This is a genomic window from Streptomyces sp. NPDC001093 (assembly GCF_040298985.1).
Classification (GTDB): domain Bacteria; phylum Actinomycetota; class Actinomycetes; order Streptomycetales; family Streptomycetaceae; genus Streptomyces.
This window is the reverse complement of record NZ_JBEPBF010000004.1, coordinates 1-110,624: the sequence shown is the minus strand read 5'-3', so window position 1 is coordinate 110,624 and position 110,624 is coordinate 1. Positions and strand designations below refer to the sequence as shown.

The window sequence follows — 110,624 nt, the reverse complement described above, 5'->3', positions numbered from 1 at the left end:
CGAACTGGGCCACGGCCCGGAGCGCGCCGCCTTCGTCACCAGTGACGTGTACGACGCGGCCGACGCCGTGCCCGAGGCCGCGTACGACATCGTCTACACCGGGCTCGGTGCGCTGTGCTGGCTGCCCGACATCCGCCGCTGGGCGCGGACGGCCGCCTCCCTCGTCGCGCCCGGCGGGTTCCTGTACCTCGCCGAGTTCCACCCGATCACCGAGACCCTGGACGACGCGACGGGCACGCGGATCGTGCGGGACTACTTCCGCCGCGACGCCCAGGTGTGGGACGAGCCCGGTACCTACGCCGACCGGGACGCCGTCACCGTCCACAACCGCAGCGTGGAGTGGCAGCACACCCTCGGCGACGTGGTCTCCGCGCTCGCCGCGACCGGGCTGCGGATCGAGTTCCTGCACGAGCACGACGTCTCCCTCTTCCCGCGCTTCGAGAACTTCGAGGTCCGCGACGGCTACCACCGCTTCCCGGCCGACCACCCGCGCATCCCGCTGATCTACTCCCTCAAGGCGAGCAAGGGCCGCTGAGAGCGGGCAAGGGCCGCCCCGCGGGCGGGCGCCCGGCCGCGGCGCCGTACCGTGGAGGGCGTGTACCGGTTTCTGCTGACTCCCCGCTGGTGGGGCATCAACGTCTTCGTGCTGCTCGCCATCCCGTTCTGCGTCTTCATGGGGTCCTGGCAGCTGAGCCGGTTCGAGGGGCGGGTGCAGGAGCACCGCAGCGCGACCGAGCAGGCCGCGTCCGACCAGCACGAGACCGCGCGCCCGCTGGAGTCGATGCTGCCCGTCGACAAGGCCACCTCCGGCCGCCGGGTCACCGCGAGCGGGCACTACGGCACCCAGCTGCTGGTGCCCGGCCGGCAGCTCGACGGCAGGAACGGCTTCTACGTCCTCACCCTGCTGCGCACCGGCTCCGGCAAGGCGCTGCCGGTGGTGCGGGGCTGGCTGCCGGGCAAGGCGGAGGCGGCGAAGGCGCCCGCGCCGCCGGGCGGTGAGGTCACCGTCACCGGCGCGCTGCAGGCCTCCGAGACGCCCGGGGACAACGGGGTCAGCGCGGCCGGCGGGCTGCCGGCCGGGCAGGCGGCGGCGATCAGCACGGCGTCGCTGGTGAACCTGGTGCCGGACAGGCTGTATGACGCCTGGGTGACCCTGGACAGGGCCGACGCCGGGATGAAGGCCGTGCCCGCGACGGCGCCGGACGGCACCGGGCTGGACCTGAAGGCCTTCCAGAACCTCGGCTACACGGGGGAGTGGTTCGTCTTCGCCGGGTTCGTGGTGTTCATGTGGTTCCGGCTGGTACGGCGAGAGGCCGAGGCGGCGCGGGACGCCGCACTGGGCCTGGTGCCGGAGGAGACACCGCAGCCGGTGACCAGTAGCTGAGCGCGAGCGCCCCGGAGGGGTTACGCCCCCGCCAGCACCCCGGTGTAGACGACCGTCCCCGCGCACTCGCCCGTCACCGTCGCCGTGACCGCAGGGGAGCCGCCCTGCGCGGTGTGCGTGATCTGTACGCTGCCGTCGGCCGCGCCGCCCCCGGTCATCAGCTGGGGCGTGGTGCCCGTCGAGCCCCCGCTGTCGGCCGAACCGCCGGTGGCACTCGCGCCCTGGGTCGGCGACGGGTCCGGGGTGGGGCCGCCGGTCTGGGAGCCGCCGGTGGTGCTGGTGCCACCGCCGGTGGTGGGGCAGGTCGCGGACGGCACGAAGGCGAACTTCTCCTCGTACGCCGCGCCCGGCCGCAGGACCAGCCCGGTGACCTCCAGCGAGGGGTCGGGCAGTCCGGTCGCCGCGTCCCCGTCCACATGCCGGGCGGTGCCGATCTTGGCCGGGTCGGCCGCGCCCACCGCGGTCGGGGTGATGGTGCCCGCGCCGGCGACGGTGCAGGCGGCGGAGGAGACATTGACGACGCGGAAGGTGCCGTAGACCACGCCCGCGGTGTCGGGGGCGACGGCGGTGCCGGTGGCCGAGCCCAGCTGGCCCGTCGTGCACAGCGGGACGCCGCTCGAGGCGAGCGTGGAGGACGGGTTGGCGCCGCCGGTGACGCCGCCGGTGCCGCTGCCGCCGCCCTTGCCCTTCGTCCCGGACCTGCCGGGCTCCTGGCCGGGCTTGGCGGTCGTAGCGCCGCCGTCCTTCCTGCCGCCCGTGTCGCCGCCCTTGTCCTTGCCCTGCCCGGTGCCGCCCTGGGCCTGGGAGGACTGGCCGGCCATGGCGGTGTCGGGGTCGGTGCCGCCGGACTCGGAGACGTGCACGAGCGCGGGGATCGCGGTGCCGATGAACAGGGCCGCGGCGGCCATGCCGACGGCGGCCTGCCGCTTGCGGGCCCGCCGCGCGGGCACGGCCCGGCGCAGGTGCTCCAGCGTGCCGGTGCGCGGCTCCAGGTCGTCGACGGCGGAGTGCAGCATCCGGCGCAGGGCCGACTCGTCGGCACCGAGGCCGTCGAGATCCTTCCCGGTGCCGTCGAGCTCGAACCCGTCCGGATCGGCGCCGGGACCGTCCTGGCCCGGGCCGCGCCCGTCGGGACCCTGGTCGAGGCCCTCGGGGTCCTTCTCGTCGGGGCCGTGGTTCACAGTTCCGTTCCCAGCGTGCGATTGCGTGTCTTCTTGCTCATGCCGCCTCGTCGGCTCGTGCCAGGCGAAGGGCTCGTGACGTCGGTGGGAATGGCGTTCATCCGCATCGCCCCCTTCGGCGCGCGCGCTCATGCCGGTGTCCCCATGGCCACCCGCAGCGCGGCGATGCCCCGCGAGCCGTACGCCTTCACCGAGCCCAGCGAGATCCCGAGGGTCTCGGCGACCTGGGCCTCGGTCATGTCCGCGAAGTAGCGCAGGACCAGGACCTCGCGCTGGCGGCGCTGCAGGCCCTTCATCGCCTTGATGAGGTCGCGGCGCTCCAGCTGGTCGTAGGCGCCCTCCTCCGCGCTCGCCATGTCCGGCATCGGCTTGGAGAGCAGCTTCAGGCCGAGGATGCGGCGGCGCAGGGTGGAGCGGGAGAGGTTGACGACCGTCTGCCTGAGGTAGGCGAGGGTCTTCTCTGGGTCGCGGACGCGCTTGCGGGCCGAGTGCACGCGGATGAAGGCCTCCTGGACCACGTCCTCGCAGGAGGCGGTGTCGTCCAGGAGCAGCGCGGCGAGGCCGAGCAGCGAGCGGTAGTGCGCCCGGTAGGTCTCGGTGAGGTGGTCGACGGTCGTACCGGCGGCCGTGGTCGCGGCGGTCTCGTCGGAGCCGTCACGCTGACCGGGTATGCGGGCGGGCCGCGCTGCGGGCATGGGCGCGATCACCGGCATGCCGCCGGGCGTGCGGGGCCGGAGAGCCGCACGGGGCGGCCGGAGGGCCGCCACGCCGCGGGCCGCGCTGAGTTCGAGTACCTCTGCCACGCCAGTTGGACACGTCTCCCCCCGCCAGGGTTGTACGTGCCGGGCGTCACATGTGCGACAACCGGCCGAGCCTCAAGTGACGTCATGCGCCCCGCTCTTCCCCTATGTCTGATATGGGCGGGTGTCCCCACACCCGGCCCGATCACGGCGTCCCCACGCCCGAAGAGTGACCGCAAAGACGCTCCCCGCCCTCCGCACGGTTGCGGGGACGGGGAGGAAATCCTCTGTTGCCTTGAGCAATGGTTCAAGTGGTTTGGACCATGTATCCGGGCCACACTTCTTACAGGGATCCTACAAAGCTCCTGCGAGGCCGGGGTCAGCGGTCGGCCCACTCCGCCGCGACCAGCTCCGCGATCTGCGCGGTGTTCAGCGCGGCCCCCTTGCGGAGGTTGTCGCCGCACACGAAGAGTTCGAGCGCGGTCGGGTCGTCCAGGGTCCGCCGCAGCCGGCCCACCCAGGTCGGGTCGGTGCCCACGACGTCCGCGGGGGTGGGGTACTCGCCGGCCGCCGGATCGTCGCACAGCACCACGCCGGGCGCGGTCGCGAGGATCTCGCGGGCGCGGTCGACCGTCACCTCGCCCTGGAAGCGGGCGTGCACGGTCAGGGAGTGGGTGGTGATCACCGGGACGCGTACACAGGTCACGGCGACCGGCAGGCGCGGCAGCCCGAGGATCTTGCGGGACTCGTCGCGGACCTTCATCTCCTCCGAGGACCAGCCGTCCTCCCTGAGCGACCCGGCCCACGGCACGACGTTCAGCGCGACCGGCTCCGGGAACGGCCCGGTGTCCTCCCCGACGGCCCGCCGTACGTCGCCGGGCTTGGTGCCCAGCTCGGTCCCGGCCACCAGGGACAGCTGGGCCCGCAGCGCGTCCACCCCGGCCCGCCCGGCCCCGCTCACCGCCTGGTACGACGACACCACCAGCTCGCGCAGCCCGAACTCGGCGTGCAGCGCGCCCAGGGCGACGATCATCGTCAGGGTCGTGCAGTTGGGGTTGGCGACGATCCCGCGCGGGCGGACCCGTACGGCGTGCGGATTGACCTCGGGCACCACGAGCGGCACCTCGGGGTCCAGCCGGAAGGCGGCGGAGTTGTCGACGACCACCGCGCCGCGCGCGGCGGCGATCGGCGCCCACTGCGCCGCGACCTCGTCCGGGACGTCGAACATGGCGATGTCGACCCCGTCGAAGGCCTCCTCGCTCAGGGCCACCACCTCGACCTCCTCCCCGCGCACGGCCAGTTTGCGGCCGGCCGAGCGGGGGGAGGCGATCAGGCGGATCTCGCCCCAGACGTCCGCGCGCTGGGACAGGATCTGGAGCATGACCGCGCCGACGGCTCCGGTCGCTCCCACGACCGCGAGCGTCGGCCTGCCGGTCATCGTCGTACGCCTCCGTACGTCGTGGAGACGGTCATCGGCCGGTGCCGCCGTAGACGACGGCCTCGTCGGTGTCGGAGTCGAGCCCGAAGGCGGTGTGCACGGCGCGCACGGCCTCGTTGACGTCGTCGGCGCGGGTGACGACCGAGATACGGATCTCGGAGGTCGAGATCAGCTCGATGTTCACGCCCGCGTCGCTCAGCGCCTCGAAGAAGGAGGCGGTGACGCCCGGGTTGGTCTTCATGCCCGCGCCGACCAGCGAGATCTTGCCGATCTGGTCGTCGTAGCGCAGCGAGTCGAAGCCGATGCCCGACCGGCTCTTCTCCAGCGCGTCGATCGCCTTGCGGCCCTCGGTCTTCGGCAGCGTGAAGGAGATGTCCGTCAGGCCCGTGGAGGCGGCGGACACGTTCTGCACGACCATGTCGATGTTGATCTCGGCATCGGCGATGGCCCGGAAGATCGCGGCGGCCTCACCCGGCTTGTCCGGCACGCCGACGACCGTGATCTTGGCCTCGGAGGTGTCGTGCGCGACACCGGAGATGATGGCCTGCTCCACCTGCTTGTCCCCAATCGGCTCACTGCTGACCCAGGTGCCCTGCAGCCCGCTGAAGCTGGACCGGACATGGATCGGGATGTTGTAGCGGCGGGCGTACTCCACACAGCGGTGGAGCAGCACCTTGGAGCCGGAGGCCGCGAGCTCCAGCATGTCCTCGAAGGAGATCCAGTCGATCTTCTTCGCCTTCTTCACCACACGCGGGTCGGCGGTGAACACGCCGTCGACGTCGGTGTAGATCTCGCAGACCTCGGCGTCGAGCGCGGCGGCGAGGGCGACGGCGGTGGTGTCGGACCCGCCACGCCCCAGCGTGGTGATGTCCTTCTTGTCGGCGCTGACGCCCTGGAACCCGGCGACGATCGCGATGTTGCCCTTGTCCAGCGAATCCCGGATCCGGCCCGGGGTGACGTCGATGATCCGCGCTTTGTTGTGGACCGAGTCGGTGATGACGCCTGCCTGGCTGCCGGTGAAGGACTGGGCCTCGTGACCCAGGTTTTTGATCGCCATCGCCAGCAGGGCCATGGAGATCCGCTCTCCGGCGGTCAGCAGCATGTCGAATTCTCGCCCGGCAGGCATCGGAGAAACCTGCTCGGCGAGATCGATCAGCTCGTCCGTCGTGTCGCCCATCGCGGAAACGACGACGACAACCTGGTTGCCGTTCTTCTTCGCTTCCACGATCCGCTTGGCGACGCGCTTGATGCCCTCGGCATCGGCTACGGAGGAGCCTCCGTACTTCTGCACGACAAGGCCCACGTGCGCTCCTCGCTCGGTTCGTTTGTGTCGGCTCAGTCTAACGAGCGCCCGAATTCCACCACCGTGCTCCCGCATGGTGAGACATCCGGTCGTCCGTGTCCGGCACCTGCCCAGCCGTCGCCGGACCACGCGGGAAAGTGCCCCGCGTCACAGTCGCCACTGCATTAGTTTTCCACCACAGCGGTGTGACATACGGGGGCGACATGACGGAGACGCTGCTCGCGGCGATCGTCCTGCTGGGCGGATGCGTGCAGTGGCTGACCGGGATGGGCTTCGCCCTGGTCGCCGTACCCGCCCTGGTCCTGCTGCTCGGCCCCGCCGACGGGGTGGTGCTCGCCAACTGCGCCGCCGGCGCGATCAGCGTGGTGGGGCTGGCGGGCGGCTGGCGCCGGGTCCGCCCCGCGGCGATGGTGCCCCTGTGCGCCGCGGCGGCATGCACGGTACCTGCGGGCGCCTGGATGACCCGCCAACTCCCCCGCCCGGTCCTGCTGTTGGTGATGGGCGCCCTGGTGACGGCGGCGGTCCTCCTGGTCATGCGCGGCGCCCGGATACCGTCCCTGCGGGGCGGCAGGGGAGCGGTGACGGCCGGCGCCCTGGGCGGCTTCATGAACGCGGCGGCGGGCGTGGGCGGCCCGCCGGTGTCCCTGTACGCCCTCAACGCAGGCTGGACGGTACGGGAGTTCGTGCCGAACGCGCAGTTCTACGGCGTCGCCGTCAACGCCTTCTCGATCGCCGCGAACGGCGTGCCCCGCCTGCCCGGCGCGCAGTGGGCGGCCGTCTGCGCCGCGCTGACGACCGGCGCGGCGATCGGCCACGCCATCGCCGGCCGCATCCCGGAGCACCGGGCCCGCCACCTGGTCCTGCTGCTGGCCCTGGCGGGGGGCGCGACGGCGATGACGAAGGGGGTGTGGGGGGTGTGGCTCAGTCGCTGAACTCCTTGAGCGGCTCGGTGTCCAGGGTGATGTTCACGGGGTCGGGGAGCTTGACGGAGGCGCCGAAGGGCAGCTTCTCCTCGTGCCGGTAGCGGCCGTCCTCGGGCTGGTTGAACACCACGACCGAGCAGTCGTCACGGTCGATGAGGAGGTAGACGGGGATACCGGCGGCGGCATAACCGTCGGGCTTCTCGACGCGGTCCCGGCGTGCCGTGTCGGAATCCCAGGAGGTGATCTCCACGGCCATCAGCACGCCGGTGGCCTCCGACCACTCGCCCTTGCCCTTGAGGCTGCCCTTGGGCACCAGTACGCCATCGGCGCGGGCCCGCCCCTTGCGATACGCCTCGGTCTTGAGTCCCCGCTCGGGATGGAGCCGCAGGTCCGGTCGCAGCTGCATGCAGCGTTCCAGGAGCCACATGTAGATCTCGCTGTGGTTGCCGTCCGGCATGGGCTTTACGACGACCTTCCCGTTCACGAACTCCAGCCACACGGTCTCCGGGGCATGGCGTTCCAGCTCCTCGAACTCCTCGGCAGTCATCTGCGGCCGGTCCTCGGTCCTGCGGCTCATGGCGTCGCCTCCTCGACTCCATGGTGCCCTGACCGGCGCGTCCTGCACGCTCATACGCCGCCCTTCCGCAGCGCCAGGCCACCGGGAGAGCGCAGACCGCCCGCCGCTCGGACCCGGGCGGCCCACTCATGCACTTCCTCGGCGCTGGGGAGCGGCCTCCCCAGAAACGTCTCCGGCAGCTGCGGGATGCGTTCGCCCTCTGGCGTCTCCAGACCCAGCTCCACGCGGCACTCCCGGCACAGTCCCTGGATGATCTCCGCGGTCCGCTCGTCCGCGTCACAGGTGCCGCAGACCCGGACCACCCGGTCGATGCGGGCGCGGAGCGGCGCCTTCTTCTGGCGCACCTTCGCCTTCTTTGGCGGCATGCAGTTCTCCAATCGCTTGCGAGCGAATCCGCCCGGGTTGGTCACTTCGGGCGGAAGTCCTTCGGTGAGGGCACGGGTGATGTCCTCCGGCGTCGAGCCACGCGACAGCCACTCCGCGGCAAGCGCTTCGAGAGACCGGCAGTCCCGTTCGGACAGCGGCATACGGCGGTCAGCGTCGCGAAGTCCGGCGAGGGTGCGGTAGGCGTCGCTGTGCTGTGGCTCGGCCGGCTCCACCGGCTCCCTCTCGTGGATCTCCTCCTCGGCCTCCTCGGGCCGGGCCAGCCCGGACCGGTAGCCGTCGGTCACGATCCTGCCGTTGCGCGACCGTGCGAACTCTTCCCACCAGGCCGCCGACCTGGGCGTACGCGACCAGTACGTACGCGTCACCCAGCGCATGGCGCCGTCTTCGACAGTGATGTGCTCCCGGATCCGATGCAGGTGTCCGGCATCGGTCAGCAGCGCCATCGCAGCGCGCGTCGCCTGCTGGCCGTACCGCGGGTGTTCGGCGGCGATCGCCTTGTAGCCCATCGCGTGGCCGTCTTGGAGGTGGTCGATGAAGACCGCGAGGTCGCGTTCACGGCCGTCCAGGTGTGCGAAGTCCGCGTCTGCGTGCGGGTCTTCGTCACCGGCGGAGCGCTTTCCGTAACCCGTTTTGGCCATGGGGTGGGACGGGGACGGCAGGACGGGGCTAGGGTGGGAGTAAGCCACGATCGAGCTGCTTTCGATCCGTAGGTCCAGGCCCCGGAGCCGGTGTTGGCGCACCGACCGGGGCCGATCTATTTGCCGCGAACCTAGAGCCGCTTTACGTTCCGGCGCAAGCTGATCACGGAACGTCACCCATTCAGGGTAAGCCGCCTTAACTCAGGTACAGGCTTGGTTGGTTGGGAGGTTTTCACCCAGCCCAGAAACCCAGAGAAGGGCTCGAAGCCCGAGGCTCAAGCCCCGGGCTGAAGCGCGGAGATGAACGCCGACCAGGCGGGGGCGGGGAGGCGGATCTCCGGGCCGGTGGGGTTCTTGGAGTCGCGGATGTGGATGCGGGTGGCGAACGCGACTTCGACGCAGTTGCCGCCCTCGTTGTCGCTGTAGCTCGACTTGAACCACGTGAGCTGGTCAGTCATGGCGATCCACCATCCGCTCGATGAAACGGGACGACTCAGCGGGGCTGAGAGCCTGCGCGCGGATCATGCTAAGCCGCCCGGTCACCCGGCTGACAACCTCCGGATCGGCCGAAAGTTCGCTCGCGAGCGGACCTTCCGTGAAGGCGAACCGGTCGTGGTCACGGACCTCCAGCAGAACCATGGGGCCCAAGTGCGCGTCACTGAGCGCCCGTTCGAACGGCAGCACCTGCACGTCGACGTTCCGTGGACGGGACACCTTCAGCAAATGGCGCAGTTGGTCGTCGTCGACGAACGGCCCGCGCAGCACCGCCTCATGGAGAATGAAGCTGAGGGCCACCGGCGGCTTCCTCTCGGTGAGTATCGCCTGCCGCTCGATCCGCGCAGCGATCCGCTCCTCGACCGTCTCCTCGTCCAGAGGTGGGTAGCGGCTCTCGATCAGAGCACGTGCGTAGGCCCCCGTCTGCAACAGGCCGGGCACAAGCATGGTCTCGTACGACCAGAGACCGATCGCCTCCCTCTCCCGCTCCATGAACTCCTGCGCCCTGGGCGGGAACTTCTCCCTGCTCAAGTAGTCCTTCGCCGCGCTCAGCATCCCGTCCGCCCGGCACAAGTCGTCCGCCACGTCGAGGACTCGGGGCGTCGGCATGCGCACCCCCTGCTCCATCGCCTTGATGGTGTCCGGGGAGTAGTTCGACGCGGCGGCCAACTCCTCCCGAGAGACATTGGCCTTCGTGCGCCAGCGTTTCAACTGGTTGCCGCTGAAGCGCCACATGGGCGGCGACTGGGTCACCGTACGCACCTCCGACCGGTACACCTCGGCGTGTAGCAGCTGGGTCACTACCGAGGGTAGCCGCGTCGAAGCCACTGTGTGACCATGACGAACGGAATTCACCGGCCCGCCTGGGTCCCCCTCCGCGGGCACCGGCTGCGCGTGGCCGGCGTGCACTTCGACGCCGTGCGGATCGAGGGGAGATGGGGCGAGGCCGTCGCCGACTGGCTGATCGAGCGGGGCGATGGCGACGCGGGGCCCGTCGTGTGCGCGGGCGGCAGCGGGACGCGGTGGGTGTACTTCCTGCTGGCGCCCGGCGTCGTACACCGCTACGACTGGCCGCTCGGCGTGCAGTACTTCGGGCGGCGCGCCGAGCGGGCCGTCACGTACGTCGGCGTTCCGGCACTGGACGGCGACACCTGGCCGCTGCGCTGGTACAGCGAGCCGACGCCGACCGCGCCGTACGTCGACGCGGCGGCGCTGCTCGCGGTCACTTCGCCGACCGCGACCCCAGTTGTCCGCCGATCTCCTCGGCCATGACCCGGCCCGCCTCGAACTCCAGGGTCTCGTCGCCCATCGTGGCCTGGTCGGTGTCGAGGCCGTCCAGTTCCTCGAGGGGCTGGTTGAGGCGGACGTGGATGAGGACCGACTGCAGGGCGCGCAGGACGGCGGAGGCCGTGGGGCCCCAGTTGGAGAAGTAGGAGAACTGCCACCACCACAGGGCCTCCGTGGTGCGGCCCGCGCGGTAGTGGGCCATGCCGTGGCGGAGGTCGGTGATGACGTCGGCGAGGTCGTCGGAGATCCGGGCCGGCACGGGAGCCTTGCGGGGCTCGTACGGGTCGAAGACCTCGGAGTAGACGTCGACCGGCTCCAGGAGGCGGGCCAGGTTCTCGCGGAGCCCGTCCACGTCCGGCTCGGGGCCCAGGTCGGGCTCGTAGCGCTCCTCGGGGACGAGGTCCTCGTGGGCGCCCAGCCGGCCGCCGGCCAGCAGGAGCTGGGAGACCTCCAGGAGGAGGAAGGGAACGGTCGAGCCGGGCTCGTCGCCCCTCGCCACCTCCGTGACGGCCACCAGGAAGCTCTCGATCTGGTCCGCGATCTGGACCGCGAAGTCGTCCGGGTTCCGACCGGTCGCGTGCAGTGTGGCGTCAGACATCTAGGAGTCGTCTCCCCTCGAAGGCGCGGCCGAGGGTGACCTCGTCCGCGTATTCCAGGTCGCCACCCACCGGGAGGCCGCTGGCCAGGCGGGTGACCTTCAGGCCCATGGGTTTGATCATGCGGGCGAGGTAGGTGGCCGTGGCCTCGCCCTCCAGATTGGGGTCCGTCGCAAGGATCAGCTCTGTGACCGTACCGTCGGCCAACCGCGCGAGAAGTTCTCGTATACGCAGGTCGTCGGGACCGACACCCTCGATCGGGCTGATGGCGCCGCCCAGGACGTGGTACCGGCCGCGGAACTCCCTGGTCCGCTCGATGGCCACGACGTCCTTCGGCTCCTCCACCACACAGATGACGGAGGGATCCCGGCGCGGGTCACGGCAGATGTTGCACAGCTCCTCCTGCGCCACGTTGCCGCAGGTCGCGCAGAAGCGGACCTTCGCCTTGACCTCCAGGAGCGCCTGCGCGAGCCGCTTCACGTCCGCCGGCTCGGCCTGCAGGATGTGGAAGGCGATCCGCTGCGCGCTCTTGGGACCGACGCCGGGCAGCCGCCCCAACTCGTCGATGAGGTCCTGGACCACGCCTTCGTACACCGGACTGCCCTTCCCTAAGACCTTTCGGTACGTACCGTAGTTGGCCCGGCCTCAGAACGGCAGACCGGGGATGCCGGTGCCGCCGCCGAGACCCTGGGCCAGCGGGCCGAGTTTCTGCTGCTGCAGCGTCTGGGCGTTCTCGTTCGCCGCCTGTACGGCCGCCACGATCAGGTCGGCGAGGGTCTCGGTGTCCTCCGGGTCGACCGCCTTCGGGTCGATCTTCAGCGCGCGCAGCTCGCCGGCGCCGGTCACCGTGGCCCTCACCAGCCCGCCGCCCGCCTGCCCGTCGACCTCCGTGTTCGCCAGTTCCTCCTGCGCCCGCTGCAGGTCCTGCTGCATCTTCTGGGCCTGCTGGAGCAACTGCTGCATGTTGGGCTGGCCACCACCGGGGATCACGATCAGCTCCTCTTCGTTCTTCTCCTTGAGCACGAGCCTACGTGGTCCACGCCCCCGTCGCCCCGCCACTCTTTCGAGTGAGAAACGCGGCAGCCCTATACCTGATCAAGGCCCTCTTCCGAGCGGAAAAGCCGGGAAAGCTCCCTCTTCGCCACCCATTGGGCGGTAGGAAGGGTGCCGCGCGTCGGCATGGAATCGGCATGTGAAGCCACAGGGAAGCGACATAGGGAGTCACGCAGCGTGACCGGGCGTGCATCAGGGATCAGCAGGGATCAGTAGGGAGTGCCGGGTGGGTCAGCCGGAGATGCAGCCCGAGGGTCCGCCTCAGGACGGGCGGGGCGAGGGTGCGGCCGGGCTGCGGCCGGGCGATCTGACCGGGCGGGCCTTCCCGCTCGGGGACTGGGGCGAGCCCGCCGAACGGCTCGACGAGCTGTACCGATGGGTGGAGCGCGGGGCACTGCACACGGCGTCCTGGTATCTGCGGGACCGGATGTGGAAGCGGCGCGGCGCCCGGATCCTGCGCTCGGGCGCCGCGGCGGGCGCGGTGGCCGGGGCGGCGCTCCCCCTGCTGGACCTCACCGGGGCGGCCCACGGGGTCGCGCCCTGGGGCTGCCTGGCGCTGCTGCTCGCCGTCGCCTGCGTCGGCATCGACCGGTTCTTCGGCGTGACGTCCGGCTGGATAAGGGACGTGGCCACCGCGCAGGCGGTACAGCGGCGGCTGCAGGCGTTGCAGTTCGACTGGGCCTCCGAGAGCATCCGGGAGGTGCTGGGCCCGGCGGAGGGCACGGCGAGCGAGGCGGCCGAGCGGTGCCTGGGGGTCCTGCGGCGCTTCGCGGAGGACGTCACGGAACTGGTGCGCACGGAGACCACCGACTGGATGGTCGAGTTCCGCACGGGTTCCGCGCCGCTGGGCATGCAGGCGGCGGTGGCGTACGTGCCACGGCAGGAGGCCGCGGGCCCGGCGGGCCGCTTTCCGCTGCCGCCCGCGAACGGGACCCGGCCGAACATGCCACGACAGCGGCCGCCGGAGCCGCGGTAACGGTCCGCGGACCTCACCGCCTGGGGTACGTCACTGCCTGGGGTACGTCACTGCCTGGTGTACGTCACTGCCTGGGGTACGTCACTGCCTGGTGTACGTCACTGCTTGGTGTACGTCAGGCTCTCCCCGCCGCCCGCCTTCGTCCGCTTCAGGCTGCCGTCCGGCAGCAGGGTGACCTCGGTGGCCTCGCCCGGAGTGCAGGAGGAGGCGGGCTCACCGCTGGTGACGGTGGACGGCCCGATCTCCAACGGCCCGTCCGCGCCGGGCTGTTGGGCGAGCTTGGCGTCGAAGACACAGTGGTACGTGCCACCGCCGTCCGCCGGCCCGTCCGCGACCAGCGTCAGCACGCTGTCGCCCACCTGGCCCTGCCGGATGGTCAGCCGGCGGGTGTTGGTCCCGCCGGCGTTGTCGATGGTCGTCTCCCAGGTACCCAGGTAGGCGGCCGGAACCGCCCCGTCCGCGGGGGTGGAGGCCGAGGCGGAATCGGTCGGCGTCGGCCCGGCCGTGGTGGCCGCACCCGAGGTACCGGAGGTGCTGACGGTGGGCGCGGGGCTGACGGTCCCGCCGCCCTTGTCGTCGTGCCCGCCGTTCCTCATCAGCGCGTACACCGAGCCGCCCGCGCCCAGCGCCACCACCAGCGCGACCACGACGAGCAGCGCGGTCGACCGCCCGCTGCGCCGCTCCGGCTCCCGCACCCCACCGACGGGCGGCGGCCCGTACGGCGGCGTGGACCCGAGCCCGCCGCCATAGGGGGCGTACGGCTGCTGGGCCCCGCCCCACGCCCCGGCACCCTGCTGCGGATAGCCGTAGGCACCGCCCGACGGCGCGTACGGCTGGGGCTGCGGATGCTGCTGCGGATATCCGTACGCCCCCGGCGCGGCCCCGAACCCCGGCACCGCCGGCGGCGCCCCCGGCGGCGGAGTCCGCCCCGCCACGACGGTCGGCAGATGATTCACACCGCCCCCGCCCCCAGGCTGCCCCACCGCCCCCGGCCCACTCCCGTCATCGGCGACAGCATGCTCGGGCGACACGACCCCGTCACCGCTCCCGGATGCGGCACCACCCTCAGCCGCCGCCGGCGAGTCCGCCCCACCAGGGCCACCCGCACCCGACGACGCTGCCTGCACGGCACCCGAAGACGAACCCGCAGACGAACCCGCACCCGCCCCCGGCGGCGAACCCGCCCCCGAAGCCGTGGAGCCGTCCCCCTCCGGATCCTCGACCTCCAGCAACTGCACGGCATGCCGGCCGAGTTGCGCGACCAGCGCCCCCGGCAACCAGGGATCCCGGGACCGCCCCCCGGCCACGGTGTCCTCCGCCCCCGTCCGCTCCAGAATGGCATCCAGCGACGGCCGGGCCCCCGGGTCCTTGCGCAAGCAGTCCCGCACCAGGTCGCCGATCCCCTCCGGCACGCCCGCCAGATCCGGCTCCTCCTGGGCGATCCGGAACATCAGCGCGTGCACCCCGCTGTTGGCGGTCCCGAACGGCAGTGCCCCGGTCGCCGCGTACGCCAGCACCGACCCGAGGCAGAAGACGTCGCACGCCGAGGTGATCCGGTCCCCCCGCACCTGCTCGGGCGCCATGAAGCCCGGCGACCCGACCAGCGACCCGGTCCGGGTCAGTCCCTCCCCGCCCAGCGAGGTGGTCTCCAGCGCCCGGGCGATCCCGAAGTCGATGACCCGGGGACCGTCGATGGTGACGAGCACGTTCGACGGCTTCAGGTCCCGGTGCACGATCCCCGCCGCGTGGATGTCCTTCAGCGCGTGCGCGAGCCCCGCCGCGAGGATCCGTACCGACCGCTCGGGCAGCGCCCCGTGGTCGTGGCCGACCACCTGCTGCAGGCTCGGCCCGGCAACGTACCCCGTGGCCACCCACGGCACCGCCGCCTCGGTGTCCGCGTCCAGCACGGGCGCGGTCCAGTACCCGCCGACCCTCCGCGCGGCCTGCACCTCCTGCCGGAACCGCGCCCGGAACTCCTCCTGCTCGGCGAGTTCCTGGCGGACCAGTTTCACGGCGACGGTACGGCCCCGGTCCGACCGGGCCAGATACACGTGCCCCATGCCGCCGGCGCCCAGCCGCGCCAGCAGCCGGTACCCCCCGATCCGCTGCGGATCCCCCGCCCCGAGCTTCTCCATGGCCGCCCGCCTTCCCCCGATCCGCCCCGTACGCCCCAGACACCCCATACACGCAACGCATACGACTACGACGCATACGTGTGCGGCAGACCGAGAATAATGCGGCCCTACGGGGGAGTCGCGCGACCTGCCGCCTACGGTTCCGTAACGGGCCTGCCCAGCCCGTCCAGGACCGCCGACAGCCGCTCCAGCAGCCGTACCGCTTCGGCGAGTTCACGCTCTCCCATCGCCTCGGCCAGCCGGTCGGCGAAGGCCGCGTGCCCGGGGCCGATCCGGGCCACGGCGGCCCGCCCCTCCTCGGTGGGCACGAGGAGTTTGGCCCGCCGGTGCGCCGGGTTCGGCCGGTACTCGGCGAGTCCCCGCTCGACCAGCAGATCGGCGATGCGCTGCACGCTCTGCCGGGTGATGCCCATGGCCCGGGCGACACCGGCCACCGGCAGCGGCTCGGCCAGCACGGCGCCGAGCACCTGCCACCGGGCGGCGGTGAGCCCGGCCGGCCGTGCCAGCTCCTCGGCGACGGACAGGAACTGGCCGCCCAGGCGGAAGACACCGACGGCGCTCCGGCTGAGCAGCTCCTGCCGCTGCCTGCTCATGCGGCGCTCATGCGGCATGGGCCTTCTGCAGGACGGAGTACGCCTCCGCGTCGGAGTCGTGGTACAGCCGGTACCAGGCGTCCAGCACCTCGCCCTCGTACACCCCGAGCAGCCGGAACACCTCGCGGGCGAAGGCGACGGGTTCGGTGGGGCCCGCGGTGATCAGGAGGCCGTCGGTGACGGCGTCGGCCTCGGCGTACCGGTCGGCCCCGGCGCAGTCGCTCGCGGCCGCGAGGTAGTACGGGCTCGCGCTGGTGTGGGCCCGGTCGTCCAGCAGGCCCTCGCGGGCGAGGCCGGCGGTGGCACCGCAGATCGCGGCGACGGGCACGCCGGCGTCCAGGAAGGCGCGGGCCGCGCGCGCGAAGGGGGCGAGGGCGTCGGTCCCCGCCGCGACGGGGGAGGCTGATGTCCGGGTCCAGAGGTCGGCTCCCGGGAGGATCAGCAGGGAGCTGTCCTCGGGGCGGAGGGCGCCGAGCGCGAGGTCGGGCCGGATGCGCAGCCCCCCGATGCTGACGACCGGCTCGCGGCTCGGCCCCACGGTCAGGACCTCGTAGCCGACGCGGGCGAGGTAGGCGGTCGAGGTGTCGACAACCTGTCGCGGAAACCCCTCGTCCAGGGAACAGGACGCCGATGTCGCTTCCGCATCGCGGACATTTACCCTCGGCCGCATGACCCCTCAGCCCAACCCCGACGCCGGCGCCGCAGTGAAGGCCGCGGACCGCGCGCACGTCTTCCACTCCTGGTCCGCGCAGGACCTCATCGACCCGCTCGCCGTCGCCGGCGCCGAGGGGTCGTACTTCTGGGACTACGACGGCAAGCGGTACCTGGACTTCACCAGCGGGCTCGTCTACACGAACATCGGCTACCAGCACCCGAAGGTCGTCGCGGCCATCCAGGAGCAGGCGGCGAGGATGACGACCTTCGCCCCCGCCTTCGCGATCGAGGCGCGCTCGGAGGCGGCCCGGCTGATCGCCGAGCGGACCCCCGGCGACCTGGACAAGATCTTCTTCACCAACGGCGGCGCCGACGCCGTCGAGCACGCGGTGCGCATGGCCCGGCTGCACACGGGCCGCCCCAAGGTGCTCTCGGCCTACCGCTCGTACCACGGCGGCACCCAGCAGGCGGTCAACATCACCGGCGACCCGCGCCGCTGGGCCAGCGACAGCGGCACGAACGGCGTCGTCCACTTCTGGGCGCCCTTCCTCTACCGCTCCCGCTTCTACGCCGAGACCGAGGAGCAGGAGACCGCGCGCGCCCTGGAGCACCTGGAGACCACGATCGCCTTCGAGGGGCCGGGCACGGTCGCGGCGATCATCCTGGAGACCATCCCCGGCACGGCCGGGATCATGGTCCCGCCGCCCGGCTACCTGGCCGGGGTCCGCGAGATCTGCGACCGCCACGGCATCGTCTTCGTCCTGGACGAGGTGATGGCGGGCTTCGGGCGCACCGGTGAGTGGTTCGCCGCCGATCTCTTCGGGGTCGTACCCGACCTGATGACCTTCGCCAAGGGGGTGAACTCGGGTTACGTGCCGCTCGGCGGTGTCGCGATCTCGCAGGAGATCGCCGAGACCTTCGGCAAGCGGCCCTACCCCGGCGGTCTGACGTACTCCGGGCACCCGCTGGCCTGCGCCGCCGCCGTCGCCACGATCGAGGTGATGGCGCAGGAGGGTGTGGTCGAGAACGCGGGGCGCCTCGGTGAGACCGTCCTCGCCCCCGCGCTGGCCGAGCTGGCCGAGCGCCACCCGAGCGTCGGCGAGGTGCGCGGCACCGGCATGTTCTGGGCGCTGGAGCTCGTGAAGAACCGCGAGACCCGCGAGCCGCTGGTGCCGTACAACGCGGCCGGTGAGGCGAACGCCCCGATGGCCGCGTTCGCGGCCGCCGCCAAGCGGCACGGCGTGTGGCCCTTCGTGAACATGAACCGCACCCATGTGGTCCCGCCGTGCAATGTCACGGAGGCCGAGCTGAAGGAGGGCCTCGCCGCCCTGGACGCCGCGCTGAGCGTGGCGGACGAGTACACGGCGTAACCGGACCACGCCTGCCGCCGGGGAGGCCCGAACGCGTAAGGTGACGTGCTCGTAAGAAATCTCGTGAGAGACGCGCGAGCACGTCGTCCACGCGTGAGGAGTGACCCCGACCATGCCCGGCAACGGCGCCGTGACACGCAGCACCCTGCGCCAGCAGATCGCGGACGCGCTCCGTGACGAGGTGCTGGCGGGGCGGCTGCGGCCGGGCCGGGCGTTCACGGTCAAGGAGATAGCCGAGCAGTACGGCGTCTCCGCCACCCCCGTCCGCGAGGCGCTGGTCGACCTGTCCGCGCAGGGCATCCTGGAGGCCGACCAGCACCGCGGCTTCCGCGTGCCGGAGTACTCCGTCACCGACTACCGGAACATGATCGAGGCCCGCAGCCTGGTCACCGACGGCATGTTCCAGGCCCTCAGCACCGGCCACCCCGCCTTCCGCACCCCGCCCGAGGACCCCCGTACGACGGCCGCGCTGACCACGGTGCGCCGCCGCGGCGAGGAGGCCGCGCGGGCCGCCGCGGCCGGCGACCTGACGATCCTGATCGGCTACGACCTGCGCTTCTGGCGCGAGCTCAGCGCGCTGTTCGGCAATCCCTACCTCGGCGACTTCCTCAACCGCCTGCGCGTGCAGTCCTGGGTCTGCGCGGTGCAGCACCTGCTGCGCCTCCCCGACCTGCGCGGCCGCCTGTGGGCCGGGCACACGGACCTGGTCGACGCGCTGGCCCGCCGCGAGGCCGACACCGCCCGCGGCATCGTGGCCGCCTCCAACGCCCATTCGCTGGAGCTGCTGGAACACCTGACCAACGGGTAGATGACCAGTACCCTGCCCAGACCACCTTCTGCGGATCCTTCTGCGGACCCTTCTGCGCGAGGAGCTCTCTTTGGCCTGTGACCTGTGGCTGGTACCGCTCGTGGACGTGTTGTGCCACACGCCGGACAACCCGTTCGCCGAGGAACTCTCGCAGTACAACAACGCACTGGCGGCGGCCGGCCTCCCGCCGGTGCCCGTGTACCAGTACATGCCGGGCCTGTCCGGCGAGGTCGCCCCCGTGGCGGGCTTCGACTACGACGCCCTGCACTTCCTCCGCCGCGCGTACCTGCTCCAGGTCTGCGGCCTGCCGGTGACGCCCGTGGACGACCTCGGCGGCGACTACGAGCAGCTCCTGGAGATGTTCGAGTCCACGGCCCAGCAGTCCCACCTGGTCTGGCACTACGACCACGCCGGCGCCTACGTCCCGGTCGACTTCCCGCACCCGCTGTCCAACGACGAACTGCTCGCGGGCGGCGGCCCGTTGGGCTCTTCCCAGTCCCTGCTGCGCGAACTGGAGTACGTCGCCGGGTCGATCGGCATCGACCCGGCCAACCCCCCGGCCGCGCCGGCCCCGCCCACGGCCCCCACGGAACTGGAGGAACCGGCCGTCCCGGCGCCGTACGACCCCAGCCCCTTCGCCCGCGAGCGGCACGTGTGGCTGGGCCTGCACGCGGCGGCGACCCGCTCCCTGGCGCAGGGCTCGATGATCGTCTTCAGCTGAACGTCACTTCGGCAGGGAGCGTGCGGGCTGGTGTGATTTCACCCACCTCTTCTTGCCGTGGGGGAAATGCCTGCCTACGTTCGGTGGCATGTCCCCCCACGGTCCCTCCTTCGACTTCAGCGTCGACCTGAGCTCGCACGAGATGCTCCGGCGTACCCACGTCATGGCCGCGCTCGGCCCCGGCTGGGACCCCGCGGCGGCGCTGCGCGGCGAGGAGGAGGCGCGTGCGCTGCTGTACTCCGGGCTGGACGCCGAGCAGCAGCGCATCTACGACGAGCTGGTGGCGGCCGGTGTGCTGCCGCCGGGGCCCGGCGATGCTGCCGCTTGATCCGCAGGCCGACCGAGGACGGCGCGCCTGGGGGGTGGACTGCCCGGACTGCGAGGACCGGGGCGGGTGGCGCTACCTGCTGTCCAACACCGGCAGCCTGCTGCACCTGCAGTGTCCGTCGTGCCACCACATCTGGTCGCACGAGACATACTTCGGCGCCACCCGCTCCGCGCCCTGACGGTCAGAAGACCGGTGTCCCCGCCTGCGTCAGCTTCCAGTTGGTGACGGCGAAGTCGGCCGGGTCGAGGGTCTTCTTCGCGGTCACGTAGTCGATCATCAGCTGGCGGATCTCGTTGGTCGAGCTGTAGGCGATGGGCGCCGAGGCGATGTGCGGGTAGCCCGAGCCGCCGTTCGCGCGGTAGTTGTTGACCGCGACGACGAAGACCTGGTCGTCGGCCACCGGGGCGCCGTTGTAGCTGAGGTTCTTGATCCGCGAACCCTCCGGCTGGGCGATGTCGATCTCGTAGTCGACGCCCGCCGCCGTGTCGTACATGTAGTCCCAGAAGTTGTTGGCGTTGGTGAGGGTCGCGGTGTCGACCTTCGTGCCGGCCGGGACCTGGTGGTAGTACTTCGCCCCGAACTCCAGGTAGTCCCGGAGCTGGGCGCCCGTCAGCTTCTTGCCGTACAGGGTGTTGTCGTAGATGTAGAGGCCGGCGATGTCCTTGATGGTGACGTTGCCCTGGGGGATGTCGGCCGTGCGGGAGAAGGGGGCCGCGACCGAGATCAGCGGGAGCGCGGCGTCCGACGCCGACAGGCCCGCCTTCACGCTCTCCATCTGGACCTTGTGGATGAAGTCCATGATCGGCACGTCCTTCCAGCAGGACTCCGCCGCCGAGAGGTCCGCCGTACACGTGCCGACCGCCGTGTTGACGTACTTGACCACCAGCTCGTGGTCGGCCTCCAGGAGCTTCTTGATCTCCGGGTCCTCGTCCACGGTGTTGGGGTTGAGGGTCTGGGCCGTCTTGCTCGTCACCTTCCACTGGCCGTGGTGGAGTTCGAGCTCGAAGTCGAAGACGCTGAGGCGGTAGCCCCAGCAGTACGGCTCCGACAGGAGCACCTCCTCGCCGGTCTCCGCGTTCTTCACCGTGTAGGACGGGACCTCGACGTGCGTGTGGCCCACCAGGATCGCGTCGATGCCCGGCACCTGCTCGGCCACCAGGTTCGACGCGTTCTCCACGTACGGGAGTTCGTCGCCGTAGGAGGACGAGCCGTCCAGGCCCGAGTGGTCCGTCAGGAAGACGACGTCACAGCCCAGCGCGCGCAGCCTCGGCACGTACTTCTTGGCCTGCTCGACCAGGCCCGGGAAGACCATTCTGCCGCTGACGTTGTCCTTGTCCCACAGCGCGATACCGGGGTTGGTCAGGCCGAGGATGCCGACCTTGATGTCCGGGGCGCCCGGCACACAGATGCGCTTGACGGTGTACGGCTTGAAGGCCGGGCGCAGGGTCTTCGCGTCGAGGGCGTTGGCGCCCAGCAGCGGGAAGTGGCACTGGCTCTCGAACTTGCGCAGCACCTCGATGCCGTAGTTGAACTCGTGGTTGCCGAGGGCGGCGGCGTCGTAGCGCATGTGGTTCATGGCCACGGCCATCGGGTGCCTGGGGCCCTTCTTGCCGTCGGTGCCCGTGATCGGGTCGACCCGCGCGAAGTAGTAGGCGAGCGAGGTGCCCTGGATGATGTCACCGGCGTCGACGAGGAGGACGTGGTCCTCGCCCTTGGCCTCGCGCTGCTGCTTGATGAGGGTGGCCACGCGCGCCACGCCCACGGAGTTGCCCGCCTTGTCGGTGTAGGGCGCGTCCTTGTAGTAGTCCCAGTCGAAGACGTGACTGTGCAGATCGGTCGTGCCGAGGATGGAGAACGACCAGGTGCGGGGCCGGTGTTCACGCTTCTGCTCGGCGGCCTGCGCGGTCCCGGCACCGACGGTTCCGGCGGCGGCGACGGCCGCACCGGTGGCGGCCGACTTCTTCACGAACTCCCGGCGGTTCATGGGACTGAGGGGCATTCAGGGCTCCTGGTTTGGCGGAAGGGGGCGACGAGCAGCGGCGGTGCAGTGCGGAGGCTACCCGCGTAGATGCTGCTAGCGCCCGCGATTGCCGGAAAACCAGGGAAAGGTCATGTCCAGGTCAAGGATGGGTCAGTGTGAACCCCGGGGAAACAGCCGGTGTCGGACACGGCCGACGAGCCCGGTGTTCAGACACGGCCGATGAGCCTGACCTCCGGCGGCCACAGCACCCCGCTCGCCATCAGCAGGGAAGGCCCGAGATGCACCGGGCACACGCGCAGCGGGGGCAGCTGGTACCGGGCGACCTCGAAGACCGCGGGGTCGGAGCAGTCCGTGCCCTCGGCATCGGCGCCTTCGCCGCCGTACGGTCCCCGGCACCGCATGTCCCGGTGAACGCTCATACTCCGATTGCACCGCGCGGGACGACGGAGCGCCCGCCGATCACGCCCGGAGGCGGACCGGCGGGCGCTCCCGCCCGGTACCCGAAGGCGCCTACAGGAACGAGTTGATCTCGATCGTCTCGTCCCGGCCCGGGCCCACGCCGATCGCGGAGATCGGGGCGCCGGACATCTCCTCCAGCGCCTTGACGTAGTTCTGGGCGTTCTTCGGCAGGTCGGCGAAGGACTTCGCCTTGGTGATGTCCTCGGACCAGCCGGGCAGCGTCTCGTAGACCGGCTTGGCGTGGTGGAAGTCGGTCTGCGAGTAGGGCAGTTCCTCGACGCGCTTGCCGTCGATCTCGTAGGCCACGCAGACCGGGATCTGCTCCCAGCCGGTGAGCACGTCCAGCTTGGTGAGGAAGAAGTCGGTCAGGCCGTTGACGCGGGTCGCGTAGCGGGCGATGACCGCGTCGAACCAGCCGCAGCGCCGGTCACGGCCGGTGGTCACACCCCGCTCGCCGCCGATCCGGCGCAGCGCCTCGCCGTCCTCGTCGAACAGCTCGGTCGGGAAGGGGCCGGCGCCGACACGGGTCGTGTAGGCCTTGAGGATGCCGATGACGCGGCTGATCTTCGTCGGTCCCACACCGGCGCCGGTGCAGGCGCCGCCGGCGGTCGGGTTGCTGGACGTCACGAAGGGGTACGTGCCGTGGTCGATGTCGAGCAGCGTGCCCTGACCGCCCTCGAACAGGACGACCTTGTCGTCCTCCAGGGCCTGGTTCAGGATCAGGACCGTGTCGGCGACGTACGGCCTGATCTGCTCGGCGTAGCCCAGCAGCTCCTCGACCACCTGCTCGGCGGCGATGGCGCGCCGGTTGTACAGCTTGGTGAGGATCTGGTTCTTGACGTCGAGGGCCGCCTCGACCTTCTGCTGCAGGATCGACTCGTCGTACAGGTCCTGGACCCGGATGCCAACGCGGTTGATCTTGTCGGCGTAGGTCGGGCCGATGCCGCGCCCCGTCGTGCCGATCTTCCGCTTGCCGAGGAAGCGCTCCGTCACCTTGTCGACGGTCACGTTGTACGGCGTGATGATGTGCGCGTTACCGCTGATCAGGAGCTTGGACGTGTCGACGCCACGCTCGTTCAGACCGCTCAGCTCGGAGAGCAGGACCGACGGGTCGACGACGACGCCGTTTCCGATGACCGGCGTACAACCGGGAGACAGGATTCCGGAAGGGAGAAGGTGGAGCGCATACTTCTGGTCGCCGACGACGACCGTGTGGCCGGCGTTGTTGCCGCCCTGGTATCGCACTACATAGTCCACCGAGCCACCGAGCAGGTCGGTCGCCTTTCCCTTGCCTTCGTCACCCCACTGAGCACCGAGCAGCACAAGTGCGGGCACGCGCGTACACCCCTTCCGGGTGGGGCATGTCCAAGGTCGGGGGCGTGGGCGTAAGGTTCACCGCCGCGTACCACAGCGACCGCCGTTGGTCGCCAACCGTCGGACCGGATGCCCCGGAATAGACGAAGCCCCTGGCGCAATAGCGCAAGGGGCTCTTGCACAAAGATGCTACCCGAGGAAGCGAGGCAGGACCGAGGTGGCGACTTTCGCGACGTCCGAACAGCTGCTGGTGATCATCGATCCGGCGGCACGGCAGACGGACGGGGAGTCCGTACGGATCGCGAAAGACGTGCTCAGCGCGGGTGCGGCGGCCAAGGTGTGCCTGCCGGAGGGGCCGGAGGAGTTCGCCCGCGCGCTGGGCCGGCGGGGTTCGAGGCGGCCGGTCGTGGTGGGCGACGGCCACGCTCTGGTGCGGGCCGTGACCCTGCTGCACCGGGCGCGCGAGCTGGCCGGATGTGCGCTGTCGGTGGTCCCGGTGGGTGACACCGGGCTCGCCGAGTCGCTCGGTGTGCCGGGCGGCGCGGTGGCGGCGGCGCGGGCCGTGCTGGACGGCGCCGAGCGGCGCCTGGACCTGCTGGTCGACGACAGCGACGGGGTCGTGCTGAGCGGGCTGGGCATTCCGCCGCGGCCGGTGGTGCGGGCGGCGGCCGCCGAGCCGGTGGCCGTGTCCTCGGGCCGGCCCTGGTACCGCTCCCTGGTCCGCACCCTCGCCCCCCGCCCGCCCCGCCTCGCCGCCGTACCCTCCCCCGGCCCCTCCCGGCTCCGGGTCGAGGTCGACGGGGAGACGGTGCTCGACCTGGGCCAGCCCGTGGAGGCCGTGTCGGTCACCCCGGGCACCGGCGGGCTCGCGGAGGTGGAGGTACGGCCACTGTCGGTGGGCGCGGAGGCGACGCCGGTCCGGGCGTCCGGGCGGACGGTGACGGTGACCGGCGCGGACTTCCGCTACCGGGCGGACGCGGGGGTGTCGGGACCGGTCCGCAGGCGGACGTGGCGGGTGGCGGAGGGGGCCTGGGGGCTGGTGCTGCCGTCAGCTTGAGGCGGGGCGCTGGAAGCCGGTGGTGTCGAGGGTGCAGTCGAAGGGCTCCGGGATGTGGAGCTGCCCGCCGAACGGCTTGCTGAGGCGGGCCTCGTACCCCTGGGGTGAGGGCGACCAGAAGACGGTGACTCGGTCTTCCTGCATGTCGAGAAGCAGATAGACCGAGACCCCGGCGCGTCCATAGACGAGGGACTTGTCCTGGTAGTCGTCGTCCCGAGTAGAGGGGGAGGTCAGTTCGCCGGCCAGGGAGAGGGCAGCGCCGTTCAAGTGGTTGCCGGTCGTCCCGAAGATGCGGCGGGGTGCGACGTGGATGTCCGGCCCGTAGGCACGCCCGTCCTGAGGGAAGACGAACAGCACCGGGCCGTCGCAGACGCGGTGCCCTGCCGGACGATGCGGGCCCAGTTGTTTGCAGATGGAATCCATCACCAGTACCCGGGATGCCACGGCGACAGGACGATGTTCCCCCTGATGATCTCAGGCTTGTAGCCGGGCGGCACGATCAGCCGGTCCAGGTCGTCCAGTAGATGTTCGAAGCACGTCATCGGAACGCAGAGTAACGGACCGATCCCGTAACGCCACCATAGTCCAGGCAAAAATGAGGCGCCAATGGTCTGGTGACAAATATTTAACCGCGCCGCCCCCTTCCCGCACCCCTACTCCGTGCACCATCCTGCTCCATCAGGACCCACCAGGACCCAGGGACCCGACACGGAAGGGGCCACCCGATGGCAGTGGACGAAGGCGTTGCCCCGGCGGCGGGCACGGCGGACGAGGAAACGGTTCATCGGCTCAAACCCAACGCCGTGGGGCTGCTCGGGGTGGTCTTCATGGCCGTCGCCACCGCCGCGCCGATCACCGCGATGACGGGCAACGTGCCCTTCATGGTGTCGTCCGGCAACGGCATCGGGGCGCCCGCGAGCTATCTCGTCGCAATGGTCGTCCTGGCAATCTTTTCCGTGGGTTTCACGTCGATGGCGAAGCACATCACGTCGACCGGGGCCTTCTACGGCTTTATCTCCTACGGCCTCGGACGGACCGCCGGCCTCGCCTCGGGGCTGCTCGCGACCTTCGCGTACGTCGTCTTCGAACCGGCGCTGATCGGCATCTTCTCCACCTTCGCCACCACCACGCTGAGGGACCAGACGGGACTGCACATACCCTGGTGGGCCTTCGCGATCCTGATGCTCGCGATCAACGCGACCGGCACCTGGTTCGGCATCAGCGTCGCCGAGAAGCTGCTGGTGGCGCTGCTGGCGACCGAGGTGACCGTGCTGGCGGCCATGGCGGTGTCGGTCGCCTTCCACGGCGGCGGCCCGCACGGGTTCACCTTCGCCCCGGTGAACCCGGTCAACGCCTTCAAGGGCACGTCCGCCGGGCTCGGCCTCTTCTTCGCCTTCTGGTCCTGGGTCGGCTTCGAGTCGACCGCGATGTACGGCGAGGAGTCCCGCGACCCGAAGAAGATCATCCCCAAGGCCACGATGATCAGCGTCCTGGGCGTCGGCGTCTTCTACGTCTTCGTCTCCTGGATGGCCATCACGGGCAACGGCGAGGCCGAGGCCGTGAAGGCCGCCTCCTCCGCCAACCCGCTCGCCCTGTTCTTCGGCCCCACCGAGCGGTACGTCGGCCACTGGGCCGTCGACGTCATGCAGTGGCTGATGATCACCGGTTCGCTGGCCTGCGGCATGGCCTTCCACAACTGCGCCGCCCGCTATCTGTACGCCCTCGGGCGGGAGGGCGTCCTGCCGTCGCTGAAGAACACCGTCGGCCGCACCCACGCCCGGCACGGCTCCCCGCACATCGCCGGCCTGGTGCAGACGGTGGTGAGCGCCGTGCTGATCGCCGCGTTCTGGATCGCGGGCAAGGACCCGTACAACGCGCTCTACGTCCTGCTGGCCATCCTCGGCACGATGGCGATCCTGGTGGTCCAGGCCGTGTGTTCCTTCGCGGTGCTCGTCTACTTCCGCAGGCACCACCCCGAGAGCCGCCACTGGTTCCGCACCGTCACCGCCCCGCTCATCGGCGGCATCGCGATGCTCGGCGTGGTCGTCCTGCTGGTGTCCAACATGGGAGTCGCGGCGGGCGCCGAGTCCGGCTCGCTGCTTCTGAAGGCGACACCCTGGCTGGTGGCGCTGGTCGCGGCGACGGGCGTGGGCTACGCGCAGTACCTGAAGCGGCGGGCGCCCGAGCGGTACGCGCTGCTGGGGCGGACGGTGCTGGAGGAGACCAAAGAGCGCTGAGCAGGCTCAGCGGCCGTACTTCCGCTCCCGGTGCACCCGCCAGCGTTCCATCATCTCCGCCACGTCCTTCTCCACGAACTCGAAGAAGTCCAGCGTCTCGGCGAGCCGGCGTCCCGCGGGGGTGTCGGCTCCGAGGCTGGACACCCCTTCCCGCAGGGCCTCCTCCCAGCGCTTGATGATCGCCTCGCGGTTGGTGAGCGCCTCGTACCACTGGTCGCTGTGCACCCGGTACCGCTCCCGGCGCGAGCCCGGCTCGCGTTCGCGGGAGACCAGGTGGACCTGGGCGAGGTAGCGGACCGCGCCGGAGACGGCCGCCGGGCTGATCCGGAGCTGTTCGCCCAGCTCGGCGGAGGTCAGGGCGCCGTCGTCGGAGGCGAGCAGCGCGCCGAACACCCGGGACGGCATGCGCGGCATGCCCGCCTCGACCAGCTGTGCCGCGAAGTGCTCCACGAACCGCGAGACCGACTCCGGGTCCCGCTCCGGCGTTCCTGTCCTCGACTCCGTCATGCCCCTCACCCTATCCGAGGTTCATGCACTTCCTTAACTTCACAAATTTCTGAAAGAAGCGTACGTTCGGTGGCATGACGAAGGCAATCACGGTCTCCGGGCTCCACAAGTCCTTCGGCCGTACACACGCGCTGGACGGCCTCGACCTGGACGTCGAGGCCGGAGAGGTGCACGGCTTCCTCGGCCCGAACGGCGCCGGCAAGTCGACCACGATCCGGGTACTGCTCGGACTGCTGCGCGCCGACGCGGGCGCCGCACAGGTGCTGGGCCACGACCCGTGGCGGGACGCGGTGGAGGTGCACCGCAGGATCGCCTATGTGCCCGGCGACGTCACGCTGTGGCGCAACCTCTCCGGCGGCGAGGTCATCGACCTCTACGGCCGCCTGCGCGGAGGACTCGACGCCCGGCGCCGCGCCGAGCTGATCGACCGCTTCGAGCTGGACCCGACCAAGAAGGGCCGCACCTACTCCAAGGGCAACCGGCAGAAGGTCGCCCTGGTCGCCGCCTTCGCCTCCGACGTGGACCTGCTGATCCTGGACGAGCCGACCTCGGGACTGGACCCGCTGATGGAGGAGGTCTTCCAGCGCTGTGTGGAGGAGGAGCGGGAGCGCGGCCGTACGGTCCTGCTGTCCTCCCACATCCTGAGCGAGGTCGAGGAACTCTGCGACCGGGTCAGCATCATCCGCAAGGGGCGGACGGTGGAGAGCGGGTCGCTGGCGGACCTGCGGCATCTGACCCGGACGAGTGTGAGCGCGGAACTCGCGAGCCCGCCCAACGGATTGGCCCACCTGCCGGGCGTGCACGACCTCGACGTCCAGGGCCGCCGGGTCCGGCTCCAGGTCGACACCGAGCAACTGGACGCCGTACTGCGCTCGTTGACCGCGTCCGGTGTGCGCTCGCTGACCTCGACGCCGCCGACCCTGGAGGAACTGTTCCTGCGGCACTACCAGGACGAGCCGGGCGAGGTGACGGTATGACGCGCCAACTGGCCGGTACGGGAGCCCTGTTGTGGTTCGCGCTGCGCCGCGACCGCGTGCTGATCCCGGTCTGGGTCGCGGTGAACGCGCTGATGGTCCTCTCCATGCCGAACACCCTGAAGACGCTGTACGGCACCCCGGCCGCCCGCGCCGACCTGATGCACCAGATGGCGGCCAACACCTCCCTGCGCGCCATGGTCGGCCCGGTCTTCGACGACTCCATCGGCGCGCTGACGGCCTGGCGGGTCGGGGTGTACGCGGGCGCCCTCGCGGCCGTGACGAGCCTGCTCGTCGTCGTACGGCACACCCGCGACGAGGAGGAGAGCGGGCGGCAGGAGTTGGTGTCCTCCGGGATGGTGGGGCGCCGAGCCCCGCTCACGGCGGCCCTGCTGACGGCGGCCGTCGCGAACGCGGCGCTGTGCGTCCTGCTCGTGGCGGGACTGGCCGGACAGGGCGCGGCGGGTGCCCTGGCGTTCGGGCTCGGGGTGGCGGGCGTCGGCATGGTCTTCGCCACGATGGCGGCGATCGTCGCCCAGCTGACGGAGAGCGCCCGGCTGACCCGGGGGCTGACGGCGGCCGTGCTGGGCGCGGCGTTCGTGCTGCGCGCGGCGGGCGACTCGGCGTCGGATGGGGGTTCGTCGGCGCTGACCTGGCTGTCCCCACTGGGCTGGCTGGAAAACCTGCGGGCCTTCGCGGCCGAACGCTGGTGGGTGCTGCTGCTGTTCGCCGCCGCCGTGGCCCTCCAGGCGGTGGTCGCCTACGAGTTGGCCGGGCGCCGGGACATCGGCATGAGCTTCCTGCCGACCCGGCCGGGACCGGCGGCCGGCCGCCTCGGCACGGCGGGCGCGCTGGCCTGGCGCCTGCAGCGCGGCAGCGTGCTCGGCTGGTCGACCGGCTTCTTCCTGGCCGGTGTCGTCTACGGCGGGATGACGGACGGCGCGGCCAAGCTCGTCGGGGACAACGCCAAGGCGCGGGAGGTCTTCCAGCGGATGGGCGGCCAGTCGGGGCTGACGGACGCGTTCCTCGCCGCGATGGTCGGCATGCTCGGTCTGGTCGCCGCGCTCTACATCGTCTCCTCCGTGCTGCGGCTGAGCGGTGAGGAGACCTCCGGCCGGGCCGAACCGGTGCTGGCCGCCCCCGTGGGCCGGCTGCGCTGGGCCGCCGGTCACCTGATCATCGCCTTCGGCGGCTCGGCCCTGCTGATGCTCCTGACCGGTCTGGGCTTCGCCGTCGGCTACGGCCGGCAGATCGGCCCGGTGCTGGGGGCGTGCCTGCTCCAGGTCGCCGCGGTATGGGTGATCGGCGGGGTCGCGGTCCTGCTGTTCGGCGTGCTGCCACGGGGCGCGGTCGTGGCGTGGGGCGTGGCCGGTGCGGCCCTGCTGATCGGCTGGATCGGCCCCGCGCTGAACGCGCCGCGGGTGGTGCTGGACCTGTCCCCGTTCGGGCATCTGCCGAAGCTGCCGGGCGGGGGGATGGAGTGGGGGCCGGTGGGGGTGCTGCTGGGGCTGGCTGGGGTGCTGGTGGGGACGGGGCTGGCCGGATTGCGGCGGCGGGACATGGCCGCCTGAACGTCAGTCGACGTACTGCTTCAGCTTCTCGGTATCGAGCTCGATACCGAGGGGCTGAGGGACCAGCAGCTTGGCGCCGAAGGCCTCCTTGTGGGTGGTGCGATAGCCGACACCCCTGTCCGGATCGCTGAACAGAGTGACCGTGCAGTCGTCCCGGTCGACCAGGAGATAGAACGGGATACCCGCCGCACCATAGGCGACGGGCTTCTCCTGACGGTCACGCCGGTCGGTGTCCGAATCGTAGGAGGTGACCTCAAGGACGAGGAGCGCACCGCTGGGATCGGCCCACTCCCCGTGGCCGGCGAAATGCTCCTCGGGCACGAGGACGGCGTCCGGACGGACCCGGCCCTCGCGGTACTGCTCCACCCTCAGCCCCTGCCCCTGGTACAGATCCAGGTCGGGCCGAGCCTGCATGCACTGCCGCATCAGCCACAGCACGATGGTGTTGTGATCGCCGTCGGGCACCTTCTTGACCCCGATCCGTCCGTTGATGAACTCGAACCTGACGGCGTCGTCGGTCTCCTTGGCCGCGAATTCGGCGATCCTCTCGAACTCCTCCACGGACATCTGGGCCGTCTGCGACGTGCGCTCTGCCATAACCGTCATGGTGCACCCCCTCTCGGGTCAGGGCCAGTGTGGCGAGCCGTCGGCGAGCACGGGCCAGGTCGCCTCTGCGATCAGCCGAACGGGTGATCACCTGATCTCGACGCTCAGCCCTTCCAGCCCCCGGATCACGAAGTTCGGCTTGCGCCGCGGCTCCGCCGCCAGAGTCAGCGTGGGGGCCTGCTGCAGGAGGGCCGTCATCGAGGCGGCCAGTTCGATGCGGGCCAGTGGGGCGCCGATGCAGTAGTGGATGCCGGCGCTGAAGGAGATGTGCGGGTTGTCGGTGCGGGTCAGGTCCAGGCGGCCGGGGTCGGTGAAGACGGCCGGGTCGTGGTTGGCGGAGCCGAAGAGCATGGCGATCTCCGAGCCCCTCGGGACGGTCGTGCCGTCGATCTCGATGTCGTCCAGCACCCAGCGTTCGAAGAGCTGGAGCGGGGTGTCGTAGCGCATCAGCTCCTCGATCGCGGACGGGACCAGGGAGTGGTCGGCGCGCAGGGCGGCCAGCTGGCCGGGGTTGCGGAACAGCGCCCACCAGCCGTTCACCGTGGCGTTGACCGTGGCCTCGTGACCGGCGTTGAGCAGCAGGACCGCCGTGGAGATCATCTCCTGCTCGGTCAGCCGGTCGTCGTCCTCGTCATGGGCCGCGATCAGGCCGGAGACGAGATCCTCGCCCGGCTCCTTGCGGCGGGTCGCGATCAGCATCCGCAGATACTCCGAGAACTCCACCGAGGCCCGCACCGCCTGCGCGGCCGTCTCTTCCGACGGGTTCAGCTCGTACATCCCGCAGATGGCCGCCGACCAGGGACGGAGCTGGGCGCGGTCCGCCTCGGGGATGCCGAGCATCTCGGCGATCACGGCCACCGGCAGCGGCTCGGCGACGTCGGTCAGCAGGTCACCGCCGCCGTTGTGGACCAGCGCCGCCACCAGGTCGTTCGCCAGGCCGTGCACATACGGCTTCAGGCGCTCGACGGTGCGCGGTGTGAACGCCTTCGACACCAGACGCCGGATCCGGGTGTGGTCCGGCGGCTCCAGGTCGAGCATCCCGTGGTCGTTGAGGGTGTGGAACGGCTCGTGCTCCGGCGAGGGCGCGGTCCGGCCGAACTCCTCGTGCGAGAACCGGTGCTGATACGTCCGCCCCAGCCGGCGGTCCCGCAGCAGCGCCGCGACGTCCGCGTGGTGCGGGACCAGCCACTGGTCCGTCGGCTCGTACCGGATCACCCGGCCCCGCGCCCGCAGCTCGGCATAGGCCGGGTACGGGTCGGCGAGAAACGCCGGGTCCCAGGGGTCGAAGGTCAGGTCGGTGGTGCCAGCCATGCGGGGACGCTAACGCGCCGGGCCGACATCTGACCAGGGTCCCCCCTGACCTGCTCAACCGCTGCCTTCGAGGAGGAAGTCGTAGTAGTCCTTCCCGCCGACGAGAACGGACGTGACGCACAGGGGCAGGCCCTCGGCGTCCCGGGGAACCTCCTGGGAGGTCTCGCGGGTGAAGCCCAGGGACACGCCGGGGATCACGGGGTGCCCGGGGCGGGACTCGTCGACCCTCCAGCCACGGTCGGCGGCGCGGCGGAAGAGGTCCTGGGCCGGTGTGCCGAAGACGTCGTGCCCGTCGAGCAGGACCCGGGTGCCGGAGGTCCGGCCCTCGCCGGGCCACCACAGCTCGATCGCCGTGACCGTGGGGCTGCTCTCCAGGAGGGCCTGCACACCCACGCCGTCCAGGGACCAGGACGCCCGCGCCGAATCCCGGCGCCGGAGGACTCTGGGCTCACCCCAGTCGGGCGCCGCCGCGAGCGCCTCGTCCAGTGTCATCCCCAGCCGGAGCGGCGCGACTCCGCGCGGCGGGTCGAGTACCAGGTCCATGGCCTTCCCGTTCCGTTTCCGTCCTGCCCGCCCGGACACCGTCAGCCCGGTGTCACCAGCCTTGCCTCGTACGCGAACACCGCTGCCTGGGTGCGGTCTCTGAGGCCCAGTTTGACCAGGATGCGGCTCACATGGGTCTTGATCGTCGACTCCGCCACCACCAGGCGCTCGGCGATCTCCGCGTTGGACAGGCCCTGGGCGATCAGGACCAGGACCTCTGTCTCACGCTCGGTGAGTTCGCCGTAGGCCGCATGGGCCGACGGGATCAGGCGCGGGGGGTCCGAGAGACGGGAGAACTCCGTGAGCAGGCGTTTGGTGACCGAGGGAGCCAGGAGGGCCTCGCCTGCGGCCACCACCCTCACACCGTCCGCCAGCTGACGGGCCGAGGCGTCCTTCAGCAGGAAACCGGAGGCTCCCGCGCGCAGCGCCTGGTACACGTACTCGTCCAGGTCGAAGGTCGTCAGGACCAGCACCTTCGCCGCCGCGTCCGCCGCCACGATCTCCCGGGTGGCCTCGATGCCGTTCAGCTCCGGCATGCGGATGTCCATCAGGACGACGTCCGGGGCGAGTTCACGGACCCGGTCCACCGCCTCCCTTCCGTTGACGGCCTCGCCGACGACCTCGATGTCCGGCATCGCGTTCAGCAGGACGGAGAAGCCCTCGCGGACCATCATCTGGTCGTCCGCGATCAGTACGCGGATGGTCATGCGTCCCCTTCACTCGCGGTCGCCGCCGGCACCGGCAGGAACACCGTCACCTCGTAGCCCCCGTCCTCCGTCGGGGCCGCCGTCATCTCGCCGTTCAGCATCGACACGCGCTCCCGCATGCCCGTGATGCCGTGCCCCGCGCCCGGAGAGGGCTTCACGAGGTGCGGCGCGGGCGGCGGGGTGTTGACTATGCGCAGGCCCAGGCCGCCGAGGACGTAACCGATCTCCACGCGGGCGCCCGCTCCCGGTGCGTGCCGCAGGGTGTTGCTGAGGGCCTCCTGCACTATGCGGTACGCCGACAGCTCCACGCCCTGCGGCAGTTCGCGCACCGCGCCGGTCACCGCCTTGTCCACCGTCAGACCGGCCTCCCGCACATTGGCCAGCAGCCCGTCGAGGTCGGCCAGGGTCGGCTGGGGGGCGTCGGGCGCCTCGTAGTCCTCCGCGCGTACGACCCCGAGGACCCGGCGCAGCTCGGTCAGGGCCGCGACCGCGTTCTCCCGGATGGTGGCGAACGCCTTCTCCAGCTCCTCCGGGGGGTTCTCCACCCGGTAGGGAGCGGCCTCCGCCTGGATGGCGACCACCGACATGTGGTGGGCGACCACGTCGTGCAGCTCGCGGGCGATCGTCGTGCGCTCCTCCAGGAGGGTGCGGCGGGAGCGTTCGTGCTGGGTGACCGTCTGCTGGGCGGTCACCTCCTGCTGGGCCTGGCGGCGGATGTGCCGGACCGTCACGGCCAGCAGGATCAGGGCAGACAGGAAGAGCATCGGGGTCACATTGGTGTCGTAACGGTGCCAGCCGAAGAGGCCTCCGGTGACGAAGCCGTAGACCGCGGTCATCACCCACATCGAGGCCGCGGTGCGCGGCCGGGTGCGCAGCGCGACGACCGTGAGCACCACCAGGTGGGACAGGAAACTGCCCGGCAACCAGGGCCAGTCGCTGCCGTCGCCCCGGCCGATCACGGCGGCGACCGTGCTCGCGGCCAGCGAGAACCAGAAGGCCCCCACCGGGCGCGCCAGCGTCAGCAGGACCGGTCCCAGCGCCAGCAGCCCGCACAGCAGGGTGGCCAGGCCGGAGTCGAAGGAGCTCGCCAGGGCGAGGGACATCGCCATCACACCCAGGGCTGCCACCACCGTGTGCGGCAGCCAGCCCGCGCCGGACAGACGGCGGGCGAGCGGACCGTCGGCGCTCCGGCGGGGCAGCGGCCGGTAGGCGAAGGCGTCATCGAACAGGTCCTGCCGCAGCCCGCGCAGGGCGTCCGCGGCCAGCCGGAACTCCGGACTGCGCGGCCGGCCGGCCGGGCCCGGCGGTGTCGTCTGCGTGTGCGTCGTCTGGGTCACGTACGCAACGGTAGGCGGGCGGCGGGGCGCGGTCGTCACCTTGGAGGGGGGTTCTCGGGGGTCCCTCTCAGGTACTACGGGTCGCCCCGCAGGGGTTCGGTTCAGCGGCCGCCGGGGCGGACCACGCCGGACTCGTAGGCGAAGACCGCCGCCTGGGTGCGGTCGCGCAGGCCCAGCTTCACCAGGATCCGGCCCACGTGCGTCTTCACGGTCTGCTCGGCCACGACCAGCCGCTCGGCGATCTCCGCGTTCGACAGGCCCTGCGCGATCAGCGCCAGCACCTCCGTCTCCCGCTCGGTCAGGTCGCCGACGCGCTGCTTGAGCGGGGCCCGGCGGCTGCCGTCCAGCCGGGAGAACTCGGCGATCAGACGGCGGGTGATGCCGGGCGCGAGGAGCGCGTCGCCCGCGGCCACGACCCGGACCGCCTCGGCCAGCTGGTCCGCGGAGGCGTCCTTCAGCAGAAAGCCGGAGGCCCCGGCCCGCAGTGCCTCGTACACGTACTCGTCCAGGTCGAAGGTGGTCAGCACCAGCACCTTGATGGCGGGATGCTCGGCGGTGATCCGGCGGGTCGCCTCGATGCCGCCGAGTTCGGGCATCCGGATGTCCATCAGCACGACGTCCGGGGCCAGTTCGGCGGTCTGCGCGATCGCGTCCAGACCGTCCACCGCCTGCCCGATCACCTCGATGCCGGGCTGGGCGCCGAGCAGCACGCCGAAACCCTGCCGGACCATCTGCTGGTCGTCGGCGATGAGTACGCGGATGGGACCGGTGCCGCTCGTCATGGGGCCTGTTCTCCTGTCGGGGGCTCGGGGCTGAGGTCAGTACGAGGAGGTGGGTTCGGGTCCGGTGGGTGCGGATCCGGTGGGGTCGGGGGTGCCCTCGCGGGGAAGGAACGCCGTCACCAGAAAGCCGCCGTGCCGGGTCGGTTTCGCCTCGACGCGCCCGCCCAGCATCGCCGCGCGCTCCCGCATGCCCAGCAGTCCGTGGCCACTGCCCGGGGAGGGCGGGACCGGACGGCTGGGACGGGAGTTGACGACGCTGAGGTATATGCCGTTGGGAAAGTGGCCGATCTCCACACGGGCCTTCGCGCCCGGCGCGTGCCGCAGCACGTTGCTCAGCGCCTCCTGGACGATCCGGTACGCGGACAGCTCCACCCCCGGCGAGTAGCCGCGCGGGGCGCCCTCCTCCGCCTTCACGACCTCCAGGCCGGCCGCCCTGGTGTTCTCGAGCAGGGAGTCCAGCCGGGCGAGGTTCGGCTGCGGGGCGTCGGGGGCCGGGCCGGTGCCGGGCGCGGGCCGGCGGGAGACGTCCTCGGCCGCCTCCGGGGCGTCCGGGTCGTCCGGGCTCTCGGAGCGCAGGACGCCGAGCACACGGCGCAGCTCGGTCAGCGCCTCCAGAGCGTTGTTGCGGATGCCGGCCAGGTTCTCCTTCAGTTCCTCGGAAGGGTTCTCCACCAGATGGGGGGCCACCTGCGCCTGGATGGAGATCACCGACATGTGGTGGGCGACCACGTCGTGCAGCTCCCGGGCGATACGGCTGCGTTCCTCCAGGAGCGTGCGGCGGGCCCGTTCCTCCGCGGTGATCGTCGTCTGCTGGATCAGTTCGGTACGGGCCTCGCTCCGGCTGCGCAGGGCGGTTCCGATGACGGCGGCGACGGCGAACAGGCCGACGGCTACGGCACCTGTGGGGGAGTAGTGCTGCGCGCCCACTCCGCTCTTGCTCTGGACCCCGAACGTGAGCACGGCGGTCACGCCGAGCGCGGCGACCGTGCCCCGGATGGGAACGCGCAGGGCCACGAACAGGAGCACGGCCATGTGAGCCAGCAGAAGAGGCGTGGACCAGGGCCAGTCGGTGCCAGAGTGCGGGAGCGATGCCAGGTGCGGGCGGGCGAGCAGCGCCGTACCGGTGGCGGCTGCCAGCGACACGGCCCAGGCGGGGACGGGGTGCCACAGGGCCACGACGATCGCGACGGCCTGGAGGAAGGTGCTGAGGACTGCTACGGCTGTGGTGAAGCCGTAGCTACGGGACAGTTCCTCGGCGCCGCCCAGGGCGATGCCGAGGGCCAGCCAGCCGACGAGGAGGTAGGTGAGGAGGCGGAGCCAGCGGTACTTCGAGAGAGGGGGTGAGTGGGCGGAGGCCGACTCGCCCAGCCAGGTACCGATGCGGCTGTGGAGGCCGGGCCCGGGGTCCGGGGTGGGACCCGCGAGGGCGGACGGCTGGTCGAGGTCGTGGTCGTCCGCGGGCTGCACGGTGTCAACATTAGGCATTCCGCTGGGGCCTTGCTCGGGGCAGGTGGCGGTGGACCACATGGGACCTGCGGTTTCGGGGGCGGCGGGGGCCCTGTTCGTGGTGCCGGAAGGCCGCCCGGCACAGGGCGAGCATCAGGGCGAAGACCGGAAGCCAGGCGAGGCGGTACGGCACCCATCCCAGCGAGTCGGGTGAGGTGTGCAGGCCGGGCAGCCGGCCGGCCAGGAGGCCCGTGGCCGTCGTGGCCATCATGGCCGTCTGGTGCCAGAGGTAGATCGTCATCGCGGAGAGGTTGACCAGGGCCACCGCCGCCCAGAGCAGCGGGCGGGCCATCGCGCGGCGCAGCCGGTCGCGCAGGAGCAGGGCGAGCCCGCACTGGGCCAGGCCGAAGGTGACGGCCGCCAGGGTCGGGGGGTCGAGGTTGGAGATCCGTGCGCCGGGGACGCCGACCATGGACGCCGGGTAGCCCGCGCAGATGACGAGGACGGCCGTGGCCGCCGTACCGCCGAGGAACAGGACGCGGGCCGCGCGGCGGGTGTCCAGCTCGCCCCGGGTCCAGGCCGCGCCCAGGGTGTACGGGACCAGCCAGCCGGCGGGGAGGTTCAGCCAGCCGAGCCAGGACGGGCCGGTGTGCAGACCGAAGCGGAGCAGGTCCACGTGCAGGACGACGGCCAGGGGCCAGAGCGGGTTGAGGCGGGTGACGAGCGGGGTGGCGGCCGTCAGACCGGCGAGGACCAGCAGGAACCACAACGGTGACAGGGCCAGCTTGAGCAGGGCCTCGAGGGTGGGGAGGGGGGCGCCGGTGAGGAGGAGGACCGCGGCGGCCACCGCCCACAGGCACAGCAGAGCGGCCACCGGGCGCAGGAGGCGGGTCAGGCGGGCGCGCAGCCAGGAGCCGTAGGTCTCGCCCCTGTCGCGGGCGGTGGCGAGGCTTCGGGTTGCCACATGGCCGCCTACCAGGAAGAACACGGCCAGGGTCTGGAACAGCCAGGAGATCGGGGCCAGCCAGGGCATGTGCTGCAGGGGGCTGGTGGTGTGCAGTCCGCCGTCCCTGTCCACGAGTGCCGTCACCAGCCAGTGGCCCATCACGACCCCGAGGATCGCGATCGCCCGCAGTGCGTCCACGGCTCGGTCCCGGGAGGCGGGGGTGAGGCTGTCGAGGTGGCGGGCGGATCGGCGTAGGGCGTGGAGGGGGGTGACGGTGTGGGGCTTCTTCGGCGGGACAGAAGTCCCCACCGGCATCGCCCGTGACGGTTTCGTCGTCGGGTGCGGGTGGCCCTCGAGGGGCGGCAACGCCGTCGGCGGCTGCGGGGCCGTGCGGGGGGTGTGGGGTGCGGTCGGGTCAGGCATGGGGCACCTCCGGGGTCTCGCCGAGGGTGATCCGGGCGAGGTCGGCGAGGGAGGCCGAGCCCGGGGTGAAGTAGCCGCTGTGGTCGGCGGCGCCCGCGTCGAAGACCCGGGCGCCGAAGGCGCGGGAGACCGGGTTGGCGCCGAGGCCGACGGTGGTGCCCAAGAAGGTGGCGCTGATGTGCGGCACGTCGGCGACCCAGTCCTCGCTGCCGCGGGCCGCCCACACTCTTGCGCGGGTGTGCAGGGCCGCGACGGAGCCCGCGCCGGTGCCGGGGCTGCCGATGAGGACGATGTCGTCTGCGGCCAGGCCATGGGCGGCCCGGCCGCAGACGACGGTCCCGTAGGAGTGGCAGAGCAGGGAGAGGTGCGCCTGCGGTGTGGTCGCGGTGCGCAGGTCGCGTACGAAGGCGCGCAGACGGGGGGCGGCTTCCTCGGCTCGGGTGGTCGTGGTCACCGTCGTGCTGACGGTGGCCGGTGTCTCGTAGCCGAGCCAGGCGACGACCGCGGTGCGGGTGCCTCGCGGCGCGCGGTGGGTGAGGTCCGTGTACAGGGCCACAGCCGCCTTGTGGAAGCGGGCGTAGGTGTCCAGGGAGGTGTCCGAGCCGGGGACCAGGACGGCGATGTGGTCGGCGTGGGCGAGGTCGCCGAGCACCTCCGTGGCCTGGCCGGCGCCTCGGCCGTCGAAGGTGAGGAGCCGGCGGGACGGGGCGGCCAGGGCGCGGTCGGCGGCGGCGCGGTCGGTGTCGCCGTGCGCGGCGGCCATGTCGGCGGCACGGGTGGCGTCGGCCCGGTTGGCGGCGTAGGCCGACTGGAGGGTGGTCGCCGTGAGCTTGGGGAGAGTGGCGGGGGCCGGGGCCGGGATCTGGGCGCGGGCGGCGCCGGAGAGGGGGGCGGCCAGCGCTGCGGTGAGGAGGGTGGCGAGGAGGGTGCGGCGCCACTTTCGGGTACGGGTGCGGGGTGCTTTCGGCGGGGTTCGCGTTCCCACCCGCACCACCCGTGACGGTTTCGGCTGCGGGTGGCCCTCGTGGGGCGGAATCACCGTCGGCGGCTGCGGGGCCGCGGGCGGAAGCCCGTCCGTGGGACAAGGCGCCGTGTCCGTCGGCGGGTTCGGGTGTGTGGTGTGCTCGGTGTGCTCGGTGTGCTCGGTGTGCCCCATGGGCGGGCTTCCTTTCGGATTGCCCGGCCATCGGGCGCGTCCGAGAAGGAAGTTATGGATCGGGGCGTGTCGTCGGCGTCCCGCCAGGGAGCCGTTCTGCGGGGTAGCTCTCAGGTATTACGGGTATCACCGGGGCCGGCCCTCGGGGGCAGGCTCCGCGAGTCGGCCCCGTGCATCGAACGCCCCCCGTCACCAGGCCAGTTGGGCGAGCTCCTCCGCCACCACGGCGCACGCGTCCGCCGCCGGGTCGATGAGCGGGAAGTGGCCGACGTCCTCCAGCAGCGTCAGACCCACCACCTCGCCGGCCTTCGCCGCCGCGGCCGCGTAGGACTCGGCCACCGCCTGCGGCACCACCAGGTCCGTACGCCCCTGGACCAGCGTCGTCGCGATGCCCGTCGGGAGGAGCAGAACGGGGTCGGCGCTGGGGCGGCGCTCGGCGAAGGTGTCGTGGCCGCCGAGGAGTTGCAGGCTCGCGTTGCCGCAGACGTCCAGCTTCTCCGCCACTTCGAAGTCCGCGATCGGCGCGAGGGCGACGACGCCGCGGAGCGGGGCGGGCCGGTCGGTGCGCCACGGGGCGTCCGCGGGCAGGACGTGGCGTGCCGCGGCCCACAGGGCGAGGTGGCCGCCGGCCGAGTGCCCCGTCAGCACCATGCGGCGGGAGTCGGCCTGCGGGAGCGCCTCCCGGACCAGAGCGGGCAGCGCGTCCAGCGCGGCCGCGATGTCGTCGAAGGTGTCGGGCCAGCGGCCTGCCGGAGGGGTGGTGTCGCCGGCCCCCTCGGTGAGCGGGTCGCCGCCCCGGCGGTACTCGACGTTGGCCACGGCGAAGCCCCGGCGGGCCAGGTAGTCCGCGAAGGGGGTGATGTGGCGGCGGTCGTAGCGGGCGCGCCAGGCACCGCCGTGCAGGACCACCACCAGAGGGGCCGGGGATTCCTGGGCCTTCCGGGGGGCGTAGAAGTCGATCACCTGGTCGGGGTGGCTGCCGTAGGCGGACGTGACGTCGGGGTCGACCGGGGGGTGCGAGAAGGCCGACTCCTCTTCGGCGGCGGCGCGGGCTGCTGCGGCGTCGTCCGGCATGCTCCAACCTCTCAGCGATGGAACGTGTTTGGCGTCTGGCGGACCAAGGGGTGGCGGACCAGGTGGGGGATTCCCGTTCACCGTTGGCGGGACGGTATCAGGCCGGTGACGTGCGGGGACATGGGGATGTCACGCAGGGTGAGGAATAAACGGTTCTGCGGGGAAAGGCCAAGGCCGGGCCCGAGAGAGATGCCCCTCCCGGACCGGCCCTCGGCCCCCCGCCATGCCTCGCTCACGCCTCCCCTACGCCAGCTCCTCGCCCAGGATCTGCGCCGCCCGCTCGGTCTCACCGAAGGTGACGTACAGCGGGGTGAAGCCGAAGCGAAGGACGTCGGGATGGCGGAAGTCGCCCACGACGCCCCGGGCGATCAGGCGTTTCATCACCTCACCCGCGTCGTCACAGCGCAGCGCGACCTGGCTGCCGCGTTCCCCGTGGCGTTCCGGGGTCACGGACTCCACGCGCCCCGGCTCGGTGTACGCCCGCACGCACCGCAGGAAGAAGTCCGTCAGCGCGAGGGACTTGGCGCGGACGGCGGAGACGGACACGTCGTCCCAGACGTCCAGGGCCGCTTCCAGGGCGAGCATGGACAGGACGTCCGGGGTCCCCACGCGGCCGCGCCGGGCGCCCGGCGCCGGGGTGTACGACGGGCTCATGCCGAAGGGGTCGGTGTGCGAGTTCCAGCCGGGCAGCGGGGAGTCGAAGCGGGGCTGGAGCTCCTCGCGGACGTACAGGTACGCCGGGGAACCCGGGCCGCCGTTCAGATACTTGTAGGTGCAGCCGACCGCGAGATCGACCCCGTGCTCGTCCAGGCCCACCTCCAGCGCGCCCGCGCTGTGGCACAGGTCCCAGACCGCGAGGGCGCCGGCGGCGTGGATCGCGGCGGTCAGCCCCGGCAGGTCGTGCAGGCGGCCCGTGCGGTAGTCGACGTGGTTGAGGAGGACCGCGGCCGTACGGCCGCTCAACTCCCCCGGCACCTCCGACGGCGTCACGGCGCGCAGGGTGCGGCCGGTCAGGCGGGCCGCCGACTCGGCGATGTAACCGTCCGTGGGGAACGTGGTGGCGTCCACCAGGATCTCGGTACGGTCCTCGCCCGCCATCCGTACGGCGGCCACAAGTGCCTTGAACACGTTGACACTTGTGGAGTCACCGACGACGATCTGCCCGGCCGCCGCGCCGACCAGCGGGGCGATCCGGTCGCCGATCCGCTCCGGCGCGGTCCACCAGCCGCTCTCCTCCCAGGAGCGGATGCGCAGTTCGCCCCACTGGCGGCGCACCACGTCGGCCACCCGGTCCGGGACGCCCGCCGGGAGCGCGCCGAGCGAGTTGCCGTCCAGGTAGACCACGTCATCGAGGACGAAACGGGAACGCAGCGGGGCGAGTTCGTCGGCCGCGTCCAGCTTCTCCGCCTGCAGGGCAAGTTCAGACATGGGACCTCGCCGTCCACAACTCCGGGAACACGTTCTTGCGGGCGCGCTTCTCCAGCCAGGCCACGCCGGCCGAGCCGCCCGTGCCGGGCTTGGCGCCCATCGCGCGGCGGGTGGCCACCAGGTGGTCGTTGCGCCAGCGCCAGACCAGTTCGGCCACGTCGGTCAACGCCTCGCCCAGGCGGGCGAGTTCGGCGTCCTGGTCGCCGGAGTAGACCGCCGCCCAGGCCCGCTCGACCTGCTCGGAGGGCTCGTGGCGCTGGGACACGTCACGGTGCAGGACGGACGCGGGGATCGGATGCCCGCGCCGGGCCAGCAGCCGCAGCACCTCGTCGTACAGGCTCGGCTCGTGCAGCGCCTTCTCCAGCTCCGCGTGCGCGCGGGGGGCGCCGCGGTGCGGTACGAGCATGGACGCGGACTTCTCGCCGAGCAGGAACTCCATGCGCCGGTACATCGCCGACTGGAAGCCGGAGCCCTCGCCGAGGGCGGAGCGGTACGAGTTGAACTGCGCCGGGGTGAGCTGGCCGAGGGGCCTCCAGGAGGCGTTGAGGGCCTCCAGTTCCCGTACGGAACGCTTCAGCGCGGCGATCGCGGTCGGTACGTCGTCGCCGCGCAGGGCCGCCGCCGCGGTCTCCCACTCATGGACGACGACGGTGAACCACAGCTCCATGACCTGGGTCGTGACCAGGAAGACCATCTCTCCGGGATCGTCGGAGAGGGTGTGCTGGAGGTGGGTGAGCACGTCCGCCCTGACGTAGTCCTCGTACGGCGTCGTGCCCGCGAAGTCGAGATGCGGAGTCTCGGGCTCCTGAGTCTCCAAGGACTGCTGAGCCGGTTGGGACATCGCTGTCTCCTGTTGTAGCTCCGGGTAGCGGTCCGCCCCTGCCGATGCCGGCACGGGGGCCCCGGTCCCCACCCGGCATCCTCCGCAATGGACCCGGATCCGGCAAGGCCCGTCCGCTGCCAGACGGGCCACACCGGTGACTGCCGTCGCTCCGGCCGGGCTAGCCGAGGGTCTGGGCCGCCGTGGGCGAGGAGTCCTTCAGGAACTGCGTGCAGCGCTCGTACTCCTCCTGCTCGCCGATGGCGTGGGCGGCGCGGGCGAGGGCGTGCAGCGCGCGCAGGAAGCCCCGGTTCGGCTCGTGCTCCCAGGGGACCGGTCCGTGCCCCTTCCAGCCGCTGCGGCGCAGGGCGTCGAGGCCGCGGTGGTAGCCCGTACGGGCGTAGGCGTACGACTCCACGACCGAGCCGCGCTCGAAGGCCTCGTCGGCCAGCTGGGCCCAGGCGAGAGAGGAGGTCGGGTACTTGGCGGCGACGTCCGCGGGGGCGGTGCCGGCCGCGAGCTGTTCGCGGGGCTCGGGGTCGTCGGGGAGGTGGGTGGGGGGCGGACCGCCGAGCAGGTTCTCGTGAATCGTCATGGGGTCCAGTCTGGCTCACCTCACGGATTCCCGTGCTGCCGGCATGTGCCCCGTGCCGCCCCGCACCGCGAGCCCACCGGCTAGGTACGCCGCTCCCCCTCCAGCGGCGGAGCCGTCACGCAGCCGTGTACGCGGCACTCGGGGTGCCGGCACTCCGGAGCCGGGCGGCGGACCAGGGCGAAGGCCAGCAGCGAGCCGACCACCAGCACCCCCGCGCACATCGGCATCGCCCGCTTGTACGCCGCGTCGAAGGCCGACGGCACCCGGTACGCCTCCGGCCCCATCCCCGCCAGCAGCGGCAGCGCGGCCACCGCGATCAGGCCCGCCGCCCTCGCCGCCGCGTTGTTGATGCCGCTGGCCAGGCCGGCCCGCGCGGTGTCCACGGAGGCGAGGACCGTGGCCGTCAGAGGGGCGACCAGGGTGACCATGCCCGCGCCCATCACGAGCAGCGCCGGCAGGACGTCGGTGAGATAGACCGCGCCCTTGCCCACCCGCAGCATCAGCAGCAGCGCCACCGCGCAGAGCAGCGGGCCGACGGTCAACGGCAGGCGCGGGCCCGTGCGGTCGGCCAGGGCGCCGGAGCGGGCGGAGAAGAGGAGCATCAGGGCGGTGGTCGGCAGCAGGGCCGTACCGGCCTCCAGGGGCGAGTAGCCCACCACCACCTGGAGCTGGAGCGCGGTGAGGAAGAAGAAGCCGCCGAACGCCGCGTACACGCACAGGGTGACCAGGTTGACGGCCGTGAACTGGCGCGAGGCGAAGATGTCCGGCGGGAGCATCGGGTCCGGGCGGTGCCGTTCGACGTGGACGAAGGCGACCGCCGCGAGCACACCCGCCGCCCCGGTCAGGGCCACTGCCACACCGCCCGCCCTCGCCTCGATCAGCGCGTACGTCACCAGGGCCAGGGACAGGGCGCCGAGGGCCGCGCCCAGAACGTCGAAGCGGCCGTGTTTTCCGCCGTCCCTCGACTCCGGGACGTGCCTGAGCGCCACCGGCACGCACAGCAGCGCCAGCGGGACGTTCAGCAGGAACACCCAGCGCCAACCGGGGCCGGCCACCAGCCAGCCGCCCAGGAACGGGCCGACCGCCGCGCCGATCCCGCCGAAGCCGGACCACAGGCCGACGGCCCGGCTGCGGTCGTCGTGATGGAAGGACGCCTGAATGATCGCCAGGGACCCGGGGGTCAGGAGCGCGCCGCCGATGCCCTGCAGAGCCCGGGCGGCGATCAGCACCGGCGGGTTCGGCGACAGGCCGCACAGCAGGGACGCGGCGGCGAACCACACGACCCCCAGCACGAAGATCTTCCGCCGGCCGTAGTGGTCGCCCAGCGAGCCGCCCAGCAGGATCAGCCCGGCCAGCGTGACCATGTACGCGTTGACCGTCCATTGCAGGGCGGCCAGGCTCGCGCCCAGGTCCTCGCCGATGCGCGGGAGCGCCACGTTGACGACGGTCGAGTCCAGCAGGGCCATGCTGGAGCCGAGGACCGTGGTGAGCAGGATCCACTTGCCCTGGGGCGAGGCCAGCCGGACGTCGGGCACCCACCCAGGTATACAGCGGGCCCGGCGGCTTGGACAGCCACCGGGCCCACCGCGCAGCGGACGTACCGCTTACTTGATCTTGTTGCCCGCCGAGCGCAGGTTCTGCGTGGCCTCGACGACCCGGGCGGCCATGCTCGCCTCGGCCAGCTTGCCCCAGGTGCGCGGGTCGTAGGCCTTCTTGTTGCCGACCTCGCCGTCGACCTTCAGGACGCCGTCGTAGTTCTGGAACATGTGGGCGGCGACCGGACGGGTGAAGGCGTACTGGGTGTCCGTGTCGATGTTCATCTTCACCACGCCGTTGTCCAGCGCGGTGAGGATCTCCTGCTCGGAGGAGCCGGAGCCGCCGTGGAAGACGAAGTCGAAGGGGGAGGTCTTGCCGAACTTGGCGGCGACGCCCTCGTTGAGCTCCTTCAGCAGCTCGGGGCGGAGCACGACGTTGCCCGGCTTGTACACGCCGTGCACGTTGCCGAAGGAGGCGGCCAGCAGGTAGCGGCCCTTCTCGCCGAGGCCCAGGGCCTCCGCCGTACGGATCGCGTCCTCGACGGTGGTGTAGAGGGAGTCGTTGATCTCGTGCGAGACGCCGTCCTCCTCGCCACCGGTCGGGGTGATCTCCACCTCGAGGATGATGTGGGCGGCGCGGGTGCGCTCCAGCAGCTCCTGGGCGATGGCGAGGTTGTCGGCGAGGGTCTCGGCGGAGCCGTCCCACATGTGGGACTGGAACAGCGGGTTCCGGCCGGCCTTCACGCGCTCCTCGGAGATCGCGATCAGCGGACGTACGTACCCGTCGAGCTTGTCCTTCGGGCAGTGGTCGGTGTGCAGCGCGATGTTGACCGGGTACTTCTCGGCGAGGATGTGCGCGTACTCGGCGAGGGCGACCGCGCCGGTGACCATGTCCTTGCTGTACTGGCCGCCGAGGAACTCGGCACCGCCGGTCGAGATCTGGACGATGCCGTCGCTCTCCGCCTCCGCGAAACCGCGCAGCGCCGCGTTCAGGGTCTGGCTCGAGGTGACGTTGATGGCCGGGTAGGCGAACTTGCCTGCCTTCGCCCGGTCGAGCATCTCGTTGTAGACCTCGGGGGTTGCGATGGGCATCTGTCCGCTCCTTGTGTTGCGGGTTGGATTGCTGCGTTACGGCCCTGACCTAGACCTGGGGGGTGACGTCATCGTCGGCCCCATCTTTCCAGACACGGGGTGCTGGTCGGCGCCCCGCCAAGTCCAGGTCACCGGGGCGTGTCAGTCCAGACCCAGTTCATCCTTCGAGAAGGCGAAACGGTACGGAACACCCGCGCCGGCCTCGATCTTCTCGGCGGCACCGGTGGCCCGGTCCACGATGGTCGCGACGGCGACGACCTCGGCGCCGGCCTCGCGCACGGCCTCGACGGCGGTGAGCGGGGAGCCGCCGGTGGTGGAGGTGTCCTCGACGACCAGCACCCGCCGGCCCGCGATCTCCGGGCCCTCCACGCGCCGCTGCAGGCCGTGCGCCTTCGCCGCCTTCCGTACGACGAACGCGTCCAGCTTCCTCCCGCGCGCGGCGGCGGCGTGCAGCATGGCCGCGGCGACCGGGTCGGCGCCCATGGTCAGGCCGCCCACCGCGTCGAACTCCAGGTCCGCGGTCAGATCCAGGAGCACCTGGCCGACCAGCGGGGCGGCCTCGCCGTCGAGGGTGATGCGGCGCAGGTCGACGTAGTAGTCGGCCTCCAGACCCGAGGAGAGGGTCACCTTGCCGTGCACCACGGCCTTGTCCTTGATCTGCTGCAGCAGCGCGCCACGTACATCCGTCATGCCGACCAGCTTAAAGGCGCCGCCAGCTCCAGGTGGTGCTCGCCTCCAGCGGCTCCAGCGGGGTGACCAGGCGCGGAAGGGTGTTCAGGCCGTTGGGCGGGCCGGTCTGCGGCTCCACGCACACGGCCTCGGCCTGCTCGTCGTAGACGACCACCCACTCCTCGCGGCTGGTCACCCTCAGCTCCAGCTGCCCGGGCCAGGTGAGGGTGACGTCGACACCGCCGGGCATGCCGAAGCAGTCGTCCCAGGGGCCCGGCTTCGGGTCGGTCCTGTTCCCGGTGGGCAGATGGTCGTCCCCGCGCTCCTCCTGCCAGGCGGGCTCGAAGCCGACCGTGACGTCCTCGCCCACGGCACCGTCCTCGCCCGCGAGGGTTCGGTTGAACCAGGGGTGCCAGCCGATCTGCGCCGGGAAGGAGTCGTCCCGCGCCTCCACCGACATCGTCAGCGTCAGGGCGTCCTCGGCGAGCGCGACGACGTGGGTGACGCGGCCGGGGTGCGGCCAGGGTTCGACCAGGTCGTACGTGATCACCGCCTCGTTCTCCGAGACGCGCGCGGTGCGCCAGGCGCCGTCGCGGGTGGTGCCGTGGATGGCGTGGGGCGGGGAGTTGAGCGGCATCTGACGGACGGTGCCGCCGTCCAGGAAGCGGCCGTCGCGGATGCGGCCGCACCACGGCACCATCGGGAAGCAGCCGTAGCGGTCCCCTTGCCTCAGCAGTTCCAGGCCGTCGACCGCGAGGCTGCTGATACGGCCGCCGTGGGCGGGGCTGACGTGGACTACTGCAGTGCCTGCGGTCAGCGTGATGTCTTCGTTACTCACGGGAAGAGGCTACTGGGGGGCGACTCGCGGTAGGGGCTGAGCGCCGTGCGCCCTCACGGGGCGCTTTCGCTCAGCGGCGTTTGCGCAGTGCCCTGCTCACGACGATCGCCGACGCCACGACCAGTGCCGCCGCCGGCGCCGCCCAGCGCAGTGCCGATGTCGCCGTGACCGTCTGCGGGGCCGGAACCGGTGCATAACGGCCCCGCGGCGGCGCGTGGTCGACCTCCTCCGCGCTGCGTCCGATCATCGTCCGGCGCGCGTGCGCGGCCTCGGCGGGGGGCTCGCCGGTGTCGGCGAAGTCCTCGGCGAGGCGGTCGGCCGCCGGGTCCAGGGGCGGCGGCGGGATCTCGGCGTCGAAGACGGAGGTGTGCTCGGCCTCCGGCTCCGGTGCCTGCTCCTCCGGCCCCGGTGCCTGCTCCTCCCCCTCCTGCGAACCCGTCGCAGGCTCCGCCGTCGCCAGGTTCTCCACGAAACGGTTCAGCAGGCGGGTGGCCGCCGCGTGCGCCGCGTCCGCGGGGAGCTCGGCGATCCGGCCGTCCGCGTCCGCCGTGCCCTCGACCGTGACCGTCGTACCGCCCTCGGTGTCCGCGAGGCGCAGGGTGAGGGCGAGTTTCACGGCGCCGGTGCCGCGGGCCTCGGTGGCGTCGGCCTCGACGGCGTACGTGCCGTCGTCGCGGGCGGCCACCCGGGCCGTGCCCCGGTAGGTGACGGAGTGTCCCTGGACGCGGAGCTTCAGGCGCCCGGTGACGGGTTCGGCCCCGGCGTCCTGTTGCAGGCCGGGGACCGCGCGGGCGATGCGCGCGGGGTCGGCGAGGGCGGCTCTGAGCGACTCGAGCGGGACCGGGACGAAGACCTGGTGCTCCATGTCCGGTGAGCCTACCCAGCTGTGACCGGAATTCACTCCCACCTGACCGGCTCGTCAGTACCGGGGATGCACCAGCGTCGACGGTGGCAGCCCGTCGATCCGGGTCCGTTCCGCCGCCCGCGCGTCCGCGGTCAGTTCCGCCTGCGTCAGGGTGTGCGGCGGCCCGGTGGGCAGGCGCAGCGGTGGCGGAACGGCCCCCGGGCTCGCCAGCAGGAATCCCCAGTCGTGCGGGGTTCCGGGCGTGCCCGCCGAGCGGTCGGGGCCGGCCGGGAAGCCGGTGTCGTGGCCGAGGACCCGGTAGGGGGAGCAGGCGAAGCCGGCGGCACGCAGGGTCGCGGCGACCGTCCAGAAGGCGCGGGGGCGGGTGGTGACCGACCCGGCGTGGACGACGAACCGGCCGCCGGGGGCGAGGACGCGGCGGGCGAGGCCGTAGAACTCCTGGGCGTACAGCTTGGTGCTGGCGGTGATGCCGGGGTCGGGGAGGTCGGCGATCACCACGTCGTACGCGGAGGGGGGTGCGCCGCGCAGCCAGCCGAGGGCGTCGGCATAGGTGACGTGGGCGCGGGGGTCGTCGTAGGCGTGGCCGTTGGCGGTGGCGAGGCCGGGGTCACGGCGGGCCAGCCGGACCAGGCCGGGGTCGAGTTCGACGACGTCGACGCGGCGCACTCCGCCGTGGCGCAGCACCTCGCGGGCGGCCAGGCCGTCGCCGCCGCCGAGGATCAGCACGCGCGCGTGGGGGCCGCCGGACATGGCCGGGCGGACGAGGGCCTCGTGGTAGCGGCGTTCGTCGCGGCCGCCGACGCGGAGCCGGCCGTCCAGGAAGAGGTCGAGGGGCTTGCCGTCGGTGCCGCCGGCGAGGACGACCTCCTGGACGTCGGTCTGTTCGGCGACCCGGACGTCCGTGCCGTAGACGGCCCGCCGGGCGGCGCGCTCGAATTCGTCGGCGAGGGCCGCGGCGGAGGCGAGGACGCCGAGGACGACGAGGCCGACGAGGAGCAGGGTCCAGCGGGCCCGGCGGGTGAGGTCGCGGCGGAAGAGCCCGAGGACCAGGGCGCCGCCGGCCACGACGTTGACCGTGCCGGTGAGCAGCGCACCCGTCAACTGGCCCAGGACCGGCAGGAGGAGGAAGGGAAAGGCCAGGCCGCCGACCAGCGCGCCGACGTAGTCCGCCGCGAACAGGTCGGCCACCGCGCCGCCCGCGTCCTGGTGACGGATGCGCTGGATCAGCTCCATCAGCAGCGGCACCTCGGCGCCGATGAGCAGGCCGATGGCGAGGGAGAAGGCGACCAGCAGGCAGCGCGGGCCCTCGCCCCACACCCCGCCCCAGCCGCCGGTCCAGGCGAAGACGGCGTACAGCGCCATCGCGCTGCACCCGCCGACCAGCGCGAGGACGGTCTCGATCGCGCCGAACCCGGCCGCCGCGTGCCAGCGCAGCCGCTTGGCTCCGAGGGAGCCGATGCCCATCGCGAACACCATCACGGACAGCACGACGGAGGCCTGGGTGACGGAGTCCCCCATCAAGTACGAGGCGAATGCGACGAGTTCGAGTTCGTACACGAGTCCGCAGGCCGCGCAGACGAAGACGCACACGAGGACCAGGAACCGCCCGGTGCCGGGCCGGACGGGCAGCCGGGCGGGGGCTGTCCAGGGCGGCGGACAGCCCGGGGGTGCGGGGGCGTGCGGTTCGATCACTCTGCGACGTTACGTCACACGCGCGGTACGCTTCGTCACCCACACGTGTGGATCTGGGGGCAGTTGACGTAGGGCGGGTTTATCTTCGCGCGGGCGCGCTCAGTTCAGCTGTGCGGTCGGCACGCGCACCCCGACCCGGGTCCGGGTGGCCACCAACTGCCCGTCCTGCGGGTAGGCGTGCCAGGTGCGCCAGTGCACCTGGCCCTCGTGGTGCTGGGCCAGCATCGCGGTGAAGGCGTGCGGACTGCCCGGGAAGACACCGGCGAGGCCGTGCGGATGGTCGGAGACGAGGGCGAGCAACTCCTGGGCGCGGCCCGCGAACGAGCCGGGGGTGAGCACCTCGACGCGCGCGGCGAACTCGTACTCCCAGTCGCCGACGCGCTTGGCGACGCCGAGCGGCAGCGGGGTGCTGGAGCCGGGGATGCATGCGACCGTCTCCGAGCAGCTGCCGCGCTCCTCGTCCAGCAGCACCTGGTGGGAGGCGCCGAGGAGTCTCAACTGAAGCTTCGCGCCGGTGAGTTCCAGATCCAGGGTGGCCAGCGCAGGCAGCGGCTCGCGTCCCAGGGCCCAGGCCAGGTCGGCAGCCCGCGTATCGGTGTAGGAGGTGTTCAGGGTCGTGAGCATGGATCGGCTCCGCTAACACGCGATGAGGGGGAGATCGGCCATGTCAGCCCAGCCGGCTCGGCCGGGGCGGGAGTCTCAGTGAGGTCCGAGGGGCTGCGTTGGCGGTTTAGAGGGAATCATGAACGGAGGCAGCCCCACAGCGTTTTTACCCAACTTCGCCGGGTTTCCATCCCTCAGGGGGCTCCACGGTTCAACTGTTCAACTATGGCGTACGCCGGGCGCGGAAAACCAATGGCGAGCGCCCGCCGGTCGTCCTGCCCGGCGGGCGCTCGCATGCGGCCCGGATACGGCTCCCCCGAGGAGCTCGGCTGCCCCGTGTCAGCTGCCTCCCCCGCATCCTCCGCCGCCGCACGACGAGCCCCCGCCGCAGGAGGAGTGACCTCCGCAGGAGTGACCGCCACCGCAGGAGTGACCGCCGTGATGGCCGCCGTGGTGCCCGCCCGACGAGCCGGAGTCGACGCTGCCGGCCCACCAGCTGCCGCTGCCGTCGTACGACGAGGACGACGAGCGGCACCGGCCGCGGCCGCCCTTGCCGAGCGACACCTTGCGCCGGCGGTTCCCGGATCGGGCGCCCGCCAGCGCCGTGACCGTCACGAACGCGGCCACGACCAGGATGAAGATGATGCCGACGACCATGGCGTCACCCTCCTTCCGTTCCCCCGAAGCGGTCCCCCGTGGACCGCGGTGACCGGCAGATGCCCGGCCGTCCCGGGGCTCAAAGCAGAGTTGAGGAACTCCAGAGCTTGGGCGCAGGATGGCCGCCATGACCTCCAGCGCACGCCCTCACCTCAATCGCCGGCTCGCCGAGTTCGGGACCACGATCTTCGCCGAGATGTCCGCGCTCGCCCTGTCCACCGGGTCGATCAACCTGGGCCAGGGCTTTCCCGACACCGACGGGCCCGAGGAGGTCAGGGAGGCGGCCGTACGGGCGCTGCGCGACGGCCGCGGCAACCAGTACCCGCCGGGGCCGGGCATCCCGGAGCTGCGCGCCGCGATCGCCGCGCACCAGCAGCGCCGCTACGGGCTGCCGTACGACGCCGACACCGAGGTGCTGGTCACGGCGGGCGCCACGGAGGCGATCGCGGCCGCGCTGCTGGCGCTGGTGGAGCCGGGTGACGAGGTCGTGGCCCTGGAGCCGTACTACGACTCCTACGCGGCGAGCATCGCCATGGCGGGCGGCACGCGCGTGCCGGTGACCCTGCGCCCCCACGACGGCAGCTTCCGCCTCGACCTGGACGAGCTGCGCGCCGCCGTCACCGGCCGCACCCGGCTGCTGCTGATCAACACCCCGCACAATCCGACCGGTACCGTCCTCACGCGCGCGGAGCTGGCCGCGATCGCCGAGCTGGCGGTCGAGCGGGACCTGCTGGTGGTCACGGACGAGGTCTACGAGCACCTGGTCTTCGAGGACGCCGAGCATCTGCCGCTCGCGTCCTTCCCCGGGATGCGCGAGCGCACGGTCACGATCGGCTCGGCCGGCAAGACGTTCTCCTTCACCGGCTGGAAGGTCGGATGGGTGACGGCCGCGCCGGAGCTGGTGACCGCGGTCCGCTCGGTCAAGCAGTTCCTGACGTACGTCTCGTCGGGCCCCTTCCAGTACGCGGTCGCCGAGGCGCTCGCCCTGCCCGACGCCTACTTCGCGGAGTTCCGCCGGTCCATGCTGGCCCGCCGGGACATCCTGGCCCAGGGCCTCGCGGAGGCGGGCTTCGCGGTCTTCCGGCCGGCCGGCACGTACTTCATCACCACCGACATCCGCCCCCTCGGCGAGAAGGACGGCTTCGCCTTCTGCCGCGCCCTGCCGGAACGGGCCGGCGTGGTGGCGATCCCCAACGCCGTGTTCTACGACGACCGGGAGGCGGGGGCGCCGTTCGTACGGTTCGCCTTCTGCAAGCGCGAGGAGGTCCTGCGGGAGGCGGCGGAGCGGCTGCGGAGGATGTAGGCACCTCCTGGCGTGCGAGCGTCTCCAGCGGGAGGACGGCCCGGGCGCGGAGTCACACCCCGACCGCGCCGTCGATCCGTTCGCGGATCAGGTCGGCGTGTCCGTTGTGACGGGCGTACTCCTCGATCATGTGGATGAGCACCCAGCGCAGGGAGACCGTGCCCCGCCAGGAGTCGTGGCCCTCGATGTCGAGGTGCGGGGCCCCGGCGGCGAAGGCCTCCGCGAAGGCCACTTCTGCGCGCCAGGCCGCCCAGGACTCCGCGACGACCCCGGGGTCGGGGCCGGCGCCGTCGAAGTCGCCCTCGGGGACGTCCGCGGAGGAGAAGCGCAGCTCGACGTCCTGCCCGGCGAGCACGGCCCGGAACCAGCGGCGTTCCACGTCGGCGAGGTGCCGGACGAGGCCGAGCAGGGACAGCGAGGACGGGGACACGGACCGCAGGGCCAACTCCGGCCCCAGTCCGGAGCACTTCAGCTCCAGGGTGGCGCGCTGGGCCGCCAGCACGGCGACCAGCATGCTCCGCTCGTCACCGATCGCGGGGCCGCCGAACCGGTGCTCGCTTCCGGTGCCGGTGAACAGTTCGATCCGTCGGTCGGGAATCTTCATGCCCACATCATGTGCGCCGGGCGACCGGTCCCGGAACCCATGCCGGATGCCGGGCCGAAACCCCAGGCCCCGTGCACAGGGCCCCGCGCCCCGCCCCCCTCCGGGGCTCCCGGCGTACTCGACACAGGTGAACCCGCCCCGCACTCGGCCGTCACCTGCTCGCATCCGCGCCCGAGCCCTTGCAGGGTGCTCAGGTGTGACCCACGCCAGTACCACCCTCGCCACGCCCGTAGCCGCGCCCCAGCCGGCGCCGCGTGCACGGACCGGGCCGTCACTCGTGCGAGCGAGCGGGGTCGCCGTGGGCCTCTTCCTCGGTGTCCGGCTCACCGGGGTGGCCGTGCTCGCCCTCGTCGCGCATGTCGCCGGCCGGCACCCGCTGACCCTGCTCGCCCGGTCCTGGGACTCGGTCTGGTACCTGGGCATCGCCGCGCACGGCTACGGTCACGACCTGCCCTCCTCCGATCCGGACCCGCACAGCGACCTCGCGTTCTTCCCGCTGTATCCGGCGCTGCTGCGGGCGGTGACCGCGCTGGCGCCGGTCGGCGGCGGCACCGCCGGGCTGCTGATCTCGTGGACCGCGGCCGCGGTGGCCGCCGCCGGGATCCACGCGGTCGGCTCCCGGCTGCACGGGCGGGCCACCGGCCTCGCGCTGGTGCTGCTGTGGGGTCTGCTGCCGCACGCGGTGGTGCTGTCGATGGCGTACACCGAGCCGGTACTGGCCGCGTTCGCGGCCTGGTCGCTGTACGCGCTGCTGGCCGGGAACTGGCTGTGGGCGGGCGCGTTCGCGGCGCTCGCGGGGCTGGCCCGGCCGAACGGGCTCGGGGTGGCCACCGCGGTACTGGTCACGGCCGCGGCCGAGGTGTGGCGGCGGCGCGGAAAAGTTTCCCACAGGCTGTGGACGGGCGCGGCACTCGCCCCGCTGGGCTGGACGGCGTACGTGCTGTGGGTCGGGCGGCGGAAGGGGGATCCGCTCGGCGGCTACTTCGAGGTGCAGCGGCTGTGGGGGTCGACGTTCGACTTCGGGTACGGCTCGCTGCAGTTCCTGCGCGCGATGCTGCTGCACGGCAGCCGGTTCGTGTTCCCGATGGCGCTGGTCCTGGTGGTGGCGGCGACGGTGCTGTACGCGCTGCTCCTCCTGGACCGCGCTCCGCTGCCGCTGCTCGTCCACAGCGGGGTGCTGCTGCTGATCGCGCTCGGCGGGTCCGGCTTCTTCGAGTCCAAGCCGCGGTTCCTGCTGCCGGCGTTCCCGCTGCTGCTGCCGCTGGCCCAGGCACTGGCGCGCACGGCGAGAGCCCGGCCCTGGCACGCGACCGTGCTGGTCGCGAGCCTGGCCGGGCTCAGCTATGTCTACGGCGCGTACCTGGTGGTGTACGCGCAGGCACCGCTGTAGAGCGGGGGGAGGCTACTCCTCCTCGTCCTCGGGCTTGTCCGCCTCGTTGACCTCCTGCTCCAGGCCGAGCTGCTCGACGAGCCACCGGTCGAACTCGATCGCGGCCCGCACCCAGCTGACCGTCGAGGAGACGAAGTGGTTGATGTCGACGCCCGTGCCGATCAGCATCTGGGCCTCGCCGATCAGACGGACGGTGCCGTCGTCGTGGGTGTGGGTGTACACCTTGGGCCACAGGGTGCGGCGGTTCCAGTCGTCGACGGACTCCAGCAGCTGCGGCTTCTCGTCGATCTTGTGGGGGCGGTCGTAGAACGTCCGCACCGAGAAGATCGCCTGCTCGGCCTCTCCTCGGAACATGAAGTACGTGCGGAACTGCTCCCACGGCGCCGCGAGGTCACCCTCCTCGTCGACGACGTACTTGAGCTCCATCTGGTCGAGGAGCTGCTTCACAAGATCCTGATCCGGGACGACGGGGCCCGCCGGTCCTTGGGGCTGCGGTTCGGGCTGGCCCCCGAAGTTCGGAATCGAGGACGGGTCGATGCTCACCGTGTTTTTCCCTTCATGCGGATTCCGCCATCCTCCCCCATGCGGGGAGGGGGGAGGCAAGCCCCGCCGCCCGCCTGTCCGCCTTTGGCCGACATGATTCCGGCTGCGGGGCGCAGGGGCCCAGGTGACAGGGGTGGCGAGGCGAGGACGGACCAGGTGAAGAGCGAGGGCCCGGTCAGGCCCTCGCACGGTGCACCACGTTCACCCTGTGGGCGTCACAGCGTCTTTCCCGTCGCCGGACCCACCAGCAGGCCCTCGCCGAAGCGGTCGACGCGGACCGTGTCGCCGTCCTTGATCTCGCCGGCGAGGATCTCCTTGGCGAGGCGGTCGCCGATGGCGGTCTGGACGAGGCGGCGCAGCGGGCGGGCGCCGTAGGCCGGGTCCAGGCCCTCCTCCGCGAGCCAGGCCAGCGCCTCCGGGGTGACCTGAAGGGTCAGGCGCCGCTCGGCCAGGCGCTTGCCGAGGCGGTCGATCTGGAGCTGGGCGATCCGCTCCAGCTCGGCCTTGGTCAGTGCCGAGAAGACCACCAGGTCGTCGAGCCGGTTGAGGAACTCCGGCTTGAAGGAGCTCCGGACCACCTCCAGGACCTGCTCCTTCTTCTCCGCCTCGCTGGTCAACGGGTCGACCAGGAACTGGCTGCCCAGGTTGGAGGTGAGCACCAGGATGGTGTTGCGGAAGTCGACCGTGCGGCCCTGGCCGTCCGTGAGGCGGCCGTCGTCCAGGACCTGGAGCAGGATGTCGAAGACCTCGGGGTGGGCCTTCTCCACCTCGTCCAGGAGGATGACGGAGTACGGGCGGCGGCGGACGGCCTCGGTGAGCTGGCCTCCCTCCTCGTAGCCGACGTAGCCGGGAGGCGCGCCGACCAGCCGGGCCACGCTGTGCTTCTCGCCGTACTCCGACATGTCGATGCGGACCATGGCCCGCTCGTCGTCGAAGAGGAAGTCCGCCAGGGCCTTGGCCAGCTCGGTCTTGCCGACACCGGTCGGGCCGAGGAAGAGGAAGGAACCGGTGGGGCGGTCGGGGTCGGCGATGCCCGCGCGGGAGCGGCGGACCGCGTCCGACACCGCCCGTACGGCCTCGGTCTGGCCGATGAGCCGCTTGCCCAGCTCGTCCTCCATGCGCAGCAGCTTCTGCGTCTCGCCCTCCATCAGGCGGCCGGCCGGGATGCCGGTCCAGGCGGCGACGACGTCGGCGATGTCGTCGGAGCCGACCTCCTCCTTGACCATCGTGTCCCTGGCGGCCTCCTCCTCGGCCTGAGAGGCGGCCTCCAGCTCCTTCTCCAGCTGCGGGATCTCGCCGTAGAGCAGCTTGGCGGCGGTGTCGAAGTCGCCGTCGCGCTGGGCGCGTTCGGCCTGGCCGCGCAGGTCGTCCAGGCGCTCCTTGAGCTCACCGACCCGGTTGAGGGACTGCTTCTCCTTCTCCCAGCGGGCGGTGAGGTGCCGCAGCTCCTCCTCCTTGTCGGCGAGGTCGCGGCGCAGCTTCTCCAGGCGGGCGACGGAGGCCGGGTCGGTCTCCTTGGCGATCGCCAGCTCCTCCATCTTCAGCCGGTCGACGGCGCGCTGGAGTTCGTCGATCTCGACGGGCGAGGAGTCGATCTCCATGCGCAGGCGGGAGGCGGACTCGTCGACGAGGTCGATGGCCTTGTCCGGCAGGAAGCGGGAGGTGATGTAGCGGTCGGAGAGGGTGGCCGCCGCGACCAGCGCGCTGTCGGCGATCTGGACCTTGTGGTGGGCCTCGTACCGGCCCTTGAGGCCACGGAGGATCGCGATCGTGTCCTCCACCGTCGGCTCGGCGACCAGTACCTGCTGGAAGCGGCGTTCCAGGGCGGGGTCCTTCTCGATCCGCTCCCGGTACTCGTCCAGGGTGGTGGCGCCGACCATGCGCAGCTCGCCCCGGGCCAGCATCGGCTTGAGCATGTTGCCCGCGTCCATGGCGGAGTCGCCGCCGGCACCGGCGCCGACGACGGTGTGCAGCTCGTCGATGAAGGTGATGATCTGCCCGTCGGAGTCCTTGATCTCGGCGAGGACGGCCTTCAGCCGCTCCTCGAACTCGCCGCGGTACTTGGCGCCGGCCACCATCGCGCCGAGGTCGAGCGCGACCAGCCGCTTGTCCTTCAGCGACGAGGGCACGTCACCCTTGACGATCCGCTGGGCGAGCCCCTCCACCACGGCGGTCTTGCCGACGCCCGGCTCACCGATGAGGACGGGGTTGTTCTTCGTACGGCGGCTCAGCACCTGTACGACCCGCCGGATCTCCTGGTCCCGGCCGATGACCGGGTCGAGCCGGCCCTCGCGGGCGGCGGCGGTGAAGTCGGTGCCGAACTTCTCCAGGGCCTTGTACTGGCCCTCGGGGTCGGCGGTGGTCACGCGGCGTCCTCCCCTGGCCTTCTTGAAGGCCTCCAGCAGTTTCTCGGCGCCGGCGCCCTGTGCCTGGAGCAGTTCGGCGACGCGGCCGCCCTTGGCGGCGATGCCGATGAGCAGGTGCTCGGTCGACAGGTACTCGTCACCGAGCTCCTTCGCGCGCGCGTCGGCGTCGGCGAGCACGGCCAGCAGCTCGCGGTTGGGCTGCGGGGGCGCGACCGTGGATCCGGTCACGCTGGGCAGCGCGGCCAGGATCTTCTCGGCGCCGGCGCGTACGGCGGCCTGGTCGGCCTCGACGGCCGCGAGCAGGTCGGTGATGTTCTCGTTGTCCTGCCCCTGGAGCAGAGAAAGCAGCAGGTGGGCAGGGGTGAGGTCCGGGTGCCCCTCGGTCACGGCCCGGTTGCTGGCCGCGTTGATCGCGTCCCGGCTCCTGTTGGTCAGCTCGGCGTCCACGTTGTCCGTTCTCCTCCTCGGCCGCACTCTCCACTGCTGACTTAGACAGCGTACACAAAGTTGAGTCTATTCCGCTCAAGTCAGGAGGCAGGGGTTAGGTTGCGGTCATGGCGAAGCACTCTGAGCAGTACCTGGAGTTCTGGCGAGAACGCCACCTGTGCACCCTGACGACGCTCCGGCCCGACGGCAGCCCGCATGTGGTGCCGGTGGGGGTGACGTACGACGCGGAAGCCGGGCTGGCCCGGGTGATCACCGGCAAGTCGAGCGCGAAGGCCGGACACGTCCTGGCGGCCGGGCCCGAGGGCGCCCGGGTCGCGGTGTGCCAGGTGGACGGCCGGCGCTGGGCCACGCTGGAGGGGCGGGCGTGGGTGCGCACGGAACCGGAACGGGTCGCGGAGGCGGTACGGCGCTATGCCGAACGCTACGAGCGGACACCGAGGCCGAATCCGGCGCGCGTGGTGATCGAGATCGCGGTCGAGCGGACCTTGGGGAACCGCTGAGATGGCCGAAAACTTTCAGCCACCCTGGCGTCGGGCCCATAGCGCGACATGCCATGAAATATCCCGGAAACTGCAGCGGCGTCACCGTGTTCAGGTCACGGTGACGCCGCTGCGGGGGGAAGCACCTGAGCGATCTTTTACGACGGGGGAATCGCGTCAGGCACTGCGGGGGGTGGCCGAGATGGTCCTCAGGTTCTGGTCCGCCGGCTCGGCGAGCCGGTGGTCCCGCTGGTCAAGGTTCACAAAGATCATTCCGTACCGGACGGCACACCGCACCGGCTGTGGCGCACCGCGCGGCTTGCGCAGGCACCGGTACGCCCGCACGTCCTCGTCCTCGTCCCGCGTCACGACGACCGGCTCACCGAACACGGTCACCATCAGCGAGTCACCGCTGTGGGGGATGGCGGTGACCAGGTCGATGAAGTGCCAGCCGGAGCGGTACGCCGTGGCCATTTCGCGGCGGAAGGACCGGTCGTCGGGTGGGGTGGTCATGACCGCACGGCCCAGCTGCTGTCGGCGGGGGCGACCCACGAACTGTCGGCAGGAGCAAGCCACGAGCTGTCACCCGGGGCGGCGGACGCCGCGGTCACCCAACTGCTGTCGCCGGGCGTGGCCTTGACCAGCCAGCTGCTGTCCTGTGCGGCATCGCTCTTCGCGCCCGCATGACCGGTCATCACTCCGAAGGCCAGCGCGGCGGAGAAGGCGGCGACAAGCGCCGAGCGAAGCATTCTCTTATGCATAGTCGGCTTCGTCCTCATTTGAAGGTCACCTCTCCCCCGTCCGAATACGACGATGGCCCATTCCGGCACGTCATGGCCACACAAACGATGCATCATGTTCCTGCACGTTCAGGACCCTGGGGGGTGGAGATTTGGCGATAAATGAGACTAAGCGGACACATCCCCACGGGCTGACCGACCTGTGCGAGGACGGGCGACGCCTTTACGGGAACGCTCTCCGGACGGGACGCCTAGCCCGTGCGGAGGTGGAACCCGCGCCGTGTCTGATGGAGTTCGCCCTCCTTCATCCCGATCCCGACGACCCGAACTGGCTGCGTCCGGTCCCCCCATCCATTGCCCTGGCCCAGCGGCTCAACCCCATCGAGCAGGAGATCAGCCAGCGCAGGCGGCAGTCCATCGAACTGGCCGACGCGTTCGAGCCGTTCATGAGCATCAGTGCCCAGCCCACGGCGACCACGCACTCCATCACCGTGCTGGAGGGCCTCGACCGCATCAACGCGGCACTGGATCTGGCCACCTCCCAGTGCCAGACCGAGATGCTCACTGTCCAGCCGAGCCGCCGCCGACTGGAGCACACCCTCACCAAGGCACTGGAGCGCGACCGGCCGATGATCGAACGCGGCTGCCGCATCCGCACCCTCTACCAGCACCCGGCCCGCTACAGCCCGGAGACGCTCGCGTACGTCGCCCAGTTCACCGACGGCAAGGTGGAGTACCGGACCATCGACGAACTCGTCGAGCGACTGATCATCTGCGACGAGACCGTGGCCTTCATCCCCACGCGCGACGACGGGGAGATCGCCCTGGAACTCCGGCATCCGGGGCTCGTCCGCTACCTGGTCAAGGTCTTCGAGTTCATGTGGGCCCGCGCGGTCCCGCTGAGCGCCGGCGCCCCCTACGAGACCGCCCCCGACGGCATCACGGAGATCCAGCACTCCATCGCCAAGCTGCTGGTCGAGGGGCACGTGGACGAGGCCATCGCCCGGCGCCTGGGCATGAACGTCCGCACGTGCCGCGCCCACATCGCCAAGCTCGCGACGGCCCTGGGCAGCGGCAGCCGGGCCCAGCTGGGCTTTCTCATAGCGCAGTCGGGGATCCTGGACCAGGACCTCTGAGTCCGGGAGGGAGGGCACGATGGCCCGGGCCACGCATGTGGCACACGGTGCGGAGGACCTGTGCGCCGAGGGAGCGGCGCTGTACGCACGCGCGCTGCGAGACGGTCACCTGCGTGCCGGGGACGCCGAGGGGGCGCCCTGCCTGGTCGACTTCGGCCTGCTGCGGCCGTCGGCCGGGGCCCCGGACACACTGGAGCCCCTCGCACCCGCCGTCGCCCTGCACCGGTTGCTGCGCGCCTCGGAGGACCGCATCGCCGACGAGCGGCGGCGCGAGGCCCGGCTGGCCGATCTGTTCGAACCCCTGCTGCGGATCGACGGCCGGCACGCCGGGGCCGACGACCCGCCGGCGGTCGCCGTCCTCAGCGGGCTCCCGCGCATCGGCCAGGCCATCACCCGGGCCATGGCCGCCGGCCATGGCGAACTGCTCGCCGTCCAGCCGCACATCAGCCACACCCGCACGCCTGCCGAGGCACGCGCCGAGGCACTCGCCCGCGACCAGGACTTCCTCGACCGCGGCGGCCGTATCCGCACGCTCTACCAGCACACCCTCCGGCACGCGCCCTCGGTCCTCGCCCGCTACGAGCAGCTGCGAGGCGCCGCCGAGGCCCGCACCCTCGACGAGATCACCGACCGCCTCATCGTCGTGGACCGCGCGGTGGCCTTCATCCCGGCCAACGCCGACCGCACCCTCGCCCTGGAGATCCGCCATCCCGCCCTCGTCGAGTTCCTCGCCACCGCCTTCGACCGCCTCTGGCGCCTGGCCACCCCCATGTACCCCGTAGCCGCCCAGCCGCCCACCCTGAACGGCATCACGCCCCGCCAGCGCGCCATCGCCGCCCTCCTGATCGAAGGCCACACCGACGCCCACATCGCGGAGAGACTCGGCATGAACATCCGCACCGCCCGCCTGCACATCGCCAAGCTCGCCGCCACCCTGGGCAGCGACAGCCGGGCCCAGCTGGGCTACCTCATCGGGCGGTCCGGGATCCTCGACGTCCAGGGGGAGGCGGGCCGGTGACGCACCGGGAACACGGGGTCGAGGAGTTGTGCGCCGCCGGTGAGGAGGTGTACGAGCGGGCCCTGCGGGAGGGGCGGATCCCCGTCGGCGAGGCCGCCGACGTGCCCTGTCTCACCGGATTCGGCCTGCTCCACCCGGCGCTGGACGACGTCGGACAGCTCGAACCGGTCGCGCCCACCGCGGCACTGCACCGGCTGCTGCGCGCCTCCGCGGCACGGGTCGCCGAGGAACGGCGGCGCGAGGACCGGCTGGTGGAGCGGTTCGGGCCGCTCCTGCGGATCGACGTACGGCAGGACTCCGGCACCGGCGCCGGGCCGGCGATGCTGCGGCTGCTCAGCGGCACCGAGCAGATCAACCGGGCCATCACCGACGCGATGGTCGACGCCACCGAGGAGTCCCTGACCATCCAGCCGCACGCCGGCCTCACCGGCCCGCGCGGAGAGGTGGCCCGCGACACCGCCTTCGGGCGCGATCAGGCGCTGCTGGACCGCGGCGGCCGTATCCGCACCCTCTACCAGCACACCCTGCGCCATGTGCCGGAGGTGTACGGGCCGTTGGAGCACTTCCGGCGCGGCGACACCGAGGCCCGCAGCCTCGACGAGGTGCCGGACCGGCTCATCGTGATCGACCGCAAGGTCGCCTTCCTGCCCGCCGCCGACGACGGCACGCTCGCCCTGGAGGTCCGTCACCCGGCGCTGATCAAGTACTTCGTCACGACCTTCGAGCGGCTCTGGCGGCTGGCCACGCCGATGTTCCCGAAGGCGGTGCAGCCGCCGTCGGTGAACGGCGTCACGCCCCGCCAGCGCGCCATCGCCACCCTGCTCGTCGAGGGGCACACCGACGCCGTCATCGCCGACCGCCTCGGCATGAACATCCGAACCGCCCGCCTGCACATCGCCAAGCTCGCCGCCACCCTGGGCAGCGACAGCCGGGCCCAGCTGGGCTATCTCATCGCACGCTCGGGGATTCTTGATCAGGAACCGTGAGCGCGCCGGCCGGCAGGCCGGGCCCGCGGTGGCCGTCCAGGCCGACCTGGGCGATCCGCACGCCCAGCTGGGTACGGCTGGCCGCGCCGAGGGTCTCCGACAGCCGGGCGATATGGGCCCGGCAGGTGCGCACGCTGATGCCGAGCCGCTCGGCGATCACGGCGTCCTGGTGGCCCTCGGCGAGCAGCGCGGCGATGGACTGCTCGCGGTGCGAGATGCCCTCGATGCCGGTGTCGGGGAGGGGGGCCGTCAGCGGGATGGCGAGGCGCCAGAGCCGCTCGAAGACCGTCACCAGGTATTCGACCAGGGCCGGGTGACGCAGTTCCAGGGCCATCGTGCGGTCGGCGTTGGCCGGGATGAAGGCCACCGTTCGGTCGAACAGGATGAGCCGGTCGATCACCTCGTCCAGGGTGCGGGCCTCGACCGTGTCGCCCATCAGCTCCAGGTAGTTGAGCAGACCCTGGCCGTGCCGGGCCACGTGCGTGTACAGGTCGCGCATGCGCACGCCCCGGCCGCGCAGGGCCAGTGCCCGGTGCAGCCCCTCGGTCAGCTCGGCCTCCCGGCGGATGCCGCCGGGCTGCACGGTGAGCACCTCGGTCGTGCACGCCTCGGTCGCCTCGTCCATCGCGGCCTGGATCCGGGAGAGCCCGTCCAGCACCCGGATCGCGCTGCCCTCGGCCGGTGCGGCCAGTGCGCCCAGCTGACGGCCGAGTCCGGCGTACCACTCGAAGGCGGCCACCGCCGAGCCCACCCGCCGCTGGCTCTCGCTGACCTCGTCGTAGACCCCGCGCAGCAGCCTGGTCATGACCTCCTGCGGGGAGGTCGGCACCAGCCAGTCCATGTCGTCGGGATCCGGGTGCAGCAGGGCCAGTTCCAGCAGGCAGGGCACCGCCTCGGCATCAGTGCGCGGCACGCGCCCCCGGCGTACGGCCCGGGAATAGACCCGGTCGCCGGCCGCGCACAGTCGGTCGGCGCCGTGTGGATGTTCCTCCGCCCCGCGCCCGGCCATCGCCCATTTCACCCCCGGTGTGCTGCCACTTCCGCAGCGCAACTATGCGCGGCGCCGACCGGGTCCGCAACACGGCTCTCCACAACAGGGCCGCCGTTAAACGCAGTTATGTCCGGGTATCGGCCAGGCTCCGCCCCTCGCATTGCAACAAGCTGATGGTGGTGGCCCGGACCACGTCACGGCATCGTTGGTCCCACTTCCCCCAGGTGTCACCGGCACACCCGGAGGGGACCCGTCCCGCGCCCACGGGGGTGGCGCGGGACGGGGCGCCGCGCAGCCCCGTACGCCTTCGGACGCCTACTTCAGGCCGAGCGCCGTGCACGCAGCCTTGTACTTGGGCGTGCAGATGTCGGCCACGGTGTAGATGCCGTCCGCGAGGACCGTGGACTTGATGTTGCCCTTGGTCAGGGCGACCGGCTGGATCAGCTTGGACGGGATGGCCTTGGTGGTGGGGCTGTCGACCTTGTCCTGGGTGAGCGCGTCGAACTGGATGTCCTGGCTGCGGACCCTGGCGACGGCCATCTGCGCGGCGGCCTCGGCCTCGTCCGGGTAGGCCTTGTAGACGCTCATGTACTGCTCACCGGCCACGATCCGCTGGACGGCGTCGAGTTCCGCGTCCTGGCCGGTGACCGGGGGCAGGTTCGTGACGCCGGCGGCCTTCAGGGCCTTGATGACACCGCCGGCCATGCCGTCGTTGGCGGCGTAGACGCCGGCGATGTTGTTCTTGCCGATCGCGCTGATGGCCCTGGCCATCTCGGTCTGGGCGAGCTCCGGCTTCCAGTCCGTGGTGTCGTACGTCGCCGCGATCGTCACCTTGCCGGTCAGCTCGGAGAGCGCGCCCTGCTTGAACTGCTTGGCGTTGGGGTCGGTGGGCGAGCCGTTCACCATGACGATCTTGTTGGAGCTGTCGGCCGAGCCGAGGGCCTCCAGCAGGGTGCGGCCCTGCACCTCGCCGACGAGCTCGTTGTCGAAGGAGACGTAGGCGTCGATCGGGCCCTCGGCGAGACGGTCGTAGGCGATGACCGGAATGCCCGCGTCCTTGGCCTTCTTCACCTCGGGGGCGATGGCGTGCGAGTCGACCGCGTCGATCATGATGATGTCGACCTTCTCGTCGATCATCTTCTGCATCTGCGAGGCCTGCTGGGAGGCGTCCGCGTCGGCGTTGGCGTACTCCACCTTGCCCTGCTTGCCGGTGAGTTCGGCCACCTTGTTCTTGATGATGGGGTAGTCGAACTTGTCGTAGCGGGTGTTGGCCTTCTCCGGCAGCAGCAGGCCCACGGTGATGTCGTTGCCCTTGCTCGGGCTCGCGCTCGCGCCGTCCCCCGTCGCTCCCAGCACGCCACAACCGGCGAGCGAGAGGGTCATCGTGGATGCGGCCACGGATATGGCGATACGACGCATTCGAGGGCTCACTTCAGGTGCGTTCCGGACGTAGGGCAGCTATACGACCCAGGTGTCTGAAAAGACAACGCGTAGGCCGCACCCGGCGTCAAGCGGAACCACTTAACGAGATGGCAACATCACGCTCCGCGCAGCCCGTGAAGGCCTGGAAAGACTACGCGAATCCCCCTTCATGCCCCCGTTACGGACCCTTCACCGACGCCCGCCTGCCTCGCACACCCGACCGAACATTCTCGGCCGAAGAGGCGGGCGGCTCGGTGGAGGTGCCGGAGCGTGGTGCACCGCCGGCAGGTACGGCGAAGGGGCCGGCGGAATCGCTTCTGCCGGCCCCTGGTGGTCCACTCGGTCCCGCGTCAGTCCTGCTGCCGCTTCGGCCGCCACACCACCAGCGCGCTGGTCTGCTGGACCTCCTGGTACGGGACCAGGTCGCGGCGGTAGGAGGCGTGGACGGCGGCCTCGCGCTGCTGCATCGCGGCCGCCGCGCCGTCCAGGGCCGCCTCCAGCTCCGCGACGCGGGACTGCAGCGCGGCGACCTGGTTCTCCAGTTCGATGATGCGCTTGATGCCGGCCAGGTTGATGCCCTCGTCCTGCGACAACTGCTGGACGGTGCGCAGCAGTTCGATGTCGCGGGCCGAGTAGCGGCGGCCCCGGCCCGCGGTGCGGTCCGGGGAGACCAGGCCCAGGCGGTCGTACTGGCGCAGCGTCTGCGGGTGGAGTCCGGAGAGCTGGGCCGCCACCGAGATGACGTAGACCGGGGTCTCCTCGGTCAGTTCATACGGGTTACGTCGACGGCCGTCCATCTCTCTCAGTCTCCCTTCGCGGCCTCGAACAGCTCCGCCCGCGGATCCTCGCCCGCGGTCGCCTCGCGATACGCCTCGAGCGCGTCACGAGCCTTCCCCGACACGTCCTTGGGCACACGCACCTCGACGGTGACCAACAGGTCGCCGCGGGTGCCGTCCTTGCGGACCGCGCCCTTGCCCCGGGCGCGCATGGTGCGGCCGTTGGGCGTGCCGGGCGGCAGTTTCAGGGTGACGGGCGGGCCGCCCAGGGTGGGGACCCGCACCTCGCCGCCGAGCGCGGCCTCGGCGAAGGTCACCGGGACGGTCACCGTGAGGTTGTCTCCCTTGCGCCCGAACACCGGGTGCTCGCCGACGTGCACGACCACGTACAGGTCGCCCGCCGGTCCGCCCCGCTCGCCGGGCGCGCCCTTGCCGCGCAGCCGGATCCGCTGGCCGTCGGTGACTCCGGCCGGGATGCGGACCTGCATGGTCCGCGAGGACTTGGCGCGGCCGCTGCCCTTGCACTCCATGCAGGGGTGCTCGGCGATCAGGCCGCGGCCCTTGCAGTCGGGGCAGGGGTCGGTGAGCGAGAAGCCGCCGCCGGAGCCCCGGGCGACCTGCCCGGTGCCGACACAGGTCGGGCACACGCGCGGTGTGCCGTTCTTGTCGCCGGTGCCCGAGCAGGCCTTGCAGGGCGCCTGGGAGGACATCCGCAGGGGCACCGTGGCGCCCTCGATGGCCTCCGTGAAGCTCAGCGTGACCTCGGACTCGATGTCCTGGCCGCGCCGGGGCTGGGTACGCGTGCCGGCGGTGCCGCCGCGGTTGAACAGGCCCCCGAAGACGTCACCGATGCCGCCCCCGAAGCCTCCGCCCTGGGTGGTGGTCCCGCCGCCTCCGAAGAGGTCGCCCAGGTCGAAGTTGAAGGAGCCGCCGGCGCCCGGCCCGGGGCGGAAGCCGCCGTTGCCGAACAGGGCGCGAGCCTCGTCGTACTCCTTGCGCTTCTTGGGGTCGCCGAGGACGTCGTTCGCCTCGGAGATCTCCTTGAAGCGCTCCTCGGCCTTGGCGTTGCCCTTGTTGGCGTCCGGGTGGAACTCGCGGGCGAGCTTCCGGTACGCCTTCTTGATCTCGGCCTCGGTGGCGTCCTTGGGGACGCCGAGGACCTTGTAGTAGTCCTTCTCGATGAAGTCCTTGGTGCTCATCCCCGACGTCCCTCCTTCCCCTCAGTGGTCTTCACGTCAGCCCTCGTCCGGGCCACCGTTCTCCTTGTCGTCGGCCTGCTTCGCCTCGGTGGTGTCCTCGGCGCCCTCGGCCTTGACGGTCTGCGCGCCGGGCTGCGGCTCGGCGACGGCCACCCGCGCGGGGCGGATGGTGCGCTCGCCGATGCGATACCCGGGCTGCAGGATCGCCACGCAGGTCGTCTCGGTGACGTCCGGCGCGTAACTGTGCATCAGGGCCTCGTGGATGGTCGGGTCGAAGGGCTCGCCCTCCTTGCCGAACTGCTGCAGGCCCAGCTTGGCCGCGACGGTCTCCAGCGACTCGCCCACCGACTTGAAGCCGCCGACCAGTTCGCCGTGTTCCCGCGCGCGGCCGATGTCGTCGAGCACGGGCAGGAGCTCGGTCAGGAGGTTCGCGATGGCGATCTCCTTGACCGTGATCCGGTCCCGCTCGACGCGTCGGCGGTAGTTCTGGTATTCGGCCTGGAGGCGCTGGAGGTCCGCCGTGCGCTCGTTCAGCGCGGTGCGCACCTGGTCCAGCTGGGCCACCAGACCGGCACTTTCGGTTCCGTCCCCGGCCGGGGCCGCCCCCTTCTCGGAGGAGGCGGCCTTCGGCTCGGCGTCGTCGGAGGTGGCGCCGGAGGGGACGTCGGGCTTCTCCTCAAAGCCCGGGGTCTCCTCCGTCACGCGGCACCGTCCTTGCGCTCGTCGTCCACGATCTCGGCGTCCACGACGTCGTCGTCGGCGGCCTTGGCGCCACCGGCGGCGGCACCCTCCGGGCCGGCCTGCGCGGCCTGGGCGTCGGCGTACATGGCCTGGCCCAGCTTCTGCGAGACGGCCGCGACCTTCTCGGTGGCGGTGCGGATCTCGGCGGTGTCCTCGCCCTTGAGCTTCTCCTTCAGCTCGGCGACGGCCTCCTCGACCTCGGTCTTGATCTCGCCCGGGACCTTGTCCTCGTTGTCCTTGAGGAACTTCTCGGTCTGGTAGACGAGCTGCTCGCCCTGGTTGCGGGTCTCGGCGGCCTCGCGGCGGCGGTGGTCCTCCTCCGCGTACTGCTCGGCCTCCTGGCGCATGCGGTCGACCTCGTCCTTCGGCAGCGAGGAGCCGCCGGTGACGGTCATCTTCTGCTCCTTGCCGGTGCCGAGGTCCTTCGCCGTGACGTGCATGATGCCGTTGGCGTCGATGTCGAAGGAGACCTCGATCTGCGGGACGCCACGCGGCGCCGGCGGCAGACCGGTCAGCTCGAACATGCCGAGCTTCTTGTTGTACGCCGCGATCTCGCGCTCGCCCTGGTAGACCTGGATCTGCACCGACGGCTGGTTGTCCTCGGCCGTGGTGAAGATCTCGGAGCGCTTGGTCGGGATGGTCGTGTTGCGCTCGATCAGCTTGGTCATGATGCCGCCCTTGGTCTCGATACCGAGGGACAGCGGGGTGACGTCGAGCAGCAGGACGTCCTTGACCTCGCCCTTGAGGACACCGGCCTGGAGCGAGGCGCCGATGGCGACGACCTCGTCCGGGTTCACGCCCTTGTTGGCCTCCTTGCCGCCGGTCAGCTCCTTGACGAGCTCGGCGACGGCGGGCATGCGGGTGGAGCCACCGACGAGGACGACGTGGTCGATCTCGTTGATGGAGATGCCGGCGTCCTTGATGACGTTGTGGAACGGCGTCTTGCAGCGCTCCAGCAGGTCGGCCGTCAGCTGCTGGAACTGGGCCCGGGTGAGCTTCTCGTCCAGGTGCAGCGGGCCCTCGGCGGACGCGGTGATGTAGGGCAGGTTGATCGAGGTCTCGGTGGAGGAGGACAGCTCGATCTTGGCCTTCTCGGCGGCCTCACGGAGGCGCTGGAGGGCCATCTTGTCCTTGGACAGGTCCACGCCGTGACCGGACTGGAACTGCTTGACCAGGTAGTCGACGACGCGCTGGTCCCAGTCGTCACCACCGAGGTGGTTGTCACCGTTGGTGGCCTTCACCTCGACGACGCCGTCGCCGATCTCCAGCAGCGAGACGTCGAAGGTGCCGCCACCGAGGTCGAAGACGAGGATCGTCTGGTCGTCCTTGTCGAGGCCATAGGCCAGCGCGGCGGCGGTAGGCTCGTTGACGATGCGCAGGACGTTCAGACCGGCGATCTCACCGGCCTCCTTGGTCGCCTGACGCTCGGAGTCGTTGAAGTAGGCGGGGACGGTGATGACCGCGTCGGTCACCTTCTCGCCCAGGTAGGCCTCGGCATCCCGCTTCAGCTTCTGCAGGATGAACGCGGAGATCTGCTGCGGGTTGAAGTCCTTGCCGTCGAGCTGGATCTTCCAGTCGGTGCCCATGTGACGCTTCACCGAGCGGATGGTCCGGTCCACGTTCGTGACCGCCTGCCGCTTGGCGACCTCGCCGACGAGCACCTCACCGTTCTTGGCGAAGGCGACGACGGACGGCGTGGTCCTGGCGCCTTCGGCGTTGGTGATGACGGTGGGCTCGCCGCCCTCCAGAACGCTGACGACGGAGTTAGTCGTGCCCAGGTCGATGCCGACCGCACGTGCCATGGTTGATTCCTCCAGCTGACTTGAGTGGAACGGACTCAAGTGTGCACGACGGCTCCCCCCGGGTCAACAGACCTGAGTCGATGGGGCTCAAGTCTTATCCGTTCCTTACACGCAACTGGCCGCTGACCTGCGTAGACGGCATCCGCCGGGGTTGCTGGACAGGGATGCGAAGGATCACGCCGACGACCAGCAGAACCCCTCCGGCCACCCACAGCACCGCCCCCTCGCCCGTCCATCCGGTGTGCACGAGCACCCCGACGAGCACCGAGGAGAAGGTGCCGGCCGACAGGAGCACGACGGAGCCCTGCGGGGTGAGCCCGAGGGGGCGCAGCCGGTGCACGAGATGGTCGGGGCCGCGCCGCAGCAGCGGGCGCCGGGCCAGCCGCCGGGCGAGGACCACGAGGACGGCGTCGGCGAGGGCCACCGCGCTGAGGCAGAACATCACCGCCACGCTCGGCACGAGCCCGTACCCCGCGCGCGTGAAGACGAGGGACGACGACAGCAGGAACCCGGTGAACAGCGAGCCGCAGGCGCCGAGCCCGATCCGCGCCGGATGCCAGTTGTGCATGAGGAAGCCGGTCAGGGCGGCGGCGAGAACGCTCAGCAGGACCGCGAGCCCGTCCATCAGTTCCGCGGCCGCGCAGGCCCCCGCCCCGAACGCGGTGACGACCCCGACGGTCCCCGCGAGCCCGTCCGCGTGGTCGAGCCCCCTGAAGGCGAGGGTGGCGAGGACGATCCAGCCCACCGCGAGGATCCCGCCCAGCACGCCCGTCTCCTGGTACGGCACCACACAGGCCGCCGCCACGGCCGTCCCCGCGACGAGCACGCGCGCGCGGATCCGCCAGACGTCGCCGACCAGGCCCAGCGCGGCCACCGAGGCGGCGGCGACCAGCAGCCGGTCGACCCCGTCCCCGAGCGGCGCGATCGCGGTGCGCTGCCCCACCCAGGCGACGAGACAGGTGACGACCACCACGGCGAGCCCGCCGAGCAGCGGCAGCCGCCGCTGGCGGCGCCGGTCGACGATGCCCGCCCGCAGCGCGGGCACCCTGAGCAGCGCCGAGAGCAAGGCGGCGAGGAGCAGGGCGGCGGTAGCGGCGGCGATCCCGTAGAGCACGGCTCTAAGGTAGGGGCGAAAGGAGCAATTAGGTACGAATAACACGATCCGATCAGCCGTGGGATGATGCGCATCACCCCGCGCCCGGCTGCATCCCGCCGGAAGATGGGGGTAGTCTCAGACCGACTGCATAAGTTACCGCTTAGTAATTTCGAGGCCGCCTCAGGAGCCCCCATGCAACTCGCCGCGATCATCGTGTCGCTGGTCCTGACCGTGGTCGGCGTTGCTCTGCTCGCCCGCGCCATCGGTCAGTTCGTCAGGTACTTCAAGCTGGGCCAGCCCGTCCCCGCCGGCTCCCGTACCGACAACCCGTACCAGCGCAGCGTGACCCTGGTCCGGGAGTTCCTCGGCCACACCCGTATGAACCGGTGGGGGATCATCGGCTTCGCCCACTGGTTCGTGGCCATCGGCTTCCTGACGCTGCCGCCGACCATCATCAACGCCTACGGGCAGCTCTTCCAGGCCGACTGGACGCTCCCCGTCGTCGGCGACTTCCTGCCCTACGAGCTGTACATCGAGTTCATCGGCTCGATGACCACCCTGGGCATCATCACGCTGATGGTCATCCGCCTGCTGAACCTGCCGTCCCGCCCCGGCCGCAAGTCCCGGTTCGCGGGCTCCAAGATGGGCCAGGCGTACTTCGTCGAGTACGTCATCCTCATCATCGGCCTGGCGATCTACGCCCTGCGCGGTCTGGAGGGCGCCCAGCACCACGTGGACCACTACGAGGCCGCGTACTTCGCCTCGTACCCGCTGATCCTGGCCCTGAAGGGGCTCAGCCTCTCCACGCTGCAGAACCTGACCTACTTCACCGCCATGATCAAGCTGGGCACGACCATGGTCTGGATGATCACGGTCTCGCTCAACACCAACATGGGTGTGGCCTGGCACCGCTTCCTCGCCTTCCCGAACATCTGGTTCAAGCGCAACGCCACCGGTGAGACCGCCCTCGGCGCCCTGCAGCCCATGACCTCCGGCGGCAGGCCGATCAACTTCGAGGACCCGGGCGAGGACGACGTCTTCGGTGTCTCCCAGGTCGAGCAGTTCTCCTGGAAGGGCCTGCTGGACTTCTCCACCTGCACCGAGTGCGGCCGCTGCCAGTCGCAGTGCCCGGCCTGGAACACCGGCAAGCCGCTCTCCCCGAAGCTGCTGATCATGTCCCTGCGGGACCACGCGCACGCCAAGGCGCCGTACCTGCTGGCCGGCGGCGGCAAGACCATGGAGGGCGAGGAGAAGGCCTCCGAGGAGCAGCTGAAGGACGTCCCCGCCACGGCGCTCGCCGAGGCCGAGCGGCCGCTGATCGGCACCGCCGAGGAGAACGGCGTCATCGACCCGGACGTGCTGTGGTCCTGCACCACCTGCGGCGCCTGCGTCGAGCAGTGCCCGGTGGACATCGAGCACGTCGACCACATCGTCGACATGCGCCGCTACCAGGTCATGATCGAGAGCGCCTTCCCCTCCGAGGCGGGCACGATGCTCAAGAACCTGGAGAAGAAGGGCAACCCCTGGGGCCTGGCCAAGAAGCAGCGCCTGGAGTGGACCAAGGAGGTCGACTTCGAGGTCCCGGTCGTCGGCAAGGACATCGAGGACCTCACCGAGGTCGAGTACCTGTACTGGGTCGGCTGCGCCGGCGCCCTGGAGGACCGCGCCAAGAAGACCACCAAGGCCTTCGCCGAGCTGCTGCACATCGCGGGCGTCAAGTTCGCGATCATGGGCGGCGACGAGAAGTGCACCGGTGACTCCGCCCGCCGCCTCGGCAACGAGCCCCTGTTCCAGGAGCTCGGCATGGAGAACGTGGCCGCGCTGAACATGGCCTTCGGCGAGGAGACCGACGAGGACGGCAACGTCACGCCGGAGTCCAGGAAGCCGAAGTCGGCGAAGAAGATCGTCGCCACCTGCCCGCACTGCCTGAACACGATCGGCAACGAGTACCCGCAGCTCGGCGGCGACTACGAGGTCATCCACCACACCCAGCTGCTGCAGCACCTGGTGGACGAGGGCAAGCTGATCCCGGTCACCCCGGTCGAGGGCATCATCACCTACCACGACCCGTGCTACCTGGGCCGCCACAACAAGATCTACACGCCCCCGCGCGAGATCATCGGCAAGGTCCCGGGCCTGCGCAACGAGGAGATGCACCGCCACAAGGAGCGCGGCTTCTGCTGCGGCGCCGGCGGCGCCCGGATGTGGATGGAGGAGCGGATCGGCAAGCGCATCAACAACGAGCGCGTCGACGAGGCCCTCTCCCTCAACCCGGACATCGTCTCCACCGCCTGCCCGTTCTGCCTCGTCATGCTGACCGACTCGGTCAACGGCAAGAAGAACGAGGGCAAGGCCAAGGAGTCCATCCAGGTCGTGGACGTGGCCCAGCTGCTGCTCGACTCGGTGCGGACCCCGGTCGACCCGGCCGGCGAGACGGAGAGCGAGACCGAGCCGGAGCCCGAGCCGGTGAAGTGACACGCGGCTCCACGACCCGAACGGCGCCCCCTGCAACGCACAGGCAGGGGGCGCCGTTCGCGTACGGACGACCGGGTCGTCGTACGGGGGTCGGCCTTGGCGGACGGCAACGGCGTGCCGGGCGCCGGAGCCGGGGCCGGGGCCGCTGGGGCGTCCTGCGCTGCTGCTGCGCGGCCCGGCTGTCACAGATCCGTCCGCTGCCCTGTCCTGCTGGTGTACGTGCCCACGCACCGGGTCCGGCGGATGTCGCCGGACCCGCCGCGAGGGCCCAGTCAGTGAACGGAGACAGTGATGAAGATCGTGGTTGTCGGCGGTACGGGGCTCATCGGCTCACAGGTGGTCGCGCGCTTGCGCGAGGGCGGTCACGAGCCCCTGCCGGCCGCTCCCTCCACGGGGGTGAACGCCCTCACCGGCGAGGGCCTGGCAGACGCCCTCAAGGGCGCCGACGTGGTCGTGGACGTGTCGAACTCCCCCTCCTTCGACACCGAGCCCGCGCTGGACTTCTTCACCCGCTCGGCGCGGAACCTGTTCGCGGCCGAGAAGGAGGCGGGCGTGCGCCACCACGTCACGCTGTCCATCGTCGGCGTCGACCAGGTCCCCGACTACGGCTACTACCGGGCCAAGGTCGCCCAGGAGGAGGCCGTGCGCGACAGCGGCGTGCCCTACAGCATCGTGCGTGCCACGCAGTTCTTCGAGTTCATCGCTCCGGTGATGGACATGTGCACCGAGGGCACGGAGGTCCACCTGCCGTCAGTGCGGCTGCGTCCCATGGCCTCCACCGACGTCGCCACCGCCGTCGCGGAGGCCGCGCAGGCCGAGCCGTCGTACGGTGTGCGCAACATCGCGGGCCCCGAGATCCAGCGGCTCGACCGGCTCGCCGAGATCACCCTGGCGGCGAAGCCGGACGGCCGTACCGTCGTCACCGACGAGACCGCCGGACCGTTCGCGGGCATGCCCGACGTACTCGTCGGCGACGCCACCGCCCACATCGCCACCACCCGCTACGAGGACTGGCTCAACCGGAACTAGCCGACGGCCGGCCGCCGCTGGTGCGTCAGGGGCGGCCGACGAGCCGGTGTGGCGCGTGCGTCACGGGCGGCCTGCGGGCCTGTGAGCGGAACGCTCGTAGGCCCGCAGCTTGGCGGGGGCCAGGATCCAGTACAGCCCGTCGATGCCGTCCGGCCCGGCCGTGACACCGACCAGGGCGACGGTGACCCCGTTCTGCACCAGACGTATGCCGGGCCGGCCGTTGGCCTCGACGACGCCGTACCCGGCGCCGGGGAAGAACTTCCGGGTGAACGCGCTGATCCTGGCCACGCGCCCGGCCCCCACGACCGCCAGCCGGGCCACACCGCGCATGCCGTTGCCGTCCGCGTAGGCGACGGCGTCGGCCGCCAGCAGGCTCTCCAGGGCGGCCACGTCACCTTGCCGCGCGGCGGCGACGAAGGCCTCGACCAGCCGCCGGTGCTGTGCCGCCTCCACCGGCTCGCGGCGCTCGGCGGACAGGCGCTTGCGGGCCCGGCTGATGATCTGCCGCGCGTTGGCCTGGCTCAGCTCCAGCATGCCCGCGATCTCGCCGTACGAGTACGCGAACGCCTCGCGCAGCACATAGGCCGCCCGCTCGACCGGGTTCAGCTTCTGCAGGACCACCAGCACGGCCAGCTCCAGCGCCTCGCCACGCTCCGCGCCGACCTGCGGATCCACGCTGGTGTCCACGGGCTCCGGCAGCCACGGCCCCACATAGGCCTCACGGCGGACCCGCGCCGACTGGGCCACGTTGACGGCCAGCCGGGTGGCGACCGTCGCGAGGAACGCCCCGGGGTCCAGCACCGCGCCCCGGTCGGCGCCCTGCCAGCGCACCCACACCTCCTGGACGACGTCCTCGGCCTCCGCGACGCTGCCCAGGATGCGGTAGGCGACACCGAACAGCCGCGGCCGCAGCCGCTGGAACACCTCCGCCGCCTCCTCCAGCGAGCCGTCGGTGTGCTGCTGTCGCTCGTCCATGGTGCCGATGCCTTTCGAGACGGTCAGCGGGCAACAACGGTGAGGCGAAGGGGCCGGGCCTCCACAGGGGCGGGAACGCGGCCCTGCCCGGCCCGGCCGGGTGGCGGGGCAGCGGCCGGTACGGCACCGGGCATCCCGTCGCCGCCGTGGCCGTGGCGGTCGTCGTGGCCATGGCGGTCGTCGTGGCCGCGAAGACCGCGTCGACCGGGACCGTCCGCCGCACCGCCCCACCCGCGTGACGCCGTTCGGCTAGGCCTCCTTCGGCCCCGCCTGCTGCACCACCTCGAAGGACCACAGGGTGGAGCCGGAGGCCGCGGGCTTCGGGCGCTCGGCGCCCTCCCCGCCCCCCTGGTGCGCGGACTTCATCGGCCCCTCCATCCACGCCTGGAAGGACTCCTCGTCACGCCAGCGCGTGTAGACGAGGTAGGTGTCGGTGCCCTCGACGGGACGCAGCAGCTCGAACCACTCGAAGCCGTCGGAGCTCTCCACCGCGTGGGCCCGGGAGGCGAACCGCTTCTCCAGAACCTCCCGCTGCTCGACGGGCACGGTCAGCACGTTGATCTTCACTACGCTCATGGCACCATCCTCGCCCACCGGCACCGCGCTCGCCCTCACCAGGTGGTCAGGCGGCGGCACCCCGCGGCGCGGGAAACCGGGGGATACCCCTGACCGCCCCCTCGTCGAGTCGCTGACGGTCCCTTAGGGGATGTCACAGGTCGGCCGCAAAGCCGGGCCCGGATGCCCGGGCCCGGCACGTCACTCTCCGGGACCAGGTACGTTCGATGACGTGGCTGGATTCAGGATCGGACGCGGGGGCCGGGACAACCGCACCCCCCAAGGACAGCAGGCGCCGCAGGGACCGTCGTACGGCCGGCCCGGACCGCAGCACGGGCAGCCGGGACCGTCGTACGGGCAGCCCGCGGGGCCCGCGTACGGCTACCCGCAGGCACCGCAGCGGCCGCACCCGCAGCAGTCGTACCGGCAGCCGGGACAGCGGTCGTACCCGCAACAGGGGCAGCAGCCGTACGGCCGGCCGGGACAGTCCTACGGCTACCCGGGCCCGGCCGACGACGGGCCGGAGTACTTCGGGGACGACGGCGGCTACCCGGGCGCCGGCGCTCCCGGTCACGACCCGTACGGGGCCGACAACCCGGGCCGCACCCAGGCGTTCTCGATCGACGAGGCCGCCCGTTACACGCAGGGCGCGACCTACCAGGCCGGCTCGGCCGCGGCGCCCGCCGCCCCGCTGGGCCCGCGGCTGCACTGGAAGGAGCTGCTGAAGGGGATCATCCTCTCCCCCGACCAGACCTTCCTGCGCATGCGCGACTACACGATGTGGGCCCCGGCGCTCATCACGACCTTCCTCTACGGCCTGCTGGCCGTCTTCGGCTTCGACAACGCCCGCAAGGACGCCATCGGCGCCACGCTCGCCAACGCGGTGCCGATCGTGCTGATCACGGCGGTCGTGATGGTGCTCGGCCTGTTCGTCCTGGGCGTGGTCACCCACACCCTGGCCCGTCAGCTCGGCGGCGACGGCGCCTGGCAGCCGACGGTCGGCCTGTCCATGCTGATCACCGCGCTCACGGACGCGCCACGGCTGCTGGTCGCCATGTTCTTCGGCGGCGACGCGACCTTCGTCCAACTGCTCGGCTGGGCCACCTGGATCGGTGCGGGCGCCCTGCTGACCCTGATGGTCTCCCGCTCCCACGACCTGCCCTGGCCGAGGGCGCTGGGGGCGTCGGCGATCCAGCTGATCGCGCTGCTGTCGATCGTGAAGCTGGGCACGTTCTAGTTTTCCCGGGCATGTGAAAGGGCCCCCGGCGCTGAGGTGCCGGGGGCCCTTTCACATGCCCGGTGTGCTCAGGCGTCCAGCACCTGCCCGGCCCGCTTCACCACGGGCGCCTCGACGCTCCACGGGAAGTTGATCCAGTCGTCGGTCCGCTTCCAGACGTACTCGCACTTCACGAGGGAGTGGGACTTCTCATAGATCACCGCGGAGCGCACCTCGGCGACGGTGTCGAGACAGAAGTCGCGCACGAGCTTGAGCGTCTTGCCGGTGTCGGCGACGTCGTCGGTGATCAGCACCTTCTTGTCGGAGAAGTCGATCACATTGGGGACGGGTGCCAGCATGACCGGCATTTCCAGCGTGGTCCCCACCCCGGTGTAGAACTCGACGTTCACGAGGTGGATGTTCTTGCAGTCGAGGGCGTACGCGAGACCGCCCGCGACGAACACCCCGCCCCGGGCGATGCTGAGCACGATGTCGGGCTCGTACCCGTCGTCGGCGATGGTCTGCGCGAGCTCGCGGACGGCGAGGCCGAACCGCTCGTAGGTCAGGTTCTCCCGAACGTCACTCATGTCTGTGGCTGCCCTCACACCTGGGTCCGATGGAAATTGACGTAGGACCGCGAGGCGGTCGGCCCGCGCTGCCCCTGGTAGCGGGAGCCGTAGCGCTCGCTGCCGTACGGGAACTCGGCGGGCGAGCTGAGCCGGAACATGCACAGCTGGCCGATCTTCATCCCGGGCCAGAGCTTGATCGGCAGGGTGGCGAGGTTGGACAGCTCGAGGGTGACGTGGCCGCTGAAGCCGGGGTCGATGAACCCGGCGGTGGAGTGCGTGACGAGCCCGAGCCGCCCGAGCGAGCTCTTCCCCTCGAGACGGGAGGCGAGATCGTCGGGCAGCGAGATGACCTCGTACGTGGAGGCGAGCACGAACTCCCCGGGGTGCAGGATGAACGGCTCGTCGCCCTCCGGCTCGACCAGCCGGGTCAGATCGGGCTGCTCGACCGAGGGGTCGATGTGCGGGTACCGGTGGTTCTCGAACACCCGGAAGTAACGGTCCAGCCGAACATCGACGCTCGACGGCTGCACCATGGATTCGTCGTAGGGATCGATCCGTACCCGCCCGGCGTCGATCTCGGCCCGGATGTCCTTGTCTGAGAGAAGCACGTAGCGAGGATACGCAAGGCGCGCGGAGCCGTGACAATCGCGACGGCTCCGCGCGCCTGGTTACCGCGGGCTGTGTGTTACTGCTGCTGTCTGTCGTTACCGCTGATGTCCCTGATACCGCTGCTGCGCTAGCGCTTCTCCAGGGCGACCGGCACCACACTGCGGAGCCGGGCACACCGGGGGCACCTCATGAGCCGGCCGGGGCCGAGCCGCTCGGCCTGCTGCATCGGGAACGAAGCGGTGCTGAAGACGTGCCCATCCGCACAGCGGACGACGGTGCGTTCCATCAAGTCCCTTAAGTCCCTTCCCCAAGACCCTCGTCGGGCTTACCGCCCTGACGACAAAAGCCACATTACGGGATCAAAGACACGACTCTCCAGGCGGCACTCCGGCCTCCCCCGAGCCCTCCGCGAGGCCTCCACGGTACGCCCCAACTCGCCCCACCCGCAGCCGGATCCCACCCCTGAAACGGGCTCAGACCCCCGGGCCCGAGCACCAGGGGTCTGCGATGATGTACAGTGAGCAAGGTCCGGACGCCGACTCCGCGAGGATCATGTCCGTACTTACGCGGGTGTAGTTTAATGGTAGAACATCAGCTTCCCAAGCTGAGAGCGCGAGTTCGATTCTCGTCACCCGCTCCATGAAGAAGGCCCAGGTCAGAGACCCGGGCCTTCTTGCTGTCCCTGGTGATCATTGCGTGCCAGATGGTTCACCGGAAGGCCGTGTCCCGGCGAGAGGCTTCCCAGGCTGGGCATGTGAACCCCCGGCCGTTCCCCAGGCCGGATGTCAGAGGCGTGCGGCAGGACGCCGAAGGACGGTGCCGTCCCGGATCTGCCGGGGTCCGGCGAGGGAGCTCCGGGGGAGGACGATATGCCGAAGATCTCGAAAGGGCGGCGCGTGGGGCAGGCCGCCGTGAACGCGCTGCGCTCCCTGTTCGAAGAGCACGACCACATCGTTCAGGAAATTTCCGGGCAGAACGATTTCGGCGAGGACCTCTACGTCACCTTCACCCACAACGGGCATCTCACGAGCGACACAATCAAGGTTCAGGTCAAGGGTGGGAGCAGCCGGCGCCGAGGCAACGGCTACGCGGTGCGTGTCGACCAGCACGGCGACACCTGGGCGAACGGGAACATCCCCGTCTACTGCGTGGTGTACGACCCTGACACCAGACAACTGCACTGGGCGAACGGAACCCAACAGCTCCGTCGGTCCGGTCCGCTGAGTCCGCCGCGCTTCATCGGGGTCAGCCCCAACGCGGTGCTGGACGACACCACCATGGAGTCCTTCGTCGCCCAAGCCCGCCGCTACGTCGGGCGTTATCGAGATCGGCAGGCCGTCCTCACCCACCTCGGCGAGATGTCCGGCGTCGAATTCGACCCGGCGGACCACGTTCTGCACTTCGTCAACGGCTACGACGAGGACCTCATCTTCTGGAAGCGCCCGGGGGACCGTGTGGCGACGCTGCTGCTCAGCGCCCAGGACTGGGAACCGGTTCTCGTCACCCTGGAGTCCCTGATGCGCAACCGGATCGACATACCCGAGGAGACAAAAGGCGGTGAATCCCCGGACCCCGATCTGTGGACCGCCGAGGACCTGGAGCTCAGCCCGTCCGAGATCATGTGGGCGACCTCGTGCTTCATGTCCACCCGAGAGGCCGACGAGGGGCCGGGGGACGACGCCATCGGCCCCGTCGAGTGCGCGGGGTGCCCTGACTGCACGGACGAGGAGCCTGTAGAGCACGGCCGGATCGAGGCCGACCTGCTCCACGACTACCTCCTCGCCCGTATCCTCGACCGGATCGACGCCGAGCCCGACCTGATGCGGCGCTCGATCCTGGCCATGCGCGAGGACGGCGAACTCGGACCGGAGATCGTCGCCGAGCTCGGGCCTCTCGAAACGGAGCCCCGTGTCGTCCGTCAGGTGAACAAGCTGAGCCGGGCGACAGTGTCGACAGTGGACGACATGGAGCCGGGGGCCTTCCAGCTGGCCGTCCTCTACCTCATACACCGCGTCTACATCAGCGGCCCCTCGCTCCCCCTCGGCGAGCAGGTCCGCATCGTCTGGCGCATACCCGAGGCCACGGCATCCGAGAAGGCCGTCGCGAATGATCAGGCTCCGTCCGCCCGGACGTGACCAACCCGCTGAGTGATACCCGCGCCTCGGTCGCGGCCACGAGCAGCTGCACAGCGATCCTCAGATGCCCCCGGTCCCTGGCCGATTCCGCCAGGGCAGTCAGGGACTCCCCGCGCAGCACGGTCCGTCAGGGCATCCCACAGCTCGGCCGGTGGGGCATTGGTACGCCGTGCCTTCCTGCCGTGCTGGCCCGGGTAGTCCGCGAGTCTGACCCTGCTGGTGGGGAGGCGAGTTCTGCCGGGTTCGCGGGCGTACGCAGGCGTCAGGGCCTCGAGTGCCGCGCGAACCTGGGCTCAACTTCAAGAGAGCGTGCCCGATGTCCCTGTCCGCCACCATGTCATGCCCGAGGCGGCGGGCGTCCATGGCCGACTCCATCAGGGCGCCCTTTGCAGGGCTGTGGTGGCTTCCTACCTGTCGATGAGGGCGCAGCCACCGGCGAGGTACTGGGTGATCTGCCCCAGACGAACTGGCCGTTGATATCAACCGAGCAGTTTCACGGCGCGGGCCAAGGTCTTGTCTCGATGCCCCGGCGGCGAATGTGCCGCAGTCGACGTCCATATGATCGCCGCTTGGTCGCACTGGTGACGTGGGGCGCGTCACGAGGACCTTTTCCAAGCGCTCGCCCTGAAGCGGGGCATGAGGACAGGCGGGAACAACCAGCACGATCAATTTCAGGACGATCTCCGCACAGCGAGCACCATCTCTGCAAAGCGCCTCGGCTCAGACCTTCTCCGAACTCACGCGTGGATGTCCGGCAGTGAGCAGAGCGATGTCTTCTACATCGGACGTCAGGATCGTCACCCGGCCGGGATGCTGTAGGGCGGTCGCACACAGCATGGCGTCGATTGCGTACTTATGGCCGTGCAACCCCGCTGTACGCAGCAACGCGGCAGCGGATTGCGCGACGGCCTGGGTCACCGGCTCGACGCTCAGGCGGGACAGCGTCCACTTCAGTGCGGCATCGTTGATCTTCGGGTGGATCACCTCAACCAGCACGGCTGCTGAGGTGATCACCGGCAGGTCCGCGTCGCGAGCCGCCGTCAGCCACTCGTGGATTTCCCGATCACGCTGTACGGCCTTTGCCAGGCCCTCGCTGTCCAGGACTAGGGCACCGCTCACGCGGCCGCCCCGGCATTTGAGGCGCCGCCGGTCAGTCGGGCACGTTTGGCTGCCACGGCCTCGGGGTCGGCCGGGCCGTGCACCTCGTCGAAGTGCGCGATCAGCTCGTCCAGGTTGTCCCGCTCGATCTGCCGCTGGGCCGCCTTCTCCAGGTACGCCGATACGCCCCGCTTGCCGACCCGCTCACGGATGGCCTGCAGGGTTCCGGCGGACAGGGTGACGGAGATACCGCTGGTTGGGCCGTCGCCGGGCAGGAAGTCAACGTCTTCATCAGCCACACCCCGAGTATGCCATTGAAAATGGCATAGTGGGCGGAAGGTGAATCATAAAGCTCCAACCGAATGACGGAGGAACCCGACACCTCAGGCTCGTGGGTGCTGTGCAGCCGCAACGCGACTTCAACAGCTGATCGCCGCACCGAGCGGACCAGGCGCTGTTGTCCTCTCAGCGGCAACAGCCGCCCACTTTCCGGGATCCCGTGCCCTCCGTGTGCCCGTAAGAGCGGAAACCCACGGTCAACAGCGGTGCAATCCGACGCACACGACCACCCAAGATCCAGGTATCCGCGCTGGTCAGAGCCATGGAGCCGGTGCAAGCGCCGTCGCTTCCCAAGCTGAGAGCGCGAGTTCGATTCTCGTCACCCGCTCCATATGAAACCCCCAGGTCGGAGACCCGGGGGTTCTTTGTTGTCTAGACCATTTTCCTCACCCGGTGCCCGGCGTCCGTCACCTGGACGATCAGTCGGCTTTCACCGCTGCGGAGCCGCCTCCGGCTGCTGATCGGCTTGGCCCTCGGCTCGGGGAAGACCGTCCGGCGTGATGGCTTGCTCCTGGTGAGTGAGCTGCTGGTAGACCACCAGGACAGCCAGCACAGCGAGCAGGGCACCGGAGGTGATGGTGGTCCCCACCCCGAGGCCGCCCTGCGCCACAGGTTTTTCCACGGCGTTCTCCGCGACCGCCCCGAGGGGCCGGGTCAGGACGTAGGCCGCCCAGAACAGCACTGTGCCCGAGATCGGTGAGAAGTAGTGGGCGCCGAGGATCAACAGCATCGCACCGCCCAGCACCAGGGCGCTGTCGCGGAATCCGATGCCCAGGCCGTCGGAGAGGAAGTCACCGCTGGAGGTGCCCAGCGTGTTGGACACGAGCGTCGCGGTCCAGTACAGGATTTCACCCTTGGTGGTGGCGATCCGTTCCACGTCCATGGTCTGGCCGGTCGCCCGCCACCCGATCAGTACGAGCACGAGCAGGGTCGTCAGCACGGTGGCTCCGCCTGCATAACCCAGGCCGGCGGTGCGGTTCATGAAGTCCGACATCGCGGTGCCCACGATGCTGGTCGTCAGGATCACCGACCAGAACACCACCGGCCGGAACCGATCGGACCTCAGCTGCATGGTCAGCGTGAGCGCGAAGGCGGCCAGGAAGATGAGTGCGCTGCTGGCGTAGCCAAGGTTCAGGGGTGCCATCGACACGAAGTTCGACACCGACTCACCCAGCGTGGTCGCCACGATCTTGATCGTCCAGAAGAGCCCGCCGACCATCGGCAGCTTGCTCACAGGGACTCTGCTCACCGAAGCTCCTATCCGCAGCCGGCATGACGCACAACCGGGCGTACCGGGAGAGAACGAGACTCTCGGACAGACTCGCGCGGGGTACGCACCGCAGCCATGTGTTCAGGGCCGAACAGGGCAGCCTTTCGCTCCTTCAGCCGATCGTGCAGGGGGCCTTGCCCGTGCCGGCTCGTGAACCAGGACAGCGGCAGCGTGCGGTCAGGCCGTTGACACCGAGAAGCCCCACCAGGAACGGGTCCAGCACCCAACGTCCTCCGGGCCCTGGCCTTCATGTGACAGAGCAGTGCCGCTAGCTTTCGTGACGTGGCACGCGACGAGGCAAGGCAGGTGGAGGTGGTCCACCGTCCCGGGGACCCGCCGGAACCGCCGCTGCATGTCCAGATGGGCGACGAGGTCCACATCACCTTGCACGGGTCACCCGCATACGGGTGGACGCCGGTCGAGGTGGTCGCGGGTCCCTTGACGGTGACCGCGCCAGAAACGACGGACGGAACCGTACGGGCCACGGTCAAGGCGGTCGGTGCGGGTGAGGCGGAGCTGCGGTCGACGTCGTCGTTTCGCGGGGATCGGTTCGGGCCGCAGACGCGGCTCTGGCGGCTGCTGGTGCACGTCGAACCGGCGTAGGCGTACCACGGTTACGGGACCACGGTGAGGGTCAGTTGCCAGGCCCTTGAGGGCGGACCGTGCGGGTCGGGCGTGTAGGTGGCGGCCGAGCTGAGCGTCGCGGTCCCCGCAGAGGCGGCGCGTGCGGTGGCGGACCGGGTGCCGTCGGATGCGGTGTGGTCGTCGAGCAACGTGACGGTGTTCGGGTTGGAGCTGCTGACCGGTGCCCATCTGTAGTTGGCCGGCGACTTGAGGGTGAGGTGGATTGTCGTGCCGACCTGGAGGCAGGCGGTACGCAAGGGGTTGTCGGCCGGCGGGTACAGGACCGTGACGGTGCCGCTGAGGCACGGTCGGATGGAGCTGGAGGCGGACGAGCCTGCGGGGGCCGGGGTCCCGTGGGACGGCCGGGTCGAGGTGGGGGCCGAGGGGCTGTTCTCGGCGGGCGCGGTGGCCCCGGTGCCGGACGCGCAGGCGGCGGCTGAAACAATGAGGGCGAGCACGGCGAGTGAACAGGCGCCGGTGCGGCGGTGTCTCACGATGCCCCCAGGGTGGAGTCGGGACAGTCCGACGGTGGGACGCGGCTGAGGCTGGATCCGTTCCGTGAACCGGCAGGGACTCGCGCTCCCACTACGGGCGATACAGGGAAATCCCTTGTGCCGATACAGAGGAAGCCCTGTGTTTTTACTGTGAGTTGACTGACGTCTGTAAATTCTCGGTTGCTTCGCGCCACGCAGGCTGCATCTCTCTTGTTGCGTGACATGTCCGGTGCAACCATCCCGGATTGCGAACACGCGCTCCATCGGCGTGAACGTCCTTCTTCTCCCCGCATGCCGGGCGATCTTCGGCTGGCCGAAAGGATGTTCCGTGTCCCGATCCAGACGCAGACGCGGCCGGATAGCCGCGCTCACCGCGATCCTGACCGCAGTCCCCGCACTCTGGCTCGCCGCTCCCGCGGCCCAGGCCGACCCCGCACCCCACACCCCGGCGGCCCGCCCCTCGGCCGACACCGGCCCCGCCGTCCGCCACGACACCTCCCCCACCCTGCGCTCCATGGCCGCCCACGCCCACCACGGACACCACGGCAAGAAGCAGCAGGACGACGACCCCGGCGAGGCGCGCCTCCCGCACCCGCCCGCGTCCCACATCCCGGACCCGGTCGTGCAGTCCAGCCCCGGCGGGCCGTCCGCCCCTTCGACGGGCACGAACTTCGAGGGCATCGGCGCCGGCAACTACTCGGTCACCGGTGTCCCGCCGGACCCGAACGCCGCCGTCGGCTCCAGCCAGATCGTCGAGACCGTGAACACCGCCTACGCGGTGTACTCCAAGAGCGGTGCCACCGTCCTCGCCCCGACCGACACCAGCACCCTGTGGTCCGGCTTCGGCGGATCCTGTCAGTCCACCAACGACGGTGACGCGGTGGTCCGCTGGGACACCCTGGCCAGTCGTTGGGTGGTGACGCAGTTCGCCAACGTGTCCTCGTCCTCCGGCCCGTACTACGAGTGCGTGGCCGTCTCCAGCAGTTCGGACGCGACGGGCAGCTACTACCGCTACTCGTTCCAGTACTCGAACTTCCCGGACTACCCGAAGCTTGCGGTGTGGCCGGACGCGTACTACGTCACGTACAACATGTTCACCGCCTCCGGGAGCTTCCTGAACGCCGAGGCGTGCGCGCTGAACCGGTCGGCCATGCTCACCGGCGCGAGCGCCGCCCAGCAGTGCTTCACCACCTCGTCCTCCTACGGCGGCCTGCTCGGCGCGGACCTGGACGGCTCGACCACCCCGCCGTCCGGTGAGCCGGAGCTGATGGTGGGCCTGGGCACGACGAGTACGACGCTGGCGTACTGGAAGTTCCACGTCGACTGGACGACGACCTCCAACTCGACCTTCAGCGGCCCGTCGACGCTGACCGTGGCGTCGTACACCACCGCCTGCGGCAGCTCGGGCACCTGCATTCCGCAGACCGGGACCAGTCAGCAGCTCGACTCGCTGTCCGACCGGCTGATGTTCCGGCTGGCCTACCGCAACTTCGGCGATCACGAGTCGCTCGTGGTCAATCACGCGGTGACGGCGGGAAGTTCGGTGGGCGTGCGCTGGTACGAGCTGCGCATGTCCGGCGGCAACCCGACCGTCTACCAGCAGGGGACGTACGCCCCCGACTCCACCTACCGCTGGATGGGCTCGATCGCCGAGGACAAGGTCGGCAACATCGCCCTCGGCTACTCCCAGTCCTCGTCCTCGGTGCACCCGTCGATCCGCTACACCGGCCGTCTGGCCGGTGACACGCTCGGCACGATGACGCAGGGCGAGGTCACCGCGATCACCGGCGGCGGCTCGCAGACCAGCTACAGCCGCTGGGGCGACTACACCTCGATGTCCGTGGACCCGACGGACGACTGCACGTTCTGGTACACGAACGAGTACATCCCGGCCAACGGCAACTTCAACTGGCACACCAGGCTGGCCTCGTTCACCCTGCCCAACTGTGGCTCCACCGCGAGCAACGACTTCTCGATCGGCGTCAGCCCGGCCTCGTCCAGCGTTGCCGCCGGCTCGTCGGCGACCACCACGGTCTCGACCGCTGTCACCTCCGGTTCGGCACAGTCGGTGAGCCTGTCGGCATCCGGGCTGCCGAGCGGGGCGACGGCGAGCTTCAACCCGACCTCGGTGACCGCGGGCGGCTCGTCGACGCTGACGGTGGCCACCTCCTCGTCGACGCCGGCGGGCACGTACAACATCACGGTCACCGGCACGGGCGCCTCCGCCACCCACACCGCGACCTACACCCTGACCGTCACCTCCGGCAGCGGCGGCGGTGGGATCACCAACGGAGGCTTCGAGAGGGGCAGCCTGTCCGGCTGGACCTCGGCCGGGACCACGTCGGTGGTCAGCTCCGGAGCGCACAGCGGCACCTACGCCGCCCGGGTCGGCAGCACGTCGCCGACCAACGGCGACTCCTCGATCGCCCAGACGTTCACGGCACCGTCCGGGACGAGCACGCTCGGCTTCTACTACAACGTGACCTGCCCGGACACGCTCACCTACGACTGGGCCACGGCCACGCTCAAGGACAACACCACCGGCACCACGACGACCGTGCTGGCCAAGACCTGTGTGTCGTCCTCCGGCTGGCTCCAGAAGACCGCCGCGGTCACGGCCGGGCACAGCTACACGCTCACGCTCATCAGCCATGACGACAACTACACGGGTGACGCCACCTACACCCGCTACGACGACGTGACCCTGTCCTGACCAGCATCGGGCCAGAGATCGGTTCCTGAAACGTCGTGCCCGGGGCGGACCAGCGGACCTGGCCGATGGTCCGCCCCCACCTCGAACGTCCTCGTCCGAGGGCGTACACCCCCATCGACGACAAGGGGTCTCCTCATGTCGCGCAACACCGTCCGTAGATCCGTGGCGACCGCCACCACCGCCCTGCTGTCGTTAGGCGGTCTACTCCTGTCGTCCCACCCGGCCCTGGCCGACGTCTCCAACGGCGGTTTCGAGTCCGGCAGTCTGACCGGCTGGACATCCGCCGGGACCACATCCGTGGTCGCCTCCGGTGCCCACACGGGTACGTACGCCGCCCGTGTCGGCGGCACCTCACCCACCAACGGCGACTCCTCGATCGCCCAGACCTTCACCGCGCCGACCGGCGCCACCCAGCTGTCGTTCTGGTACAGCGTGACCTGCCCGGACACGCTGACGTACGACTGGGCCACCGCCACCGTGACCGACACCACGACCGGCACCACGACGACCGCGCTGGCCAAGACCTGCACCAACGGCCAGGGCTGGAAGCAGGTCACGTCGTCCGTGACCGCCGGGCACAGCTACACGCTCACCCTCGTCAGCCACGACGACAACTACGCGGGCGACGCCACCTACACGCTCTACGACGACGTCGCCTTCACCACCGCCACCCCGCCGCCCGGCCTGACCCAGGTCAGCACGGACCCGTTCACCAACACCTCGAGTCAGCACGCCACCGAGCTGGAACCCGACACCTTCGCGTACGGCAACACGGTCGTCGCCTCCTCCCAGGTCGGCCGGTTCACCGACGGCGGCTCCTCCGACATCGGCTGGAACACCTCCACCGACGGCGGCACCACCTGGCAGCACGGCATGCTGCCCGGCATCACCACCTACCAGGGCGGCACCTGGGCCCGCGTCTCCGACCCGGCCGTCGCCTACGACGCCAAGCACGGCACCTGGATGGTGGCCGGACTGGTCATCGACTCCAACGTCAACGGCGCCGGCGTCAGCGTCAGCCGCTCCGCGAACGGCACGAGCTGGCAGAACCCGGTGATCGCGGTCGGCAACGACGGCCAGGGCTACGACAAGGAGTGGATCGTCTGCGACAACTCCGCCACCAGCCCGTACTACGGCACCTGCTACGTCGAGGTGGACGTCACGTCCTCGGGCAACGCGGTGGTGATGAGCCGCTCCACCGACGGCGGCGCGACATGGTCGGCTCCGGTGGCCCCGTCCGGCGGCCCGAGCGGCCTGGGTGGCCAGCCCCTCGTCCAGCCGAACGGCACAGTCGTGGTCCCCTACTCCGCCAACGGGTCCTCGATCCGCGCCTTCAACTCGACCAACGGTGGCGCCGGCTGGTCCTCCAGCACACTCGTCGCCAACGTCTCCAGCCACGGCGTGGCCGGCAACCTGCGTGACGGTGAGGGCCTGCCGTCCGCCGAGATCGACGGCTCGGGCAAGATCTACGTCGCCTGGCAGGACTGCCGCTTCCGCTCCGGCTGCCCGGCCAACGACATCGTCTACGCCACCTCCACCAACGGCACCAGCTGGTCGGCCGTGACCCGGGTCCCCATCGACGCCACCACCAGCGGCGTCGACCACTTCATCCCCGGCATCGGCATCGACCCCGCCACCTCCGGCACGACGGCGAAGATCGGCCTGTACTACTACTTCTACCCGAACGCCAACTGCACTACGTCCACGTGCCAGCTGGAGGTCGGCTACATCTCCTCCGCCAACGGCGGCAGCACCTGGAGCAGCCCGGCCACGGTCGCCGGGCCCATGTCCCTGTCCCAGATCGCCGGCTCCACGCAGGGCAGCATGGTCGGCGACTACATCTCCACCTCCGTCGTCAGCGGCAAGGCGGTCTCCGTCTTCGCCGTCGGCAAGGCCCCGGCGGGCGGGCAAGCCTTCGACGAGGCTCTCTACACCGCCGGCCCGCTCACCGTCAGCGGCGGCAGCGCACGCTCCACGACCCACGGCGCGTCGACCGTCCCCTCACCGCACGTCACCAGGCCGCTGCCGATCCGGCACTGACCTGAGAGAGCGTAAGGTGCGCTCCGGCGGGGACGCCGGGGCGCACCTTGGTATATGGGGACAGGACCGATTGGGGCAGGAACCTGGCGCCGGACCAGGACGTCACAGTGGCGTGCGGCGACCTGAGGAGTGAGTTGTGGCGCTGGAGCAGCAAAGACGCAGGCCGGGGCTCAGGGGGCCGTGGTTCGAGGCCGCCGTGGTTGCGGTGGCCTGCCTTCTGACCGCCTGCGGAAGCAGTGGCAGCAGCTCACACTCCGACGCCACGCCACCGCGCCCTTCCGCCGACCCGCACGCCACAACGCCGTCGGCAAGCAGTACGGGGGCGGCAGGTCATCCAGCCTCGCCCTCCACGTCGCCATCGGCGACAGCAACTCCTCGGACACCGTCGGCGCCCCCGAGGGGCACCGCCACGCCCCCTGCTGCGACCTCCGCGTCGTCGGGCTGCCTGGCAGGCTCCGCCACGATCACCCACGGCGCCGGGGACGCCGCCGCCCGTACCCTGTGTGTGCGCTCCGGCACGACGGTGACCGTCGTCCTGGAGCCCCGCGCCCAAGGCCCCTGGCCCCAGCCACGCACCAGCAACCCGATGCTGGCTCTGGTGACCTCCTCCGTCACCGACGGCAAGGGTGTCACCCGGGTCACGGTGCGTGCCGCGCGCATCGGATCGGCGTCCGTGACCTGGGGTCCCGAGAGCGCGCCGCTCTTCACGCTTCGGCTGAGTGTGGCGGCGTATCCGGTGCAGTGAACGTGAACGCCGGACGGCCGGTGCCCCTGGTTCGGGGGGCACCGGCCGTCGTCGTGCTACGCAGTGTACGGGTGGTGATCAGTCCTTGCGGGCTTTGAGGTGCCGTACGTCGAAGGAGCGGATGCCGCGTCCGTGTGTGGCGGCGTACAGCTTGCCGTCGGGGCCGAGGCGCAGCTGCATCACGGCCGTGGTGGGCAGGTTGTGGCCCAGGACCAGCCACTTGGCGGCGCCGGCGGGGCGGTGGAAGGTGGCCAGGTCGGTGCCGAGGGCGAGGCCGCCGTTCGGGAGGAGCTTGACCGTGTCGGCGGGGACGTCGGGCAGGTTGGCGGAGATGTCCTGCGACGGGAGCATGGGGGTGTCCCGGCGCAGGGGGATCTTGGCGTGACCACAACAGCCACACAAAGGGCTCACAGGAAAAATGGCGGGTTGTTTACCTTCCGCCTCACATGAACCCGAAGTTGCGCCAGCCGAGCCCCTCTAGGAGGGGCTTCGATCACCGGACGATCCGGTGCGGCCGAGCTCCCAAGTGTTTCGCCACTCCCGGCGCAGCCGTAGCCGTGGCCGCAGCAAAGGGCCCGTAGTCCCTGCCGGTGTGGAACAGCCCGCTGTAGGCGTCCGTGGAGTTCTGCGGCGCGTTGTCAGTGGTCTCCACGAACAGGGGCCGAACGGCGAAGCGGCCGTCAGTAGCGAGGCCCTCGTAGTCGCCGAGGAAGTGGCCCCGGGCGTAAGGGGCCTGGAGCCAGTCGAAGACGCGGGAGATGCGACGTTCGATAGCGCGGTTCTCGGCTCCGCGCGGGAAGGTGAGCAGCCAGGCGGCGGTGGGCAGGGTGGTGGTGTTCCCGGCGGTGAGGTAGCGCAGGTCGTAGTAGGTGAGCGCGACCGTGCCGCGTGCGTCCACGCTGATGGAGGGCGTGAAGGCGGGCGCGGAAGCGACCCGGTTGACCCTCGTCGGCGCCGTCCAGGTCCGGCCGCCGTCGAAGGAGTGTGTCAGTTCCACGGAGTTGTAGGCGCCGCCGCTGAAGTCCGAGCCTTCGTAGGCGACATACAACTCCCCCGTATGCCGATCGATGGCGACGTTCGGCAGGTCGCCACCCGCGCGCAGGGACTTGGTCGCGTCCGTGGGGGCGTTGGGATCGACTTCGGGTACGGACGTGTCCTTGGCGATGGTGACCGGCTTGCTCCACGTGCGGCCCTGGTCGGTCGACTTGACCACGGCGAAGTGCAGGTCGGTGGGCGTGAACGTGCCGGTGCTGTAGTCGATGTCGTACGTCTGCCAGTCGAAGACGTCGTAGAGGGTGTCGGTGCGCGGGTCGATGACGATGACGTTGCCGATGGTCTGCGAGTGCGGGACGACGGAGGTGTCCACGAACGGGCGCGCCTTGGTCCAGTGCCGGCCGCCGTCGCGGGTGATGGAGATGTAGGCGGGTCCGTCGTAGACCTTGGCGGAGTCGTCCTCGTCGATGCGGTCCCAGACCTGGTAGGCGACGCCGGGGTGATCGGGGTCGGCGGTGACCGCGTTCTTGTCGTCCGTGAACTCGGCCTGTGTGTCGTCGATCAACGGGACCGTGTGGGTCCAGGTGCGTCCGCCGTCGTACGACGTCGAGGCGGCCACCCCGTTGCGCGCGTCGGTGGCGTCGAACACCAGGCCGCTGGCGTAGACGGTGCCGTCGGGCCCCGTGCTCACCCAGCCATCAGAGGCTCGCTGATAGCTGAGGCCGCCCGGCGCGCAGTGCGAGAACGGCAGCGGGGTCTCGGTGAAATGCCGCCCGTCGTGCGTGTACGTGGCGGTCAGGCCCCGGGCACCGCCGTTGGACCAGCGGTCCTGCTGGAAGATCCCGACCGCGTTGCGCGGATCCGCCGGGGAGACGGTGACGTACGGCTCGTCCTCGGCGGACAGGTAGTTGGTGCCGGTCCCGTCGCCGCTGATGTCGCAGGCGGCGTACGGGTCAGTGGGTGAGACCAGGTGGACCGGCTGGCTGTCGCCCGAGGCCGCGGAACTGCCCACTGCGGCGACGAGCAGGAACGCAGCAGCGGTGGTCACGAGAGACGCTCTTGTACGTGTGCGCATGGCGATTCCCCCAACTCCCCGAATGACGGTCTGTCTTGGGCTGTGCTGGCGCAGGTACTGGTCCCGGGGGCCGCCGGGACATGAGTCGCCCGGCGAGCCTAGCCCCGCGCTGTGTGACCTGAGTTGGAGGAAGTAGTCAAGGACACGTCAATAATCGTTTACCGGTGTCGGTCAGCGTCGCACCCACCCAACCCCAGGCATAGCCGACTGCGGCAGCGCGACCTCGGCCGCCCCCGGAGGACGCATCGTCGTCTCGACCGGGATGCTGGCCGCGCTCACTCCGGAGGAGGTCTCCGTCCTCGTGGCCCACGAACGGGCCCATCTGCACGCCCGCCACCACCGGTTCGTCGCGGTCACCGAGCTGGCCGCCGCCGCGAATCCGCTGCTGCGCCCGCTGGCCCGGCACGTCTCCTACACGGTCGAACGCTGGGCCGACGAGGAAGCCGCTCTCGCCACGGGCGACCGCCGCCGCGCGGCTCGTACGATCGGCAAGGCGGCCCTGGCCAGACAGCGCACGGCGCCCCGGGCGTACGTTCCTCCGACCCTGCTCCACCTCACCGGCCCTTCGTCCACGGCCGGCCCGATCCCCCGCAGAGTCGCCGCCCTGCTCGCACCACCCCACAGCGGCCCCCGGGCCCAGTTTCGTCTGGGCGACCGGCGATACCTTCGGCGCGCAGTCCACGGTGTCGCCGGCGTTGGTGAAGCTCGCTCGCGATGGAGTGCCACGGTTCCTGACCGTCCTGGTCGTCACCGGCTTCCTGAAGCTCTTCGGGGCACTGGTCGGCATCGGCCTGACGCGGCCGCGGGGCTCGCGGATCAGCCGGCTCATGGTGTTCTGCGGCGGTGGCGCGGCGACCCTGCTCACGTGGCACGGCGGCCTCTTCGTCGTCCACGGTGTGCTGGTCGAGGCCGGGGCCGTCACTGTTGAACCAGATCTGACTGGGCTGACCGGTTGGTACCTCTACTTGTGGGGGCCGTGGTTCATCGTCGGTGGTCTGATCTTCGCGGGAGCCACCGCGCTGTATGTCCGCCAACGCGATGATCGGCGCAAGATGCGCCTCTACGGCGCCGTGGGCGCGCTCGGTGCCCTGTTCCTGTCCGTGGCCTCGACGGCTACCGGGATCGGTTGAGAGCTGGTACGTAACTGCTGGTCACGGGTGAGATGATCTCGCGGTGGCTGGTGTGATCACGGCGTCGGATCCGTCCTGGACAACCCCATTCACAGGGCTCAGCCCGCGCCAGTCTCGCAAGCGGTGACCGTGCTGCGGCGCGAGGAAGCCGGCAAAGTCCGCCCGGGGCGGCCCCGAGGCCTCTCCGCGGAGGACCGGCTGCTGCTCGTAGCGGCCTAGTGGCGGACGAACGTGACGCTGCGCCGGCTCGCCCCGCTGTTCGGGGTCTCCAAGTCGACCGCGGACCGCGTCATCAACCACCTCGGCCCACGGCTCGCGCTCCATCCCCGCCGACGGTTCCGGAAGGACACCGTGCCCATCGTGGACGGCACCCTGGCGCCCACCCGCGATCACACGGTCGCCGAGCAGTCGAAAAACTACCGCTACTCCACCAACCACCAGGTCGTCATCGACGCCGACAGCCGTCTCGTCATCGCCGTCGGCACGCCGGTCCCTGGCAACCGCAACGACTGCGAGGCGCGGGAGGAATCCGGCGCGAAGGCCGCCGTCGGAAAGACCATGACGATCGCCGACAACGGCTGTCCCAGCACCGGACTGGTCATGCCACACCGCCGCAGAAAGGGTTCGGCTGTCGCCGCCGAGTCCTTGGGCGGTGGCAAGCCGCTCAGGTGTTCGGTGGCGTGGCGGTACGCATGCCGCCGAGCAGGGTGGCGAGGTAGCGGTGGGCGGTCTGAATGCGGTCCGCAAGGGTGCCGCCGTGGACGGTGACGGCGTGGGCGATGCCGCACATGAGGGGGACGAGGTCGGTGGCGGCGAGGTCGGGGCGGACAGCCCCGGCGTCGCGGGCCCGCTCGAGGAGCGTGGTCCCGGTCGACTGGAGCGACTTCTTGAGTTCCGTGGTGCGCGGAAGGGCGTCCGTGGTCGTGGCGGCGACCGGGGGCAGGGCGGCATCGGTGATTTGTGCTTCGACGATGCGGGACAGGAAGTCCTCCAGGGCGCGCCCGTGGTCGGTGTCGTCCAGGGCGTGCCGGCCGTGTTCGGCGAGGGCTTCCAGGCAGGGGGTGGCAACGGTCTCCAGGAGCGCCTCGGGAGTGGCGAAGTGCCGGTAGACCGTGCCGACGCCCAGCCCCGCCCGGCGTGCGACGTCGTTGAGCTGCAGTGCGGTGCCCTGGTCGACCAGGTCGCGGGCGACGGCGACGATCCGCTCCCAGTTGCGGGCGGCGTCCTTGCGCAGCGGTGTGGTCGTCATGGGGAACAGTCCAGGTCGCTCGTCTCAAGGCAGGCTTGCCGTCCGATCATATGCGGGCGTTTCCGGGTGACGCGCCCGCCGTGGGGGCGGGTCGAGCAGCCCGCACCCGCGGGGCTGTCAGCGCTGGTCGTGCTGCCTGCTGAGGAAGCCCGTGATGATCTCCAGCCAGTGGTTCGGCTGCTCCAGGAAGGGCAGGTGTCCGGTGGGGAGCTCGGCGGTCTGCGCTCCGGGGATGGCCGCGGCCAGGTCGTACTGGAGGGCTGCCGGTATCAGGGTGTCGGCGGTGGTGACGACGACCAGGGTCGGGGCGGTGATCGCGGCGAGCTCGTCGCGGACGTCGGCACGGCGGACCAGGTCGACCTGGGCGCCGGTGCCAGGGGGGAGTGCGGCGGCGGTCTGCTCGGCGGCCGCGCGCACCTGGGCGGGGGTGAGGGAGTTCAGCAGCGGCGCGCTCACGGCCAGCTGGGTCAGGTACTGGGCGAGCAGGAGGTGCTGTCCGGTGTCGTAGAGCTGGTGCCAGATCGCGGCGGCCAGGTCGGTGCGGGTGTCCACGCGGGCGAAGGTCGCGCTCAGGACGAGCGCGGTGACCCGCTGCGGGTGGCGGACGGCCGCTCGGATCGCGACCGGGCCGCCGAGCGAGTATCCGCAGAGGGCGAACGTGTCGAGCCCTTCGGCGTCCGCGGCGGCGACGAGCTGGTCCGCCATGATGTCCAGCTGCAGGGGCGTGGGCGTGGTGGGGGTGTGTCCTGAGCCGGGGTAGTCGACCCCGACGACGGTGTGCTGCGCGGCGAGCCCTTCCATGATCGGCCCGTAGTTGGCGTCGATGCCGCCGCCGGCGCCATGGGCGAGGAGGAGGCCGGGGCCGGAGCCGTGAACGGTGCGGGCATAGGCGGTCGGGACTGCGTTGGTCATGTCGTGTCCTCAGTCGGGTGGGGATTGGGGCGGCGGTGGTGCGGCGTGTCTCGGGGGCGGGCGCGCGGGGTCGCCGCGACCGTGTGACCGGTGGCCGGCCTTGTCGGCGTTACGGGCGTTGAGCGTTGAGGGCGAATGCTCACGCGTCTGCGTCGGCCGGCATGGGTGCGTGGGCTTCGCTGAGCCGGCGCACGGCCTCGGCGAGGCGGCGGTCGGTCGCTGCGCGCAGCGGGGCGACCGGGTGGCTCTGGGGGCCGATGACCAGGCCGGTCCGGCCGGTCAGCGCGTTGTCGGTGGCGGCGACGATCGAGGGCCTGGCTGCCGCCGACGCCGGGCCGGAGGTGGAGAGCTCGAACTTGCGGCGTACCAGCGGCCACAGCAGCCGCAGCGGCGGGGAGACGATCTTCGGGTCGGTCAGGGTGCCGTTGGTCATCTCGGTGGCGGCGCCTCCGGGGTCGGCGGCGAAGACCGACACGCCCGTGCCGGCCAGTCGGGCGGCCAGGTCCAGGGTGTAGGCGAGGTTGGCGAGCTTGGCGCGGCCGTACCAGTGGAAGCCGTAGTAGCCGCCGGGCGGCTCGACGGCGTCGAACACCCGCTTGCCGACGGCGACCGCGCCCGAGGTCACGTTCACGATCCGGCTGGGCGCCCCGGCTGTGAGGGTGGGCAGCAGCAGTTCGGTCAGCAGGTACGGCGAGAGGTGGTTGACGACGAAGGACGCCTCGACGCCGCCCAGGGTCCGGTGCTGCGGGAACATCGCTCCGACGTTGTTGACCAGCACCGTCAGCGGTTCCCCCGAGGCGTCGTGGTCGGCGGCGATCCGGTCGGCGAGCGCGCGCACCTGGTCGAGTGAGGAGAGGTCGGCGGACAGGAACTGGCCGGCGCCGTCCGGGCCCGCCGCGTTGATCCGCTTGACCGCTCCGGCCCCCCGTTCCGCGTCGCGCCCGACCACGGTGACCGCGAACCCGGCAGCCGCCAGCCCCAGCGCCGTCTCCAGGCCGATGCCCCCTGTCCCCGCCGTGACCACAGCTGTCTTCGTCATGAGTTCCTCCACCCCGACAGACAATCGGATACTTCATCCGGTTAGCCGAGACGGTAGCACACATCCGGATTAACTATCCGGTTAGGCGTTCGACCGCGCTGCCCACCAGCCCTGCGCAGCGCCCGCGACCGCGGAAACGTGACGCGAGAGCACGTCATCAGCAGAGGGAGCCGCCCCACCGACACGAGGCTGCGGGCTCCTTGGCAATGACGAGACGTTTGCCCTGGGGCATTGCACGGCCTCGTCTACGGGATGCTCGCCCTGGCGCTCGACAACGCGGCGAGGGCGGGGTGCGACGAACGTCGAGTTCCTCAAGGCATCATCGAGGCGATCCCGCTCCCCGCGAACACCGTCGACGTGGTCATCTCGAACTGCGTGATCAACCTGTCCGTCGACAAGCCCGCAGTCTCCGCGAAGACCTTTCCCGTCCTGAGGCCCGGCGGCCGTATCGGCGTCTGCGACGTCGTCGCCGAGGACACCATCACGCCCGAGCAGCGGACCGAGCGCGGGGACTGTGTCGGCTGCATCGCCGGCGCCCTGTCCTTCGCCGAGTACCGAAGTCGAGCCGGAATTGCACGCGCCGTGCGGCGCTCGGCATACGGACGCGTCCGCATGTGGACAGTCTCACCGCTGAACCGTCCTCCATGCGCTCCTGCAACGGCGCCCTTCCGGCCAGTCCTCGCTTCCGGGGTCGCCTGCTCTTCAGCCGCCTGGAGGACCTCTCCGCGCCTCCGAACCGCTGAAATCCCAGTTCAGCAACCTGGGGTTTATCTGTTGCCGGGGAATCTCCACGGCTGGCCAAGTCCCTTCCACGGCTGCGACTTCAGCGTCCGGACGTTCGCGTCAAAGCGGCAGACCGTCGGGCCGTACCCGGAACGCCTTGTAGCGGCCCAGCGGGCGCACGGCCCGGAAGTCGCGCCGGTCGAGGTGAGGACCGCATCGGTGTCGTAGTCGGCGGCCAGGGCCGCGGTCACTGCGTCGGCGAGGTCCAGGTCACGACCGGCTGAATCGGATACGGACGGTCTGCGCGGCGCGCTGAGGGCGACTTGCCGTCCGCATTCACGCGCAGTTCCCCCGGCAGCACCGACGACATGGCCCTCCTCGCCCTGCGCCTGTCCGAGGCCGAAGCGACGAGTACGGGGCTCACGTCCCCGGAACCAGCACCAGAACCCGCAACGGGCCGGGCGGCACAGCCGTGAGTGTGTCGTCCCCGACGCTCCGCCACCCCCAGGACCGCAACGTCTCAACCGCCCTGTGGTCCCGGGCGTCCACCAGCGTGACGCCGAGTACGGCGCCGTGGTCGGCGAGCAGCCGCCGCTGGAAGCGCCGGGCGAGATTCCAGGCACGGTCCGGGTGCTCCCGGTGCACACGGGGAGGGACGACGATCCCGGATACGACGAAGAGTCGCCTGGAGGCGGCGCGGCGGAGCAGGCTCCCTGGCGGATGTCCGTCGAAGCCCTCCCACCACGGACCGGCACCGCCCGTGAGAAAGCCGTAGGCGCATCCGGTCAGGGCGGTAGTCTCCGCGATCAGCAGCGAGAACCCCGGTCGTCGTGCGTCGGCCGCGAGATGCCGCAGGAAGGCGCCGCGCCCCTGGTTCCATGCCCATGGGCCGTCACCGGACACCTTCGCGTACAGGTCGCCCAGCTCTTGCAGGCGATCCTCGACCTGCCCGCGGGTCAGCGGGCGGAGGCGTTCTCCCTCGTACGGTGAGGCTCCCCGCTCCCACCTCGGCCGGCCCGGAGCACGTGTGCGCGGCTTGGCCGGTGCGGGCCGGGGGGCGGGAACGTTCGACGGCGTCGGGGTGGTCGGGATGAACATGTGCGCGGTCATGGGGCGGACCCTGCCCCGGGCGCGGACGAGGACCGCCCCCGTGTCGTCGATCACCGAGAGCGGCACCGGTGTCGGAGCCGGTGCACGGAGTGCCCTCGATGTCTCCACCGTACTCCCAGGCGTACTCCCGGCCGGACCGCCGGTCGGGCGGGGTACGCACGGCCGCCCTCGCCCGGCATACCCTTCAGGAGAGGGGTGCCGTGGAAACACGGCGCAGCCCCCGTCACCGTCGCTCGGCGGCTCGGGCAACGACCGCGTTCTGGTGTGTACCCGTCGCCCGCCAGGAGGTCCGTATGGAGCACAACCCCTTGCCCTCCGAGAGTCACGCCGAGGTCCGCATCGTGGCCGCGACCCCTGAGGTCGCCCGGCGCGTGGCCGACGTCCTCCGCCGCTGCTTCGCCTCGACCGAGCAGCGCAGCTATCCCGCCGGCCGCGAAGGAGGGACCCGGCTCCATCTCACCCTCGACACCGCGAACGCCGCGGAACCCGCACGGTCCTGGCTCTCGACCCGTACATCGACACAGCAGGCGCAAGCACACGCCGACGAGGTGTGACCCGGGTCCCTGAGGCCACGGGAGTCCACCGTCGCGTCCATGCCCACGCGGCCGTCAACACCTCGGAGAACGACAGCCATGACGAAACTCCGCGAACGCAGGAACAACCGGAAGGCGGTCCTGGAATCCCTGTACGGGGCCGTCGAGCACAACCGCCCCGAGGTCAGCGGATCGGTGCTCCGTGCCGAGCTTGACCTGCCCGACGAGGACCTCTCCGCCGCGTGCGTCTACCTGGCCGACGAGGGCCTGATCAACGTGGAGTGGACCTCGCACCGGACCCCGGCCGCCGTCTCTCTGACACACGTCGGCATCTGCCTGATGGAAGAGCTGGAGGAGGAGCAGGAGGAGGAGCGGGAGCAGCAGGACGACCGGGAGAGGGCAGAGCGGTCGTAGTCGGACGACTGACCCGCCCGCCTCTCGTCGGCCGGGGAGTAGCCTTGACCGTACCGAGAGCTCTTCGCGCAGCGCTTCCGGCGGTGCCGTTCCCGGCGAGTGACCAGACGGGCAGTCGCTCCACGGCTTCCGGGACGGGACCGCACGATGGAACCGAGCAGTACGCCGACCGGAGGCGTGCCCGCGGCCGACGCGCACACGTACCGCATGCCCCTGCCGCGCCTGGCCCTCCCGCCGGACGTCAGCCACGACCCGCTGGACGGGGCCCGGTGGCCGCGCTGCGCCGCACAGGAACTCGAACTGCCCTCGCTGGTCGGCTCGTTGGAGCCGGACCCTGATACCGCGGTGCGGGTCACCGTTGATCCCGCCGAATGGCCCGACGCGCCACACACGGTCATGTCACCCGGCCGGGAGATCGCCGTTGAGCCGGCCGGCCCCGGAAGCGCCGCGCACGTCATCACCCTGGACTGCGGCACCGAGAGGCGCTGGGTGCTGCTGGTCGTCCCGCCCGAGAAGCCCGCCGGAACAGCCGCCCGGCTGCCGGCCGCGGCAGCCGACCCCGAGAACCCGCTGACCGCCGCGCGCATGCTGACGCTCGCCGAGACCGGGCTCCTCGGGAGCACGACAGGGGAGACACCATGAGGCACGCCACCCCGTGGGCATCCTCGGCAGGGACCGTCGGCCGGCCTCAAGTGCCCTCCTCGCACGGACCGTCGACCAGTCAGGGCGAAGCACCCGAGCCCTTCGAGGAGTGCCGCATCGTCCGCGCGCACGGCGAGCTGGACGCGCAGACCGTGGCGCCGCTGGTCCGCGCCCTGGCCGAGGCCCGCGCCGCCCGGCCCGGACGGCTCCGCCTCATCGTGGACCTGAGCCGGGTGACGTTCTCCGACGGCAGCATCCTGGCGCCTCTGTGCGAGGCGTGGTCCGACTGCCGCGCCCGGGGCGGCTGGATACGCGTCGTCTACGACAGCCACGCGACCGCCCTGGTCTTCCGCTGCACCGGTCTCCTCCACCGCTTCCCCGCCTACGCCAGCGCGCAGGACGCCTGGGAGGGACGAACGGCCGACACCGGCGCGCCAAAGGCACCCGGACGGAACAGCTGACCGCGGCGGTCCGAGCCGCCGCGTCCTCCGCTTGCGCTCTCCCGGCGGCCGAGGCACACCGTCCGGCCGGGACCGACGTACCGCGCCGAACCACTCGACAGGACACCTCATGACGAGCGACCGCCTACGGCCCCCGCCGCCCGCCCCGCCTCTCCTGCGCCTGTACCTCGCACCCGAGAGCACCGTGCCACGCCGTATCGACGGGGCCTGGTGGCCGCGCACCTTCGATCTCCTGGCGGAACTTCCGCCGCTGCTCTCCGGTCTGCCCCGTGCCTGGGGTCAGATCGTCAGCGTCCTGGTGAACGGCACGGCGGGGACCGGGGCACCGGGCCTCGTACTCGTCCGCGACCAGGTCGTCCGGCTGCGCAGGTCCACCACGGCGCACACGCCGAGCACCGTCGTCCTGATGGCACCCGGCCAGGGGCGCAGGGACCTGCTGGTCGTCCCGCCGGAGGCCACCGAACGGGCCGCCGTATCGCTCATGTCCGCAGCCGGGCTGACACCGGAGCAGCGCGACTTCGCGAGTTGAGTACGTCGTCCGGAGAGGGGATATCTGCCACGGCGAGACCACATGTCCGTGCCCGCCGGAGTTAGGGTTGTCGCACGAGGCGGATGGCGCGAAGGCGGATGGCGCCGGATCCTTCGCAGCACGGGTGCCGCGCACACCCGGGTCCCTCGCCGCGCCCCCGAAACGAAGGTGCCATGCCCGCTGAGAACACCCCTGTCGCCGGCAACCTCGACGACGACAACTATCCCGCCTACACCATGGGGCGGGCCGCCGATGTTCTCGGCACCACCCCCGCCTTCCTCCGGGCCGTCGGCGAAGCCGGGCTGATCACCCCGCTGCGTTCGGAAGGCGGCCACCGCCGGTACTCCCGCCGCCAGTTGCGCACCGCCGCCCGCGCCCGGGAACTGGTCGACCAGGGCACCCCCGTCGAGGCCGCGTGCCGCATCATCACCCTGGAGGACCAGCTCGACGACGCCCTCCGGCTGAACCGGGAAATGCGCCGGAAGCTGGACGAGCCCGGTGCGGATACCTAGTCCCGCCGATATAGAAATGCATACTCCAGCGGGATGACGATTACCGAACCGGTCCGAAAACTCATCGCTGCCGCCACCCGCCTGTGTTAACGTGATAGCTGTTGCGGTTTTGGTTGCCAGAGATTTTTTCTTTGCAGAGCTTTCCGGGATCTTTCCGGAGGGGTGATCATCGCGGCGACTCGGCTCCGTAAAGTGCGGAGTCCGACACTGCCCCTCCAAGGGAGATTCAATATGGCATCTGGCACCGTGAAGTGGTTCAACGCGGAAAAGGGCTTTGGCTTCATCGAGCAGGAGGGCGGCGGCGCTGACGTGTTCGCCCACTACTCGAACATCATCAGCAACGGTGGCTTCCGCGAGCTTCAGGAAGGCCAGAAGGTCAGCTTCGACGTCACGCAGGGCCAGAAGGGCCCGCAGGCCGAGAACATCGTTCCCGCCTGACGCCGACGCGAACCGTCGCGAGCCACCGGTTCGCGCATCATGTGGCTGGGGCCCGCGCTCTCGGGGTGCGGGCCCCAGCCCATTTTTTTCTGCTCCCGCAAGGCCGTGCGGAACGTACGAAACGTCAACCCAAGGTCTTCGGATTTCACTCGGCTCAGTCCTGTGATTCCCCTCAAGGAATTCCTCGATACGTGCCGCATCGAGGAAGGCCCCGTCGTGGACCGCACCCGTTCCGCTCGTTCCAGCAGCTCCAGCAGTTCCAGCCGCTTCCGGGCGCAGCAACCGCACCGTCGAAATTCCGGTCCGGGCCCCCGGCACAAGAGCGGTCAACGAGCACGCCCCACCGCACGCCGACAGGAGTTCGCCCTGCCGGTCACCCTCACCGAGCCGCTCCCCGCGGTCGGGACGTTCGCCGAACTGGACATGCCCGCACGGCTGCTGGCCGCACTCCGCACCGAGGGCGTGACCGTTCCCTTCCCGATCCAGGCGGCCACCCTGCCGAACGCGCTGGCGGGCCGGGACGTCCTGGGCCGGGGTCGGACGGGCTCGGGCAAGACGCTCGCCTTCGGCCTGCCGGTACTGGCCCGCCTCGACGGGCAGCGGGCCCAGCCCAAACAGCCGCTCGCCCTCGTCCTCGTCCCCACCCGGGAACTGGCCCAGCAGGTCACCGACGCGCTCACCCCGTACGCCCGTGCCCTGCGGCTGCGGCTCGCCACCGTGGTGGGCGGCATGTCGATCGGCCGTCAGGCGAGCGCGCTGCGCGGCGGCGCCGAGGTCGTCGTCGCCACGCCCGGCCGTCTCACGGACCTCATCGAGCGAGGAGCCTGCCGGCTGGACCAGGTCGCCGTCACCGTCCTGGACGAGGCCGACCAGATGGCCGACATGGGCTTCATGCCGCAGGTGACCGCGCTGCTCGGCCAAGTCCCCGCCCGCGGCCAGCGGTTGCTGTTCTCGGCCACCCTGGACCGCAACATCGACCTCCTGGTACGCCGCTACCTCCACGACCCCGTCGTGCACTCGGTCGACCCGTCCGCGGGAGCCGTCACCACCATGGAGCACCATCTGCTGCACGTGCGCGACGCCGACAAGGACTCCGCCGCGACCGAGATCGCCGCCCGCGACGGACGCGTGATCATGTTTCTGGACACCAAGCACGCGGTGGACCGGCTCGCTGCGCACCTGCTGTCCGTCGGGGTGCGCGCCTCCGCCCTGCACGGCGGCAAGTCCCAGCAGCAGCGCAACCGGACGCTCGCCCAGTTCAAGGACGGCCACGTCACGGCCCTGGTGGCCACCAACGTCGCCGCCCGCGGCATCCACGTCGCGGGCCTCGACCTCGTCGTGAACGTCGACCCTCCCGGCGACCACAAGGACTACCTGCACCGCGGCGGCCGTACGGCACGCGCCGGCGAGTCCGGCACCGTCGTCACCCTCGTCCTGCCGCACCAGCGCCGCGCCGTGGACCGTCTGATGGCCGACGCCGGCATCACTCCGGGCACCGCCCGGGTCCGTCCCGGCGAGGCCGAACTGCAGCGCATCACCGGCGCCCGGACCCCCTCCGGCGTGCCCGTCACCCTAACCGCCCCGGTCGACGGACGAAGCGAGGGCAGAGGCGAGAGCAAGGGATCCGCCGGCCGGAATCGCAGGGGCCGGGCCGCCGGCCACGGCGGGAGCGGCCGGGCCGCCGCCCGCCCCCGTCGCTCCGCCCCGAGGAACACCCCGTAGCCCCGTACGGGGGATGCACTACCAGCAGTCAGGCAGATCCGTCGCCCGTCCCGCCCGCCCCGACGAAGAGGAGAAGCCCTTGACGCAGCATCCGTCCCGAACACAGCAGGCCGACGGCTCCGACGGCATCGATCTGACCGCCCGTGACGCCATGCACGATCCCGGGCCCCAGGTCGACGACCACATGACGGTCGACGTCGCCCTGTCCGTGCTCATCGGTGCCCGTGTCCCGCACCTGCTCCTCCAGGACGAGGACGGGCGGTGCGCGGGACTGGTCACCCGGGCCCAACTCGCCGCGCACCGCGGCGGCTCGTGGTACAGCGACCGGACCCGGCTGCGGGACATCCCGCTCGACCGCGGACCGTTCACCTCGTCCGTCGCCGTACTCGGCGAGGCGGAGGCCGCCATGCGGGACCGGACCCTGGACGTGTCCCCCGTGATCGACGAACACGGCTACGCCCTGGGCATCCTCGCCCTCACGTCCTGAGCCATCATCCCTGTCCGCCCTGTGGAGGCATCCATGCGCTGTGTCATCGCCCGGTTCCCCTTCGACCTGACCAAGTTCGAGGTCGAGCAGTCGATGAGCGGCATCACGCCCGAACCCGCCACCGGCGTGTGCGTGACCATCAACCGCCGCGTCTACCCCGTGATGCAGGTCGGGGAAGTGATCACCAGACAGAACCGCCGCGACTTCACCTCGGCCGAGATGCACCGGGCACTGACCCGCCTCGGCTTCACCTGCCACGACGCGCGCCCGGTCACGCCGGAATGGGGCGCGCGAGCCGACGAGCGTGCGCTCGATTGGTGACGTCTTCCAGTTCAACGGCCGGTGAGACGCGGTGCGCGGGGCGGAAAGCCACGGATGTGGCCCGCTCCCCCGGTTGTCGTCGCGGGGCTGCCCGGCGACATCCCGTGCGGCGTGTCCAAGCCGTACGCCGAGGCGTCCCGCCTGTGCGACCGCAACCGTCCATCGGCCGGGCGGCGTCAGAAGGGACCGACAGCGACAGCAACCCCAGGTCGATGGCTCGGCGTAGGCACATCGCTCGGAGACCGGAACGACAGCGGCCCGGCCGGGTGTCGCATCGCGGCGATGCGGACCGCCGCGTCGGCTGTCATACGCGAGGCGCCACGCCGAGGCCGGCGAGCAGGTCCCGGACGCGGTTCCCGATCTCGTCGCGGATGGGGCGTACGGCGTCGACGCCCTGTCCGGCGGGGTCGTCCAACGTCCAGTCCAGGTAGGTCTTGCCGGGGAAGACGGGGCAGGTGTCACCGCACCCCATGGTGATCACGACATCGGACGCCTGTACGGCCTCGACGGTCAGGATCTTCGGAGTCTCGGCGGAGATGTCGATGCCCTCTTCCCGCATCGCCTCGACGACAGCGGGGTTGACCGTGCCGGCCGGGGCCGAGCCCGCGGAACGGACCTCCACCGCGTCTCCGGCGAGGTGGGCGAGGAAGGCGGCGGCCATCTGCGAGCGCCCGGCGTTGTGGACGCAGACGAAGAGGACGGAGGGGCGGTCGGTGGCGGGAGTGCTGGTCACGGGGGCGCCTTCCTGGGCAGCGGGTCAGGGGAGGGTGGGGGCGGCGAGTTCGGGCTCGTCCTGGGCCGATGAGGCATCGGCCTGCGCAGGACCCTGAGGCTCGAAGACCAGGCCCATGAGCACCAGCCCGAGCAACGCGCCGACCGCCTGCGCTGCCACGAACGGGGCGACCGAGCCGGGCGCGATGCCGGCGAAGGTGTCCGTGAAGGCCCGGCCGATCGTCACCGCCGGGTTCGCGAACGAGGTCGAAGAGGTGAACCAGTACGCCGCTCCGATGTACGACGCCACCGCGACCGGGGCGACGTGAGCACGGCCGGCCCTGGACAGGCCGAACACCAAGAACACCAGTCCGGCGGTGGCGACGATCTCGCCCAGCAGCAGATGGCCGGCCGAGCGGTCGTGCGTCGACCACCGCACCAACGGCTCGCCGAACATGGCGTCGGCGACGACCGCACCCGCCACCGCTCCCGCGACCTGGGCGGGAACGTAGGCGCACACGTCCCGTGCGGTGAGCCCGCCGCCGGTACGGCGGCCGGTGCACCAGGCCGCGAGCGTGACGACCGGGTTGAAGTGGGCACCGGAGACGGGCCCGAGCAGAGCGATGAGCACGCCGAGGCCGAAGACCGTGGCGAGCGCGTTGGCGAGCAACTGCACGCCCCCGTCGTGCGACAGTCCGGTGGCCTGGATGCCCGAACCGACCACCACGGCGACCAACGCCGCCGAGCCGACGGCCTCGGCCAGGGCACGCCGCCCGAGAGAGGCGCTCACGCGGGCGCCCCGGTGGCCGTCGGCGTCCTCAAGAACGCGGCCAGGTGATCGAGAGCCTCCGGCAGCACCCAGTAGTAGACCCAGGTGCCACGGCGCTCGCAGTCGATGAGACCGGCCTGGCGCAGGAGCTTGAGGTGGTGGGAGATCGTCGGCTGGGACAGATCGAAGGCGGGCGTCATCTCGCACACGCACACCTCACCGCCCTCACGCGAGGCGATCATCGACAGCAGCCGGAGCCGCACCGGGTCGCCCAGGGCCTTGAAGGCCTTGGCCAGCTCGGCGGCCCGCTCGTCGTCGAGCGGCGCCGTAGAGACCCCCGGGCAGCAGGCGTCGCCCTGGCCGATCACCGCAAGCTCTTGTTTCGACATCTCTCTATGTTGACGTTCTTCGATCCAGGGCGCAAGGTTGCATCGATGAATGTCGATACAGGCCGTCCGACGTGCTCTCGTGCCTCGTCACCCAGGAGTGAAGCCATGAACGAGCAGCCCATTGACCTGCGTGACACCGTCCGCCGGTGGTACGCCGCCGCGGCCGTCAAGGTCGCCGAAGGTGGCACCGCCTGTTGCGGACCCCAGCCCCTCGAAGTGGACGAGAACTTCGGTTCCACGCTCTACGCCGCCGACGAGCGTGACACCCTGCCCGCCGATGCCGTCGCCGCCTCCCTCGGCTGCGGAAACCCCGTCGCCGTGGCCGAACTGCGCGAGGGCGAGCGCGTCCTCGACCTCGGCTCCGGCGGTGGCATCGACGTGCTGCTGTCCGCCCGCCGCGTGGGGCCGACGGGGAGGGCGTACGGGCTGGACATGACCGAGGAGATGCTCGCCCTGGCACTGGCCAACGCCGAGAAGGCCGACGCGACGAACGTGGAGTTCCTCAAGGGCACCATCGAGGCGATCCCGCTGCCCGCCGGCACCCTGGACGTGGTGATCTCCAACTGCGTGATCAACCTGTCCGCCGACAAGCCGGCCGTCTTCGCCGAGACCTACCGTGTGCTGAAGCCGGGCGGCCGGATCGGCGTCTCGGACGTCGTCGCCGACGACACCCTCACCCCCGAACAGCGCGCCGAGCGCGGGGACCACGTCGGCTGCATCGCCGGCGCGCTGTCCTTCAGCGAGTACCGGGAGGGACTGGAGCGAGCCGGATTCACCGACGTACAGATCACCTCGACCCACTCCGTCGCCGACGGCATGCACTCCGCGATCGTTCGCGCGGTCAAGCCGCACCAGTCCGAGGGGACGAGTGGTCGTCCCGGCCCGAAACCCCGCTGACGCCCCGTCACCGGTCGAACCACCGTCCGGCTGCTCACGCCCGCTGGGGGTGCCTGGTCGTCAACGCGCACGCCGGCGCAGAGAACGGCGACCCCGAGGTCAATGCGTTCGCAACAGCGTGTGTGCCCCGGTTCACCGGGCGCTGCCGACCTCAGCCGTTGCGGGAGGCCCACACCTCGACGTACGGGCCCGGGTCCACCCGGTCGACCTCGAAGCCCGCCCCCGTCACGGCGGTGGCAAACTCGTCCGGATCCCAGACGGTGTACCACCGTCTTCCGTCAGGTTCGTCGAGCCAGCCCGTGTGCCCGGTGGCTTTGAGACACACGTACAGCTTGCCGCCGGGACGCAGCAGCGCCCCGAACTGCCCCAGCACGTCCACGGTCTCCGCCGCATCGAGGTGGACGAGAGAGGCGGACGCCCAGACACCGTCGAACGTTCCGGCCAGGAACCGCTTCCCGACCTCACGCAGATCGCACTGCGATGTGGGCGCGTGGGTGTTGGCCATCGCCACGAACACCGGGTTCAGGTCGACACCGCGCGCCACATGCCCGTACGCCCGGAACCTCGCGAGGTCGCGGCCCGGACCGCATCCGGCGTCGAGGATCAACGAAGGCGCCGGCAGAGAGCCCGCGAACCGCTCGACTCGATCCGCCATCTTCGGAACATGCACAGCCCCGTACTCGCCGGCGCGGCCGCTGTAGACGGCAACCGACTCGGCGACGGGGTCCAGCCCTCCTCCAAGCTCATAAGCCTCGCGGTCCATTGGTCACCTTTGCTGCACCCGGATGGACTGCAGCAGACCGACCGCCACCCACACCGCGAACATCGAGGAACCGCCGTAGGAGACGAACGGCAGCGGAATGCCCGCCACCGGCATGATGCCGAGCGCCATGCCGATGTTCTCGAAGGACTGGAAGGAGAACCAGGCGACGATGCCGGCGGCGATTATCGTGCCGTACAGCTCGGTTGTCTCGCGGGCGATGCGGCAGGCACGCCACAGGATCACGCCGATCAGGGCGATGATCAGGATCCCGCCTGCGAAGCCCAGTTCCTCCCCGGCGACCGTGAACACGAAGTCGGTCTGCTGCTCCGGGACGAACTGGCCGGTGGTCTGCGCGCCATGGAAGAGGCCCTCGCCCGTCAGACCGCCGGATCCGATGGCGATGCGAGCCTGGTTGGTGTTGTAGCCGACCCCGGACGGGTCCAGGCTCGGGTCGGCGAAGGCGGCGAAGCGGTTGATCTGGTACTGGTCGAGCAGATGCAACTGCCACACGGCGACGGCACCGAGGACACCGACGCCGAGCAGGCCGAAGACCCAGCGGTTGGAGGCGCCGGACGCGAGCAGCACGCCCAGGATCGTGACCGTCATGACCATCGTCGAGCCGAGGTCGGGCATCATCATGACGACCGCGATCGGCACGGCGGCCAGGCCCAGGGCCTGGATCACCGTGCGGTTGTCCGGGTACTTCTTGTCGGCCGCGTCGACCTGGGCCGCGAGGAGCAGGGCCATGCCCAGGATGATGGTGACCTTCACGAACTCCGAGGGCTGGAGAGAGAATCCGCCGCCCAGCACGATCCAGTTGCGGTTGCCGTTGATGGTGGCACCGAGCGGGGTGAGCACCGCCAGCACCCCGAGCAGTGAGATGCCGTAGAGCATCGGCACCGCGTTGCGCAGGGCGCGGTGGCCCAGCCAGATCGTGCCGATCATCAGGACGCACCCGATGCCGAGGTTCATCAAGTGCCGGACGAGGAAGTAGTGCGGGTCGCCCTGGTTGATCCCGGTGCGGTTCCGGGTGGCGGAGTACACCAGCAGCGAGCCGATGAACGACAGGGCAAGGGCCGCCAGCAGTATCGGCCAGTCCAGCCGGCGCACCACGGAGTCGCGCGCGAAGAGCCGCGCCCAGGCGGGGCGCTCGGGGCCGTAGCCCGAGACGGTGAAGGTGTTCGCACCGGTCATGTGAGCGTCCTCCGGCTTTCGCGCTCACGCGATCGCCTGCGGGTCGTACGGTCGGCTGTGGCCGCCGGGGTTCCGTGACGGCCAAGGGTGTCCGGGCCGCCCGCCCATCGCCCGCATGCGGGGATGGGGCCGCATGCGGGCATGGGGCCGGCCGAGCGGGCGGTGGGCGACAGTAGGGGGCCTCAGACGTGGACGCCGAAGTCGGCCGCGATTCCGCGCAGGCCCGAGGCGTAGCCCTGTCCCACCGCGCGGAACTTCCACTCCGCGCCGTGCCGGTACAGCTCGCCGAACACCATCGCGGTTTCCGTCGAGGCATCCTCGGACAGGTCGTACCGCGCGATCTCCTGGCCGCCTGCCTGGTTCACGACACGGATGAACGCGTTCCGCACCTGCCCGAAGCTCTGGCCGCGCACCTCCGCCTCATGGATGGAGACCGGGAACACGATCTTCGCGACCTCGCCCGGTACGGCGGCCAGGTTCACCTTGATCGACTCGTCGTCGCCCTCGCCCTCACCGGTGAGGTTGTCTCCGGTGTGCTCCACCGACCCGTCCGGGCTCCTGAGGTTGTTGTAGAAGACGAAGTGCTGGTCGGAGACGACCTTGCCGGAGGCATCGCAGAGCAGGGCGGAGGCATCCAGGTCGTAGTCCGCACCGGTGGTGGTGCGAACGTCCCACCCGAGGCCGACCAGTACCGCGCTCAGGCCCGGCGCCTCCTTGCTCAGCGACACGTTGCCGCCCTTGCCCAGGGAAACTCCCACGGCTCTTCCTCCCGACTGCGGGTCGTCTGTACGGTCACCGGGTTCAACGCCGACCACATCACCACGGTTCCCTCAATTGCGCAAAAGATAAACTGTGGCGCCGGGTGGGTACTCCGCCGGCCCGCCCCGAGAGCGCCAAGCAGCAGTGAGCCACTGCGGTACGGCTTCGACATCGCCAGTCCCTGAGACGTACGAGGCAGCGCGGCAGGAGCTCGTCGTGGTCGCCCGGCTGATCCCCGACGGGACTGCGGCCGGCGGCCCTGCCGTTGAATGCCTCACCGATGGCGAGAACCAGTAGCCTTCCGCCGGCGTCGTAGGGCAGTGTGCCGACGGCCGGAACTGTGGGGGGACCACGTGAGCAGCGAGATCTACTTCAGCAACAACTACCGTGACCTGTGCGAGCGCAGCGGTACGGGGGCCGGTTTCCAGTTCGAGTTCTCGTGTTCCCGCTGCTACGACACCTGGCGCTCGCCCTTCGAGCCGTACGCCGGTGAGCGGGCCGCCACCTGGCTCGGCAAGGGCGTCGACATGGCCTGGAGCCTGCTGGGCCGGGCCGGCGGCGGGCTCACCTCCGCGGCCGACGGACTCGCCGGCGCCGGCTGGGGACCCGCCCGCGACAAGGCTTTCGAACGGGCGATCGGCAATGCGCAAGGACACTTCAACCGCTGTGCGCGATGCACCCACTACGTCTGCGGGCGCTGCTGGAACGCGGCGCAGGGCCTGTGCCTGAACTGCGCTCCGGACACCGCGGCCGAGGCCATGGCGGCCCAGCAGCGCGGCCTGAACGACATGGCCTCGCAGCGGGCGTACGCCGTGGGCCAGCAGGCCGGTCAGGGGTACGACCCCAACATGCCCCGGCAGCTGGTCTGCCCCCAGTGCCGCACCGAGACCCGCGGCGCCGCCTTCTGCTCCGGCTGCGGCTATCACCTGGCCCAGTCCTCCGCATGCGCTTCCTGCTCCGCCGTGGTGCCGGACGGCGCGGCCTTCTGCCCGGGGTGCGGCAGTCGGCAATAGCACGGTCTCGGCCGTGGGGAGCGCGAAGACGCCGAAGACGCATGGAATCGCGCGGCTTTCCCCGTAACGACGGGGTGGGCGGGCCAGGTGCCGCCGGCGCACAGGACGAGCCATCGGGCCCGAGCGCGGCGCGCACAAGGCCGGAGACCCCGTCAGAGGCCGCGCGCGGACCGGCGGGCAGAAGGGCCCTCACGCTCCGCCGCGGAACTCTCTTCGAGCCGCCCGAGCAGGAACGGCAGGACTCCCCGCTCCAGCAGGGCCAGCTCCCACTCCTCACGTGCGTGCGCCGCTCCGGTGGCCGCATCCTCAGGCGCGTCAGGCCGATCGGCCGCCCGGCTCCGAGCGGCCGCCACGATGAAGTACGCGAGGTCCCCGATCGCTCCTCCCACGGCCACGGCCCCGGCGATCAGACCCGACGTGATCAGTGCTTCGCCGACGTAGGGACGCGCTCCAAGGGCCAGCAGGACGAACCCTATGATCAGGCACACGGCGGCGGCAGCGACGGCCAGACTCGTCACGAGCACCGCCAGCACCGGCAAGAGGCCGCCACCGGCGCTCGGCACACCGGTTTCCGGCCCTTCGCTGGCGCTGCGGTCCTTCGTCCCGGCGGCCACGTCGGCCAGCGCCTCGACGAACTCGCGATACTCGACGGCCGCAGCGGCAAGGATGTCGTCCCGCGCCTGGAGCGCTCGCGTACGCAGCCGTCCGCGGTCGAGCGTTCCGCCGGGTCGGCGCAGCGCGTCAGCGACCTGCGGGGACTGCAAGCCCTCCTCCAGAAGCCGCTCGAACGTCGCATGAATCTCTGCCTCGGGCAGTTCCGGTGCCCCCATCTGTCCCCCGAACCTCGGTGTGTGACTCGGCCGCACGACGTACGAACCGGCCAGACGAGTGCCGTCAGGAGTGGCGAGTCTAAGGGTTCCCCAATTGCGCAACCCTTAAAGTGCAGCGGGACACCAGGCCACGTGAACAACCCGTTGCGGAGCATTCCGTTGCCGCTCGGCAGGGCCTCAGGCGTCGGAGTCCGGCACGCCGCGGGCCGCCGTGTACGCCTGGGACGGTGTCATGGAGATGCCGTTGACGCTGACCGTCCTGTACGGGCTGA

General features: G+C 70.9%; 114 protein-coding genes, 1 tRNA gene and 4 pseudogenes (1 of these 119 running past the window's edge). 45 read left to right on the top strand and 74 right to left on the bottom strand.

The window, feature by feature from the left end; translation table 11 throughout:
* Together ABT288_RS04135 and ABT288_RS04130 are read left to right on the top strand one after the other, a co-directional pair.
* Positions 1–535: the 3' portion of a class I SAM-dependent methyltransferase gene (locus ABT288_RS04135; RefSeq protein ID WP_351602541.1), read on the top strand. Its footprint begins 308 nt before the window's first position; only the last 535 of its 843 coding nucleotides appear in the window; its start codon lies beyond the left edge, outside the window; it ends in the stop codon at positions 533–535.
* 60 nt (positions 536–595) lie between these two features.
* A complete protein-coding gene (locus ABT288_RS04130; RefSeq protein ID WP_351602539.1) occupies positions 596–1,384 on the top strand; it encodes an SURF1 family protein in 789 nt (262 codons plus the stop codon).
* Between the two features lie 20 nt (positions 1,385–1,404).
* Here ABT288_RS04130 and ABT288_RS04125 read toward each other — a convergent pair whose 3' ends face one another.
* The 4 genes from ABT288_RS04125 to ABT288_RS04110 all read right to left on the bottom strand — a co-directional run bounded on the left by ABT288_RS04125 (position 1,405) and on the right by ABT288_RS04110 (position 6,046).
* Entirely contained in the window at positions 1,405–2,565 is a 1,161-nt protein-coding gene (locus ABT288_RS04125) for a hypothetical protein (protein WP_351602537.1), read from the bottom strand.
* Between the two features lie 128 nt (positions 2,566–2,693).
* Positions 2,694–3,368, bottom strand: coding sequence for a SigE family RNA polymerase sigma factor (locus ABT288_RS04120; protein ID WP_351602535.1), 675 nt, complete (start codon positions 3,366–3,368; stop codon positions 2,694–2,696).
* Positions 3,369–3,684: 316 nt separating this feature from the next.
* Complete coding sequence (locus ABT288_RS04115; RefSeq protein ID WP_351602533.1) at positions 3,685–4,743, bottom strand: aspartate-semialdehyde dehydrogenase; 1,059 nt, start codon at positions 4,741–4,743, stop codon at positions 3,685–3,687.
* A 31-nt stretch (positions 4,744–4,774) separates the two neighbouring features.
* On the bottom strand, positions 4,775–6,046 hold the full coding sequence (locus ABT288_RS04110; RefSeq protein WP_351602530.1) for an aspartate kinase: 1,272 nt from the start codon (positions 6,044–6,046) through the stop codon (positions 4,775–4,777).
* 203 nt (positions 6,047–6,249) lie between these two features.
* On the opposite strand from ABT288_RS04110, the gene ABT288_RS04105 reads away from it, so the two are divergent.
* Complete coding sequence (locus ABT288_RS04105) at positions 6,250–6,978, top strand: sulfite exporter TauE/SafE family protein (RefSeq protein WP_351602528.1); 729 nt, start codon at positions 6,250–6,252, stop codon at positions 6,976–6,978.
* Here the strand turns inward: ABT288_RS04105 and ABT288_RS04100 are convergent.
* The 4 genes from ABT288_RS04100 to ABT288_RS04085 all read right to left on the bottom strand — a co-directional run bounded on the left by ABT288_RS04100 (position 6,968) and on the right by ABT288_RS04085 (position 9,801).
* Complete coding sequence (locus ABT288_RS04100) at positions 6,968–7,546, bottom strand: Uma2 family endonuclease (protein ID WP_351602526.1); 579 nt, start codon at positions 7,544–7,546, stop codon at positions 6,968–6,970. The two genes, ABT288_RS04105 and ABT288_RS04100, sit on opposite strands and share 11 nt — an antisense overlap.
* Positions 7,547–7,596: 50 nt before the next feature.
* The gene (locus tag ABT288_RS04095; protein WP_351602524.1) at positions 7,597–8,571 is read right to left on the bottom strand and encodes a hypothetical protein; all 975 of its coding nucleotides are present in this window, start codon (positions 8,569–8,571) and stop codon (positions 7,597–7,599) included.
* Between the two features lie 275 nt (positions 8,572–8,846).
* Entirely contained in the window at positions 8,847–9,029 is a 183-nt protein-coding gene (locus ABT288_RS04090) for a DUF397 domain-containing protein (protein WP_351602522.1), read from the bottom strand.
* On the bottom strand, positions 9,022–9,801 hold the full coding sequence (locus ABT288_RS04085) for a helix-turn-helix domain-containing protein (protein WP_351602613.1): 780 nt from the start codon (positions 9,799–9,801) through the stop codon (positions 9,022–9,024). The genes ABT288_RS04090 and ABT288_RS04085 overlap by 8 nt, the downstream gene beginning before the upstream one ends.
* A gap of 102 nt (positions 9,802–9,903) precedes the next feature.
* Between ABT288_RS04085 and ABT288_RS04080 the strand changes: the two genes are divergently transcribed.
* Complete coding sequence (locus ABT288_RS04080; protein WP_351602520.1) at positions 9,904–10,338, top strand: hypothetical protein; 435 nt, start codon at positions 9,904–9,906, stop codon at positions 10,336–10,338.
* Here ABT288_RS04080 and ABT288_RS04075 read toward each other — a convergent pair.
* Genes ABT288_RS04075 through ABT288_RS04065 form a run of 3 tightly spaced genes read right to left on the bottom strand, consistent with a single transcriptional unit; the run spans position 10,289 to position 11,939 of the window.
* On the bottom strand, positions 10,289–10,951 hold the full coding sequence (locus ABT288_RS04075; protein WP_351602518.1) for a DUF5063 domain-containing protein: 663 nt from the start codon (positions 10,949–10,951) through the stop codon (positions 10,289–10,291). The genes ABT288_RS04080 and ABT288_RS04075 overlap by 50 nt on opposite strands.
* Positions 10,944–11,543, bottom strand: coding sequence for a recombination mediator RecR (gene recR / locus ABT288_RS04070; protein WP_199211360.1), 600 nt, complete (start codon positions 11,541–11,543; stop codon positions 10,944–10,946). The genes ABT288_RS04075 and recR overlap by 8 nt, the downstream gene beginning before the upstream one ends.
* Before the next feature lie 51 nt (positions 11,544–11,594).
* Positions 11,595–11,939 (bottom strand): YbaB/EbfC family nucleoid-associated protein, encoded by a 345-nt coding sequence (locus ABT288_RS04065; RefSeq protein ID WP_055705749.1) that lies wholly within the window; start codon positions 11,937–11,939, stop codon positions 11,595–11,597.
* Between the two features lie 289 nt (positions 11,940–12,228).
* Here ABT288_RS04065 and ABT288_RS04060 point away from each other — a divergent pair, with 289 nt between their 5' ends.
* Positions 12,229–12,978, top strand: a complete 750-nt coding sequence (locus tag ABT288_RS04060) for an SLATT domain-containing protein (protein WP_351602515.1) — start codon at positions 12,229–12,231, stop codon at positions 12,976–12,978.
* 98 nt (positions 12,979–13,076) lie between these two features.
* Here the strand turns inward: ABT288_RS04060 and ABT288_RS04055 are convergent, their stop codons facing one another.
* The 3 genes from ABT288_RS04055 to ABT288_RS04045 form a co-directional block, all read right to left on the bottom strand.
* Positions 13,077–15,113, bottom strand: coding sequence for a serine/threonine-protein kinase (locus tag ABT288_RS04055; RefSeq protein ID WP_351602513.1), 2,037 nt, complete (start codon positions 15,111–15,113; stop codon positions 13,077–13,079).
* A gap of 134 nt (positions 15,114–15,247) precedes the next feature.
* Complete coding sequence (locus tag ABT288_RS04050; protein WP_351602511.1) at positions 15,248–15,706, bottom strand: MarR family winged helix-turn-helix transcriptional regulator; 459 nt, start codon at positions 15,704–15,706, stop codon at positions 15,248–15,250.
* 7 nt (positions 15,707–15,713) lie between these two features.
* Positions 15,714–16,376 (bottom strand): DJ-1/PfpI family protein, encoded by a 663-nt coding sequence (locus tag ABT288_RS04045; RefSeq protein ID WP_351602509.1) that lies wholly within the window; start codon positions 16,374–16,376, stop codon positions 15,714–15,716.
* On the opposite strand from ABT288_RS04045, the gene ABT288_RS04040 reads away from it, so the two are divergent.
* The 5 genes from ABT288_RS04040 to ABT288_RS04020 all read left to right on the top strand — a co-directional run bounded on the left by ABT288_RS04040 (position 16,375) and on the right by ABT288_RS04020 (position 19,765).
* Positions 16,375–17,730, top strand: a complete 1,356-nt coding sequence (locus ABT288_RS04040) for an aspartate aminotransferase family protein (RefSeq protein ID WP_351602507.1) — start codon at positions 16,375–16,377, stop codon at positions 17,728–17,730. The genes ABT288_RS04045 and ABT288_RS04040 overlap by 2 nt on opposite strands.
* A 112-nt stretch (positions 17,731–17,842) precedes the next feature.
* The gene (locus tag ABT288_RS04035) at positions 17,843–18,538 is read left to right on the top strand and encodes a GntR family transcriptional regulator (RefSeq protein ID WP_351602505.1); all 696 of its coding nucleotides are present in this window, start codon (positions 17,843–17,845) and stop codon (positions 18,536–18,538) included.
* A 70-nt stretch (positions 18,539–18,608) separates the two neighbouring features.
* Entirely contained in the window at positions 18,609–19,259 is a 651-nt protein-coding gene (locus ABT288_RS04030; protein WP_351602503.1) for a putative DNA-mimic protein, read from the top strand.
* Between the two features lie 88 nt (positions 19,260–19,347).
* Positions 19,348–19,587, top strand: coding sequence for a DUF6400 family protein (locus ABT288_RS04025; protein WP_351602501.1), 240 nt, complete (start codon positions 19,348–19,350; stop codon positions 19,585–19,587).
* Positions 19,574–19,765, top strand: coding sequence for a hypothetical protein (locus ABT288_RS04020; RefSeq protein ID WP_351602500.1), 192 nt, complete (start codon positions 19,574–19,576; stop codon positions 19,763–19,765). The genes ABT288_RS04025 and ABT288_RS04020 overlap by 14 nt, the downstream gene beginning before the upstream one ends.
* A gap of 3 nt (positions 19,766–19,768) precedes the next feature.
* Here ABT288_RS04020 and ABT288_RS04015 read toward each other — a convergent pair whose 3' ends face one another.
* The 3 genes from ABT288_RS04015 to ABT288_RS04005 all read right to left on the bottom strand — a co-directional run bounded on the left by ABT288_RS04015 (position 19,769) and on the right by ABT288_RS04005 (position 23,362).
* The gene (locus ABT288_RS04015; protein WP_351602498.1) at positions 19,769–21,586 is read right to left on the bottom strand and encodes a bifunctional metallophosphatase/5'-nucleotidase; all 1,818 of its coding nucleotides are present in this window, start codon (positions 21,584–21,586) and stop codon (positions 19,769–19,771) included.
* A gap of 188 nt (positions 21,587–21,774) precedes the next feature.
* A complete protein-coding gene (locus ABT288_RS04010) occupies positions 21,775–21,987 on the bottom strand; it encodes a hypothetical protein (protein ID WP_351602497.1) in 213 nt (70 codons plus the stop codon).
* 91 nt (positions 21,988–22,078) lie between these two features.
* Positions 22,079–23,362 (bottom strand): adenylosuccinate synthase, encoded by a 1,284-nt coding sequence (locus ABT288_RS04005; protein ID WP_351602495.1) that lies wholly within the window; start codon positions 23,360–23,362, stop codon positions 22,079–22,081.
* A 196-nt stretch (positions 23,363–23,558) separates the two neighbouring features.
* Between ABT288_RS04005 and ABT288_RS04000 the strand changes: the two genes are divergently transcribed.
* Entirely contained in the window at positions 23,559–24,398 is an 840-nt protein-coding gene (locus ABT288_RS04000; RefSeq protein ID WP_351602493.1) for a diacylglycerol kinase family protein, read from the top strand.
* On the opposite strand, the gene ABT288_RS03995 is transcribed toward ABT288_RS04000, so the two are convergent.
* Positions 24,390–24,821 carry a Uma2 family endonuclease gene (locus ABT288_RS03995; RefSeq protein WP_351602491.1) on the bottom strand — a complete coding sequence of 144 codons (432 nt, stop codon included), beginning with the start codon at positions 24,819–24,821 and terminating at the stop codon, positions 24,390–24,392. The two genes, ABT288_RS04000 and ABT288_RS03995, sit on opposite strands and share 9 nt — an antisense overlap.
* 302 nt (positions 24,822–25,123) lie before the next feature.
* Between ABT288_RS03995 and ABT288_RS03990 the strand changes: the two genes are divergently transcribed.
* Complete coding sequence (locus ABT288_RS03990) at positions 25,124–26,635, top strand: APC family permease (RefSeq protein ID WP_351602489.1); 1,512 nt, start codon at positions 25,124–25,126, stop codon at positions 26,633–26,635.
* A gap of 6 nt (positions 26,636–26,641) precedes the next feature.
* Here ABT288_RS03990 and ABT288_RS03985 read toward each other — a convergent pair whose 3' ends face one another.
* The gene (locus ABT288_RS03985; RefSeq protein WP_351602487.1) at positions 26,642–27,142 is read right to left on the bottom strand and encodes a GbsR/MarR family transcriptional regulator; all 501 of its coding nucleotides are present in this window, start codon (positions 27,140–27,142) and stop codon (positions 26,642–26,644) included.
* A gap of 74 nt (positions 27,143–27,216) precedes the next feature.
* On the opposite strand from ABT288_RS03985, the gene ABT288_RS03980 reads away from it, so the two are divergent.
* A complete protein-coding gene (locus tag ABT288_RS03980; RefSeq protein ID WP_351602486.1) occupies positions 27,217–28,119 on the top strand; it encodes an ABC transporter ATP-binding protein in 903 nt (300 codons plus the stop codon).
* Positions 28,116–29,687: an ABC transporter permease gene (locus tag ABT288_RS03975; protein ID WP_351602485.1), complete on the top strand. Its 1,572-nt coding sequence runs from the start codon at positions 28,116–28,118 to the stop codon at positions 29,685–29,687. Before ABT288_RS03980 ends, ABT288_RS03975 begins: the two co-directional genes overlap by 4 nt.
* A 3-nt stretch (positions 29,688–29,690) precedes the next feature.
* Here the strand turns inward: ABT288_RS03975 and ABT288_RS03970 are convergent, their stop codons facing one another.
* The 21 genes from ABT288_RS03970 to ABT288_RS03870 form a co-directional block, all read right to left on the bottom strand.
* Positions 29,691–30,293, bottom strand: a complete 603-nt coding sequence (locus ABT288_RS03970; protein WP_351602484.1) for a Uma2 family endonuclease — start codon at positions 30,291–30,293, stop codon at positions 29,691–29,693.
* A gap of 87 nt (positions 30,294–30,380) precedes the next feature.
* Entirely contained in the window at positions 30,381–31,604 is a 1,224-nt protein-coding gene (locus tag ABT288_RS03965; RefSeq protein WP_351602482.1) for a cytochrome P450, read from the bottom strand.
* A gap of 54 nt (positions 31,605–31,658) precedes the next feature.
* Entirely contained in the window at positions 31,659–32,147 is a 489-nt protein-coding gene (locus ABT288_RS03960; protein WP_351602481.1) for a hypothetical protein, read from the bottom strand.
* A 41-nt stretch (positions 32,148–32,188) separates the two neighbouring features.
* Positions 32,189–32,854, bottom strand: a complete 666-nt coding sequence (locus tag ABT288_RS03955) for a response regulator (RefSeq protein WP_351602479.1) — start codon at positions 32,852–32,854, stop codon at positions 32,189–32,191.
* Positions 32,851–34,191, bottom strand: a complete 1,341-nt coding sequence (locus ABT288_RS03950) for a sensor histidine kinase (protein ID WP_351602477.1) — start codon at positions 34,189–34,191, stop codon at positions 32,851–32,853. Before ABT288_RS03950 ends, ABT288_RS03955 begins: the two co-directional genes overlap by 4 nt.
* 101 nt (positions 34,192–34,292) lie before the next feature.
* Complete coding sequence (locus ABT288_RS03945) at positions 34,293–34,973, bottom strand: response regulator (RefSeq protein ID WP_351602475.1); 681 nt, start codon at positions 34,971–34,973, stop codon at positions 34,293–34,295.
* 36 nt (positions 34,974–35,009) lie between these two features.
* A complete protein-coding gene (locus ABT288_RS03940) occupies positions 35,010–36,440 on the bottom strand; it encodes a sensor histidine kinase (protein ID WP_502972720.1) in 1,431 nt (476 codons plus the stop codon).
* Between the two features lie 10 nt (positions 36,441–36,450).
* A complete protein-coding gene (locus tag ABT288_RS03935) occupies positions 36,451–37,680 on the bottom strand; it encodes an acyltransferase family protein (RefSeq protein ID WP_351602609.1) in 1,230 nt (409 codons plus the stop codon).
* A 100-nt stretch (positions 37,681–37,780) separates the two neighbouring features.
* Positions 37,781–38,944 carry an alpha/beta hydrolase gene (locus tag ABT288_RS03930; protein ID WP_351602474.1) on the bottom strand — a complete coding sequence of 388 codons (1,164 nt, stop codon included), beginning with the start codon at positions 38,942–38,944 and terminating at the stop codon, positions 37,781–37,783.
* Positions 38,945–39,133: 189 nt separating this feature from the next.
* On the bottom strand, positions 39,134–40,018 hold the full coding sequence (locus tag ABT288_RS03925; protein ID WP_351602473.1) for an alpha/beta hydrolase: 885 nt from the start codon (positions 40,016–40,018) through the stop codon (positions 39,134–39,136).
* A 243-nt stretch (positions 40,019–40,261) separates the two neighbouring features.
* Complete coding sequence (kynU, locus tag ABT288_RS03920) at positions 40,262–41,446, bottom strand: kynureninase (protein ID WP_351602471.1); 1,185 nt, start codon at positions 41,444–41,446, stop codon at positions 40,262–40,264.
* Complete coding sequence (locus ABT288_RS03915) at positions 41,439–42,287, bottom strand: tryptophan 2,3-dioxygenase family protein (RefSeq protein ID WP_351602470.1); 849 nt, start codon at positions 42,285–42,287, stop codon at positions 41,439–41,441. Before ABT288_RS03915 ends, kynU begins: the two co-directional genes overlap by 8 nt.
* A 160-nt stretch (positions 42,288–42,447) precedes the next feature.
* Positions 42,448–42,861, bottom strand: a complete 414-nt coding sequence (locus ABT288_RS03910; RefSeq protein WP_351602469.1) for a DUF3151 domain-containing protein — start codon at positions 42,859–42,861, stop codon at positions 42,448–42,450.
* An 80-nt stretch (positions 42,862–42,941) separates the two neighbouring features.
* Positions 42,942–44,396 (bottom strand): MFS transporter, encoded by a 1,455-nt coding sequence (locus ABT288_RS03905; protein ID WP_351602468.1) that lies wholly within the window; start codon positions 44,394–44,396, stop codon positions 42,942–42,944.
* Between the two features lie 69 nt (positions 44,397–44,465).
* Positions 44,466–45,488 carry a class II fructose-bisphosphate aldolase gene (gene fbaA / locus ABT288_RS03900; protein WP_351602466.1) on the bottom strand — a complete coding sequence of 341 codons (1,023 nt, stop codon included), beginning with the start codon at positions 45,486–45,488 and terminating at the stop codon, positions 44,466–44,468.
* A gap of 141 nt (positions 45,489–45,629) precedes the next feature.
* On the bottom strand, positions 45,630–46,178 hold the full coding sequence (pyrE, locus tag ABT288_RS03895) for an orotate phosphoribosyltransferase (RefSeq protein WP_351602464.1): 549 nt from the start codon (positions 46,176–46,178) through the stop codon (positions 45,630–45,632).
* A 10-nt stretch (positions 46,179–46,188) separates the two neighbouring features.
* Entirely contained in the window at positions 46,189–46,995 is an 807-nt protein-coding gene (locus ABT288_RS03890; protein WP_351602462.1) for an aldose epimerase family protein, read from the bottom strand.
* A gap of 70 nt (positions 46,996–47,065) precedes the next feature.
* Positions 47,066–47,860, bottom strand: a complete 795-nt coding sequence (locus ABT288_RS03885; protein WP_351602460.1) for an SRPBCC family protein — start codon at positions 47,858–47,860, stop codon at positions 47,066–47,068.
* Positions 47,861–47,914: 54 nt separating this feature from the next.
* Positions 47,915–49,552, bottom strand: a complete 1,638-nt coding sequence (locus ABT288_RS03880; protein WP_351602458.1) for a polyamine aminopropyltransferase — start codon at positions 49,550–49,552, stop codon at positions 47,915–47,917.
* A gap of 99 nt (positions 49,553–49,651) precedes the next feature.
* Positions 49,652–50,176 (bottom strand): DUF2617 family protein, encoded by a 525-nt coding sequence (locus ABT288_RS03875; RefSeq protein WP_351602456.1) that lies wholly within the window; start codon positions 50,174–50,176, stop codon positions 49,652–49,654.
* A 318-nt stretch (positions 50,177–50,494) separates the two neighbouring features.
* Positions 50,495–50,812 carry a hypothetical protein gene (locus ABT288_RS03870; RefSeq protein WP_351602454.1) on the bottom strand — a complete coding sequence of 106 codons (318 nt, stop codon included), beginning with the start codon at positions 50,810–50,812 and terminating at the stop codon, positions 50,495–50,497.
* Between the two features lie 118 nt (positions 50,813–50,930).
* Here ABT288_RS03870 and ABT288_RS03865 point away from each other — a divergent pair, with 118 nt between their 5' ends.
* Entirely contained in the window at positions 50,931–52,115 is a 1,185-nt protein-coding gene (locus tag ABT288_RS03865; protein WP_351602452.1) for a pyridoxal phosphate-dependent aminotransferase, read from the top strand.
* Between the two features lie 52 nt (positions 52,116–52,167).
* Here ABT288_RS03865 and ABT288_RS03860 read toward each other — a convergent pair whose 3' ends face one another.
* Complete coding sequence (locus ABT288_RS03860) at positions 52,168–52,719, bottom strand: mycothiol transferase (RefSeq protein ID WP_351602450.1); 552 nt, start codon at positions 52,717–52,719, stop codon at positions 52,168–52,170.
* Positions 52,720–52,915: 196 nt separating this feature from the next.
* Between ABT288_RS03860 and ABT288_RS03855 the strand changes: the two genes are divergently transcribed.
* Positions 52,916–54,109 (top strand): putative hexosyltransferase, encoded by a 1,194-nt coding sequence (locus ABT288_RS03855; protein ID WP_502972719.1) that lies wholly within the window; start codon positions 52,916–52,918, stop codon positions 54,107–54,109.
* A 12-nt stretch (positions 54,110–54,121) separates the two neighbouring features.
* Here ABT288_RS03855 and ABT288_RS03850 read toward each other — a convergent pair whose 3' ends face one another.
* The gene (locus ABT288_RS03850) at positions 54,122–54,652 is read right to left on the bottom strand and encodes a type III secretion system chaperone family protein (protein WP_351602448.1); all 531 of its coding nucleotides are present in this window, start codon (positions 54,650–54,652) and stop codon (positions 54,122–54,124) included.
* A gap of 215 nt (positions 54,653–54,867) precedes the next feature.
* A complete protein-coding gene (gene clpB / locus ABT288_RS03845) occupies positions 54,868–57,465 on the bottom strand; it encodes an ATP-dependent chaperone ClpB (protein WP_351602446.1) in 2,598 nt (865 codons plus the stop codon).
* Positions 57,466–57,572: 107 nt separating this feature from the next.
* Between clpB and ABT288_RS03840 the strand changes: the two genes are divergently transcribed.
* Positions 57,573–57,965, top strand: coding sequence for a pyridoxamine 5'-phosphate oxidase family protein (locus ABT288_RS03840; RefSeq protein WP_351602444.1), 393 nt, complete (start codon positions 57,573–57,575; stop codon positions 57,963–57,965).
* A gap of 156 nt (positions 57,966–58,121) precedes the next feature.
* Here the strand turns inward: ABT288_RS03840 and ABT288_RS03835 are convergent, their stop codons facing one another.
* Together ABT288_RS03835 and ABT288_RS03830 are read right to left on the bottom strand one after the other, a co-directional pair.
* On the bottom strand, positions 58,122–58,457 hold the full coding sequence (locus tag ABT288_RS03835) for a hypothetical protein (protein WP_351602442.1): 336 nt from the start codon (positions 58,455–58,457) through the stop codon (positions 58,122–58,124).
* A complete protein-coding gene (locus ABT288_RS03830) occupies positions 58,454–58,705 on the bottom strand; it encodes a hypothetical protein (protein WP_351602440.1) in 252 nt (83 codons plus the stop codon). Before ABT288_RS03830 ends, ABT288_RS03835 begins: the two co-directional genes overlap by 4 nt.
* 170 nt (positions 58,706–58,875) lie before the next feature.
* Here ABT288_RS03830 and ABT288_RS03825 point away from each other — a divergent pair, with 170 nt between their 5' ends.
* Genes ABT288_RS03825 through ABT288_RS03815 form a run of 3 tightly spaced genes read left to right on the top strand, consistent with a single transcriptional unit; the run spans position 58,876 to position 61,824 of the window.
* Entirely contained in the window at positions 58,876–59,820 is a 945-nt protein-coding gene (locus ABT288_RS03825; protein ID WP_351602605.1) for a helix-turn-helix transcriptional regulator, read from the top strand.
* Between the two features lie 19 nt (positions 59,821–59,839).
* Positions 59,840–60,838, top strand: coding sequence for a helix-turn-helix transcriptional regulator (locus ABT288_RS03820; protein WP_351602438.1), 999 nt, complete (start codon positions 59,840–59,842; stop codon positions 60,836–60,838).
* Positions 60,835–61,824 (top strand): helix-turn-helix transcriptional regulator, encoded by a 990-nt coding sequence (locus ABT288_RS03815; RefSeq protein WP_351602436.1) that lies wholly within the window; start codon positions 60,835–60,837, stop codon positions 61,822–61,824. The genes ABT288_RS03820 and ABT288_RS03815 overlap by 4 nt, the downstream gene beginning before the upstream one ends.
* Here ABT288_RS03815 and ABT288_RS03810 read toward each other — a convergent pair.
* From ABT288_RS03810 to ABT288_RS03780, 7 genes are all read right to left on the bottom strand, one after another.
* The gene (locus ABT288_RS03810) at positions 61,787–62,833 is read right to left on the bottom strand and encodes a helix-turn-helix transcriptional regulator (RefSeq protein ID WP_351602434.1); all 1,047 of its coding nucleotides are present in this window, start codon (positions 62,831–62,833) and stop codon (positions 61,787–61,789) included. The genes ABT288_RS03815 and ABT288_RS03810 overlap by 38 nt on opposite strands.
* Before the next feature lie 297 nt (positions 62,834–63,130).
* The gene (locus ABT288_RS03805; protein WP_351602433.1) at positions 63,131–64,234 is read right to left on the bottom strand and encodes a sugar ABC transporter substrate-binding protein; all 1,104 of its coding nucleotides are present in this window, start codon (positions 64,232–64,234) and stop codon (positions 63,131–63,133) included.
* 353 nt (positions 64,235–64,587) lie between these two features.
* Complete coding sequence (locus tag ABT288_RS03800; protein WP_023547970.1) at positions 64,588–65,034, bottom strand: heat shock protein transcriptional repressor HspR; 447 nt, start codon at positions 65,032–65,034, stop codon at positions 64,588–64,590.
* A 5-nt stretch (positions 65,035–65,039) separates the two neighbouring features.
* Complete coding sequence (gene dnaJ / locus ABT288_RS03795; protein WP_351602431.1) at positions 65,040–66,212, bottom strand: molecular chaperone DnaJ; 1,173 nt, start codon at positions 66,210–66,212, stop codon at positions 65,040–65,042.
* Between the two features lie 36 nt (positions 66,213–66,248).
* Complete coding sequence (gene grpE / locus ABT288_RS03790; protein ID WP_351602429.1) at positions 66,249–66,914, bottom strand: nucleotide exchange factor GrpE; 666 nt, start codon at positions 66,912–66,914, stop codon at positions 66,249–66,251.
* The gene (gene dnaK / locus ABT288_RS03785; RefSeq protein WP_351602427.1) at positions 66,911–68,755 is read right to left on the bottom strand and encodes a molecular chaperone DnaK; all 1,845 of its coding nucleotides are present in this window, start codon (positions 68,753–68,755) and stop codon (positions 66,911–66,913) included. The genes grpE and dnaK overlap by 4 nt, the downstream gene beginning before the upstream one ends.
* 94 nt (positions 68,756–68,849) lie before the next feature.
* Entirely contained in the window at positions 68,850–69,869 is a 1,020-nt protein-coding gene (locus ABT288_RS03780) for an MraY family glycosyltransferase (protein ID WP_351602425.1), read from the bottom strand.
* Between the two features lie 174 nt (positions 69,870–70,043).
* Here ABT288_RS03780 and ABT288_RS03775 point away from each other — a divergent pair, with 174 nt between their 5' ends.
* Positions 70,044–72,326 carry a (Fe-S)-binding protein gene (locus ABT288_RS03775; protein WP_351602423.1) on the top strand — a complete coding sequence of 761 codons (2,283 nt, stop codon included), beginning with the start codon at positions 70,044–70,046 and terminating at the stop codon, positions 72,324–72,326.
* Positions 72,327–72,617: 291 nt separating this feature from the next.
* Positions 72,618–73,355 carry an SDR family oxidoreductase gene (locus ABT288_RS03770; protein WP_351602422.1) on the top strand — a complete coding sequence of 246 codons (738 nt, stop codon included), beginning with the start codon at positions 72,618–72,620 and terminating at the stop codon, positions 73,353–73,355.
* A gap of 60 nt (positions 73,356–73,415) precedes the next feature.
* Here the strand turns inward: ABT288_RS03770 and sigJ are convergent, their stop codons facing one another.
* The gene (gene sigJ, locus ABT288_RS03765; protein WP_351602420.1) at positions 73,416–74,330 is read right to left on the bottom strand and encodes an RNA polymerase sigma factor SigJ; all 915 of its coding nucleotides are present in this window, start codon (positions 74,328–74,330) and stop codon (positions 73,416–73,418) included.
* Positions 74,331–74,579: 249 nt separating this feature from the next.
* Positions 74,580–74,906, bottom strand: coding sequence for an antibiotic biosynthesis monooxygenase family protein (locus tag ABT288_RS03760; RefSeq protein WP_351602418.1), 327 nt, complete (start codon positions 74,904–74,906; stop codon positions 74,580–74,582).
* Positions 74,907–75,036: 130 nt separating this feature from the next.
* Between ABT288_RS03760 and ABT288_RS03755 the strand changes: the two genes are divergently transcribed.
* On the top strand, positions 75,037–76,122 hold the full coding sequence (locus tag ABT288_RS03755; protein WP_351602416.1) for a Yip1 family protein: 1,086 nt from the start codon (positions 75,037–75,039) through the stop codon (positions 76,120–76,122).
* A 68-nt stretch (positions 76,123–76,190) separates the two neighbouring features.
* Here ABT288_RS03755 and ABT288_RS03750 read toward each other — a convergent pair whose 3' ends face one another.
* Together ABT288_RS03750 and dcd are read right to left on the bottom strand one after the other, a co-directional pair.
* The gene (locus ABT288_RS03750) at positions 76,191–76,688 is read right to left on the bottom strand and encodes a phosphoribosyltransferase (protein WP_351602414.1); all 498 of its coding nucleotides are present in this window, start codon (positions 76,686–76,688) and stop codon (positions 76,191–76,193) included.
* A 14-nt stretch (positions 76,689–76,702) separates the two neighbouring features.
* Positions 76,703–77,278, bottom strand: coding sequence for a dCTP deaminase (gene dcd, locus ABT288_RS03745; protein WP_055705140.1), 576 nt, complete (start codon positions 77,276–77,278; stop codon positions 76,703–76,705).
* 567 nt (positions 77,279–77,845) lie between these two features.
* Between dcd and ABT288_RS03740 the strand changes: the two genes are divergently transcribed.
* Positions 77,846–77,919: transfer RNA gene (locus ABT288_RS03740), tRNA-Gly, on the top strand.
* A 229-nt stretch (positions 77,920–78,148) separates the two neighbouring features.
* A complete protein-coding gene (locus tag ABT288_RS03735) occupies positions 78,149–79,414 on the top strand; it encodes a DUF4365 domain-containing protein (RefSeq protein ID WP_351602412.1) in 1,266 nt (421 codons plus the stop codon).
* A 720-nt stretch (positions 79,415–80,134) separates the two neighbouring features.
* Here the strand turns inward: ABT288_RS03735 and ABT288_RS03730 are convergent.
* From ABT288_RS03730 to ABT288_RS03720, 3 genes are all read right to left on the bottom strand, one after another.
* Positions 80,135–80,533 carry a type II toxin-antitoxin system VapC family toxin gene (locus ABT288_RS03730; protein WP_351602410.1) on the bottom strand — a complete coding sequence of 133 codons (399 nt, stop codon included), beginning with the start codon at positions 80,531–80,533 and terminating at the stop codon, positions 80,135–80,137.
* Entirely contained in the window at positions 80,530–80,811 is a 282-nt protein-coding gene (locus ABT288_RS03725) for a hypothetical protein (protein WP_351602408.1), read from the bottom strand. Before ABT288_RS03725 ends, ABT288_RS03730 begins: the two co-directional genes overlap by 4 nt.
* A gap of 470 nt (positions 80,812–81,281) precedes the next feature.
* A complete protein-coding gene (locus ABT288_RS03720) occupies positions 81,282–82,100 on the bottom strand; it encodes a COG4705 family protein (protein WP_351602406.1) in 819 nt (272 codons plus the stop codon).
* A 303-nt stretch (positions 82,101–82,403) separates the two neighbouring features.
* On the opposite strand from ABT288_RS03720, the gene ABT288_RS03715 reads away from it, so the two are divergent.
* The gene (locus tag ABT288_RS03715; protein WP_351602404.1) at positions 82,404–82,724 is read left to right on the top strand and encodes a hypothetical protein; all 321 of its coding nucleotides are present in this window, start codon (positions 82,404–82,406) and stop codon (positions 82,722–82,724) included.
* An 11-nt stretch (positions 82,725–82,735) separates the two neighbouring features.
* On the opposite strand, the gene ABT288_RS03710 is transcribed toward ABT288_RS03715, so the two are convergent.
* Positions 82,736–83,239: a hypothetical protein gene (locus tag ABT288_RS03710; RefSeq protein WP_351602402.1), complete on the bottom strand. Its 504-nt coding sequence runs from the start codon at positions 83,237–83,239 to the stop codon at positions 82,736–82,738.
* Positions 83,240–83,567: 328 nt separating this feature from the next.
* On the opposite strand from ABT288_RS03710, the gene ABT288_RS03705 reads away from it, so the two are divergent.
* From ABT288_RS03705 to ABT288_RS03695, 3 genes are all read left to right on the top strand, one after another.
* Positions 83,568–85,952, top strand: coding sequence for a hypothetical protein (locus ABT288_RS03705; protein WP_351602400.1), 2,385 nt, complete (start codon positions 83,568–83,570; stop codon positions 85,950–85,952).
* Between the two features lie 135 nt (positions 85,953–86,087).
* Positions 86,088–87,992 (top strand): hypothetical protein, encoded by a 1,905-nt coding sequence (locus tag ABT288_RS03700; RefSeq protein WP_351602398.1) that lies wholly within the window; start codon positions 86,088–86,090, stop codon positions 87,990–87,992.
* Between the two features lie 505 nt (positions 87,993–88,497).
* Positions 88,498–88,737, top strand: coding sequence for a hypothetical protein (locus ABT288_RS03695; protein ID WP_351602396.1), 240 nt, complete (start codon positions 88,498–88,500; stop codon positions 88,735–88,737).
* A gap of 78 nt (positions 88,738–88,815) precedes the next feature.
* Here the strand turns inward: ABT288_RS03695 and ABT288_RS03690 are convergent, their stop codons facing one another.
* Together ABT288_RS03690 and ABT288_RS03685 are read right to left on the bottom strand one after the other, a co-directional pair.
* On the bottom strand, positions 88,816–89,088 hold the full coding sequence (locus ABT288_RS03690) for a hypothetical protein (RefSeq protein ID WP_351602394.1): 273 nt from the start codon (positions 89,086–89,088) through the stop codon (positions 88,816–88,818).
* Between the two features lie 142 nt (positions 89,089–89,230).
* On the bottom strand, positions 89,231–90,778 hold the full coding sequence (locus tag ABT288_RS03685; RefSeq protein ID WP_351602392.1) for a sialidase family protein: 1,548 nt from the start codon (positions 90,776–90,778) through the stop codon (positions 89,231–89,233).
* Between the two features lie 226 nt (positions 90,779–91,004).
* Between ABT288_RS03685 and ABT288_RS50105 the strand changes: the two are divergent.
* From ABT288_RS50105 to ABT288_RS03670, 3 genes and pseudogenes are all read left to right on the top strand, one after another.
* A pseudogene (locus ABT288_RS50105) lies at positions 91,005–91,139 on the top strand (M48 family metalloprotease); the annotation flags it as partial.
* Positions 91,126–91,935, top strand: a complete 810-nt coding sequence (locus ABT288_RS50100) for a DUF3995 domain-containing protein (protein WP_502972721.1) — start codon at positions 91,126–91,128, stop codon at positions 91,933–91,935. The pseudogene ABT288_RS50105 and the gene ABT288_RS50100, both read left to right, overlap by 14 nt.
* A gap of 43 nt (positions 91,936–91,978) precedes the next feature.
* Positions 91,979–92,559, top strand: a pseudogene (locus ABT288_RS03670) (transposase family protein); the annotation flags it as partial.
* A 40-nt stretch (positions 92,560–92,599) separates the two neighbouring features.
* Here ABT288_RS03670 and ABT288_RS03665 read toward each other — a convergent pair.
* The 3 genes from ABT288_RS03665 to ABT288_RS03655 all read right to left on the bottom strand — a co-directional run bounded on the left by ABT288_RS03665 (position 92,600) and on the right by ABT288_RS03655 (position 95,135).
* The gene (locus tag ABT288_RS03665) at positions 92,600–93,184 is read right to left on the bottom strand and encodes a TetR/AcrR family transcriptional regulator (RefSeq protein ID WP_351602390.1); all 585 of its coding nucleotides are present in this window, start codon (positions 93,182–93,184) and stop codon (positions 92,600–92,602) included.
* 117 nt (positions 93,185–93,301) lie between these two features.
* Entirely contained in the window at positions 93,302–94,096 is a 795-nt protein-coding gene (locus ABT288_RS03660; protein ID WP_351602388.1) for an alpha/beta fold hydrolase, read from the bottom strand.
* A gap of 139 nt (positions 94,097–94,235) precedes the next feature.
* Positions 94,236–95,135 carry an SDR family NAD(P)-dependent oxidoreductase gene (locus ABT288_RS03655; protein ID WP_351602386.1) on the bottom strand — a complete coding sequence of 300 codons (900 nt, stop codon included), beginning with the start codon at positions 95,133–95,135 and terminating at the stop codon, positions 94,236–94,238.
* Between the two features lie 252 nt (positions 95,136–95,387).
* Between ABT288_RS03655 and ABT288_RS03650 the strand changes: the two are divergent.
* Positions 95,388–95,609 (top strand): annotated as a pseudogene (locus ABT288_RS03650) (methyltransferase domain-containing protein); the annotation flags it as partial.
* A gap of 369 nt (positions 95,610–95,978) precedes the next feature.
* Here the strand turns inward: ABT288_RS03650 and ABT288_RS03645 are convergent.
* Positions 95,979–96,167: pseudogene (locus tag ABT288_RS03645) on the bottom strand (VapC toxin family PIN domain ribonuclease); the annotation flags it as partial.
* Positions 96,168–96,278: 111 nt separating this feature from the next.
* Positions 96,279–96,968, bottom strand: a complete 690-nt coding sequence (locus tag ABT288_RS03635; protein WP_351602384.1) for a hypothetical protein — start codon at positions 96,966–96,968, stop codon at positions 96,279–96,281.
* 293 nt (positions 96,969–97,261) lie between these two features.
* Here ABT288_RS03635 and ABT288_RS03630 point away from each other — a divergent pair, with 293 nt between their 5' ends.
* The 10 genes from ABT288_RS03630 (at position 97,262) to ABT288_RS03585 (ending at position 103,027) form a co-directional block, all read left to right on the top strand.
* A complete protein-coding gene (locus ABT288_RS03630) occupies positions 97,262–97,522 on the top strand; it encodes a hypothetical protein (protein ID WP_351602382.1) in 261 nt (86 codons plus the stop codon).
* Positions 97,523–97,600: 78 nt separating this feature from the next.
* Positions 97,601–97,915 carry a hypothetical protein gene (locus tag ABT288_RS03625; RefSeq protein WP_351602380.1) on the top strand — a complete coding sequence of 105 codons (315 nt, stop codon included), beginning with the start codon at positions 97,601–97,603 and terminating at the stop codon, positions 97,913–97,915.
* 147 nt (positions 97,916–98,062) lie between these two features.
* The gene (locus ABT288_RS03620) at positions 98,063–98,557 is read left to right on the top strand and encodes a DUF5994 family protein (protein WP_351602378.1); all 495 of its coding nucleotides are present in this window, start codon (positions 98,063–98,065) and stop codon (positions 98,555–98,557) included.
* On the top strand, positions 98,554–99,018 hold the full coding sequence (locus ABT288_RS03615; RefSeq protein ID WP_351602376.1) for an STAS domain-containing protein: 465 nt from the start codon (positions 98,554–98,556) through the stop codon (positions 99,016–99,018). The genes ABT288_RS03620 and ABT288_RS03615 overlap by 4 nt, the downstream gene beginning before the upstream one ends.
* A gap of 109 nt (positions 99,019–99,127) precedes the next feature.
* The gene (locus ABT288_RS03610; RefSeq protein ID WP_351602374.1) at positions 99,128–99,547 is read left to right on the top strand and encodes a DUF5994 family protein; all 420 of its coding nucleotides are present in this window, start codon (positions 99,128–99,130) and stop codon (positions 99,545–99,547) included.
* A gap of 173 nt (positions 99,548–99,720) precedes the next feature.
* The gene (locus ABT288_RS03605; RefSeq protein ID WP_351602372.1) at positions 99,721–100,059 is read left to right on the top strand and encodes a MerR family transcriptional regulator; all 339 of its coding nucleotides are present in this window, start codon (positions 99,721–99,723) and stop codon (positions 100,057–100,059) included.
* A gap of 231 nt (positions 100,060–100,290) precedes the next feature.
* On the top strand, positions 100,291–100,497 hold the full coding sequence (locus tag ABT288_RS03600; RefSeq protein WP_020943091.1) for a cold-shock protein: 207 nt from the start codon (positions 100,291–100,293) through the stop codon (positions 100,495–100,497).
* 216 nt (positions 100,498–100,713) lie between these two features.
* Complete coding sequence (locus tag ABT288_RS03595; protein WP_351602370.1) at positions 100,714–102,219, top strand: DEAD/DEAH box helicase; 1,506 nt, start codon at positions 100,714–100,716, stop codon at positions 102,217–102,219.
* Positions 102,220–102,370: 151 nt separating this feature from the next.
* Entirely contained in the window at positions 102,371–102,706 is a 336-nt protein-coding gene (locus ABT288_RS03590; protein WP_351602603.1) for a CBS domain-containing protein, read from the top strand.
* Between the two features lie 33 nt (positions 102,707–102,739).
* Positions 102,740–103,027 carry an SCO5918 family protein gene (locus ABT288_RS03585; RefSeq protein WP_351602368.1) on the top strand — a complete coding sequence of 96 codons (288 nt, stop codon included), beginning with the start codon at positions 102,740–102,742 and terminating at the stop codon, positions 103,025–103,027.
* 304 nt (positions 103,028–103,331) lie between these two features.
* On the opposite strand, the gene ABT288_RS03580 is transcribed toward ABT288_RS03585, so the two are convergent.
* From ABT288_RS03580 to ABT288_RS03570, 3 genes are read right to left on the bottom strand one after another with little or no spacing between them, the layout of a single operon-like run.
* Positions 103,332–103,760 (bottom strand): arsenate reductase ArsC, encoded by a 429-nt coding sequence (locus ABT288_RS03580; protein WP_351602366.1) that lies wholly within the window; start codon positions 103,758–103,760, stop codon positions 103,332–103,334.
* 24 nt (positions 103,761–103,784) lie between these two features.
* On the bottom strand, positions 103,785–104,528 hold the full coding sequence (locus ABT288_RS03575) for an aquaporin (protein ID WP_351602364.1): 744 nt from the start codon (positions 104,526–104,528) through the stop codon (positions 103,785–103,787).
* Complete coding sequence (locus ABT288_RS03570; protein WP_351602362.1) at positions 104,525–104,896, bottom strand: ArsR/SmtB family transcription factor; 372 nt, start codon at positions 104,894–104,896, stop codon at positions 104,525–104,527. The genes ABT288_RS03575 and ABT288_RS03570 overlap by 4 nt, the downstream gene beginning before the upstream one ends.
* Positions 104,897–105,001: 105 nt before the next feature.
* Here ABT288_RS03570 and arsM point away from each other — a divergent pair, with 105 nt between their 5' ends.
* Entirely contained in the window at positions 105,002–105,793 is a 792-nt protein-coding gene (arsM, locus tag ABT288_RS03565; protein ID WP_351602360.1) for an arsenite methyltransferase, read from the top strand.
* A gap of 151 nt (positions 105,794–105,944) precedes the next feature.
* Here the strand turns inward: arsM and ABT288_RS03560 are convergent, their stop codons facing one another.
* The 3 genes from ABT288_RS03560 to ABT288_RS03550 all read right to left on the bottom strand — a co-directional run bounded on the left by ABT288_RS03560 (position 105,945) and on the right by ABT288_RS03550 (position 108,508).
* Positions 105,945–106,448, bottom strand: coding sequence for a class I SAM-dependent methyltransferase (locus ABT288_RS03560; protein ID WP_351602358.1), 504 nt, complete (start codon positions 106,446–106,448; stop codon positions 105,945–105,947).
* Between the two features lie 111 nt (positions 106,449–106,559).
* Entirely contained in the window at positions 106,560–107,750 is a 1,191-nt protein-coding gene (gene rodA, locus ABT288_RS03555; RefSeq protein WP_351602356.1) for a rod shape-determining protein RodA, read from the bottom strand.
* 182 nt (positions 107,751–107,932) lie between these two features.
* Positions 107,933–108,508: a TerD family protein gene (locus tag ABT288_RS03550; protein ID WP_351602355.1), complete on the bottom strand. Its 576-nt coding sequence runs from the start codon at positions 108,506–108,508 to the stop codon at positions 107,933–107,935.
* A 354-nt stretch (positions 108,509–108,862) separates the two neighbouring features.
* Here ABT288_RS03550 and ABT288_RS03545 point away from each other — a divergent pair, with 354 nt between their 5' ends.
* Entirely contained in the window at positions 108,863–109,522 is a 660-nt protein-coding gene (locus ABT288_RS03545; RefSeq protein ID WP_351602354.1) for a double zinc ribbon domain-containing protein, read from the top strand.
* A gap of 152 nt (positions 109,523–109,674) precedes the next feature.
* Here the strand turns inward: ABT288_RS03545 and ABT288_RS03540 are convergent, their stop codons facing one another.
* Positions 109,675–110,352, bottom strand: a complete 678-nt coding sequence (locus tag ABT288_RS03540; RefSeq protein WP_351602352.1) for a hypothetical protein — start codon at positions 110,350–110,352, stop codon at positions 109,675–109,677.
* Positions 110,353–110,624: the final 272 nt, after the last annotated feature.

Excerpts from the sequence above, each read along its gene's own strand:
- ABT288_RS04115 (WP_351602533.1), bottom strand. The coding sequence starts at position 4,743 with ATGACCGGCAGGCCGACGCTCGCGGTCGTGGGAGCGACCGGAGCCGTC.
- ABT288_RS04105 (WP_351602528.1), top strand. The coding sequence starts at position 6,250 with ATGACGGAGACGCTGCTCGCGGCGATCGTCCTGCTGGGCGGATGCGTG.
- ABT288_RS04100 (WP_351602526.1), bottom strand. The coding sequence starts at position 7,546 with ATGAGCCGCAGGACCGAGGACCGGCCGCAGATGACTGCCGAGGAGTTC.
- ABT288_RS04095 (WP_351602524.1), bottom strand. The coding sequence starts at position 8,571 with ATGGCCAAAACGGGTTACGGAAAGCGCTCCGCCGGTGACGAAGACCCG.
- ABT288_RS04090 (WP_351602522.1), bottom strand. The coding sequence starts at position 9,029 with ATGACTGACCAGCTCACGTGGTTCAAGTCGAGCTACAGCGACAACGAG.
- ABT288_RS04085 (WP_351602613.1), bottom strand. The coding sequence starts at position 9,801 with ATGTGGCGCTTCAGCGGCAACCAGTTGAAACGCTGGCGCACGAAGGCC.
- ABT288_RS04080 (WP_351602520.1), top strand. The coding sequence starts at position 9,904 with ATGACGAACGGAATTCACCGGCCCGCCTGGGTCCCCCTCCGCGGGCAC.
- ABT288_RS04075 (WP_351602518.1), bottom strand. The coding sequence starts at position 10,951 with ATGTCTGACGCCACACTGCACGCGACCGGTCGGAACCCGGACGACTTC.
- ABT288_RS04055 (WP_351602513.1), bottom strand. The coding sequence starts at position 15,113 with ATGGAGAAGCTCGGGGCGGGGGATCCGCAGCGGATCGGGGGGTACCGG.
- ABT288_RS04050 (WP_351602511.1), bottom strand. The coding sequence starts at position 15,706 with ATGAGCAGGCAGCGGCAGGAGCTGCTCAGCCGGAGCGCCGTCGGTGTC.
- ABT288_RS04040 (WP_351602507.1), top strand. The coding sequence starts at position 16,375 with ATGACCCCTCAGCCCAACCCCGACGCCGGCGCCGCAGTGAAGGCCGCG.
- ABT288_RS04045 (WP_351602509.1), bottom strand. The coding sequence starts at position 16,376 with ATGCGGCCGAGGGTAAATGTCCGCGATGCGGAAGCGACATCGGCGTCC.
- ABT288_RS04035 (WP_351602505.1), top strand. The coding sequence starts at position 17,843 with ATGCCCGGCAACGGCGCCGTGACACGCAGCACCCTGCGCCAGCAGATC.
- ABT288_RS04025 (WP_351602501.1), top strand. The coding sequence starts at position 19,348 with ATGTCCCCCCACGGTCCCTCCTTCGACTTCAGCGTCGACCTGAGCTCG.
- ABT288_RS04020 (WP_351602500.1), top strand. The coding sequence starts at position 19,574 with ATGCTGCCGCTTGATCCGCAGGCCGACCGAGGACGGCGCGCCTGGGGG.
- ABT288_RS04015 (WP_351602498.1), bottom strand. The coding sequence starts at position 21,586 with ATGCCCCTCAGTCCCATGAACCGCCGGGAGTTCGTGAAGAAGTCGGCC.
- ABT288_RS04010 (WP_351602497.1), bottom strand. The coding sequence starts at position 21,987 with ATGAGCGTTCACCGGGACATGCGGTGCCGGGGACCGTACGGCGGCGAA.
- ABT288_RS03995 (WP_351602491.1), bottom strand. The coding sequence starts at position 24,821 with ATGGATTCCATCTGCAAACAACTGGGCCCGCATCGTCCGGCAGGGCAC.
- ABT288_RS03990 (WP_351602489.1), top strand. The coding sequence starts at position 25,124 with ATGGCAGTGGACGAAGGCGTTGCCCCGGCGGCGGGCACGGCGGACGAG.
- ABT288_RS03985 (WP_351602487.1), bottom strand. The coding sequence starts at position 27,142 with ATGACGGAGTCGAGGACAGGAACGCCGGAGCGGGACCCGGAGTCGGTC.
- ABT288_RS03980 (WP_351602486.1), top strand. The coding sequence starts at position 27,217 with ATGACGAAGGCAATCACGGTCTCCGGGCTCCACAAGTCCTTCGGCCGT.
- ABT288_RS03975 (WP_351602485.1), top strand. The coding sequence starts at position 28,116 with ATGACGCGCCAACTGGCCGGTACGGGAGCCCTGTTGTGGTTCGCGCTG.
- ABT288_RS03970 (WP_351602484.1), bottom strand. The coding sequence starts at position 30,293 with ATGACGGTTATGGCAGAGCGCACGTCGCAGACGGCCCAGATGTCCGTG.
- ABT288_RS03965 (WP_351602482.1), bottom strand. The coding sequence starts at position 31,604 with ATGGCTGGCACCACCGACCTGACCTTCGACCCCTGGGACCCGGCGTTT.
- ABT288_RS03960 (WP_351602481.1), bottom strand. The coding sequence starts at position 32,147 with ATGGACCTGGTACTCGACCCGCCGCGCGGAGTCGCGCCGCTCCGGCTG.
- ABT288_RS03955 (WP_351602479.1), bottom strand. The coding sequence starts at position 32,854 with ATGACCATCCGCGTACTGATCGCGGACGACCAGATGATGGTCCGCGAG.
- ABT288_RS03945 (WP_351602475.1), bottom strand. The coding sequence starts at position 34,973 with ATGACGAGCGGCACCGGTCCCATCCGCGTACTCATCGCCGACGACCAG.
- ABT288_RS03935 (WP_351602609.1), bottom strand. The coding sequence starts at position 37,680 with ATGCCGGTGGGGACTTCTGTCCCGCCGAAGAAGCCCCACACCGTCACC.
- ABT288_RS03930 (WP_351602474.1), bottom strand. The coding sequence starts at position 38,944 with ATGGGGCACACCGAGCACACCGAGCACACCGAGCACACCACACACCCG.
- ABT288_RS03925 (WP_351602473.1), bottom strand. The coding sequence starts at position 40,018 with ATGCCGGACGACGCCGCAGCAGCCCGCGCCGCCGCCGAAGAGGAGTCG.
- kynU (WP_351602471.1), bottom strand. The coding sequence starts at position 41,446 with ATGTCTGAACTTGCCCTGCAGGCGGAGAAGCTGGACGCGGCCGACGAA.
- ABT288_RS03915 (WP_351602470.1), bottom strand. The coding sequence starts at position 42,287 with ATGTCCCAACCGGCTCAGCAGTCCTTGGAGACTCAGGAGCCCGAGACT.
- ABT288_RS03910 (WP_351602469.1), bottom strand. The coding sequence starts at position 42,861 with ATGACGATTCACGAGAACCTGCTCGGCGGTCCGCCCCCCACCCACCTC.
- fbaA (WP_351602466.1), bottom strand. The coding sequence starts at position 45,488 with ATGCCCATCGCAACCCCCGAGGTCTACAACGAGATGCTCGACCGGGCG.
- pyrE (WP_351602464.1), bottom strand. The coding sequence starts at position 46,178 with ATGACGGATGTACGTGGCGCGCTGCTGCAGCAGATCAAGGACAAGGCC.
- ABT288_RS03885 (WP_351602460.1), bottom strand. The coding sequence starts at position 47,860 with ATGGAGCACCAGGTCTTCGTCCCGGTCCCGCTCGAGTCGCTCAGAGCC.
- ABT288_RS03875 (WP_351602456.1), bottom strand. The coding sequence starts at position 50,176 with ATGCTCACGACCCTGAACACCTCCTACACCGATACGCGGGCTGCCGAC.
- ABT288_RS03870 (WP_351602454.1), bottom strand. The coding sequence starts at position 50,812 with ATGGTCGTCGGCATCATCTTCATCCTGGTCGTGGCCGCGTTCGTGACG.
- ABT288_RS03865 (WP_351602452.1), top strand. The coding sequence starts at position 50,931 with ATGGCCGCCATGACCTCCAGCGCACGCCCTCACCTCAATCGCCGGCTC.
- ABT288_RS03860 (WP_351602450.1), bottom strand. The coding sequence starts at position 52,719 with ATGAAGATTCCCGACCGACGGATCGAACTGTTCACCGGCACCGGAAGC.
- ABT288_RS03840 (WP_351602444.1), top strand. The coding sequence starts at position 57,573 with ATGGCGAAGCACTCTGAGCAGTACCTGGAGTTCTGGCGAGAACGCCAC.
- ABT288_RS03835 (WP_351602442.1), bottom strand. The coding sequence starts at position 58,457 with ATGACCACCCCACCCGACGACCGGTCCTTCCGCCGCGAAATGGCCACG.
- ABT288_RS03830 (WP_351602440.1), bottom strand. The coding sequence starts at position 58,705 with ATGCATAAGAGAATGCTTCGCTCGGCGCTTGTCGCCGCCTTCTCCGCC.
- ABT288_RS03820 (WP_351602438.1), top strand. The coding sequence starts at position 59,840 with ATGGCCCGGGCCACGCATGTGGCACACGGTGCGGAGGACCTGTGCGCC.
- ABT288_RS03810 (WP_351602434.1), bottom strand. The coding sequence starts at position 62,833 with ATGGCCGGGCGCGGGGCGGAGGAACATCCACACGGCGCCGACCGACTG.
- ABT288_RS03805 (WP_351602433.1), bottom strand. The coding sequence starts at position 64,234 with ATGCGTCGTATCGCCATATCCGTGGCCGCATCCACGATGACCCTCTCG.
- ABT288_RS03800 (WP_023547970.1), bottom strand. The coding sequence starts at position 65,034 with ATGGACGGCCGTCGACGTAACCCGTATGAACTGACCGAGGAGACCCCG.
- dnaJ (WP_351602431.1), bottom strand. The coding sequence starts at position 66,212 with ATGAGCACCAAGGACTTCATCGAGAAGGACTACTACAAGGTCCTCGGC.
- dnaK (WP_351602427.1), bottom strand. The coding sequence starts at position 68,755 with ATGGCACGTGCGGTCGGCATCGACCTGGGCACGACTAACTCCGTCGTC.
- ABT288_RS03775 (WP_351602423.1), top strand. The coding sequence starts at position 70,044 with ATGCAACTCGCCGCGATCATCGTGTCGCTGGTCCTGACCGTGGTCGGC.
- ABT288_RS03770 (WP_351602422.1), top strand. The coding sequence starts at position 72,618 with ATGAAGATCGTGGTTGTCGGCGGTACGGGGCTCATCGGCTCACAGGTG.
- sigJ (WP_351602420.1), bottom strand. The coding sequence starts at position 74,330 with ATGGACGAGCGACAGCAGCACACCGACGGCTCGCTGGAGGAGGCGGCG.
- ABT288_RS03760 (WP_351602418.1), bottom strand. The coding sequence starts at position 74,906 with ATGAGCGTAGTGAAGATCAACGTGCTGACCGTGCCCGTCGAGCAGCGG.
- ABT288_RS03755 (WP_351602416.1), top strand. The coding sequence starts at position 75,037 with ATGTCACAGGTCGGCCGCAAAGCCGGGCCCGGATGCCCGGGCCCGGCA.
- ABT288_RS03750 (WP_351602414.1), bottom strand. The coding sequence starts at position 76,688 with ATGAGTGACGTTCGGGAGAACCTGACCTACGAGCGGTTCGGCCTCGCC.
- ABT288_RS03735 (WP_351602412.1), top strand. The coding sequence starts at position 78,149 with ATGCCGAAGATCTCGAAAGGGCGGCGCGTGGGGCAGGCCGCCGTGAAC.
- ABT288_RS03700 (WP_351602398.1), top strand. The coding sequence starts at position 86,088 with ATGTCGCGCAACACCGTCCGTAGATCCGTGGCGACCGCCACCACCGCC.
- ABT288_RS03690 (WP_351602394.1), bottom strand. The coding sequence starts at position 89,088 with ATGCTCCCGTCGCAGGACATCTCCGCCAACCTGCCCGACGTCCCCGCC.
- ABT288_RS03665 (WP_351602390.1), bottom strand. The coding sequence starts at position 93,184 with ATGACGACCACACCGCTGCGCAAGGACGCCGCCCGCAACTGGGAGCGG.
- ABT288_RS03660 (WP_351602388.1), bottom strand. The coding sequence starts at position 94,096 with ATGACCAACGCAGTCCCGACCGCCTATGCCCGCACCGTTCACGGCTCC.
- ABT288_RS03655 (WP_351602386.1), bottom strand. The coding sequence starts at position 95,135 with ATGACGAAGACAGCTGTGGTCACGGCGGGGACAGGGGGCATCGGCCTG.
- ABT288_RS03635 (WP_351602384.1), bottom strand. The coding sequence starts at position 96,968 with ATGACCGCGCACATGTTCATCCCGACCACCCCGACGCCGTCGAACGTT.
- ABT288_RS03630 (WP_351602382.1), top strand. The coding sequence starts at position 97,262 with ATGGAGCACAACCCCTTGCCCTCCGAGAGTCACGCCGAGGTCCGCATC.
- ABT288_RS03625 (WP_351602380.1), top strand. The coding sequence starts at position 97,601 with ATGACGAAACTCCGCGAACGCAGGAACAACCGGAAGGCGGTCCTGGAA.
- ABT288_RS03620 (WP_351602378.1), top strand. The coding sequence starts at position 98,063 with ATGGAACCGAGCAGTACGCCGACCGGAGGCGTGCCCGCGGCCGACGCG.
- ABT288_RS03615 (WP_351602376.1), top strand. The coding sequence starts at position 98,554 with ATGAGGCACGCCACCCCGTGGGCATCCTCGGCAGGGACCGTCGGCCGG.
- ABT288_RS03610 (WP_351602374.1), top strand. The coding sequence starts at position 99,128 with ATGACGAGCGACCGCCTACGGCCCCCGCCGCCCGCCCCGCCTCTCCTG.
- ABT288_RS03605 (WP_351602372.1), top strand. The coding sequence starts at position 99,721 with ATGCCCGCTGAGAACACCCCTGTCGCCGGCAACCTCGACGACGACAAC.
- ABT288_RS03600 (WP_020943091.1), top strand. The coding sequence starts at position 100,291 with ATGGCATCTGGCACCGTGAAGTGGTTCAACGCGGAAAAGGGCTTTGGC.
- ABT288_RS03590 (WP_351602603.1), top strand. The coding sequence starts at position 102,371 with ATGCACGATCCCGGGCCCCAGGTCGACGACCACATGACGGTCGACGTC.
- ABT288_RS03585 (WP_351602368.1), top strand. The coding sequence starts at position 102,740 with ATGCGCTGTGTCATCGCCCGGTTCCCCTTCGACCTGACCAAGTTCGAG.
- ABT288_RS03570 (WP_351602362.1), bottom strand. The coding sequence starts at position 104,896 with ATGTCGAAACAAGAGCTTGCGGTGATCGGCCAGGGCGACGCCTGCTGC.
- arsM (WP_351602360.1), top strand. The coding sequence starts at position 105,002 with ATGAACGAGCAGCCCATTGACCTGCGTGACACCGTCCGCCGGTGGTAC.
- ABT288_RS03560 (WP_351602358.1), bottom strand. The coding sequence starts at position 106,448 with ATGGCGGATCGAGTCGAGCGGTTCGCGGGCTCTCTGCCGGCGCCTTCG.
- rodA (WP_351602356.1), bottom strand. The coding sequence starts at position 107,750 with ATGACCGGTGCGAACACCTTCACCGTCTCGGGCTACGGCCCCGAGCGC.
- ABT288_RS03540 (WP_351602352.1), bottom strand. The coding sequence starts at position 110,352 with ATGGGGGCACCGGAACTGCCCGAGGCAGAGATTCATGCGACGTTCGAG.